This window comes from Mesorhizobium sp. M0152 (assembly GCF_040322415.1).
Taxonomy (GTDB): Bacteria; Pseudomonadota; Alphaproteobacteria; order Rhizobiales; family Rhizobiaceae; genus Mesorhizobium.
The window spans coordinates 1-115,343 of record NZ_JAMYTH010000012.1; the positions used below are offsets into that span (position 1 = coordinate 1).

At 61.0% G+C, this 115,343-nt stretch carries 92 protein-coding genes (1 of these 92 running past the window's edge); 56 read left to right on the top strand and 36 right to left on the bottom strand.

Annotated features, from left to right (window positions below; genetic code table 11):
- The coding region (locus NKJ26_RS14540) for a beta strand repeat-containing protein (RefSeq protein WP_352695873.1) at positions 1-5,044 on the bottom strand (5,044 nt) is incomplete at its 3' end.
- 323 nt (positions 5,045-5,367) lie between these two features.
- On the opposite strand from NKJ26_RS14540, the gene NKJ26_RS14545 reads away from it, so the two are divergent.
- Positions 5,368-6,312, top strand: coding sequence for a transglutaminase-like cysteine peptidase (locus NKJ26_RS14545; RefSeq protein ID WP_352598062.1), 945 nt, complete (start codon positions 5,368-5,370; stop codon positions 6,310-6,312).
- 43 nt (positions 6,313-6,355) lie between these two features.
- On the opposite strand, the gene NKJ26_RS14550 is transcribed toward NKJ26_RS14545, so the two are convergent.
- The 5 genes from NKJ26_RS14550 to NKJ26_RS14570 all read right to left on the bottom strand — a co-directional run bounded on the left by NKJ26_RS14550 (position 6,356) and on the right by NKJ26_RS14570 (position 12,504).
- Positions 6,356-6,997 carry a ribbon-helix-helix domain-containing protein gene (locus NKJ26_RS14550; protein WP_352598063.1) on the bottom strand — a complete coding sequence of 214 codons (642 nt, stop codon included), beginning with the start codon at positions 6,995-6,997 and terminating at the stop codon, positions 6,356-6,358.
- Positions 6,987-8,276 carry an HlyD family type I secretion periplasmic adaptor subunit gene (locus tag NKJ26_RS14555; RefSeq protein WP_352695874.1) on the bottom strand — a complete coding sequence of 430 codons (1,290 nt, stop codon included), beginning with the start codon at positions 8,274-8,276 and terminating at the stop codon, positions 6,987-6,989. Before NKJ26_RS14555 ends, NKJ26_RS14550 begins: the two co-directional genes overlap by 11 nt.
- 40 nt (positions 8,277-8,316) lie before the next feature.
- Complete coding sequence (locus NKJ26_RS14560) at positions 8,317-10,449, bottom strand: type I secretion system permease/ATPase (protein WP_352695876.1); 2,133 nt, start codon at positions 10,447-10,449, stop codon at positions 8,317-8,319.
- A gap of 40 nt (positions 10,450-10,489) precedes the next feature.
- Complete coding sequence (locus NKJ26_RS14565; RefSeq protein ID WP_352695877.1) at positions 10,490-11,938, bottom strand: TolC family protein; 1,449 nt, start codon at positions 11,936-11,938, stop codon at positions 10,490-10,492.
- Positions 11,939-12,318: 380 nt separating this feature from the next.
- Positions 12,319-12,504 carry a carboxymuconolactone decarboxylase family protein gene (locus NKJ26_RS14570; protein WP_352695879.1) on the bottom strand — a complete coding sequence of 62 codons (186 nt, stop codon included), beginning with the start codon at positions 12,502-12,504 and terminating at the stop codon, positions 12,319-12,321.
- Between the two features lie 98 nt (positions 12,505-12,602).
- On the opposite strand from NKJ26_RS14570, the gene NKJ26_RS14575 reads away from it, so the two are divergent.
- The gene (locus NKJ26_RS14575; RefSeq protein WP_352696028.1) at positions 12,603-12,965 is read left to right on the top strand and encodes an ArsR/SmtB family transcription factor; all 363 of its coding nucleotides are present in this window, start codon (positions 12,603-12,605) and stop codon (positions 12,963-12,965) included.
- Positions 12,946-13,461, top strand: a complete 516-nt coding sequence (locus NKJ26_RS14580; protein ID WP_352695881.1) for an SRPBCC family protein — start codon at positions 12,946-12,948, stop codon at positions 13,459-13,461. The genes NKJ26_RS14575 and NKJ26_RS14580 overlap by 20 nt, the downstream gene beginning before the upstream one ends.
- Before the next feature lie 70 nt (positions 13,462-13,531).
- Here the strand turns inward: NKJ26_RS14580 and NKJ26_RS14585 are convergent, their stop codons facing one another.
- From NKJ26_RS14585 to NKJ26_RS14595, 3 genes are all read right to left on the bottom strand, one after another.
- Positions 13,532-13,969 carry a hypothetical protein gene (locus NKJ26_RS14585; RefSeq protein WP_352695883.1) on the bottom strand — a complete coding sequence of 146 codons (438 nt, stop codon included), beginning with the start codon at positions 13,967-13,969 and terminating at the stop codon, positions 13,532-13,534.
- A 665-nt stretch (positions 13,970-14,634) separates the two neighbouring features.
- Entirely contained in the window at positions 14,635-15,276 is a 642-nt protein-coding gene (locus NKJ26_RS14590; protein ID WP_352598070.1) for a Crp/Fnr family transcriptional regulator, read from the bottom strand.
- A 443-nt stretch (positions 15,277-15,719) separates the two neighbouring features.
- Entirely contained in the window at positions 15,720-16,337 is a 618-nt protein-coding gene (locus NKJ26_RS14595; RefSeq protein ID WP_352598071.1) for a hypothetical protein, read from the bottom strand.
- Positions 16,338-16,764: 427 nt separating this feature from the next.
- Between NKJ26_RS14595 and NKJ26_RS14600 the strand changes: the two genes are divergently transcribed.
- From NKJ26_RS14600 to NKJ26_RS14635, 8 genes are all read left to right on the top strand, one after another.
- Complete coding sequence (locus NKJ26_RS14600) at positions 16,765-18,861, top strand: GumC family protein (protein WP_352695885.1); 2,097 nt, start codon at positions 16,765-16,767, stop codon at positions 18,859-18,861.
- Positions 18,862-18,881: 20 nt separating this feature from the next.
- The gene (gene nusG, locus NKJ26_RS14605) at positions 18,882-19,442 is read left to right on the top strand and encodes a transcription termination/antitermination protein NusG (protein ID WP_352695887.1); all 561 of its coding nucleotides are present in this window, start codon (positions 18,882-18,884) and stop codon (positions 19,440-19,442) included.
- A gap of 345 nt (positions 19,443-19,787) precedes the next feature.
- Positions 19,788-21,422, top strand: coding sequence for a hypothetical protein (locus NKJ26_RS14610; protein WP_352695888.1), 1,635 nt, complete (start codon positions 19,788-19,790; stop codon positions 21,420-21,422).
- Between the two features lie 194 nt (positions 21,423-21,616).
- Positions 21,617-22,819, top strand: coding sequence for a glycosyltransferase (locus NKJ26_RS14615; RefSeq protein WP_352695890.1), 1,203 nt, complete (start codon positions 21,617-21,619; stop codon positions 22,817-22,819).
- 148 nt (positions 22,820-22,967) lie between these two features.
- Positions 22,968-24,341 (top strand): polysaccharide biosynthesis/export family protein, encoded by a 1,374-nt coding sequence (locus NKJ26_RS14620; RefSeq protein WP_352695892.1) that lies wholly within the window; start codon positions 22,968-22,970, stop codon positions 24,339-24,341.
- A 189-nt stretch (positions 24,342-24,530) separates the two neighbouring features.
- Positions 24,531-25,409 carry a sulfotransferase family protein gene (locus NKJ26_RS14625; protein WP_352695894.1) on the top strand — a complete coding sequence of 293 codons (879 nt, stop codon included), beginning with the start codon at positions 24,531-24,533 and terminating at the stop codon, positions 25,407-25,409.
- Between the two features lie 158 nt (positions 25,410-25,567).
- Positions 25,568-27,073: a lipopolysaccharide biosynthesis protein gene (locus NKJ26_RS14630; protein ID WP_352695895.1), complete on the top strand. Its 1,506-nt coding sequence runs from the start codon at positions 25,568-25,570 to the stop codon at positions 27,071-27,073.
- 148 nt (positions 27,074-27,221) lie between these two features.
- On the top strand, positions 27,222-29,756 hold the full coding sequence (locus NKJ26_RS14635; RefSeq protein ID WP_352695896.1) for an RTX toxin: 2,535 nt from the start codon (positions 27,222-27,224) through the stop codon (positions 29,754-29,756).
- A gap of 271 nt (positions 29,757-30,027) precedes the next feature.
- Here the strand turns inward: NKJ26_RS14635 and NKJ26_RS14640 are convergent, their stop codons facing one another.
- The 6 genes from NKJ26_RS14640 to NKJ26_RS14665 all read right to left on the bottom strand — a co-directional run bounded on the left by NKJ26_RS14640 (position 30,028) and on the right by NKJ26_RS14665 (position 35,772).
- Positions 30,028-30,270 carry a hypothetical protein gene (locus NKJ26_RS14640; protein WP_352598349.1) on the bottom strand — a complete coding sequence of 81 codons (243 nt, stop codon included), beginning with the start codon at positions 30,268-30,270 and terminating at the stop codon, positions 30,028-30,030.
- A gap of 79 nt (positions 30,271-30,349) precedes the next feature.
- Positions 30,350-31,342 carry a nucleotidyltransferase family protein gene (locus NKJ26_RS14645; protein ID WP_352695897.1) on the bottom strand — a complete coding sequence of 331 codons (993 nt, stop codon included), beginning with the start codon at positions 31,340-31,342 and terminating at the stop codon, positions 30,350-30,352.
- Positions 31,342-32,502, bottom strand: coding sequence for an aldolase (locus NKJ26_RS14650; protein ID WP_352695898.1), 1,161 nt, complete (start codon positions 32,500-32,502; stop codon positions 31,342-31,344). Before NKJ26_RS14650 ends, NKJ26_RS14645 begins: the two co-directional genes overlap by 1 nt.
- 102 nt (positions 32,503-32,604) lie before the next feature.
- Positions 32,605-33,609: a hypothetical protein gene (locus tag NKJ26_RS14655; protein WP_352695900.1), complete on the bottom strand. Its 1,005-nt coding sequence runs from the start codon at positions 33,607-33,609 to the stop codon at positions 32,605-32,607.
- Positions 33,610-33,617: 8 nt separating this feature from the next.
- Positions 33,618-34,451, bottom strand: coding sequence for a hypothetical protein (locus tag NKJ26_RS14660; RefSeq protein WP_352695902.1), 834 nt, complete (start codon positions 34,449-34,451; stop codon positions 33,618-33,620).
- A gap of 40 nt (positions 34,452-34,491) precedes the next feature.
- Positions 34,492-35,772 (bottom strand): O-antigen ligase family protein, encoded by a 1,281-nt coding sequence (locus NKJ26_RS14665; protein ID WP_352695904.1) that lies wholly within the window; start codon positions 35,770-35,772, stop codon positions 34,492-34,494.
- A 394-nt stretch (positions 35,773-36,166) separates the two neighbouring features.
- Here NKJ26_RS14665 and NKJ26_RS14670 point away from each other — a divergent pair, with 394 nt between their 5' ends.
- Entirely contained in the window at positions 36,167-36,403 is a 237-nt protein-coding gene (locus NKJ26_RS14670; RefSeq protein WP_352695905.1) for a hypothetical protein, read from the top strand.
- 23 nt (positions 36,404-36,426) lie between these two features.
- Here NKJ26_RS14670 and NKJ26_RS14675 read toward each other — a convergent pair whose 3' ends face one another.
- Positions 36,427-37,014: a sugar transferase gene (locus NKJ26_RS14675; protein ID WP_352695506.1), complete on the bottom strand. Its 588-nt coding sequence runs from the start codon at positions 37,012-37,014 to the stop codon at positions 36,427-36,429.
- Positions 37,015-37,576: 562 nt separating this feature from the next.
- Here NKJ26_RS14675 and NKJ26_RS14680 point away from each other — a divergent pair.
- Positions 37,577-38,659: a hypothetical protein gene (locus NKJ26_RS14680; RefSeq protein ID WP_352695907.1), complete on the top strand. Its 1,083-nt coding sequence runs from the start codon at positions 37,577-37,579 to the stop codon at positions 38,657-38,659.
- Positions 38,660-38,795: 136 nt separating this feature from the next.
- On the opposite strand, the gene NKJ26_RS14685 is transcribed toward NKJ26_RS14680, so the two are convergent.
- From NKJ26_RS14685 to NKJ26_RS14710, 6 genes are all read right to left on the bottom strand, one after another.
- The gene (locus NKJ26_RS14685; protein ID WP_352695909.1) at positions 38,796-39,425 is read right to left on the bottom strand and encodes a LuxR C-terminal-related transcriptional regulator; all 630 of its coding nucleotides are present in this window, start codon (positions 39,423-39,425) and stop codon (positions 38,796-38,798) included.
- Positions 39,426-40,072: 647 nt separating this feature from the next.
- Positions 40,073-40,612, bottom strand: coding sequence for a prepilin peptidase (locus tag NKJ26_RS14690; RefSeq protein ID WP_352695911.1), 540 nt, complete (start codon positions 40,610-40,612; stop codon positions 40,073-40,075).
- Position 40,613: 1 nt separating this feature from the next.
- Positions 40,614-41,165, bottom strand: coding sequence for a tetratricopeptide repeat protein (locus tag NKJ26_RS14695; RefSeq protein ID WP_352695912.1), 552 nt, complete (start codon positions 41,163-41,165; stop codon positions 40,614-40,616).
- Positions 41,166-41,218: 53 nt separating this feature from the next.
- Positions 41,219-41,908 (bottom strand): type II secretion system F family protein, encoded by a 690-nt coding sequence (locus tag NKJ26_RS14700; protein ID WP_352695914.1) that lies wholly within the window; start codon positions 41,906-41,908, stop codon positions 41,219-41,221.
- 276 nt (positions 41,909-42,184) lie between these two features.
- A complete protein-coding gene (locus tag NKJ26_RS14705; RefSeq protein WP_352695916.1) occupies positions 42,185-43,156 on the bottom strand; it encodes a type II secretion system F family protein in 972 nt (323 codons plus the stop codon).
- On the bottom strand, positions 43,156-44,541 hold the full coding sequence (locus NKJ26_RS14710; protein ID WP_352695918.1) for a TadA family conjugal transfer-associated ATPase: 1,386 nt from the start codon (positions 44,539-44,541) through the stop codon (positions 43,156-43,158). Before NKJ26_RS14710 ends, NKJ26_RS14705 begins: the two co-directional genes overlap by 1 nt.
- 541 nt (positions 44,542-45,082) lie before the next feature.
- Between NKJ26_RS14710 and NKJ26_RS14715 the strand changes: the two genes are divergently transcribed.
- The 10 genes from NKJ26_RS14715 to NKJ26_RS14760 all read left to right on the top strand — a co-directional run bounded on the left by NKJ26_RS14715 (position 45,083) and on the right by NKJ26_RS14760 (position 53,226).
- Positions 45,083-45,310: a Flp family type IVb pilin gene (locus NKJ26_RS14715; RefSeq protein WP_352695920.1), complete on the top strand. Its 228-nt coding sequence runs from the start codon at positions 45,083-45,085 to the stop codon at positions 45,308-45,310.
- A 93-nt stretch (positions 45,311-45,403) separates the two neighbouring features.
- Entirely contained in the window at positions 45,404-46,444 is a 1,041-nt protein-coding gene (gene cpaB / locus NKJ26_RS14720) for a Flp pilus assembly protein CpaB (protein ID WP_352695922.1), read from the top strand.
- Between the two features lie 54 nt (positions 46,445-46,498).
- Entirely contained in the window at positions 46,499-47,944 is a 1,446-nt protein-coding gene (locus NKJ26_RS14725; protein ID WP_352695924.1) for a type II and III secretion system protein family protein, read from the top strand.
- Positions 47,931-48,221 carry a hypothetical protein gene (locus NKJ26_RS14730; RefSeq protein WP_352695926.1) on the top strand — a complete coding sequence of 97 codons (291 nt, stop codon included), beginning with the start codon at positions 47,931-47,933 and terminating at the stop codon, positions 48,219-48,221. The genes NKJ26_RS14725 and NKJ26_RS14730 overlap by 14 nt, the downstream gene beginning before the upstream one ends.
- Positions 48,222-48,292: 71 nt before the next feature.
- Positions 48,293-49,777 carry a TadE/TadG family type IV pilus assembly protein gene (locus tag NKJ26_RS14735; RefSeq protein ID WP_352695928.1) on the top strand — a complete coding sequence of 495 codons (1,485 nt, stop codon included), beginning with the start codon at positions 48,293-48,295 and terminating at the stop codon, positions 49,775-49,777.
- The gene (locus NKJ26_RS14740; RefSeq protein ID WP_352695930.1) at positions 49,755-50,279 is read left to right on the top strand and encodes a TadE/TadG family type IV pilus assembly protein; all 525 of its coding nucleotides are present in this window, start codon (positions 49,755-49,757) and stop codon (positions 50,277-50,279) included. Before NKJ26_RS14735 ends, NKJ26_RS14740 begins: the two co-directional genes overlap by 23 nt.
- The gene (locus NKJ26_RS14745; protein ID WP_352695932.1) at positions 50,273-50,923 is read left to right on the top strand and encodes a TadE/TadG family type IV pilus assembly protein; all 651 of its coding nucleotides are present in this window, start codon (positions 50,273-50,275) and stop codon (positions 50,921-50,923) included. Before NKJ26_RS14740 ends, NKJ26_RS14745 begins: the two co-directional genes overlap by 7 nt.
- Positions 50,920-52,083, top strand: coding sequence for a CpaE/TadZ family protein (locus NKJ26_RS14750; RefSeq protein WP_352695934.1), 1,164 nt, complete (start codon positions 50,920-50,922; stop codon positions 52,081-52,083). Before NKJ26_RS14745 ends, NKJ26_RS14750 begins: the two co-directional genes overlap by 4 nt.
- Complete coding sequence (locus tag NKJ26_RS14755) at positions 52,067-52,657, top strand: L,D-transpeptidase (protein ID WP_352695936.1); 591 nt, start codon at positions 52,067-52,069, stop codon at positions 52,655-52,657. The genes NKJ26_RS14750 and NKJ26_RS14755 overlap by 17 nt, the downstream gene beginning before the upstream one ends.
- Positions 52,654-53,226, top strand: coding sequence for a hypothetical protein (locus tag NKJ26_RS14760; protein WP_352695938.1), 573 nt, complete (start codon positions 52,654-52,656; stop codon positions 53,224-53,226). Before NKJ26_RS14755 ends, NKJ26_RS14760 begins: the two co-directional genes overlap by 4 nt.
- Positions 53,227-53,266: 40 nt before the next feature.
- Here the strand turns inward: NKJ26_RS14760 and NKJ26_RS14765 are convergent, their stop codons facing one another.
- Both NKJ26_RS14765 and tssH read right to left on the bottom strand, forming a co-directional pair.
- A complete protein-coding gene (locus NKJ26_RS14765) occupies positions 53,267-53,914 on the bottom strand; it encodes a hypothetical protein (protein WP_352695940.1) in 648 nt (215 codons plus the stop codon).
- A 34-nt stretch (positions 53,915-53,948) separates the two neighbouring features.
- The gene (tssH, locus tag NKJ26_RS14770) at positions 53,949-56,732 is read right to left on the bottom strand and encodes a type VI secretion system ATPase TssH (RefSeq protein ID WP_352695942.1); all 2,784 of its coding nucleotides are present in this window, start codon (positions 56,730-56,732) and stop codon (positions 53,949-53,951) included.
- A 331-nt stretch (positions 56,733-57,063) separates the two neighbouring features.
- Here tssH and tssA point away from each other — a divergent pair, with 331 nt between their 5' ends.
- The 18 genes from tssA to NKJ26_RS14860 are packed head-to-tail and all read left to right on the top strand — an operon-like array spanning position 57,064 to position 76,980.
- Positions 57,064-58,236 (top strand): type VI secretion system protein TssA, encoded by a 1,173-nt coding sequence (gene tssA / locus NKJ26_RS14775; RefSeq protein ID WP_352696029.1) that lies wholly within the window; start codon positions 57,064-57,066, stop codon positions 58,234-58,236.
- Between the two features lie 6 nt (positions 58,237-58,242).
- Positions 58,243-58,782 (top strand): type VI secretion system contractile sheath small subunit, encoded by a 540-nt coding sequence (tssB, locus tag NKJ26_RS14780; protein WP_352598108.1) that lies wholly within the window; start codon positions 58,243-58,245, stop codon positions 58,780-58,782.
- Between the two features lie 3 nt (positions 58,783-58,785).
- The gene (gene tssC / locus NKJ26_RS14785; protein WP_352598109.1) at positions 58,786-60,288 is read left to right on the top strand and encodes a type VI secretion system contractile sheath large subunit; all 1,503 of its coding nucleotides are present in this window, start codon (positions 58,786-58,788) and stop codon (positions 60,286-60,288) included.
- Positions 60,289-60,332: 44 nt separating this feature from the next.
- Positions 60,333-60,794: an Hcp family type VI secretion system effector gene (locus NKJ26_RS14790; protein WP_352598110.1), complete on the top strand. Its 462-nt coding sequence runs from the start codon at positions 60,333-60,335 to the stop codon at positions 60,792-60,794.
- Positions 60,781-61,530 (top strand): type VI secretion system baseplate subunit TssE, encoded by a 750-nt coding sequence (tssE, locus tag NKJ26_RS14795; protein WP_352696030.1) that lies wholly within the window; start codon positions 60,781-60,783, stop codon positions 61,528-61,530. Before NKJ26_RS14790 ends, tssE begins: the two co-directional genes overlap by 14 nt.
- Position 61,531: 1 nt before the next feature.
- Positions 61,532-63,406 carry a type VI secretion system baseplate subunit TssF gene (gene tssF / locus NKJ26_RS14800; protein WP_352598111.1) on the top strand — a complete coding sequence of 625 codons (1,875 nt, stop codon included), beginning with the start codon at positions 61,532-61,534 and terminating at the stop codon, positions 63,404-63,406.
- Positions 63,370-64,437 (top strand): type VI secretion system baseplate subunit TssG, encoded by a 1,068-nt coding sequence (tssG, locus tag NKJ26_RS14805; protein WP_352695945.1) that lies wholly within the window; start codon positions 63,370-63,372, stop codon positions 64,435-64,437. Before tssF ends, tssG begins: the two co-directional genes overlap by 37 nt.
- The gene (gene tagH, locus NKJ26_RS14810; protein ID WP_352695947.1) at positions 64,434-65,906 is read left to right on the top strand and encodes a type VI secretion system-associated FHA domain protein TagH; all 1,473 of its coding nucleotides are present in this window, start codon (positions 64,434-64,436) and stop codon (positions 65,904-65,906) included. Before tssG ends, tagH (NKJ26_RS14810) begins: the two co-directional genes overlap by 4 nt.
- Positions 65,907-65,909: 3 nt before the next feature.
- A complete protein-coding gene (gene tssJ, locus NKJ26_RS14815) occupies positions 65,910-66,362 on the top strand; it encodes a type VI secretion system lipoprotein TssJ (protein ID WP_352598114.1) in 453 nt (150 codons plus the stop codon).
- A 39-nt stretch (positions 66,363-66,401) separates the two neighbouring features.
- Positions 66,402-67,736, top strand: a complete 1,335-nt coding sequence (gene tssK / locus NKJ26_RS14820) for a type VI secretion system baseplate subunit TssK (protein WP_352695949.1) — start codon at positions 66,402-66,404, stop codon at positions 67,734-67,736.
- Positions 67,737-67,740: 4 nt separating this feature from the next.
- On the top strand, positions 67,741-69,063 hold the full coding sequence (gene icmH / locus NKJ26_RS14825; RefSeq protein ID WP_352598116.1) for a type IVB secretion system protein IcmH/DotU: 1,323 nt from the start codon (positions 67,741-67,743) through the stop codon (positions 69,061-69,063).
- Between the two features lies 1 nt (position 69,064).
- Positions 69,065-72,601, top strand: a complete 3,537-nt coding sequence (gene tssM / locus NKJ26_RS14830; protein ID WP_352695952.1) for a type VI secretion system membrane subunit TssM — start codon at positions 69,065-69,067, stop codon at positions 72,599-72,601.
- The gene (tagF, locus tag NKJ26_RS14835; RefSeq protein WP_352695954.1) at positions 72,583-73,125 is read left to right on the top strand and encodes a type VI secretion system-associated protein TagF; all 543 of its coding nucleotides are present in this window, start codon (positions 72,583-72,585) and stop codon (positions 73,123-73,125) included. Before tssM (NKJ26_RS14830) ends, tagF begins: the two co-directional genes overlap by 19 nt.
- 2 nt (positions 73,126-73,127) lie before the next feature.
- The gene (locus tag NKJ26_RS14840) at positions 73,128-73,961 is read left to right on the top strand and encodes a DUF4150 domain-containing protein (RefSeq protein ID WP_352695956.1); all 834 of its coding nucleotides are present in this window, start codon (positions 73,128-73,130) and stop codon (positions 73,959-73,961) included.
- A 6-nt stretch (positions 73,962-73,967) separates the two neighbouring features.
- Positions 73,968-74,360: a hypothetical protein gene (locus NKJ26_RS14845; protein WP_352695958.1), complete on the top strand. Its 393-nt coding sequence runs from the start codon at positions 73,968-73,970 to the stop codon at positions 74,358-74,360.
- The gene (locus tag NKJ26_RS14850) at positions 74,360-74,848 is read left to right on the top strand and encodes a hypothetical protein (protein WP_352695960.1); all 489 of its coding nucleotides are present in this window, start codon (positions 74,360-74,362) and stop codon (positions 74,846-74,848) included. The genes NKJ26_RS14845 and NKJ26_RS14850 overlap by 1 nt, the downstream gene beginning before the upstream one ends.
- A gap of 3 nt (positions 74,849-74,851) precedes the next feature.
- Positions 74,852-75,940 (top strand): DUF2169 family type VI secretion system accessory protein, encoded by a 1,089-nt coding sequence (locus NKJ26_RS14855; RefSeq protein WP_352695962.1) that lies wholly within the window; start codon positions 74,852-74,854, stop codon positions 75,938-75,940.
- Positions 75,928-76,980: a hypothetical protein gene (locus tag NKJ26_RS14860; protein ID WP_352695964.1), complete on the top strand. Its 1,053-nt coding sequence runs from the start codon at positions 75,928-75,930 to the stop codon at positions 76,978-76,980. The genes NKJ26_RS14855 and NKJ26_RS14860 overlap by 13 nt, the downstream gene beginning before the upstream one ends.
- Before the next feature lie 38 nt (positions 76,981-77,018).
- Here the strand turns inward: NKJ26_RS14860 and NKJ26_RS14865 are convergent, their stop codons facing one another.
- From NKJ26_RS14865 to NKJ26_RS14875, 3 genes are read right to left on the bottom strand one after another with little or no spacing between them, the layout of a single operon-like run.
- On the bottom strand, positions 77,019-78,182 hold the full coding sequence (locus tag NKJ26_RS14865) for a hypothetical protein (RefSeq protein ID WP_352695966.1): 1,164 nt from the start codon (positions 78,180-78,182) through the stop codon (positions 77,019-77,021).
- A gap of 7 nt (positions 78,183-78,189) precedes the next feature.
- The gene (locus NKJ26_RS14870; RefSeq protein WP_352695968.1) at positions 78,190-78,642 is read right to left on the bottom strand and encodes a DUF6484 domain-containing protein; all 453 of its coding nucleotides are present in this window, start codon (positions 78,640-78,642) and stop codon (positions 78,190-78,192) included.
- Complete coding sequence (locus tag NKJ26_RS14875) at positions 78,626-80,953, bottom strand: type VI secretion system Vgr family protein (protein ID WP_352695969.1); 2,328 nt, start codon at positions 80,951-80,953, stop codon at positions 78,626-78,628. The genes NKJ26_RS14870 and NKJ26_RS14875 overlap by 17 nt, the downstream gene beginning before the upstream one ends.
- 250 nt (positions 80,954-81,203) lie before the next feature.
- Between NKJ26_RS14875 and tagH (NKJ26_RS14880) the strand changes: the two genes are divergently transcribed.
- The 8 genes from tagH (NKJ26_RS14880) (at position 81,204) to NKJ26_RS14915 (ending at position 96,029) form a co-directional block, all read left to right on the top strand.
- Complete coding sequence (tagH, locus tag NKJ26_RS14880) at positions 81,204-82,259, top strand: type VI secretion system-associated FHA domain protein TagH (RefSeq protein WP_352695970.1); 1,056 nt, start codon at positions 81,204-81,206, stop codon at positions 82,257-82,259.
- Between the two features lie 301 nt (positions 82,260-82,560).
- Positions 82,561-84,060, top strand: coding sequence for a type VI secretion system protein TssL, long form (tssL, locus tag NKJ26_RS14885; RefSeq protein WP_352695971.1), 1,500 nt, complete (start codon positions 82,561-82,563; stop codon positions 84,058-84,060).
- Between the two features lie 22 nt (positions 84,061-84,082).
- Positions 84,083-87,634, top strand: coding sequence for a type VI secretion system membrane subunit TssM (gene tssM, locus NKJ26_RS14890; protein ID WP_352695972.1), 3,552 nt, complete (start codon positions 84,083-84,085; stop codon positions 87,632-87,634).
- Positions 87,635-87,793: 159 nt separating this feature from the next.
- Positions 87,794-88,567: a PP2C family protein-serine/threonine phosphatase gene (locus tag NKJ26_RS14895; protein WP_352695973.1), complete on the top strand. Its 774-nt coding sequence runs from the start codon at positions 87,794-87,796 to the stop codon at positions 88,565-88,567.
- A 5-nt stretch (positions 88,568-88,572) separates the two neighbouring features.
- Positions 88,573-91,071 carry a protein kinase domain-containing protein gene (locus NKJ26_RS14900; protein WP_352695974.1) on the top strand — a complete coding sequence of 833 codons (2,499 nt, stop codon included), beginning with the start codon at positions 88,573-88,575 and terminating at the stop codon, positions 91,069-91,071.
- 105 nt (positions 91,072-91,176) lie between these two features.
- The gene (locus tag NKJ26_RS14905; protein ID WP_352695975.1) at positions 91,177-91,587 is read left to right on the top strand and encodes a DUF1036 domain-containing protein; all 411 of its coding nucleotides are present in this window, start codon (positions 91,177-91,179) and stop codon (positions 91,585-91,587) included.
- Positions 91,584-93,950, top strand: a complete 2,367-nt coding sequence (locus NKJ26_RS14910; RefSeq protein WP_352695976.1) for a M23 family metallopeptidase — start codon at positions 91,584-91,586, stop codon at positions 93,948-93,950. Before NKJ26_RS14905 ends, NKJ26_RS14910 begins: the two co-directional genes overlap by 4 nt.
- A gap of 450 nt (positions 93,951-94,400) precedes the next feature.
- Entirely contained in the window at positions 94,401-96,029 is a 1,629-nt protein-coding gene (locus tag NKJ26_RS14915) for a caspase family protein (protein WP_352695977.1), read from the top strand.
- A gap of 11 nt (positions 96,030-96,040) precedes the next feature.
- Here NKJ26_RS14915 and NKJ26_RS14920 read toward each other — a convergent pair whose 3' ends face one another.
- Complete coding sequence (locus tag NKJ26_RS14920; protein ID WP_352598135.1) at positions 96,041-96,577, bottom strand: OmpA family protein; 537 nt, start codon at positions 96,575-96,577, stop codon at positions 96,041-96,043.
- A gap of 192 nt (positions 96,578-96,769) precedes the next feature.
- Here NKJ26_RS14920 and NKJ26_RS14925 point away from each other — a divergent pair, with 192 nt between their 5' ends.
- Positions 96,770-97,348 (top strand): DUF6931 family protein, encoded by a 579-nt coding sequence (locus tag NKJ26_RS14925; protein ID WP_352598335.1) that lies wholly within the window; start codon positions 96,770-96,772, stop codon positions 97,346-97,348.
- 47 nt (positions 97,349-97,395) lie between these two features.
- On the opposite strand, the gene NKJ26_RS14930 is transcribed toward NKJ26_RS14925, so the two are convergent.
- From NKJ26_RS14930 to NKJ26_RS14945, 4 genes are all read right to left on the bottom strand, one after another.
- Positions 97,396-98,640 (bottom strand): caspase family protein, encoded by a 1,245-nt coding sequence (locus tag NKJ26_RS14930; RefSeq protein ID WP_352695978.1) that lies wholly within the window; start codon positions 98,638-98,640, stop codon positions 97,396-97,398.
- Between the two features lie 7 nt (positions 98,641-98,647).
- Positions 98,648-99,754, bottom strand: a complete 1,107-nt coding sequence (locus tag NKJ26_RS14935) for an OmpA family protein (RefSeq protein ID WP_352695979.1) — start codon at positions 99,752-99,754, stop codon at positions 98,648-98,650.
- 250 nt (positions 99,755-100,004) lie between these two features.
- Positions 100,005-100,364 (bottom strand): hypothetical protein, encoded by a 360-nt coding sequence (locus NKJ26_RS14940; RefSeq protein ID WP_352598138.1) that lies wholly within the window; start codon positions 100,362-100,364, stop codon positions 100,005-100,007.
- Positions 100,361-102,910 carry a caspase family protein gene (locus NKJ26_RS14945; RefSeq protein WP_352695980.1) on the bottom strand — a complete coding sequence of 850 codons (2,550 nt, stop codon included), beginning with the start codon at positions 102,908-102,910 and terminating at the stop codon, positions 100,361-100,363. The genes NKJ26_RS14940 and NKJ26_RS14945 overlap by 4 nt, the downstream gene beginning before the upstream one ends.
- A 488-nt stretch (positions 102,911-103,398) precedes the next feature.
- On the opposite strand from NKJ26_RS14945, the gene NKJ26_RS14950 reads away from it, so the two are divergent.
- Both NKJ26_RS14950 and NKJ26_RS14955 read left to right on the top strand, forming a co-directional pair.
- Positions 103,399-104,379: an NADP-dependent oxidoreductase gene (locus NKJ26_RS14950; RefSeq protein WP_352695981.1), complete on the top strand. Its 981-nt coding sequence runs from the start codon at positions 103,399-103,401 to the stop codon at positions 104,377-104,379.
- A 62-nt stretch (positions 104,380-104,441) separates the two neighbouring features.
- Positions 104,442-104,675 (top strand): hypothetical protein, encoded by a 234-nt coding sequence (locus NKJ26_RS14955; RefSeq protein WP_352695982.1) that lies wholly within the window; start codon positions 104,442-104,444, stop codon positions 104,673-104,675.
- Between the two features lie 130 nt (positions 104,676-104,805).
- Here NKJ26_RS14955 and NKJ26_RS14960 read toward each other — a convergent pair whose 3' ends face one another.
- Positions 104,806-105,699: a LysR family transcriptional regulator gene (locus NKJ26_RS14960; RefSeq protein ID WP_352695983.1), complete on the bottom strand. Its 894-nt coding sequence runs from the start codon at positions 105,697-105,699 to the stop codon at positions 104,806-104,808.
- A gap of 103 nt (positions 105,700-105,802) precedes the next feature.
- Here NKJ26_RS14960 and NKJ26_RS14965 point away from each other — a divergent pair, with 103 nt between their 5' ends.
- Positions 105,803-106,672, top strand: a complete 870-nt coding sequence (locus NKJ26_RS14965) for an SDR family oxidoreductase (RefSeq protein WP_352695984.1) — start codon at positions 105,803-105,805, stop codon at positions 106,670-106,672.
- A gap of 126 nt (positions 106,673-106,798) precedes the next feature.
- On the opposite strand, the gene NKJ26_RS14970 is transcribed toward NKJ26_RS14965, so the two are convergent.
- Positions 106,799-107,695: a LysR family transcriptional regulator gene (locus NKJ26_RS14970; RefSeq protein ID WP_352695985.1), complete on the bottom strand. Its 897-nt coding sequence runs from the start codon at positions 107,693-107,695 to the stop codon at positions 106,799-106,801.
- 256 nt (positions 107,696-107,951) lie between these two features.
- On the opposite strand from NKJ26_RS14970, the gene NKJ26_RS14975 reads away from it, so the two are divergent.
- Together NKJ26_RS14975 and NKJ26_RS14980 are read left to right on the top strand one after the other, a co-directional pair.
- The gene (locus NKJ26_RS14975) at positions 107,952-108,686 is read left to right on the top strand and encodes an SDR family NAD(P)-dependent oxidoreductase (protein ID WP_352598336.1); all 735 of its coding nucleotides are present in this window, start codon (positions 107,952-107,954) and stop codon (positions 108,684-108,686) included.
- Positions 108,687-108,801: 115 nt separating this feature from the next.
- On the top strand, positions 108,802-109,401 hold the full coding sequence (locus NKJ26_RS14980) for an NADPH-dependent F420 reductase (protein ID WP_352695986.1): 600 nt from the start codon (positions 108,802-108,804) through the stop codon (positions 109,399-109,401).
- Positions 109,402-109,640: 239 nt separating this feature from the next.
- Here the strand turns inward: NKJ26_RS14980 and NKJ26_RS14985 are convergent, their stop codons facing one another.
- A complete protein-coding gene (locus NKJ26_RS14985; protein ID WP_352695987.1) occupies positions 109,641-111,854 on the bottom strand; it encodes an autotransporter family protein in 2,214 nt (737 codons plus the stop codon).
- A 177-nt stretch (positions 111,855-112,031) separates the two neighbouring features.
- Here NKJ26_RS14985 and NKJ26_RS14990 point away from each other — a divergent pair, with 177 nt between their 5' ends.
- Entirely contained in the window at positions 112,032-112,262 is a 231-nt protein-coding gene (locus NKJ26_RS14990; RefSeq protein ID WP_352695988.1) for a hypothetical protein, read from the top strand.
- 1,153 nt (positions 112,263-113,415) lie between these two features.
- Here NKJ26_RS14990 and mgtA read toward each other — a convergent pair.
- A protein-coding gene (mgtA, locus tag NKJ26_RS14995; protein ID WP_352695989.1) for a magnesium-translocating P-type ATPase crosses the window boundary here: on the bottom strand, positions 113,416-115,343 show its 3' portion. The gene runs 727 nt beyond the window's last position; the window shows 1,928 of its 2,655 coding nt (coding positions 728-2,655); the start codon falls outside the window, past its right edge; its stop codon occupies positions 113,416-113,418.

Consider the following 115,343-nt stretch of genomic DNA (forward strand, 5'->3'; position numbering starts at 1 on the left):
CGCCGGCGACATCATTGACGAACACGTTGATGATCACCGCCGTGTCCTCGGCCGGCGTCACCGGGCCGTCATTGTTGGCCTGCGGTCCATCATCATTGATGGCAATCGACAGCGTCCCGGTCGAGAAGCTCGAATCCTCATCGGTGACGACAACAGGATAATTCGCAAAGAGCTGATCGGCGGTCCCGACAACGCCCGTGGCCGGATGATCGAGATTGTCGGTGAGCGTGAAGCTGTAGCTCACGGTGCCACCGGCATTTGTTCCGCTGAAACCAGTAATGGTCAATGTTCCATAGGCTGGGCCACCTGCGATGACGATGGGCACTGCGGCGGAGTTCGCAAGTTCTGCATAAGTGATGCTGGTGCCACCAACCTGCAGCGATCCCAGACCATCCGGTGACGTGAAAGCGAACGTGCCGATGTTCGTCTCCGATTGATCGGAGTTGTCCGACGGATTGCCGTTCAGGAGCTCACCGGAGCCCGCAGACTCGGATCCATGAGGCGGAAGGCCTTTTTCGTCGACGACCGTGTCGCCGCCTTCAGCCTGTGTCGTGAGCCCCGAAATGGTGGTGATGTCGTCCGCGCCATTCACCGTTATGGTCAGCGAAGCCGGCGATGTGTCGCCATCGCGATCCGTCACCGTGTAGTCGAAGCTTTCGGTCAAACTTTGGCCGACAGAAAGCCCCTGCACCGCGGCATAGCCGGCTGGATTCTGAGCTTGCGTATAAAGCACGTAGCTGTAACCACCGTCGGCACTAACGATCAGCTGGCCGTAGGTTCCTGCAACATGATTGGCTGCCGCACCGTCCCAGGCGATCGAGCCGAAGCCGTCGCTGCCAAGGTGGTCCGCCTGGCCATCTGTTACATTTACGTCGGCGCCGCCAACGCCGGTGATCACATTGCCGTCCGCCGTGAGCGGCCCGTCCTCGGTGACCGAATCGTGATCGTCGATAGCCAGCGGTCCGTCGTCCTGAAATTCGATGCTCAAGGCCACCTTGGACACGGCAGTGCTCGAATCGCCGTCGAAATCGGTGATGGTGGCCTGGACGTGCAGGTCGGCGGTGATCGTCGCGATGTCGTCGAAGGCCGCCGTGCTGGCGCCGTCGGTGCTGTGGGCGATCGGCTGATACTGGCCGATCCAGACCGCTCCGGTCGGATCGACATAGACCTTGAAGATGTCGACGCCGTTGGCCGAACCAACGAGCACGCCGCCCGCGTTGGTCGACAGCAGGATCGCCGAGCCATCGAGCGTCTTGAGGCCGGAATCGACGTTTAGCAGCGGGTTGCCGTTCGCATCGGTGACGGCAAAGGAGAATGTCGCGTCGTCGTCCGCGCCGACCGAGGCGCTGAACAGGCCGAGCGCGCTGGCTGACGATTTTGCATAACCGAGTGCTCCCGCCTCGCTGACCTCAGCCGGCGGAGGCAGCGCGGTATCGTCCGCCGGATTGGGATCGGCGGCGGTGTTGACGCCGGCGGATTCGTCGTGGCTGACCCGGAAGACTTCCGTCCCGATGGTGGTGGTCGTTACCTTTGCTTCAATGCCAAAGATCTTGAACGAGTTTCCGCCGGTCAGGGTCGCATCAGTTCCGCCAGCATTGGAATCGAAAGTGAAATCATTGTAGTTGCCCACTTTGAGCTGGTCGAACGGCGTGCTGCCGATGACCTCGACGACGGCCCCATCCGGCACGCCGGCAAAAGCGTAGCCGACCTGAACACCGGCTTCGAACACAGCCGTGCCGGCCGTTGCCACACCGTTGATGTTCACCGTGAACGGCTCAAATACGCCACCGTCCTTGGCGCCGATGAACAGGACGGCGTCCTCGATACCTTTGGCTTCGGCGACGTCGATCGTGAACTTGACCGAGTCGACGTCATACGAACCGCTGTCGCTGGCTACCGGATTTGGGTTTGATGTGATCACGAGATTGTTGACGAAATCCATCGTCAGGATTTCAGGGCCGCTCGGCTTCGGATGGGCGTCGTACCCGTCGATGGTTTGGGCGTCGCCTACGCCGATTTTGATGCCTGTCGTGTTGACGGAATCGTCGTTGCCATTGACGTCGACGCCGGTCAGCCTGATGTCGTGGTTGCCGGCGCCGTCCATGCCGCGAACGTCGGTGTTGCCGGCCTGCAGCGTGTAGACGATCGTTTCGGTCGTGGTCGTGGTCGTTGTGTCCGCGTTGCGCGCGGCGATCTGCGGAATGTCGTCGAGCACCTGGACCTTGAACGTGCCAGCCGCCAGTTCGATCGTGTCGCCGTCGCCGTCCTTGGCGACCACGAACGACGAGAGATCGATTCCGCCATTGGCCAGAGTGTTTTCGGTATCATCGCCCGTAAGCGCATTCAAAGTCGGATGGTCGATCTGGTCGATCAACGTGAAGACATAGGAGCCATCGCCGCCGACCGTCAGCGTGAAGACAGGCCGGTCCGTGCCCGCCTGGTATCCAGCGCCGCCACCGACATCGACGTAGCCGGTCAAGGTCGTGCCGTCGGAGACGATGAGGACGTTGCCGCCTTTCGAATCGAGGCCCGAATCCGACGGGGTCGTCTGGGTAATCAGACTGAAGGCCGAGGTTGCATTCGGCCCGTCTGAGCCGAAATCGACAAGTGCGTTCAATGCACCGGCAACACCGGTGGCGACGGCCAAATTTATCCCGGTCACCTCGCCGTCGATCTGCGGATTGTCGACATTGCCGGTCGACTGGCTGTTATCAAGACCGTCCTCGTCGACATTTGCGGTGATCTGGGCAGTGCCGATGGCCTTCGGCCCATCATCGTCGAAGGAGAATGCCGAGCCGTTGGCGCCGATCAGGTCGACGGTTGCTTTCTCGGTAACAGTGTCGCCGTCGCCATCCTGGCGCGTCACCTCATATTGAAGCTGAACCTGGCCGCCATTGGTCAGCGACAGATTGAGCTCGGAATCGAACTTGTTGCCGTCGGCGCCATGATCGAGCGCTTCATAGAGCGTGGTCTGCAGCTGCTCGGCGCCCGGCGCGCCGGTGATCGCAATGGTGAGAACCTGATCGCCCTGCGTATCGCGGCCGACAATGATGCCGCCTTCGAGGAACAACGTGACAGCACCACCATCGGTGGCGGTCAGATTGGTCGCAAGGCCGCCGGCAGGAATGCCGGTGAAGCTCAGAGTTCCGGTGACGGTTCCAGGACCGTCCGAGCCAAAGCTGCCGCCGATCGTGAACAGGCTGGTTAGTCCGCTCGACACAGCGGTGTTGACCTGCGCCAGACCGACGCCGTCATCCGTGTTGGCGTTGCCACCAGCGTCTTCAGTCTCGCCGCCATTATAGCGGTCCCCGCCGACAGTCTCGTCGAGTTCGACCGAAAGCAGGCCAGCGGCTCCATCATTGGCGCCGACCGTAAGGCTTGGCCCGTCATCGTCGAAGGAAAATGCCGAGCCATTGGCGTCGATCAGGTCGACGGTTGCTTTCTCGGTAACAGTGTCGCCGTCGCCATCCTGGCGCGTCACCTCATATTGAAGCTGAACCTGGCCGCCATTGGTCAGCGACAGATTGAGCTCGGAATCGAACTTGTTGCCGTCGGCGCCATGATCGAGCGCTTCATAGAGCGTGGTCTGCAGCTGCTCGGCGCCCGGCGCGCCGGTGATCGCAATGGTGAGAACCTGATCGCCCTGCGTATCGCGGCCGACAATGATGCCGCCTTCGAGGAACAACGTGACAGCACCACCATCGGTGGCGGTCAGATTGGTCGCAAGGCCGCCGGCAGGAATGCCGGTGAACGCAAACTGCCCGGACGTCGTACCTGGTCCGTCCGCTCCGTAGACACCACCAACGGCAAACAGCGAAGAAAGACCACCGGCCAGGCCGGTCGTCACCTGGGCCAGTCCTGGGCCGGCATCGTCCGTGTTGGCGTTGCCACCGGCATCCTCAGCCTCGCCGATGCCGCCATTGTAGCGGTCCGCACCCACCGTCTCGTCGAGTTCGATGGAAAGCAACTGTGCCGCTTGTGCATTTGTCTGGACCGAAAGCGTCGGACCATCATCCAGCACGCCGATGTCGAGCGTGGCTGTCGCCGGATCGTTGTCCGTATCGGTCACGACGACGGCAAAGCTGTCGGAAACCCCCTCTGTAGTTCCGGTCGAGGACGTGTCGTGGTGATCCAGGGTATTGTCGGCGAGCGTGTAGACCCAGCTATACCCGTCCGTTGGATTTCCGGTAACCACGAGCGTGCCGTATTGACCAGGGACGCTGCCCCCGTTGGTCACGTCGACACCGTCGATGACAAGCGTGCCGATGCCATTGCCCGAGACGATGTTGAAGGTTCCTGAAACCTGTTCGGCGCTACTGGCTGGGTCCGTGCCGTCGGAGAGAGCGGCCTCGTTGACGACAAACCCCGAGCCGAGGTCGATCGTCGGCGCCGTATCTTCTTCCCTGAGTCCGATCGTCAGCTCACGTGGTTCCAATCGCCCGAACTGCAAATCCGTCGGCGGCAGCAGGGCTGACAGGCCGAACCCATCGCCGATGCCGCCGGGGGGGATCGAGAAGTCCCCGCCCGCACTTGAATTCGAACCGCCGGGGCCGGCCGATATGGAACCGTCGGCACCGAAGGCAACATCGACATGGCTGGCTTCCAAGGCCGCCAGCAAGGCAACGCGCGGCACCTCGACGTCGCCGATCATGAAGGTCGGCACGTTCAAGGCGCCGTCCTTGATCACGATCACGGAGCCGTCGGCCTGTTCGAGCACGAGGTTGTGGCCATCGACCTTGATGTTGTCGATGGAAACGTTGGACGGAAGTTTTACGATGTTGCCGGCGTCGGCCACATATTCATGCGGCGCCGCGCCTGCTGGGGCGGTTGCCGCCGCGGGTGTCGCCGCCGGCGCTTCGGGCTTGACGGGCGCTCCGCCGCCAACATCGACCGGCACCGGTTCGGATGCCGCCGGCGCAGGCTGCGTCGACGTTGCTTGCGCGACCTGGATCTGTGCAGGCGATGTCTGGCTGTTGTGTTCATTGGACGCGGAATGTTGGTCCAGGGAACCCGAAAAACTGTCCAGCTCGATATTGGTGGTCATTGCTCAAACCCCTCCGGTATTTCCCGGCAAGAGACAGCGACACCTTATGCTTTGCAACAGTCCTCTAATCTATTTCATATATCCCGATATGCATTGATTAGCATTTTTTACTCGTGGTAAACCACAACAATATAACGGGCTATACATTAGCTTCCACGGGACCGACTTGCCCGGGATGGATCGACCGGTCTTGGTAAATCAAAGTATAAAATTGAATAAAATTTTACAGAAAATGGACAAGACTATTTTCAGGAAAGTTATCCACCTTCCTTTCCGATAATTTGAGACAATATTGGTAGCGTCCACAGTCAAAGGTGGGCGTTATGAAAAAAGAAAATTCAGCCCTGGGAAAAACCGGGCTCAAGGTGCTCTTGCTGGCAATCGGGCTTTTCGGCCTGACCGGACATTCATTCGCGAACGCCGTTTCCAGCGATGCCGCCGCATCCGGCGCGCCTCTGGAAAAGGTCCAGACGCCGCCCTGTCTCGGCGGTGTTTCGCTGTCGAGGCCGCAGCCCTGGCAGCCTGCGGCCGCCTACCGGATCGGCATGGTATTCGGGAGCTATGGGCCGGCGGCTGCCGATCGCGGAGATGGTCCGTCAACGGCGCAAGGCGATGCCGGGATCGATCCGGTGCAGACGGCGTCGATCATTCCGGGCGTATTCGGATCGGTTGCCTTGTCCATGCGCAATTTTCCCGTCTCGGTCCGCTGGGCGCCCGTCTACCAGGCAATCGCCGCCTGCTCGGCGGGCAGCGCCTGCGAGCGCAAGAGCGCGGCTTTTGCCAGCATGATCTCCGCCGCCCAGGGCAAGGGATTCAGCGAGAAACTATCCTTCGTCAACAGCAGCGTAAATCGCCTGATCGCCTACCGGAAAGACAGCGTCGTCTACGGCAAACTCGACTATTGGGCGAAGCCTTCGGAAATTCTCGAACGGCGCGCCGGCGACTGCGAGGATTTCGCCATCCTCAAGATGACGGCTCTGCTGAGGGCCGGCATTCCAACGCAAAGCATGGCGCTCGTCGTTCTCCAGGATCGCAGGAGAGGTTTCTTTCACGCAGTGCTGTCGGTGAGCACAGGCAGCGGCACTTTCATTCTCGACAGTCTCAGCAACATCGTTGTTCGCGACAGCGATCTCCCGGACTACGTTCCGCTCTACTCCTTCAGCACGGACCGGGCCTGGATCCACGGCTCAAAACCGGGCGGAGCCGAGATGGCCGACATCAAGGGCGGCTTCGCGACCGTCGCGCCGGGCGAGGGCTTTCAGCCGTAGGTTCCGGCATGATTGCGCGGCGTATTCCGGTTTGTTCCGTGGTTTAGCCGCCGAATACGAACGCCATCAGCAGCTCCGGCTCGAGTACCGGGGCTCGCACCGCATTCAACTGGCCTCGGTATCGACGTTCACCAGCGCCGATGACGAAACCGGTGGCCACCGGCGCTTCGCCATTGGCATCGAGCCGCGCGAAGATATCCGCCACGTTGAGGTCCAGCGCCAGCTTGAGGTCGTGCCGTGCATCATCGTTCGGTGCTATCGGCAATTGACGCTTGACCAGCTGCTGGAACGACGCGTTGAACGTCAGGATCTTCTTGGACGAAGCCAACGCAAAGGCCGGTGACGGGCAAGCGACCAGTATGGCGTTGACGGTATTGATCGACGCAAGCCTTCGCAAGGTCAGGTTTTCGCCCGCCAATCCACGCATGCAGGCCACCCTGATCGCGGATGTCAGGTTGCCCGTCTGCGCCTGATTTTCGGCGATCTCATCGATGAGCATGCCGATCGTGCATTTCCTGCTCTCGGCGATCTGCTTCAGGGTCATCCAGAATGCCCGTTCCAAACGGATGCCGCGTCGTATGCCGCCACGCGCCACGACCCGAAACTCCAGCCCAAAATCCTCGGCGGTCACTGGCGGAAGCAGCCGCTCGCGATCGGGATGCTGAAAGCTGGGGCTACCGCTCACTCATCGCCTCCTCACGCGCCTTGTTGATCGGCTTCAAGAGGTAGTGCAAGATCGTCTTGCGCCCGGTCTTGATGTCGACCGAACATATCATTCCAGGGATGATCGAGTAGGCCTTGCCATCTCTTTCAAGCGTCGATTTATCCGTCGACACGCGCACTTGATAATAAGGTTCTCCGGTCTTCTGATCGACCAGGCTGTCGGCTGTAATATTGGAGACCTTGCCTTCGATGCCGCCGAAGATCGAGAAATCGTAGGCGGTGACCTTGATAAGCGCTTCCTGGTCGGGGCGGATGAACGCGACATCGCGTGGCGAGACCCGTGCCTCCACCAGCAAAGTCTCGGAGGTCGGCACGATGCCGGCCACGACAGCGCCAGGCTGGACGAAGGCGCCGACCGTGTTCAGCTCCAGCGTGTTGACGATCCCGTCCACCGGAGATTTGATATCGGTGCGCGCCACCTTGTCGGTCGCCCCCCTTATGGTTTCATCCACCACCGAAAGATCCGCCAGCGCCTGGGTGAGGTCGTCCAAGGCTTCCTGCTGGAGCTGCAGGCCAAGTTCCTCGACCTGAAGCTGTGCCTCGGTGATCGCCGCCTTGGCCTTCTTGATAGTCTCGCCAGCCAGATTCAACTGGCCGTTGAGGTCGGTCTGTTCACGCTCGACCCGGAGCTGCTCGGTCCTTGCCATCAGGCCTTTCTTGACCATCGCATCGATGAGTTTTGCCTCCTGGTCGCTGACAACAAGGCCCTTGGTAAGACGGTCGGAATTGGCCACCGCCTCGGCCAGCTCCTTCTCGCGTTGATCGAGGCGTGACTTAAGCACGGAGAGCTTGTTGTCGAAGTTCTCGCGCCGGGCGATGAGCAGTTTCTGTTCATTGTCGCAGATTTGCGGGGCGACCGACTGAATGTCTTGTGGGCACGGAAATGAGCCGGAGAGATTGCCCCCCTGTTCGTATTTCAGCCGTGCAATGCGCACTTCCAGCGCGCGCGCCTTGGCCTGCTGCTCGCCAAGGCTGGACGTGTTGAGCGTGTTGTCGAGCCGAATGATGAGATCGTTCTTCTTGACGATCTGGCCGATGGTCACCGCGATTTCCTGAACGACGCCGGCTTCACTGGCCTGAATGACCTGGGTCTTGGAAGCAGGTATCACCTTGCCGTCGCCGCGCGCGATCTCATCGACTTCGGCAAAGGACGCCCAGGCGACAAAAACGACAAAAAGCGCTCCTATGATGAATATGGACGCCGACGCAAACAGCGGCGGCCGGTCTTCTTTGGCAAGCATTTCCCACGCCCCAACGCATTGGATGCATCTACATTGTTTGTCAGGCGCTTGTTTTCTGCAGCGCCTGTATGACTTGGTCTTTCGGTCCGTCCGCGACTATCTTGCCCTGTTCGATCACGATCAGGCGGTCAGCCAGTTCAAGCATGCTGAAACGGTGAGTGGAGACGATCAGCGTGGTGTCGCGGTCAAAGGCGACCTTGAGCTGCTTTATCAGCTGGCGTTCGGATGCGAGATCCATAGAGCCGGATGGCTCGTCGAGGAAGACGATTTTCGGTTTGGTCAGCAGCAGGCGTGCGATCGCCACCGTCTGCCTCTGGCCGCCTGAAAGATTGGTGCCGCGCTCGCCGACATTCATGTCGTAGCCGCGCGGGTGGCGTGAGACGAAATCGTCGACGCCGGCTGCCTTTGCCGCTTCGATGATTTGCTCATCGGTCGCCTCGGGACATGCCATCAGGAGGTTTTCCTTGATGGTGCCCGAGAACAGATCGCCAGCCTGCGCAACAATGCCGACCGCGGCGCGAACCTCCGACGGGTGATACTGGCGAATATCGATCCCATCCAGCAGCAACTCACCGGAGGTCGGCAGGAAAAGCCTGCCGATCAGCCGACCCATCGTCGTCTTTCCCGATCCTATGCGGCCGATGATGCCGATCCGCTCTCCCGGCTTCACCGAGAAATTCAGACCGGTCAGAACCTCGTTCTCCGAGCCGGGATAGACAAACCCGACGTTCCTGAACACCATCGCCCCATTGCGAATGGGGCGGTTGACGAAACCCACCGTGTCCGGCCGGTCTTCCGGTTGAGCCATGATCGAGTTCACCATTCTCAATGAGAGCATGGCCTGGCGAAACCGGGACAGCGTGATGGCGATCTGGCCGAGCGGAGCCACGGCCCTGCTCGCCAGCATGACCGTGCCTATGATTGCTCCTGTCGAAACATGGCCTTCCGAGAAGGCATATGCGCCGGCCACGACCAGAGCGACGGTCACCAACTGCTGTATGGACTGGGTTATGTTGCCCGCGGCCGCCGAAAGTTGCTTGATCTTCTCGGACGTGTTGGCGGCGTTCTTGGAGTGCTCCCCCCATTTGCGCAGCAGATACGCCTCGGCGCGCAGCGACTTGATCGTTTCCAGCGTGGAAATGGATTCGACCAGCAGGGCCTGGCGTTGCGAAGCTTCGTTCATCGAGGCGGCGACGCGCTTGCCGATGCGGCGCTGGGTGATCAGGCCGACGACGACGGACATCACAAAGGCCAGCGCCGGTATGATCACCAGCCAGCCGCCTATTGCATAAATGACGAGAAGAAAGACGAAGACGAAAGCCGTGTCGATGAACACGCTGATGGTGTTCGAGGTGAAGAACTCCCTGACGAACTCATATTGCGTGACCCTGTTCGCGTATTCGCCGGTCGAACCGGGACGCGCCGACAGCGACGAGTTCAGCACTTTTTCAAACAGAAGATACGATATCCGAAGATCTGCCTTGCGTCCGGCATAGTCGATCAGGGAAGCTCTGGCGGTCTTCAAAAGCAGGTCGAACAGGATGACGGCGCCAATGCCGATGGCCAGAACCCATAATGTGGATATCGCCTTGTTTGGCAGGATTCTGTCGTAGACGTTCATCGTAAAGATGGGCGAGGCTATGGCCAGCATGTTGATGAACACTGCCGCCATGACCACTTTCGAGTAGGTGCGCCAGAAAGCGCCCATCGTTCCCGTAAGCCAGTGGCGTCTTTCGATCTGCTGCGCCGACCCGACCTTCATTCCCTCGGCGGCATTGGCATACGTGATCGAGAAGGAAGCGCCGCCGCTGATATAGCTGGCGGCCAGCTCGGATCTGCCAATCGTGGTACGGCCGTCTTCCTGGGGCACGGTGACGTATGCACCGTCTTCGCCTTGCGCGAGCAGGGCGACCGGCAACGCGCCGACCCGAAAGACGATAGCGGGCAGGTCGACGCGTCCCCTGAGAAAATCGCGGTGGCTGAACTCGGTGACTTCCAAACCGATGCGCTCGGCAAGGTGCCTGATATCGTCGATTTCAATTCGCGTGTCCGAAAGCGGCACGCCCGCGAACAGCACTGTTTCCGCGCTCGGTCTGCCGAGATATCCGGCAACGCCTGAGAAGCAGGCCTTGAACGCCTCCTTGGGGGAGAGGATGTTGGGTTTCTGGTTCACGATTTGCCCGCAAGAGACTCTCGCTGGACCTTTAGCTGTTTTACTTCTTTCTCACTGGGGCAAGAATATCGAAGGGCAGATCATTTTTCTGTTCCGATGGCGTCCGTGCGTAGGTTTCGGTGTCAGCCGTCTCCGGTGTCCCGAACTCGGTGCGTGCATAGGCCGTGGCCTGTTTCGCCGGCTGAAGGTTCATCGTTTTCAGCAACTGTCCGGTCGCCGCCAGCAGCCGGTATTGGGCGAACAGCGACGCATAGGAGGCGGTATCCGCCAGGGTTGCCGTGTTGAACCGCGTATTCTGCGCATCGAGCACGTCGAGCAACGACCGCTGGCCTACCTTGAACTGCTCGCGGTAGGACGAAACCAGCTTTTCGCTGGAAGCTGCTTGCAGCCTGAGGGTCTTTGCAAGGTCGGCTTGCCTGAAGCGGCGATCCCATGACGTGCGGACAGCCTCCTCGATCTCACGCAACACCTGATGATAGGCAAGCCGCTGTTCGCTCGCGCGGCGGATCTGTTCCTGCTCGTTGGCCTTGTCTATGCCGCCCCTGTAGAGGTTCCAACGCAGCACCAGACGCGCCTGCAGGTCGCTGGCGTCCCCATCGTCGCCGTCAATGTCAGTGCCTGCCCTGGCGCGGCCTTCAGCCACGACTTCAGGGCCGTATTTCGCCCGGGCCGCATCCACCTGGGAAGCGGCGGCGGCGATATCGCTGGTGGCCATGTGAACACGTGGATTGCTCTGTCGCGCCAAGCCCAGCGCGTCGTCGAGTGACCTCGGAAGTGCGGCGGCGACGTCCCCCGGCCGCGACGCATTGACCAGCGGCTTCCCGACGGTCTTGAAGAAGCGGATCTTGGAGGCTTCCAGTTCTTCGGTCGCCTCCTGCATGCGTGCCTTGGCCGCGAACAGACGCTCCTCTGCCTGTTGCCGGTCTGCCTCGTTTAGCGCGCCGCCCGAAATACCCTGCCGGATATCGCCCAGAATCGCTTGATGGAAGCCCAGGTTTTTCTTCGCCTCGGCAACGATGGAAGCCTGCAGCATGTATTCTAGATAATCCTGGACAACGGACAGCCCGATAAATTCCGACCGTTCCAGCACCCGGAAGGACGCTCCGTCAACTCGTGACGCCTGGCGATTCAATTCCGCGCGCCGCGCTCCGCTGTCGAACAGTTTCTGCGTGACCACCACATCGGCTTCCGCCGGATAAAGCGAGTCATCTTCTATGGAAAGCGACCGCCGGGACGAATTGTCGAGACGGCGAACGCCGGCCGATGCCTCGATATCGACACTGGGAAGATAAAGGCCCTTAGCCTGCCGCAACTCGAATTCGATTGCTTCGCGGTTTTCGATTGCCTGCCCAATTTCGGGATTGGACTCCACCGCAACAGCCATCGCCTCCTTGAGCGTGAGCGCATGAGCACTCCCGCAGGCCAGCATGGTAGCCGCCATCAAAACACCAAGGCGCTTGCCCACCGCCGACGCAGTTGTCGTATTCATTTATCCCACCCCAACGTTTCCCCAGCGCCTTATTTCCAAGCGCTACAACCAAGCCAAGGCCTGCCGTTGGTGGACTATCCAACAGATTTACAAAATATGAGAGCTTTAGATGTCCCTAAATAGCAGTTTCAGGCCATAAGATTGCGAAATGTAGCAAAAATGGCACATAAATACCGACCCGCCGCGGTTATGTCCGAACGCTGCCAAGCCTGGAAACCACAAGAAAAGAAGGCGGTTAGTCAATACAGGCAGAATCATGTTCAGGAGCGGATAAGCCGCTATCTACACCTGAACCCTGAGCTGGATCGATATTACGGCAAGTTTTTCGGAAGTCGAGAACTTGTAGGTTTCTAGGCCGTCGGATCGCCCGCGCGAGCGCTTTAGGAGCGGCGAAGACCTCCTTGGGTGATGATCTCGGAGAGTTCGGCAGGCTTCACGCCGTTGTCCAGCGCGACGTTGACGTGGAACGCCATTTCGACCACCTGGTTCTTGGCAACCAGAGCCGCGACCGTCACGACACTGCGGGTCGCGTGGCGACAGGTCCGGACACTTCCAGAGGTCGCCAAAGACGGCTCCATCGGTGTACTTGGCAAGGGCGGGAGATACGGCCCGCATGGGGCCTCCCCTTGCGTGCCGCCAATCCATCTGTTACATACTGAACCGAATGGTTCAGTATACCAAAACCCGCCTCGATGCCTCGTTCGCCGCGCTCTCGGACGCCACCCGACGCGGCGTTCTGGAGCAGCTCGGGCGTGCAGACGCTTCGATCACGGATCTTGCCGAGAAGTTCCACATGACCCTCACGGGCATGAAGAAGCATGTCGGCGTCTTGGAGCAGGCGGGGCTCGTCACCACGGAGAAGATGGGGCGCGTGCGGACCTGCAAGCTCGGCCTGCACCGGCTGGAGGAAGAGGCCGCATGGATCGAGAGGCACCGCCAGCTCTGGGACGCACGCTTCGACGAGTTGGACAAGGTTGTCGAGGAATTGAAACGGAAGGAGAAAGTCGATGGACGGAAGAAAAGATAGTCAGCCCAACCCCATGAAGAACCGCACGACGGTGGAGCGGAAGTCCGAACGTGAGCTCGTCGTTACGCGAACCTTTGCTGCACCGGCGCGCATCGTGTTCGAGGCGTGGACCAAGCCCGAGCTGTTCATGCGGTGGTGGGCGCCGAAGTCGATGGGCATGTTGCTGCGTTCCTGCGAGATGGATGTTCGTACCGGGGGCAGATACCGTTTGGTGTTCGGCCACGATGCCTCAAACCCTGCCGAGTTCTTCGGCAGGTATATCGAAGTGACGCCGCACTCGCGCCTCGTCTGGACCAATGACGAAGGTGGTGACGGTGGACCCGTCACCACGGTGACCTTCGAGGAAAAAGGCGACAGGACGCTGCTGGTCATGCACGAACTCTATCCTTCGAAGGAAGCTCTCGACGCTGCCGGCACCGGGGCGGCGGATGCGATGGGCGAGACGTTTGAGCAACTGGACGAGCTTCTCGTCACGCTGGGCGCGAGCGCGAGATAGTCGGTCTCGCGGTCGGCGTTCGCCGGCGCCAGCATACGCGACGCGCGGTCTCCTGCTCTTCACCCGAGAGCTACTGCCCGCGCGCAACCAGCCAAACAGATACTAGCCGGGTGAGTGAGCCGATGGTCACACGAACCCAGGCAGTGGCGCGCACTCGGCGGCCTTTGCGCTTCTGATTGATCATATTTTGGACTTCAGCGTAACCAAGTGGCGTCAGCACCCAGCTGTTGAGCTGAGACGATCTCCTCCACATTGGGCTGTCGTCGTCTGCGTAGCCAATCGGCATATTGAGACGGCCCGCCTTCCGGATCAGTCGCCGAGTTCTTATCTCGGCGATCTGTTCGTAGTATAGTAACGTTTCCCAATAATGTCGGTACTCGGCCTTTTCCCGCTCCGCAGGCGTGCAAGCATTTGCCAGGTCGAGGTCATAGGCGTAGTCGAGTGTCCTGATGGTTCGCCGGTACGCCCCAATTTCTAAAAAGTCTTTGATTTCCAACGGTATCGTCATACGGCCTTCCCCAAGCCCCACGCCAAAAAAGGAACGCTACGGCCTCATATGACGTTCAGTCCATTCCACTACTTGGATGAGCTCACAACGCAAAAGACCTAGGCGGCGAGTAGCATCAGGCGATCTGGTTCGGAAAGCTCCGCCTCGCCAAAAGCCGCCACGAACCGACGTTGGAGCGGTCTGTCTCGGCAGCAAGGCTGGTTAAATCAAGAGGTCCCGGCGGAGTGGCTGAGCGCGAAGTCGCGCCGCATCGGCTATCGTGGCGCCGCCTGCTGGAAGATGGACCGCGTTGCGCCGGATTCGCGCTGGTGGAATCCTTGCACTCGATTCTGGCGCTCGATTCTGGCGCCGTGCGTCGTTGACGTTTTTCATCCCGGCCATTCCCGTTTTTCCCTTGCGGGCCAACGCCGCCTAATCCCGATATCAGCACTCGGCTACACTGGGCACCACCGATAGGATTAATTGCGCCCTTGCTGCCATACCCTGTAAAATTGATCGGTGCGGGTGCGTAACCTAAGCCCGCTGCAGTGGCCGGTGCGGTCCTCACCCCCAAAGGGCTGCCCCCCCGCATCGGCCATTTTCCCTGCGAGCTGGTGGCGGCGACGATTGGGGGGCGTCTCAGTAAGAGACCGACAGCGAAGCCAGGGAGCGCGGCGAGACCAAAATTACGCTTGGTGCCAGCTCGAAATATAAGACCGATCAAATCCGGCCGTTTTGATAAGTCCCGCATGGTCGTGCAACTCGACCACACCATTGCGGAATGAAGCCAGTCCGCTTTCCCTCAAATCCTTCAACACGCGACTTACATGCACAGCTGAAAGCCCCAACGCGTCGGCCAGCTCGGCTTGGGTCAGCGGGCATTCATAGCGATCCGGGTAACTCGTTGCCGATCGATGTGCTCGGCAGCCCAGCTCGAGAAGAAAATGAGCCGTGCGTTCCACAGGTCCCCGCCTGCTGACTCCTGCCAGATGTTCCGCAACCCTTGAGTAGCGCCTTGCCTCAGCCAGCAGGATTGCCTCGCAAATCGACTGCGGATAGCGCGAAAAACAAGTATGGACAGGACCGGTCAGCTCGATCGCGGTAACATCGGAGAGAGCGGTTACCGTCTCGCCCCCTTCTCCGCAGAACTCGATCAAGGCAATTTCGCGAGGAAGCGCAAAATCGACGATCAGACGCGAGCCATTCCGCAACGTTTTGGCGAATGCCGCCCACCCGGCGGTCATAACTAGGATGAAGGATTTGGCCTGATGCTCGCGTGCAATCGTCGTGTTCGCCGGATAAAGGCGGCGGACAGCCCCCGGCAGCACAGAGATTCCCCTTTCCCAACTCGCGTCAACGAGCGTACGTCCCCTCGCCAATTCAAGAGCCTGCCTTGATAAGCTCATTTTGCCTTGATTACCCCCACCCGCGATCGCCCCTCCGATCATGCTAAATGTGAAAACCCATCAACGACACAAAAAGTTCCATGTATCTTTTCATCCGAATGGCGTCGCAGTCTACCGCCATTGGTACAACCTTACCACCTTGGATGTACGTTCATGCCTCCGGAACGGTTATCGCCGTGCGGCGCCCGGCCTGCCAACAGCGTCGCGACGCACTGGCTGATCGACATGCAGGGGCCACAATGTCGATCCTCTTGGCGCGGCACCTTCGTGCCGTGTGGACCATTGGCAACGATTTGTGAGGGCAATCGGGATGAGATCTAACCATCTCGCCCAAGCCGACTCTTATAAATCCACGTACCGAACGTTCATTTGGTTGAACCCCCGCCAAGCAGAGCTGCACGACTTGAAAGCCTTGTTCGAAGCTTTTCTGAAAGCAGGTCAGCTCCTGTTGTTCCTCGAGTCGACGCCCTGACCGCGGATCCCAGGGGTGGATCGGGCGGTTGCAACTCTTGCCAAGGCGGACCAGGGATCACCTGCGTCTCACTCTCCGTTGCGCCCGCCGAAACGATTTGATCCATTGTCCTGGCTGCCGGCTTTCGGCGCGGGTGGAGCCGCGAGTTCGAGGGATATTTGGCGTTGTAAGTCTGCCGCCTTTCCTCGGCAACTTCCAGGTCATCAAGGGCCGATATAACCGATGCAAGACGATCCTCGATTTGGCTAAGACGCTTCTGGGTGGAAAGCAGCGCCATTGAAACCAGCAAACTGTAGGCAAGTACGACAATGACTGCTCCCACAGGATTTTCGATGCCGAACACAATCAAAGTGCCAGCTCCAATAAAAACGGCAAGGGCCCCATAGCCCAGAAACCGGCCCTTCTGCAGAAGAAGTATCAACGGCCAGGTTGCGGACAACATCAGAATGGCTAGCGGTCTGTTGGCGACCCAATCTAAAAGGCCCGCAACAATTTGGCTGTAAGCATCCATATCAACCCCAGACCAGACGAGATCGGCCGCTTTCTTGTCGTCGGGAGCTGCACGCGCTCCTGCACGCCGTGCACGCTACAGCGTTCTACACCTCCCGGAAGGGCGATATATCGTCATCGTCCCGGCGACTTCCTAAGATCTGAAAGGCTTGTCGGGTAGACCAGACCGACCTTTAGCCGATTTACTACTCAATAATGGTAATGGCGGGGATATCCGCGAAGCTGTTATGTTTCCGACTGACCGGCGACGCGATCGGTCAGTGGGGCGGAAGAGAGCGATTTGGACGTGCCGCATGGCGGGGCGCGAGCCCTTACATTTCGTGCGCTTTGAGCGCTTACAGGCAGCTGCCCGAGCTATTTTAAAGTGAAGCAAATTCAGCCGACGCTGGAGGGGCGGGGGTTGTGCTGCTGATTGTGGGGATTCGGAAATGGCAAGCCCAACTAACAATCCGATCATAACCCGAGAGTTGCTTCCGCTCGACGTGAGGGAGATCCTTGATTTCTTTCTACGGCGATGGAAGCTGGTGTGCAGCATTGCTGCACTTACCTTCGGCATGTTTGTAGTGGCCGCCTATGTCCTTCCTCCATCGTATACCGGTGTCGCACAAGTCTTACTCGATTCTCCAATCGACTACATGACGCCGCAGGATTATTCGAATTCTGATTTTTCCGACAATTCAACATTTATAGAAAGCCAGATTGCAGTTCTGAGATCCACTTCGCTCCTCCAGAACGTCGTCGACAGTGAAAAGCTAACGGAAGACCCAAAGATCGGGTTGGGGGCATTGGAATGGCTGAAGGGCGCACTGGGAGTCTCGCGCGTCGGAATGGCGGACGTTATCGAGATTTCAGTGACCGCTTACGACCCGGAAAAAGCAGCATCCCTGGCGAACGCGATTTCCCAAACCTATCTCGCTGATCGAGTAAGGTCGCGCTACGATGGCGCCAGGAAAGCATCCACATGGCTCAGTGAGCGCGCGGCATCCCTGCGAGCGGAACTGAGCCGTTCGGAACAAGTTGTTCAGAAATTTCGGATCGATCACAATCTATTGGCGACACCAGCAGGCAGTTTGACTGACCAGCAGCTGTCCGAATTGAATATCGCGTTAATTAACGCACGCGCCGAATTGTCCGAGAAACGGGCACAGTTTCAACAAGTTGACAAATTGCTGGCTAACGGCGGCGACATCCAGTCGATACCTGACGTATTGCAGTCCGTGGTGATCAGCGCACTTCGGGCTCAGATCTCTGGAGTGACACGGCGGGAAGCCGACCTCAAATTGAAATATGGCGAACGGCATCCGGATGTCATGACGGCCCAAGCCGAGCGCCGCGACATCGAAGGACAGATTGCCGCTGAAGTCCAACGTCTCATCGGCAATCTAAAGAATGAAGTCGACGCCGCCGAAGCCCGGGAAGCTTCTCTGAGCCGGGCCTTGGATTCCGTATCCAACCGATCCGAGATCGAAGGTCAGGTTGGCGTCCAGTTGCGCGATCTGGAGAGGATTGCCGCCGCGAACAAGGAGCTCTTCGAGACATTCCTTTCACGCGCCAAGCTCACCGAGGAGAAGTCCACCCTCCTCAACAGCGGCGTACGTGTGATCACCGATGCGGGTGTCCCGAATTCGCCAAGCTTCCCGAACAGGCCTCTTTTTGCGGCCCTGGGACTTGTCCTCGGCCTTTTCGTCGGAGGCGCGGGCGCCGTTCTTCGTGAACTTTTCGCTTCCGGCTTCATGGCAAAGAAGCAGATAGAGGACGAGCTGGCCGTTCCGGTTCTTGCGTCCATGCCAAGGATGTCGGGCTGGTCGAGAGACGCCCAGTCCCAAGCCCAGCCTGTGGCCTATCTCGAGCGCAGACCATTATCCAGATATAGCGAAGCCGTGCGGCGGCTCCGCCTGGGCATCGATGCGACACCGGAACAGGGTCGTCTGCCGCGCATCATGCTGGTGACGTCGGCGATGCCCGGCGAAGGAAAGACAACCCTGGTGTTGAGCCTGGCCTGCTCCGCCGCGGCCGACGGCGAACGGGTTCTGGTCGTCGATGCGGACTTGCGGCTTTCGGCTGCCACGACCTTCTTCGGCATGGCGGACAAGGTCGGACTGGTCGACCTTCTGACTTTGCCGGTGAAGGCCGCAAACGCAATTCATCTGGACGAACGCTCGGGGATTTCCCTGCTTCCTGCCGGCGCAAAGACCCGGAACCCGCCTGCCCTTCTTGCTTCGGTGCGAATGCGCTCGGTGCTCGAGGAGCTTCGCGGAAAATTCGACACGGTGATCATTGATGCACCACCCGTTGGACCTGCGGCCGACGCCTCGATCCTGGCGAGGTATGTCGACAAAGTCCTCTTTGTCGTGAGGTGGCGTGAAACCTCACGCGAGGCCGTTGCCGAAGGAATTCGACATCTGGGCGGCCGGTCCAAGATTGCCGGCATCGCCCTGACAATGGTGGACGAACCAAAGCTGCCGAAATATGGCCGCTACACGTCCCTCGAAAGTGGTGTTTCGGACAGTTACTATCTCAACTAGAGCAAGAGAAATATTCCGCCATGCAGCACGCTGACTTATACCATGATCGTCTCCCGGAGCCGGCAGGAAAAACCCACGAAGGGGAACCTGCGCGCTGGTGTGTGGTCCAGACGCACCAGCATTCGGAGAGCCTGGCAGAGCGGCACCTGCTATCGCAAAACTTCCAAACCTATCTGCCCAAGCGGAGGCGAACCGTGCGCCACGCTCGCATTGTCAGAACCGTCTCCAGTGCGTATTTCGACTGCTATCTGTTCGTCTCGCTCGCTCAGCAGCAGAGTTGGTATCCGATCAACTCAACCGTCGGCGTCCGGAAACTTGTCATGAGCAAAGGAATGCCGATAGCGGCACCATACGGTGTGGTTGAGTCTTTGATATCGGCAACCGACGACGACGGAATTTTGCACCCGGACGTTCTATTGAGGCCAGGGCAAAGAATTAGAATTATAGATGGGCCCTTTTCTGATCAACTTGGCGTTCTTGATCATGTTGGCAGCGCTGGAGCGGTCAGAATTCTCCTTGATATCATGAACCATTCAATCCCGATTGTCATGAACCGAAATAATATTTCCGTTGTTGCTTGAAATTAGGGCAGTATTTTTCATTACTTTATACTTTTTTCACGAAAGACGTCGAAACCGCCCGGCAACGAGGAATGAGTTGGCACCCAATTCACCCTCACTGCGGCAGCTTGCAAGGCGACATCCGAGCCCGCGCGCCGACATCGAGAACATTGGTAGTGCTGCGTCCCAACGAAGTCAGCCGCGACGATGAGCGGATAGCCCTCGACGCGATCAACCAGGGAACACCCCTTGCAACCCTCACGCAAATCTAGCCCCGGAAGCCAGCGTCCCGCGGACCCTGGAGAGTCGAGGGATGGCCAGCAGCCCCAACGATATCGTCGCTGGGCTCCAGGGGCCAAGGCAAGCATGCCGGCCGAAGCGTTGACGGCGGAAATGAATGTTCCGGCGCCAGCCAAGGTGGTTGGGGCGGGTCTGTCGGGCAGCAAAGCAGACGCAGGTGGGCTATCTCAAACCCACCGAAGCGCACCCTCCCTGCTGCCCGAAGCGGCATCAGTCCTGCCGATCGCCGCCGAACTGTTTCGAGCATTCAACGAGGCCGGCCTGAAGTACGGAATAATTCAGGATCTCGCATCCCTGCAAGACGGACTTGCGGGCCGGGACGACTTGGATGTCCTTCTGGACAAACACGACTACCCGGCCTTCTGCTCGATAGTGAGCAAGCTGCATGGCTGTCGCAGCGTCAGTCTGTCCTGCTACGACAATGTCTGCGCCGGCCGCGAGGACTGGTTCCTGCCTGACTTTTCGCATGGGCGCTATCTCCATCTCGACATGCATATCGGGCTCCGGGTCGGCTGGGAGTTTCGTAAGCGATATCCGGTATTCGATTATGCGGCGATTACACGATGGGAGCCGATTTGTGTGGACGGCGTATCGGTGCCGATCGTCTCTCTCGAAGACGAGATGCGAATAGCAACTGCTCGCTTCGCCTTTCGGGCCTGGGCACTGCCTTGGAGACAATGGATCACCGTCGGTGATGGTTGGAGGGACCAATTTGCACGCTTGCCATTTCAGTCAGGCGAGCAAGGTCTGCAGGTTTTGGAATACACATTTGGCGGCGCGAGAACGGTAAGCTGCAGATTTTTGCAAAGCGCGGACAGTTTGGGCATCCACCGCGGAGATCTGGCCAGGCTACGGCGTTCAATCCGAGAAATGTGCGGTTTCACAGGTCGTTACGGAATCGTCGATGCCGGCGTCCATCTAGCCCGCAAGACCTCGTATCTCGCCTTGAGGTCCCTTCAGCGCCTGATGCCCGGCAGATTTCCACCAAAGAGACGGCCTGCGGCTGGTGGCCTTGTAGTGGCGCTGGTAGGTCCTGATGGCATGGGGAAGAGCACACAGGTTGAGCGGCTAACACAGATATTTCGATGGAAGTTCGGGTGCGCGCAAGCCTATGTCGGAACCGGAGACGGCAACGGGTGGTGGCTTCGCAAGGCGTTGCAGGCTCTGGTTTTTCCCCATAGACGCCGCCTGAAGTCCTTGGTCCAGCACGACAGCAAAAATTCCTCCAGCACAAATTGGTCGAAGGGAGGAGTTGTCGCCGCCGGGCTGGCTTTGTGGGCAGTTTTGATCGCGTTCGAGCGATACGCTGTCGTGAAACGCGCACATCGATGGGCGACGCGCGGCCTGATCGTCTTTTGTGACAGGTGGCCTCAGGCGCTCTGCAGCGGATATCTGGACGGGCCAACCATCCCCCCGCACCTGTCCTCCATCCGAGGCTTGTCTGCCCTCGCCCGCCTCGAGCAAAATCTGTATCAGAAGATGGCGGAATGCCGACCACACCTCACTTTGCACCTCGTTTCAGATTTTGCCGTCTCCGAGCAGCGGAAGCCCGGAGAAATCAAGAAAGAAGCGTTCGATGCACGGCTGTCGCTGATGGCGCAGCTGCGAGCCAAGGACAAGAACATCCGAACCGTTGACGCGAGCGCCGGCATAGAGGCGGTCGGTCGGGACCTGTTCAGGCATATCTGGCTGTCCCTGTAAGACCAGCGCTAGCGACATTCACCACCATAGCAGACTCGAACGGGCAGCCTTTGCCACGATCGCCGGCGACAGCCATCCCGGCCATGCGCGGGAAAAGCCGCCGAAGGAGTTGTGGAACGCTCCCGCTCGATGCGCTCGAGCTTCCACATGGGATGCACCGCCCCCGATTTCCTGTCCCCAGAGGACATAAGCAAATGAAGATCGTCCATGTGCTCACCCGACTGCTTCGGGCAGGTTCCGAAGAGAACACATTGGCCTGCTGTCTCGCTCAGGCGCAGCACGGCCACGAAGTGATCTTGGTTCATGGCGAGGAGTACGACGCGAGTTTACGGGCCTCCGTTGGCGAATCCGTTCGGGTTGTGACCCTGGAAAAGCTAATCAACTCGATTTCGCCATCCCGCGACATTTCTGCATTTGGGCAACTCACTCGCCTTATACGCGACTGGCAGCCCGACATCGTGCACACACATCAAAGCAAAGCCGGCATCGTGGGCCGCCTCGCCGCAAAGGAAGCCAATGTCCCTTGCATCATTCATGGCGTCCACATCTTGCCTTTCGTGCATGTAGGCACCGCGCAGAGGCTGATGTTCCTGGCTGCCGAACGCCTCGCCGCGAAGTTCACTCGCGCTTTCATTGATGTCAGCCAGGCCATGCGCGACATTTGCATCGCCAATCATTTGGGCAGTCCCGATCAGCACCACGTCGTCCACTCCGGCTTCGATCTGACACGCTTCGCGAACGCGCAATGGCCGCAAGAACCGCATCTGCTCCTGGGGACGGCTATCGGAGAGCCTAAGCCACCGGTGATCCTGATGCTGGCTGCACTGGAACCGAGAAAACGCCACGTGGAATTCATTGAAGCATTTGGGCAAGTCGTCGACCGAATTCCGAACGTGCGACTGCTCCTGGCCGGTGAAGGGCCGGCGCGGTCCATCGTCGAATCGGCGATTGCACGATCCCCATTCGCAAAAAACGTTCGTTTGATCGGCTACCACAGCAAGCCGGAACAACTGATCAGCCTGGCGGATGTATGTGTGCTGACGTCGATGCGAGAAGGATTGCCTCGGGTCGTCATGCAGTATCTGGCGGGTGGTCGAGCCAGTGTGGTCTCGCATCTGCCGGGAGTGGAAGAGGTCGTGAAGCATGGCGTGAATGGAATTGTGACGCCAGCAGAAGACGTCGGCGCCGCAGCGGCGGCGATCGCCGACCTTCTCGAAAATGAGCACTACCGCGCTCGGCTAGCTGACAGCGCGAAACTGACCGACCTGTCGTCCTGGGGGCTGGGCGCCATGTGCGATAGAGTAGAGCTGATTTATCAATCCGTTCTTGAGTCACGCTTTCAGCCACAAGGCCAAACGACGCGCGAATTCGCGATGGCCTCGCCAACCAAACCTTAGACTGCACGGATTTCTATTTTTTTGCTCCTTCGACGGAGCGCGGATTTCCAAGGCTTACCGCTCGAATCCAATGAACACCCTGCCGTCACCCTCCAGCCGACGAATGCCGACTGGTCGTGACGACAGGCAAGACAACCGGAGTACGACGATGCGTGTGCGTGGCGACCAGCAATTTACTTCCAAGCCTTTTCGAATGAAGGATTGGCGCAGACGGCTACTTCCCAGATCCGAATCTGTGGCCGGCCGCATGCTCGCAATGATTGGCGGTCTCGCCATTGCCTTTGTTCTGCTCACCGCGGACGCATCCCGCGCCGACGGATATATATTCGACACCGGTGACGTCCTGCGGGTATCCGTGATTGGCGAGGCGTCCTATCCGCTGGAAGTCGTGGTCGATGATCGGGGCTCGATATCACTTCCCATGTTGGGTGATGTCCAGGCGCGCGGCCTCACCACCGTCGCCCTTTCGCAGGCCATCCAGCGTGCATTCCAGCAGCAGAAGCTCATCCTCGAGCCGTTCGTGAAAGTGGAGATCGGTCAGTACCGACCATTCTTTATCTCCGGAACGGTGGCTCATCCCGGATCGTACCCGTTTCAACCCGGAATAACGGTTCGCCATGCACTCGCCATAGCCGGTGGCTTTCGGGCTACCGCGGTAGGAAATATGGAGCCGGCCCTGCAGATAGCTGATCTGCGCAGCGCGCGCGCAGGTCTGGCGATCGAAGAATATCGTCTGAAGGTTCGGCTCGCCCGGCTCCAGGCGGAAAGCCGGCAGGACAAGTCCTTCGTTGCTCCGCCGGATCCGCCAGTTGAGTTTGGCGGCCACTTGACCGCCGAGATCATTGCGTCCGAACAGGCGCAGTTGGATGCCCGCCTTGCCGCATATCGGGACGACATTTCCTACCTTGAGGTCTCGTTGGATCGGGCCAGGAAGGAAGCGGATATGGTCGCTGCCGCGCGGAAAGAACGGGAAAAGACCGCGAACATTCAACTCGAGGAACTTCAGTCTGCCCGCTCACTGCGTGAAAAAGGCCTGATAACCAATTCGAACGTCATGACGGCGGAACGAGCACATACCAGCTATCGCGCCGAACTTGCACAGACCGAGCTGCAGCAGGAGCAGGCGCAACAGACGATGCTGAATTCGCAGAGTGAGCTGCGAAAAAAGAAGCAGAGTTATGAAATGGATTTGATCGCGCAAACCCAGGACACGCAGGTCGAGCTGGGAAAAATTCAAAGTCAAATAAGGTACGTCGCCGACAAGCTTCTCTTCATCTTTACATATGGCGAACAGAGGACGTTCGACGACCTGCAGGGCTCTGTGAAGATTTCCATCTTCAGGCGCGACCAGAAAGTCGCCCACGACATCATCGCCGATGAAAATACGGAAGTCCGAGCTGGCGATGTCATCGAGGTTTCGATTGTGGCCAACAAAGGGTTCTACGCACCCGAGACTTCTGGAACGATCGGGGTGCCAAATGCAGAAGGCACGGCCCTCCAGCCAAGCACCATCGGCCAATAGCTCGAACCTGCGCTTCACCGCTTTCGGTCGGCACTACGCCGAAACGGAAGGTATAGGTCCATGATTGCGCACGAGCTGATGAAGCCTTCGACGGACCAAGATTCGTGCGTCCAGACACCAATCACCGCGCTGCGGCGCCTGTCGTGCGGATGGGCGATCCCGGCCAATCTTTAGCGACGGAGACTTGTCATGACAGCAACAGAGCTGAAACCTCCGATTTTTCTAATCGGCAACTATCGGTCGGGGACCACGATTGCACAAAAATTGATAGGGCTGCATCCCGACATCGTCACCTGGTACGAGCCAAAGACATTGTGGTTATATGCCGATCCGGCGCGACGTCATGACGAATTCGCCGAAACCGATGCTACCGAAAAGGTCGCCCGTTACATTCGCGGCAGGTTCCTCGAATATCAGTCGCGGAACGGCGGCCGGCAGATCATGGAAAATACGCCTGCCAATGTTTTGCGCGTGCCGTTTGTCCACGAGATTTTTCCGGAGGCCATATTTCTCTATATTACGAGGAATCCATTTTCGTACATAAGCTCGATGGAGCTTAAGTGGCAGCGAGCAAAATCTTTCAAAGGCTTAATCCGCCTTCTGAAGATTACGCCCGTTACTCAAATTCATTATTATGCGAAAGATGTTATAAAACAGATAGTTACAAAAAGGGTATTGGGGAAGAAATACACATCGATCTATGGGCCGCGTTATAATGGAATAGATCGAGATTTGAAGGAGAATGAAAAACTGACGGTGATCGCGCGCCAGTGGGCGCGCGGCAATCGAAAGGCTCGAGAGGATCTCGCCAAGCTGGGCAACGGCCGCGTGCTGTCTTTTCGCTACGAGGATTTGATACAGGATCCCGAGTTGGTCTTGCGGCGAATCTATGAACATTGCGGGCTGAACTGCACCGACGATATCGTCTGCAGGGCCAAGGAGATGATCGATCCCGGCCGCCAGCAGAAATGGCTCCGCCTCGAAAGGCAGGATCTGACGGCGATCATACCGGAGGTCCGGGATGAGATGCAGTTCTATCGCTACGAGATCCCCTCGCTTCTTCGATAGGTAAAATGCGCCAGGGCGGGCGGCACCGCGGCCGCGGCCCCTTCATGATCAATGCGACCGTGAGGTCACAGGCGTCGCCGAGCATCACCCGTCGCTCGGCGGATCCAGGAAGCACGCAATGGCCGCCTGTTTCGGTCGGCCGAGGAGTGGAGAGAGACGTGAGCAGCAACCGGCGCGGGCTGGCAAAACAAAGTGTCGTGGGCATGTTGTGGACGGCCCTGTCGATGGGCGCCCTCGCGGTCGCCGAGCTTGTCGCACTTCTCATCCTGGCACGGCTGCTCTCGCCCAATGAGTTCGGCCTTTACTCCGCAGCGCTGATCGTCATCAAGTTTTCGGCGATCTTCCAGGGACTGGGCATCACCCCCGCGATCGTCCAGCGACCTGTACTGGAAGAGCGACATCTTCGGGTCGGGTTCACCTTGTCGTGCCTCCTCGGCGTCGTTGTGTCCGCGTTGGTCTGGGCGATGGCGCCGGCAATCGCCGGCCTGCTTCGACTGGCCGACCTCGCTCCGGTCGTTCGTGCCATCTGCTTTGTGTTCTTTTTCCAAGGCGCTTCCATGGTGGCATTGGCCGCGGCCCAACGCGCGCTGCGATTCCGCTGGCTGGCGCTCGTCGATGCCTGCGCCTTCGCCATGGGCTACGTCGTTGCCGGTCCGGTACTGGCTTGGCTCGGCTTCGGTATCTGGGCCCTTGTCGGCGCCCTCCTGATCCAGCAATTCATCCGCATGGTCGTGCTGGTCGCTGGCCAGCCGCACCCGATGCGGCCTTTGCTGGAGCGGCGCGCCATCCTCGAACTGCTGTATTTCGGAAGTGGTTTCACCATTGCCCGGGTGTGCAATTACCTCGCTACTCAGGCGGACAGGGTTGTCGTCGGCCGCTGGCTTGGCGCAGATGCGCTTGGCCTGTATGGTCTGTCGTCACAACTGATGACGACGCCTGCGGTCATCGTGGGTCAGGTTCTCGATCGGGTGCTGTTCCCGACCATGGCGCTGGTCCAGGAGCAGCCCGCGCGGCTTGCTCGTGCCTATCGCAGCGCAGTCGCGGGTTGCGCCCTGCTTGTCCTGCCGGCCAGTGTGGTCGTGGCGATCGTCGCGCCGGAGCTGGTTGCGGTCATTCTCGGGCGGGGATGGGAAGGGGTTGTCGCCCCGCTCCAGATCCTGGCGTTCAGCATGCTGTTCCGCACGAGCTACAAGCTGAGCGATTCCGTTTCGCGCGCAACCGGGACGGTCTACGCACGCGCCTGGCGCCAGGCCGTTTTCACCGTCGGTGTCTTGGTCGGGTCTTTCATAGGCCAACTCTGGGGCATAGAAGGCGTGGCATTCGGCGTCGGCGGGGCGTTCGGGATCAACTTCTTGCTCATGGCACAGTTGAGTCTCCGCGTGACCGAGATGACCTGGGCGGACTTCTTCGTGGCGCACCTGCCCGGCCTCGCGCTGGCGGGCGTTGTCGGAACCGGCGTCTGGGCACTCGTGGAATGGCTGCGCGAACTCCGGCTGCCACCTATTTCCCTGCTCATCGACACGGCGTTGCTGGCATCCGCCGGGGGTTTGATGCTGTGCTGGATCCTGCCGTCGCTGTTCCTTGGACGGGACGGACTGGCACTGCTGCGCCTGGTCGCGGCCGTGGCGCCCGCCTGGCCCAGGATGAGGAAGGCGATTGACTGATTGAAGATCAACGCTTGACCGCCCGGCCATGGATTTCGGGCGGCGGTCCAGCCCCCCATCGCCATGCTCGATCCGGGGTCGGGAACCGCCCCCGATCGGGCATGTCGAGATTCCGATTTAGTCGAGAAATGAGGAGAGGAAATTCGATATGGCCGGGCTGACTGGGCTTCCCTGGAATGATGCGAAATTCTTGACGGATCTCGGCATTGACTCCGGCTTCAAAGGCGACTGGCTGAACATTGACAATTGGACCCCGCCGATCGAAAGCGTGAGCGACAACGAGACGACCCGCGAGATCTCCGATCTTAGCGAAGGACTCGCTGCTGGAACCGGCAAGGGCAGTAGCAATCCTGGCCTGGATCCGGCCGCGAGCAGCATCGATCCTATCTCGGCGTATGGCTTCACTCCGACATGGGGGAGCGATGGCGGATTGAAACTCACCACCATCGCCGAGACAACGGCCGGACCTGGGACTCATCTCGACAGCACCTTCCTCGAAACGCTGATGGCGAAGGTCGCCGGCTTGCGGCACGATGCGGCGGCAAGTGCTCACGCCAGCAGCCATGCCACCTACACCGCCACCACCCCTGAGGCAGTTGCTGACATCGGCACAGGCACAGCAGGTACCGGGGTCGTCACCAGCAGCCTGCTCGCCGCGAGTTCAACTGCGATCGACCCGATCTTCGAAACCAGAGTGGCGGCCGCCGGCGACGACGTTGAGGAGAAGGGTTCAGGCGCGATCTCGACCAACATCAACGACCTGGAGCTGGGCTACGACAGCAGCACTCGCCAGACGGTAGGCATCCGCTTCACCGGCATCGACATCCCGCAAGGCGCCATCATCACCAGCGCTTATATCCAGTTCCAGGCTAACGAGGTGAAGACCGGCGCGACGTCGCTTCTCATTCAGGGCGATAATGTCGACGACGCCAGTCCCTTCACTACCGCCAACAACAACGTGTCCTCGCTTCCCAGGACGGCCGCATCCATCGCTTGGGCGCCGGACCCTTGGACCACGGTGGGCGACCACGGCTTGGCCGAGCGCACGCCGGACCTGTCGGCGGTCGTGCAGGAGATCGTCAACCGTTCGGGCTGGGCTGCGCTCAACGACATGGCATTCCTGGTCACCGGCACCGGGACGCGGACAGCAGATTCCTATGAATACTCGCCGGCCAGCGCGCCGCTGCTGCACATCGAATATATTCTGCCAGGATCCGGTGATCCGGTGGCCTTCAACGCACCACCCGATGCCAACAACGCCACCAACCAGATCGCCGAACTCGCCGCGGTAGGTGCATCCACCGGGATCACCGCCTCTGCCACGGATCCCGACGCTGGCTCGACCGTCACCTACAGCATCGATGACTCCCGCTTCGCCATTAATGCCAGCACCGGCGTCATCACGCGCTCGGCCACCGGCACGCTCGACTTCGAGACGCAGTCGTCGATCAACCTGACGGTGACGGCAAGGTCTTCCGACGGCACCACCGCCAACCAGGCCTTCACCCTCGCCGTGCTCAATAGCCCGGAGCCGGTCGTGTTCAACACCCAGCCGGATGCCGACAGCACGGCCAACCAGATTGCCCAGAACGCCGCCGCCGGCACGGCGATCGGCATCACCGCATCGGCCAATGATCCCGATGCCGGATCGACGGTCACCTACAGCATCAATGACTTGCGCTTTGCCATCAATGCCAGCACCGGTGTCATCACGCGCTCGAGCACCGGCACGCTCAACGCAACGTCGGAGCCGTCGGTCAACTTGAACGTGACCGCAACTTCATCCGACGGCAGCACCGATACCCACGCCTTCAGCGTTAGCATCACCGGTGCTAACCAGCTCCCGACATCAGTGACCCTGGCGCATACCATCCTCACTTCGCAGTGGTCGCCACCGAGCCCCGACCCCACGGATATCGTCTATATCTCTCACCTCGGCACGCTGCTGGTTGCCGACAGCGAAGTCGACGAGATGTCCATTTTTACCGGCAAAAATGTCTACCAAATGAACCTGAGCGGCGCCCTGTTGGGCACGCTCACGACGATCAACTTTTCCGATGAACCGTCCGGGATCGCCTACAATCCCACCAATCACCATCTCTTCTTCACGGACGACACTGGCACAAAGAGCGTGTACGAACTCAACCCCGGACGCGATGGACTTTACAACACTTCCGATGACCTCGTGACCTCATTCAAGACATCCGCATTCGGCAGCACGGACCCGGAGGGGATTGCGTATGATACAAAACGTGGAGTCCTTTATGTGGCCGACGGCACGACCCAGACGATTTACACCATCGCTGCGGGTCCGAACGGCAAATTCGATGGTGTCCCGAGCACGGGCGGCGACGACATCGTCTCGAGTTTTTCTGCGCGTTCGCTAGGGACCCCTTCCGACGAAAGCATCGCGTACGACTCGGTCCACGACCTCCTTTATGTCATTACGTCGAAGAACTCGGTAGCAATGATAACGCCTACTGGACAGCTATTGGGCACGCTTGATATCTCCGCCGCCCATGCGCACAAACCGTCGGGAATGGCGCTGGCGCCGAGCAGCGACGATCCAAGCCACAGCATGAGCCTGTACATCACCGATCGCGGCACGGACAATGACTCCAATCCGACCGAGAACGACGGCATGATCTATGAATTCCATCTGAACGATTGGCTGCTCGCCTGATCCGCCACAGCGATGTTTCAAGGCCCGGAGCGCGCCGCGCCGGCCGAAAGCGATTGGCTCCGCGCAATCGGCCTCCGGGCTTGCTGACTTTCGCTACCGTCAATGCGGCCCGTCGGGTGTCCCACAAATGCGAGCCCGGTCGTCCCGGCAAAGAAAAACCCGGACCGCTCGCGGCACTTTTACGTGCCGTGAGCGGTCCGGGTTTTTAGTGTCGGGCTGGAGCCCTATGTTCTCGAAACGCTGTTTTCAGCGACCACGATGACCGAAGAATTCAACCTTGGCCGGGAGGGCCGACGTGAATATGGTTCGTGTCACCCCAGCCATTGCCCGGGCGTGATCCGCCCGATTTGGCAATCGCCTTGGAGTTCAAGCTCGTGCCGAGCAAAAGCGTCACAGCCGGCGGTGTAACCGCCGCAAAACGTCCCGCCTTTTTGAGAAAGTCACGCCGCGCTTGAGCCTCCGAGACGAGGGTCTCCTGCGTCCGTTCCGAGCGTTTTGTGCCTTCGGTCGACATGTCAAACTCCCATAGGTTTTCTGAAATTCACGGATTTACCTTATGCCTTCCATACGAGCGAACTAGTTCTCCAAAAGGCTTAGATTTTGGCGCGAGGGTTGAAAAGCGTGCGAGCGACGCGACGCAAGAGGTCCGACGGCCGACATCGCGCCAAACCGTAGGCTCGTGAAAAACGCCATGTGCCCCATGCCAAATTGCCGGCCAGGCGCAGCGGGGCACCGATGATGGGGTGGGTCGCCGTGAAGATGCGCCTCCAGTGCTGAAAACGGACTATCCGGCGTTGTGCACTTTTTGCCGGGATTCTGGTTCCAAAAAAGTGGTGCAAGGCCAGGAGCTGGGTGTCGAGCGCGTTGCGGGCGGTTCGATCCGACATGGATCGCTGCAGAGACGTCCAATCCAGGTCGTCGCTTTCCGCCAATCGTGCCAGATCATGAAGGTGCCTGAGATCTATCCTTCCGCGCCAGTAGTCTCCCTCCTTGAGAAGGTCGTGCACCATCCAGTGCATGGCGCGAGACTGAGCGGGAGGAATTTTCACCCGAAGGCCGTCTCGCCGGACGAGCTTGGGGGGAGCAAAGCAGTTCGCTCGGCTCGACCGGAGCTCCAGCATTCCGGCGTCCTTTTGGCGGGCCATCCCCCGAGCGCCCGCCACGTCGCGGTAGCCAAGCCCTTCAAGACACGCTGTGGCGACCGTCTCTTCGCCCGCGTCCACGGCAAGATCGAGATCACTCATCATCCTGCTGGGAACCCGGCCGGCCGACGAAAGGAACAGGGGAACGGCCCCCTTGAGCAGGAGCGGAACGATACCGCTGCGGTTAAGGACTGCAACGGCTTCACGCAGTTGGGCACGCAAGCGCAGGTTCCGTTCCCGATTGCAGCCGTGAACGAACCGAAGGTACTCACGCACATCATGGGGGAGCTGGTGGATTTGTCCGGCGCGGGCGAGAGACGAGAACAAATCGGGCGTAAGCAGAGTGTGATTTGCCAGAGCAATCACGGCCTGCCAGTCGGCCTTGTCAGTCGGATTGCCGTGAAGTCCGGCGATCAACGCCTCAAGCGCGTTGCCCCTGCTCATCACCGGCACGCTTTCGTGATGAGCTGTACCGCCTCATCGAGCCCCGAATAGGTCAGGCGATAGGTTTTTGCCGATCCGATGAGTTGAGTCAGGACTTCGAACGCGGTGCCACTCAGGTCTCCGCCGGGTGCAAGCGCGCCGTTGAGCAGGCCGCGCAATGCGTCGGCTGGATCGAGCGGCTCCAGGCAAGCTTTCGAGTCGCGATCTCTACGGAGCAGGACCACACAGCCGATGGGCAGGGGAGAAGGAGGCAAGGGCACGAACGCCTTGGGCACGGCAAACCGTACGCGCCTGCGGTCAGGGCGGCGGCAGACTGGAACGGCATTGAGATCGGGGCAGTATTCGGCCAGCAGCGACCATGCTCCCGCCTTGACCGCGGGAGCAAACGGAAGGCCGACGCCATGCCCGCCGGAGTCCAGCAGCGTAACATCATCAGCGGCAAAGCCGAATCCTGCATGGACCAACGCCAAGGTCAGCGTCGTCTTGCCCGCACCCGGATTGCCGCAAAGAAGGACGAGACGTTCATTGCCGATCAGCGCTGCCGCATGGAGGGCGAGTTCATAGACACCGTGATCGAGAACCTCGATCAGCAATTGCCCTTTCAGCGTGACCGCCAGTTCGTCGCGGGAACAGGACAAAATCCAATCGCCATCCCGGAACAGATGCACCCGTCCCTTATACTCGACCATCTCGAACAGAACGTCGGCGGTCTCTCTTCGGACCTCGAGATGCCGAAATACGGTGATCGCGGGAAAGGCACAGGCCGCCGGATAGACGATACGAATATTGAGGCCCGCAACGGCGACTACCTGGCTCACGAGTTCTCGAGCTGATGACGGCGGCAAAGGCGCGCAGGGCCGTATCAGGCTAAGCCGCAGCCAATCCGCGAGCGCTGCCGCGACATGCCTGCTTGCCTCAAGCCTATCAACACCACCACGCGCCATCTCGACCGAGATGGCTAGCGGTTGCATGCCTTCTTCCAGAGAGCGCCATATGTCGGCAGCAGTATCGTTGACGGCGAAAATGGCCTTCTGGGATGGGCTGAACAGCATGTTCTGTCCCCTGACGCATGCCAACTGCCCTTGGAGCACAAAGCTCGCAGCACCTTCATCGGCGAGACCTGGTGCCACGGTTCTGTCAATCGCCTCGTGCTGATTCATCGCGGTAACGGTCCAAGCTGTTGTTGCAAAGCGGGTGCGTTCAATGGGCTAGCGCCACATGCCTTCGTAGTCCGGATAATCTCCACCGAGGACCGCGACTTCTCACAGCACTTCATCGGAGAACCGGACCACGTCCTGATGCGCCGCGGTCCACTGGGAATGCGCCTTGTTCCAATAGGCGCGGGCGTTGGCGCCCATCAGCAATCTGAAACCAGACGGCGGTAACGGCAACGCGGCGGGGATTGGCTCGTCGGGCAGCCAGAGCAACACGTTGTCCCGACTTTCAACCGTCAGCCGCCATGTTCTTTCCAGGCGATGGAAACCACGCATGTTTGCCGCAGCCAACGCAAAAACCGATCTGGTGATCCTCAACCTGGGTGATCGATCGACAGCCTTGATCGGCGCTTGATGCGTGATTTCGCCCTTGGAGAGAAAGGCGTGCATACGGATGAAGGATCCATCGATGCGCACGGTTTCCCGTGTTCCGTCCCGATCGTTTGACGCAGGATCCAGGCTGATCCCCGAGAAGCATCCGTCGAACAGGCAGTCTTCAATGACGCCGCTGAGGAGATAGTCGTTCTCCACAGCATCATCCCTGATTTCGCTCAGCCAGCACCCTTTTAGGCGAAAGCCGTCGGCGTGCTCGGCGAAACGAACGCCGTCCCAGCAACGACGCCCGCGGACGCCCTCTATCGTGGCGTCGGTGGTTCCATCCCTGACAAGCAGAGCGGCGCTGTTGCAGTAGGTGTCACGCCAATCAGACGTCAGCGGCACCTGGCCGTCAAAACGACCTCCGATAAAGCGGACGCCGGGGCAGTTGCGGATGACGAGTGAATAGCGATTGATAGGCAACGGCCCCTCGTCGCAGCCCATCGTCGCGCTGGGATTGCTGTTTCTGCTGTTGGCAACTGTGAAGGACGCATTCCGAGCGTCGATTGTTGCTCCCGGCTGGAGATTCCTGATCGATTGCTGTTCGAAGCCATACTCACCTGCCAGAACGAACTCGTTGTCTTTCGGCGTCTGTCCGCCTTGCGCTTGGCACGAACGCGGCAACAGAGCGATCAGAGGATACAAGCCGGCGACGCCCATGAATGAACGGCGGTCCATTGTAGTGCTCATCGACCTGCCGAATCGCCCAGCCGAGGCCGTTCGAGGCAGGCCAGAAGCACGGCCTCCAAAACCTTTTCGGCGACGTTTTCGGGCGACGCCAACCTTTCCACGTCGACTGCCGTCAGCACGCCGACGTGATCTTCCGTTCCCATGCCCCCCTCAAGATCGGCCACGATCTGACGGCAAGCACAATCCGCCGCCGACCAGAGATGGAGGTCGCAGTCAGGAGATGCCCTTTGCATCCGCGAGGATCGATCGCCCCTTTTTTGAAGTCGATTTCGTGCCACGCCGATCTCGCCGCGCAGATGCACAAAAACCATGTCATGCACGCCAATGGCGAACAGGATGTCCAGCCACTTCTCCGAAGTTGCCCGATGCTTACTCTTAAGCAATATGGACAAAAACCCCTGCAACAGACCCTGATCCATAATAATTATGGTATTCTTTCCTTGCCTCTCGGTCTGAACATAAGCAACCAAGACCGAAAGATTCCAGACGACCCTGATTACATCTACAACCGATGATTGCCCACCTTCGATGACAAAACGTGCAATTCGGGCGAGCAACGAACGAAACTGACGATCCTTGAATCTTGGGGCAATAATACCGATCCTGTGGATCTGGCGGTCGATGAACGTTCTTGCCTCCCACGCTATTCGCACATCGCCTACTAGCGGGCCGCACTCTCGCAAGCCGTTCGCCAACAGGCTGGAGGCGGTTGTCTTTCCAATCCCAGGGAGACCAAAAAATTCCACGAATCGAATGTCTCTTTGAAGCGCGCGCGCTTCGAGGCTTGGCGGCAGGCCTGCCGCCAGATCAGGAACTGTGTGCGTGGTCATCGGATTGGTTTTCGGAAGATCCAAGAAACGTGGCTGAAGCTCAACGTTGAAACAGCTGGGACCCGGTCCCCGCATACAACTTTGGATTCTCATCGAGGCCGCTCTGCAGTGATCGTTGCATGCCGCGGTAGAAGACGAGCAAAGCCAGCGGGAGCCAGAAGAAAGCCGCTGTTGACGGACCGAAGGAATCGCTCATTTGGTTTGCGACGATGTAGTTCCACACGGAAACCGATGTTCCGAGCACCATCACATTCACTTCCGTCGCGTAGTCACCCTTGTCGTTGCCGAGCAATGTGGAGAAGACCGCGCTGACCAGATATGCAACGACCACGAGAACCATCACCGACACCAACGCGATGCCGGGCACTCCCAGTGTTCTAAAGGAGTCGATGAACAGGTTATGGCTATGGGGAGCGATATCGCCCACCGGCTGCCCTGCTCCCACTCCCACAAACGGATGCGACAGGCCGAGATCTATCGATATAGACCACAGTCGCTGCCGCGAGACCACCGAATGCGCCTCCCCTCCGGAAAGTTGAAGGGCCAGCAGATTGTAAGCCCGTGGATTTAGGAACTGCAATGTAACCAGACTCGCTTGGAGCAAAACCGGAGCCGTAACAGTACCCACGATCACTGTTACAGATCTCTGCTTTCTTCTCACCAGATAGATACTATATAGTCCAAAGAAAGTTCCAAGCCCTGCAACGCCGAGAATGAAGTTTGTCTTTGAGCCCGATTTCACCAAACCCAGGAGCACCGCAAGGAGGCAGATCAAGAGGAAAATTCGATGCCTACGAGATGAGACCAGCTTCGCGGCGATGAGCGGCAGAACAGCCGACAGGGCGATCCCGAGTTGGTTCGAGTGCTTGAAATAGCCTTCCGCCCGATCGGCGAATCTGGCGTCGCCCAGCCCAATTGCGACAAGACAGGATGTTGCAGCACTCATGATGATCATTGTCATCACGATCCTATCGATTGCCACCAGACCATTTGGCCTTGTGGAGATCGCTGCGACGGCTGGAATGATCGCAAAACCGAACACCTGGGCGAAAACTGCGCGCATCGTTCTCATCGGATTGTCTGCGTAGAGCATCGACAGCAGGGACAGAACGATGATGAAGGCGGATATCGTCAGCACCGCAGTCGCCAAGGCCGCCTCGGCCCGATGGAGGCGTCTTGCTGTTTCGGCATAGGCAACGATGCTTACCAGGGCGCAGAACAGAGCCAGCAAAAAGGAAAGCGAGCCATCTGTTCCGGCGATACGCGTGGCGCCAGGGAACCAGATGGACACGATCAGCAAAAGGACGGATGCCTGCAGCATAGATGGGATGTCAGTGCGTTGCACAGAGACTTCGCGCCCGATGCGCAACGTCCCGCGGTTTGTCGTCCTGAACAGCAACACTGAGAAACAGAGGCTCAGCGTTCCTTTCCGGATCGTGATTCATGGCATGCTGCCGCATGGCGGGTGAAATTCTCCGCATACCTATTTCACAAGCAGCCTAGGCTCGACGGGTGGATAAGGAAATGAACGAAAAGGGGGTATTGGGACGGGATGCCCTAAGCCTTTTGTGCAAAGCGGCGCGGGACTGCCGATTTCCCGCCACTTGATCGAGAATCGAGCAGGCAGTGCAGCCGGATTGGGTGTTGGTACGGATTCGCGGATATGGGAAGCTTATGGACGGCAGACCGAGTCTTCCACACCATAGGAGATCGCCGTGCTTTGGTACCTTGTCGCAGTCGGTGTGATCGGCGTTTTGCTGGGATTTCGTTTTCGAGCAGCTGCGCTCATCGTCGTGACCGCGGCGACTGTCGTGGGCGGCGTCGTTGCGGGCGGCATCGGCAATGTGTTCGATTGGCACCGCCTGCTTTCAATCCTGCTTCTGGTTGTCGTTCTGCAGTGTGCCTACTTGCTTGGCGTCATATGGCGCCGTGGCATGTCACGTGAGCCATGACGGTCCGCTGCCGTGCGCTCTGCTCAAGACGCCTGGTCGAATTTCATCACGGCGAAGACGGTCCGGACGAGAATAACGACATCGGCCCGCAGCGACCATTCCCGCACGTAGCGGCTGTCGAGAGAGACACGACTGGGATAATCCATTGCGTCTCTGCCTGTCACCTGCCACAGGCCAGTCAGCCCCGGCCGGGTTTTTAGATAGTCCATCGCACAGGAGCCGTAACGTTGCAGTTCGTCGGGAACGACCGGACGAGGACCGACGCAACTCATCTCGCCGCGCAGCACATTGATGAGTTGAGGCAACTCGTCCAGGCTGGACTTCCTGAGAATGTGGCCCAGGAATGTAATGCGCGGATCCTTCTTGAATTTCCAATTCTGCTCCCACTCCTTGGCGGCTTCGGGATTGCTCGCCAGATAATCGGCCAGGACCCGCTCCGAGTCCGCCACCATGGTTCTGAACTTGTAGCAGGCGAAACGCTTGCCGTTGAACCCGACCCGGGTGTGGGAGAACACCGCCGGTCCGCCGTCGGTCAGCAATATCAAAAGGGCAACCACCAGCATGACCGGAGCAGCAAGGACCAGCGCGATCAATGCGACAGCCATGTCCATCATCCTTTTGCGCCGGCCTCCAAGCGGACGGAGGTTTTGGCCGATGCGGATGCCGGGCCTGTGGCCCTTCGTGTCAAAAGCGCTGATTGTCACGGGTTTTCACCAAGAAACGCTGTTGGTGTTGCTGCCCAACTTCACAGCGGCTTGTGATTGTTGGCAAGAGAATCAAAGGAGGTAGCGGCATACCCGGCGCTCGTTACCCCTTAGCCTGATCCGCGCGGCGCTGGCGTAGTGTCTGTAAGCCTTCTGATCAAACGGCGTATAACCTGGCATCCGTTTGCTGCGGTAGCAGTTCGGGCAGGTTCGGCTGTAGAGCCTGAATTGGAACTGGTCAGTCAACACGAGGTCGGAGTGCCAACCAAATCCAGGCCGTCACGCTCGTGGCGATACAGGAACCATGTTTGCCAAATGCGCAAGACCGCGAAGGCGTCCCTCAACACAATGCAGGACTGCAAATGCATCGCGGCAGGAAATGCACGTGCATCGCGCCGAGACGATATCCCGGAGGGCAGTTGATCCGCTTAAAGGACATTGCAGGCTATCTGATAGTGGAGGGCGCAACGTGGTGTCCAGCTTGATGCTCTTACCGGGTGATCTGGCCGCAAGGCCGTCTGCTCGTGATGTTATCGAGATCGACTTTGCCGGAGTACTTGCTATCGTGCGCAAGCAAATAGCCTTGCTTGATCTCGATCTCTCCGGCCTCACCGTGGTCGTTGGCGCCACGACAGGACATCAAGCGGTGACTGCCACGGCGGCGGCGCTCGCCAACGCCAACCGTGTCGTCGCGCTCACCCGCATATCCTCCAGACATCCGAGCCTGGCGGCATCCGCGGATGCAACGTCGGCATTTGCCAACCTTGCCAAGGTCTCCGAACGCGTCGAAGTGACGAACCGCATCGATGGCCGCAAATGGCAGGACGTCGACCTCGTCACGAATTGCCTCCAGGTCGGGCCGATTACGAGATCGCTCATCGAACTCCTACCCTCGCATGCGGTTGTTTCGCTGATGGCTGAACCGTGGGAGCTTCGGCCGGGCGTTGTGGACTTCGACGCCTGTGACGAAGCCGGCATCAAAGTTGCGGCTCCCAACCTCAGCCACCCAGCCATAGACCTGCTGCCGGAACTCGCGCGGCTATGCTGCATCCTGCTGCGCGATGCCGGTGTCGATCAACGTGCCGCGAGGCTCGCCATCGTCTGCGACACGCCCTTTGCGCCGTCGCTCGAGCATACGCTGCGCGAGAGTGGGGCGAGAGTAACTGTCTTTTCGCACCCCATGCTCATGACCAACGATGCATGGGATGTGATCGTCGTCGCGATGAGGCCGTCCGACAAGCCATCAATGGACATCAACAGCCTGGGACGCATTGCCCGGAACTCTCGCCAAGCCCTGCTGGTGCAGTTCAGCGGCGGGATTGATCGCTCGGCCGCCAACTATTTCGGCCTGAGGATCTGGCCGCCGAAGCGGCCCAACCGTGGTCAGCTGGGCCTTCCACTTGACGTACTCGGATCGGCTCCAATGGTCCGCAGACTGACGGGAGGGCTGAAGGCGGCCGAAGCCGCGTATCGGGGCGTGGAGCTCGGAGAGGACAGCGTTGGATTTCTCGTGACGGCAAGGTCCGCGACGGTTGGCTGGGAACGTGCCTAGACACACGCCGAGCGTGCCCGTTTCGCGAAACGAGACATCGAATTTCCGAACCTTGGATCAGGACCGCGAGGTCCCGCCCTTGACGCACCCGCCAGCATGCCAGGGCCGGCCAGGCAAAACCCGATCGAGGCAGCCTTCAAAGCAACATTTGTCTGAGCTTGTACGCCACCTCGGTGCGGTTCGTAGCCTTGAGTTTCTTCATGATGTTTCGGATGTGGACCTTGACGGTGCTCTCGCAGAGGTTGAGCTCATAGGCGATTATCTTGTTCGCCTTGCCTGTCCTGAGCGCCTCCACGACCGCGGCCTCGCGGGTGGTGAACATGCCGGAGAGCGGGCGGGCACCGTTTGCGGTCGAGTGGATGATCTCTCGAAGCGCCAGCACGCAGCTGGCGGGCACAAAGATCCCTCCGGCACGAGCAAGACCAATGGCCTCGGCAGCGACCTTCACCTTCACGCTTGTAGGAATGTAGCCTCGGGCGCCGCATTCCAGAGCCGCGAGAACCTCTCCCGGCTCGTCGGAATCCACCACGACGATTACGGGTACGGCGCCAATCTCGGAAATGAAGTGCGCAAGTTCCGCCCGAACGCTCGGGTCCGTGACCTTTTTGGCGCCAAGAATCACGAGGATCGCGGATGGGTCCGCTTCCCCCGCAATGTGATGGATTTCGTCGAGCGATCCCACCGCGCTAACGCGCAAAGTGGGAGTGTGTTCGATAAGGCCACGAGCAAGGCATTCACGTTCGAGTGCTCGCTTGTCGACAATCATGACAAGGCCTTCGTTTCGATGTCCTTCTTCGACCTCGGGGCTGCCAAGACCATTCGCGTCCGGCAGATGTCCGTTGTGTATCGGTCTTGTTGCGTCATTCCAAAAATCGGAAGTTTGGGGATGTCCCATAGCCTCACCTACTCCTTTTTGCCGCTGACTTTGCTTTTCTCCCTCTTGGGTTGGTACCCTCTCAAAGCTTGTCAGAGGCGACAACTGATACGCTTGATCACATGTCAGGCTGCCTAGATGTAACTGAGGATTGGATTCAAGGAGTATGGCATACGCCGCCCCAACGCACGGACGTATGGCTTCCCCGACCTATGGTGGTAACCCAACCCAGAGGGCATACTACGATGCTGTGGAAAACACGCATTAATCCTGGTTAACAATTTGGTAATTATATCTTAGCTAGCTAATATAGTGTTACAACTTAAAGTTGTGCAAAACTGGACTGCGCCAATAAGGCGAATTCGATGGCGGCTTTGTCCTGATAGGACTTTTTTCTTGACAGGGTGAGTGCAGCTATGGTAGATATTTATCCATGGTGCAGATTTGCGCCAACGGCCCGCCGCACAGGCGGGTTTTTCGTTTGACGCTCATCCACACGATCGGCCCGGATTTCGCATAGCAGAGCCGGCTGCCGCCGTTCAGTTAAGCTGATTCAGAATTCCGGAGCTGGTTGCGGCCACCAGCGCGGAGTACATCTGGAAGCCTATCGTGAAGATCGCGGCCATCGAAATCGGCACGCCGAAGGGCACGACGCCTTTGCGGTCGAGATGCTGGGTGTAGAGGCGAAATGGGCCTTGGGGCAGCAGCAGCGGGTTTTTAACGACCAGCGCCGTGACGAGAGCAAAAACCAGCAGCAGTCCGGAAAACACGATGAGGTCGCTTTGGCCGATCAGGAACGGCGTGACCGCCAGCAGCTTGACATCGCCGGCGCCGATCTTGCGCAGCGCCCAGAAAGGGAAGAGCGCGACGAACAACAGAAGCCCGGCAATGGCGCTCAGCCCCAAATCCCACCACGATCCGGACTGGAGCGACAGCAGCAGCAGGCCCCCCGCCCCCAGGCACAGCAGCAGCAGCACGTCGCGATTGGCTATCTTCTGCGTCGTGAAGTCGAGCCACGCGATCCTTGCGAGCAGAGGGATGGCGAGCGCCTTCAGCAGCAGCGCTTCGACGAACAACATGCTAGCGCTCGATATTCTGCACGCTTGAGGACAAAAGCTTCAGATTGTTGGCTACGGTCGGGTCGTTGGGCGCCAGCTCATAGGCCTTGAGGAAATTGGCGCGCGCGTCCTGCAGCTTGCCGCGCAGCAAATAGGAATAGCCGACATTGTTGTAGTATTCGGGCGATGCCCCCATCAGCTTGAAGGCCCTGGAATAGGCCCGGTCAGAGAGATCGAAGCGGTGGATGCGGTCGCAGGAGGCAGCCAGCCCCATCCAGGCGCCACCGTCGTTCGGGGCAAGTTGCGTCGCCTTGAAGAACAGGGCGCCGGCATTGCCGTAATTTTCCGCGCGGAACTGGTTCTTGGCCTCCCCGACGGCCTGGTCCGAGGCGTAATATTCGACGTCGCTGACTGTCTTCAACCCGTCGAATGCATCACCAAAGGAGGTTACGTCGCCTTTCGACGGCTCGTTGGTGCGGACGACACCGTCGGTGGCGTCCGTCTGGCAGCCGGCAAGCACCATCATCAACAGACTGGCTGCGGCTGCGACTGAGAGGCGCATTAGCGCTGTCATTCTATCCCCCAAGAGCCGTCCGACTCCATCTTTAGAATCAAAGCATATACCATTTAGAAGAAAATGCCCCTCATGCGGATGATAACCGGCAGCATGATGACCATCATAACCACCGGGAAGATGCACAGCCCCAGCGGGATCATCATTTTGACCGGCAGAGAATTGGCGCGTTCCTCGGCACTTAGAATTCTTTGTCCACGCATTTCGGCGCTATAGACACGCAAGGCGTCGGTGAGGCTGGTGCCCAATTCTTCCGATTGCCGAAACAGCACGGCCAGTGCCCTCGCCTCGTCAAGCCCGATGCGATCCGAGAGTTCGCGTAGCGCCTCTCGCAATGGTTTGCCGGCGCGCAATTGCAGGTTCATGATAGACAGCTGTATTCCCAGCCATCTGTGGGTGGCAGTCATTTCATGGCTGACGCGTTCGACTGCCGCTTCCAAGCTCATGCCCGCATCGGCGCAGGTGATCATCATGTCCATGAAATCTGGGAAGGCCCGGCGATAGATCAGTTTCTGGCTGTTCTCGAAACGGTCGAGCAGAATGGCGGGAAGCACGATGCAGGCGAGGCCGAACAGGGCAGAACCAGCAAGGGTGATGAAACCTGGCAAATGCGGCGGCAGGATCCGCGAAAGGAGTGCATACATGGCCAAAAAACCGACGCAGACCGCGACCAGCCGGAATAGCGTATAAACCAGCGGTGCGCCTGATTGATAAAAGCCGGCGCGAAACAGCTTCGCTTCCAAGGCGTTTGGCTCTTCCCGCTCCTTCTCGATCGACCTGAAGTAGGCATCGACCGGCCGTTGCGCCGCAAGCTTGGCAAGCTGGTCTTGTCCGAGCATCGATCGGCGGTCTGTAGTTCCTTCGGCCATCAGGCTCTGCGCGACGAGCTTTCGTGTCTGCAGAGCCGGCAAGAAGACAAGCGCACCGAACAGGAAGAAGGACACCGCCGCCACGAAGACGGCAATAGACACCAAAAAGCCCAGGTCCTGAATGTTCGAAAACAACTTCCTCGCTCCCAGTCAAAAATCGAAAGTAACCATCCGATACATGATGAAGTCGCCAAGCAGCGCCCACAACCCAAAAAGCAAAAATATCGGGAAGACGAGCGGGTTGCCCCAGACGCCGCCGTAATAGGCTGGGGCAAGGATTTGAAGCGCGAAGAACATCACAACAGGAAACAAGGAGATGATCCACGCAGAGACGCGACCTTCGGCCGAAAGAGCCCTGATCTTCATTCGCAATTTCTGCCGTTCGCGCAAAACCGAGGAAAGATTGGCCAGGATTTCGGTCAAATTGCCGCCCGTCTTGGCCTGGATCGACAGCGATACCGACAGCAGTTGAAGGCCCTCGAAGCCGACACGTTGCGAAAGCTTTCGCACGGCTTGCTCGATGCTGAGACCAAAGGTGATCTCATCGGAGACGATGCCGAATTCGGTGCCGAGCGGATCGGGCATTTCGCGCGCGACCAGACCGATCGCGACCGAAGCAGGGTGTCCGGCGCGCAGCGAACGAACGATCATGTCGAGCGCATCCGGCAGCTGTTTGGCAAACTTCAGGATTCTCTTGTTGCGGGCACGCCGGAGGATGAGAAGCGGCAAAACCAACCCTACGACCAGAAAGATCATGAGCGACGCCAAAATGGAGAAATTGAGGAGGATGATTAGCAGCAACGCCATCGCCAGCCCCGCAAGCAGGAACGTCGCAGCGAACGTCATGGGATTTCCGGTAATGCCGGACTGGGTATAGAGCCTGTTCAACCAGACCATTCCAAACAGAAAGTCGCCGGAGTCAGTGAGACCACGCTCCCGCAGCAATCCCTGTAACGTTTGTTCGGCCGGGACCTCGCCAGCGAGCCGCTTCAATCGGCGATTGACTGCTAGAGATCGAGAGCGGCGGCCGGCAAAGGAAAGATAGAGAGCTTCGCCCGCCAGAATGACCGATGCCGCCGCCAGCATGTAAATGAAGTAAAGCAGAGCTTGACCCGTCGGCATCAGAGGGCAACCTGCGGGTTGAAGGCGTCCTTGCCAAAATGATGGCCAAGCGTCGCGGCCTCCGGAGCGAAGCGCGGACGGACACCGGTGGCGCGAAAATCTCCGATGATCTTGCCTTCGGCCGTTACCTCACGGCGAACGAAGTGATAGATTTCCTGCAGCTGGACGACATTGCCTTCCATGCCGGTCAGTTCGGAGATGGAGGTGACACGGCGACCGCCGTCCGAAAGACGCTGTGTCTGGACGATAATGTCGATGGCCGACGCGATCTGCGCCCGAATGGAGTCGTGGGTCATCGGCATGCCGGCCATGCCGACCATCTGCTCCAGCCGCGAGATCGCGTCGCGCGGCGTGTTGGCATGGATGGTGGTCATCGATCCCTCATGGCCGGTGTTCATCGCCTGCAGCATGTCGAAGGCTTCCTCGCCACGAACCTCACCGACGATGATCCGGTCCGGCCGCATGCGCAACGCGTTCTTCAGCAACTCGCGCTGGCGAACCTCGCCTTTTCCCTCGACATTGGGTGGACGCGTCTCCAGCCGGCCGACATGCGGTTGCTGCAGCTGCAACTCAGCCGCATCCTCGATGGTGATCAGGCGCTCCCTGGAGGGGATATAACTCGACAGAGCGTTGAGCAGGGTTGTCTTGCCGCTGCCGGTGCCTCCCGAAACCAGGATCGACTTGCGCGCCTGCACTGCGATCCGCAGCATATCGATCATTGGCGGCCGGATGGAGTTGAAGGCCATCAGGCGTTCGAGGGAATAGGGATTTTTGGAGAATTTGCGGATCGACACCAGCGGGCCGTCGACCGAGATCGGCCGCACCGCGATATTGACGCGAGATCCATCCTCCAGCCGCGCATCGACCATTGGCGACGATTCGTCGACACGCCTGCCGATGGCGGAGACGATCTTGTTGATGACGCGCAGCAGATGCGCCTCGTCACGAAACCGGATGGCCGTCTCTTCGACCAAGCCACGCCGCTCGATAAAGACGCGCTTGTGCGTGTTGATCAGGATGTCGGTGATCGAATCGTCCTTGAGCAGCGGTTCGATTGGCCCCAACCCAAGCATCTCGTCGGCGGTGTCGCTGGTCAGTTGATCGAGCTCGCGGGCGTTCAGCGGCACGTTTCGATTTCTCACGAACTCGCGGACAATCGGACGGATCTCGTTCAGGATCTCGTCCTTCGAGGCAGTCTCGAGCGCGGCAAGGTTGAAACGATCTATCAGATGACGGTGAAGCTCGACTTTGAGCGTCAGGAAATTGTCGCCATGCGATTCGATGTCAACGGTAGGCGACGGTGCCGGCGCGACGGGGGCAACCGCGACCGATTCCACCCTTGGCTCGATCCGCGCCTCGCCACCTTTGATGAACCGCCCCAGCATAATCCCCTATACTCCCTCCAGCACATATTAGCGGAAACTAAACGTTAACCAAGCGACGCACAAGCGCCCGGGCGCCTCACGTACGGCCAATACTTTCAACATAGTTAAGGAGCGCGCCAAAAAATATCGTTTTTATTTCTGATCTCCGCACGGCCAAACATGAGTGTCGCACTAAGCTTTAGCGCGCTCTGTGCTCCCTGCGCGCTCCGACATCGGTATCCCCTCCATGATTGGCCATAACCCCTTAGATATAAAGGAATATGCCATTAAGCTAAAGTAGTGAGCACTTGATTAGTCGGTAGGCATAATTGTGAACGAATGGTTAAGGACGCTTGAAAAATTAGACGAATCAAGCTCTTGCTGAAATTTGAGACCGCGCTCAACTCGAAAGACGATGTATTGGGAAGTTAAGGAACCGTTAATCCCGTTTGACTCTGCAATTTCTCGGGACCTAGGATCGAGATGACGGGGGATGCTTGGGTATGGATTTCATCCCGTGCTCTGTCTCGTCGGGTTCAAACCTCCAAGGGGAGAAATTGACATGAAGAAGCTCATGACGATGACCCGGCAGTTCCGCGACGATGAAAACGGCGCTGCCATGGTCGAATATTCTATCCTCATCGGCATTATCGCAACGGCATCTATTCTGGTCGTTATCGCTATCGGCGGCTGGGTGAACGGTCGGTTCGCCGATCTCTGCTCCGACCTGCAGGCCGCTAGCGTAATCACCAAGAAAGGTGGCTGCGCCGTTACCGGCGTGGGTTCCTGATTAGCTGACTGAGTTCAGGCCCGGATCAGATCCGGGCCTGAAATCACTCAGGTCACTCGGCCGTTCTGCTGCCTTTTTCGGGGTTTTGGGGTTATGCGCGCCAACACACTTATTATGATCGTGCTCGCCGGCGTGTTCGGCGTGCTGGCTGTGGTTCTGGTCAATATCTGGCTTGCCGGACAGCGAAGCGCCATGGCGCAAACGGGCATCGTCCAAGGCAGCACGGTTGTCGTTGCGGCAATGCCACTGAAGTTCGGCGATACGCTGAGCGTAGATAAATTGCGCGAAGTTGCGTGGCCGGCAGGCGCGGTTCCAACGGGCGCCTTCAAGACAACGAAAGAGGCGCTGGCCGGGGAAGGCACAAAGCAGGCGTTGCAGGCAATTGGCGTCAACGAACCTGTCCTTGCCAACAAGATCACCGGCCCGGGCCAGCGCGCCACGCTTTCGGCGGTGCTCGGCGAAGGCATGAAAGCAGTATCGATCCGCGTCAATGACGTGCTCGGCGTCGCAGGCTTCGTCTTCCCCGGTGACCGGGTCGATGTCTTGCTGACACGAACCGTGCGCGGCGACGATGGCGCGGACAAGAGTTTCGTCGACGTGCTGTTACAGAGCATGAAGGTGCTCGCCATCGACCAACTTGCCGATGAGAGCAAGGACAGCCCGACCGTCGTCAAATCGGTGACGCTCGAGGCCAGCACCAAGGATGCACAGAAGCTGACTTTGGCAGCGGGCGCCGGCCAATTGTCGCTGGCGCTACGCCAAGCCGCAGCCAGCAAAGGCGAGACGACCGAACGAGTAACGCTTTCCGATCTGATCGGCGAAACGCCGGCCGATGTCGCCGCCAGGCAGGCGGAGCTCGACAGGAAGGCAGCAGCCGAAGCGGAGGCAGCAGCCGAGCGCAAGCGCGCCGAGGACAAGATTGCCGGGTTGACCCAGGCCGTGGAGCGGGTGGGAAGCCGCCTCGACGAACTGGGCAAGGTAAAGCCCGCTCCGGCCGTGGTGACGGCACCCGCACCGGAGCCGGTCGTCAAGGAAGTGGTCAAGTATGTGCAGCCGGAACCGCCGAAGAATGTGTCAGTGGGCGTTTTCCGAGGCGTGAAACTCGAGACATATGACGTGCCGCGACAACCGTGATAGAGTGCGGCTAATAAAACGAGGCTGCCACCGGCAGCGGTTGGGGAGACGGGGATGCAGGGGGCTTGGTTGAGGTTGGCGGCGGCGGCATTGCCTTGTCTGGCAGCGCTGTTGCTGTCGAGTCTGGCGGCCGATGCGGCCGACCGTTTCATCGACGTGTCGAATCCCAGCGTCCATCGCATCTTCCTGCCGATGTCGCAATCGGTGACCGTGCAGGTAAATGCCAATCTCGGCGATATCGTCGTCGGCGACGAGAAGATCGCCGATGCGCAGCCGATGACCGATCGGACGCTTTATGTCATCGGCAAGGGCGCCGGCACCACCACGGTCAATCTGTTTTCCACCGACAAGCGCTCGCTCGGCGTCATCCAGATCGAGGTCGGCGTCGACGTCAGCGACATGGCGCAGGCGATCCGCCAGGTGGCGCCGAGATCGCGCATCGAAATCGGCTCGATCAACGGCAAAGTCAGGCTCGGCGGCCATGTCAAGGACGGCGCCACGCTCGCGGCAATCATGGAAGTGGCGCAGCAATATGGTCCTGACGCCATCATCAACTCCGTTACTGTCGATGACAGCCAGCAGGTCAATCTCGAAGTTCGCGTGCTGGAAGCCAAACGCAATGCCGGCCGTGATCTCGGCGTCTCGATCCGGACCAAGAACAGCAGCGGCACGACCCGCAGCGGAACAGGCATTGCCACCGTCGACGCGGACGGAACGGTGCTCGGCGCGGGAGACCTTGTTAGTGGCCTCCTGTCGAACTCTAATCCCTTCGCGGCTCTGATCACCCGCGTCATCGACAGCAACATCAAGGTCGATCTGATCATCGAAGCACTCGAAGCCAAGGGCGTGGTGCGCACGCTGGCCGAGCCCAACCTGACCACGCTTTCTGGCGAGCCGGCCAGCTTCAATGCCGGCGGCCAGGTGCCTATCCGCAGCGTCACCGCCGATGGCCTGATCCAGATCGAATACAAGCAGTTCGGCGTCAATCTTCAGTTCACCCCGGTCGTGCTCGCCGACGACAAGATCCATATGAAGCTGGCGCCCGAAGTGAGCGACCTGACCGGCTTCACCACCGCCGGCGATCCGATTTTCACCAACCGCAAACTGGATACCGTCGTCGAACTGCGTGACGGCCAGAGCTTCGCGGTGGGCGGGCTTTTGTCGAGCAAGACGACAAAGCTGCAGAACCAGGTGCCGTGGCTCGGCCAGGTGCCGGTCATCGGCTCGCTGTTCCGCAATTCGAGCAACCAGAAGGAAGAAACCGAGCTGGTCGTCATCGTCACTCCGCACATCGTGCGGCCGGTGAAGCCCGGCGAACAATTGGCGACACCGTTCGACAAGACGCGGCCGGCCAACGATCCCGAATTGTTCCTGCTCGGCCAGCTCGAGGTGAACAAGGACATGATCCGCAGATATGAACACGGCGAAGGCGTCACCGGACCTTATGGCCATATGCTCGACTTCAAATCGAAGGACAAGATGCTCTATGTCAAGAAATAGCGCCTTGTTCCTCATTCTGTGCGCCGCTGCGCTGTCGGGCTGCGCCGCCGACTATCTGAACCATTACGACTCGGTGACCCTGGCTGCCGGCGATACGCAGAAATACAATTCGATGCTGCAGACGGTCGACCCGCTCAACCCTGCCTCCCGGAACACACATATCGAGGGCGACGGCACGCGTGCCGCGCTCGTTGCGCACAACTACAAGTTTCCACCACCACCACCGCCGCCGCCGGCCATCACGGTCAATGTCGGCGGGTCGGGCGTGACACCGTGAACTGAACGGAAGGATGCGGAGGGCGCCGGGCATGCGAGGGGCCTTGGCGCGAGAAAGCAGAGAGTAAGGTCATGTTGGGGACCATTCGCGCCTTCTGGAACGATCAACGCGGCATAGCGCTGATACTCCTCAGCGTCATGTTGCCGGCCATCATAGGCTTTTCGCTACTCGCGATCGATATGAGCCGGGTCAATAGCCTGCACAACGACATGCAGAAAGGCGCCGACGCATTTGCGCTGGCGGCGGCGGCCGAACTGGATGGCAATTCCAATGCGATAACCCGCGCCAACTACGCCGTCACCACTCTTCTTCTTACCAACAGTACTAAATTTTCGACCTCCGGCGATCACACGCTCGTCCCGTCCGATCTCATTGTGACCTATCTATACGGAATTCCGGCTAGCGACAGCATAGGGCTGGACGCAAACGGCCTGGACGCCAACGGCGTGAGCTGGAAAACCACCGATCCCAAGACTGCCAAATTCGCCGAGGTGACGGTGAACCCCACCGCGTTCGCGGCGATCTTCCCGGCAAGCTTTCTTGGCGGCAGCAATGGCTTCAATGTACAGACGCAGGCCGTGGCAGGCTTCAGCAGCGCACTATGCCAGTTCACGCCGATGTTCATTTGCAATCCTTATGCCTCCCTCAGCGCGTTGCAAACTGCTCTGTCCGGAACCAAGAAGCCGATGATTTGGCTCAAGGAGCAGGGCGGCAATGACGCCCGGTATCTTCCCGGCAACTACGGCTTCCTTGCATCGCCAGAGGGCGACAAGGATACGGCCGCAATTACCGAAATGTTCGCAGTGACCAATCCGCCCGCCTGCTATGACCAGAGCGGGGTAACGACCCGACCTGGTGACATCCCGCCGGTCAATAACGGCATCAATACCCGCTTCGACATCTACGACAATAGTGGGGCATACAAGACCGATCCGGCGATCAATCCGCCGGCGCCAAATGTGCGCAAGGGTATGGATGTGAAAAATCCGGGGAAGAGCAATTGCAGCTATGTAGCTCCAGCCAACGGGCAGGAGAAGAACTACATGGCGCTGCCCAGGGATAATTGTTTTACTAGCGGCGGATGTTCGCAGGCCGGCGCCTTGGGAGACGGCAACTGGAATTTCATAGGCACCAAAGCGAAGCCGGGATATTGGGATACGAATTGGTCGAAGGATAGTGGCAGCGGCGTGATAACCGCCTGCGGTGCAAGCCCCAGTAGATACTGCGTCTACAAATATGAAATCGAACACAAGGCCGATCTGACGAGCACTTTCGAACAGACCGCGCCAAAGTGCAACTCGACGACGCAGCCCGCGGATAGGCGACTCCTATATGTCGCAATTGTTGATTGCGACAGCAACGTTGTCAAAAACAAGGGGGCCAAGGGCGGCAATCAGACGCTACCGGTGCAAGCCTTTGCAAGCGTATTCGTTACCGAGCAGGCAGGCGGTCCACCCGATGCCGATATTTATGGTGAAATGGAAGACATCAGCACTGTGGTCGGCCAGGGCACGTTGAAGAAGCTTCAGCGCAATGAAGCTCAGCTTTACCGGTAAGGCGATGTTAATCAAGCTTAGACATACGATCCAACGGCTGCGACGCGACGAGAGTGGCACCGCACTGGTCGAAATGACGTTGGTTGCGCCACTGATGTTGTTGCTCTCAGCAGGCGTGTTCGAGTTCTCGAACATTATCTATACGCGCCTGCTGCTCGAAGCAGGTGTCGAGGACGGCGCACGCTATATGGCGCGCTGCAACGACAGCGATTGGGCCACCTGCGAGACCTATGGAAAGAACCTCGCGGTGAACGGCGCCATTAGGGATGGCAGTCCCCGGGTCCAAGGATGGACGACTGGTATTGTCACCGTCACCAAGAAGTCCTTCTTGACCGACCCCAACAATAACGGAGCTCAGCTCTATCTGAGTAGCACCGGAGCGGTGGACGTGGTCCAGGTCAGCACTTCGTTGGCCTATACCGGCATCGGACTGTGGAGTTACCTGGGCTTCGGAACCATCAACATCACCGCATCGCATCAGGAGCGCGTCTTCGGATGGTGATGAGGGGAAAAAGGTTCGGCTCGGATGAGAGCGGTGCAACAATGGTGGAAGCGGCTATTGTCATGCCACTTCTGCTTACCCTTTTACTCGGTTTTGTCGACTTCGGCTACGCGCTGTATCAGTGGAACGCAGCCAGCAAAGCGGTGCAAATGGGTGCAAGGCTGGCCCAGGTTTCGACGCCTATCGCCAGCGGCCTTTCTCTCGAGGCGAAGACGCCCAGCGACCCACTAGACGTGGGAAAGGCGGTTCCCGCCAATGCCTATGATGCCTCTACCTACAACTATATCTGTACGGCTGACAATGCGGGGACTGTGTCATGCACTTGCGGGACGAACGCCGTGTGCAAGAATCTCAATGTGAGCCAGACCGCCTTTGATTTCATCTTTAGCGGCAACAGCAGCCGGGCCGGAATGCAGACATTCTTGCCAATGCTGGCGAAGTCCGAGGTGCGGATACAGTACCAGGCCTCAGGACTAGGCTACTGGACGCGCCCAAGCGGCCCGGTGCCGACCATCACCGTCAGCATCATCAATCATCCGTTCCAATTCTTCTTTCTGGGCGGACTGCTCGGATTCGGAAACATCACCATGCCCTCGATGCTGAGCACGGTCACGGGTGAAGACATGAAGAGTACCTGGCCATGAACGCCATCAACACCAAGGTTCTGCCGACCAAACGCAAGCAGGTGGCGCTGTTTTCTTCGGATGCGAATTTCAAGCGCGATGTGGCGACGCGGCTCGATGCGCTGGCGATCTACGATGTCCGGATTTCCGAGACGGGCGACTTTCTCAAGGGGCCACCCGCCGATACGCGCCCGGGCATCGTCATCCTCGATCTCGGCAATGGCGAGCTGCTCGGCAAGCCGGGCATCGTCGAGGCGCGCGCGCTGTGGGCGAGCGTGCCGCTGATCGCCGTTTCCGACGAATTGACCTCCGAACAGACGCGCGTGCTGGTGCGCATGAACGCCTCGGACTGGCTGCACAAGCCGCTCGACGGCAAGGAATTGCTCAACGCGGTGACCTTCCACGACACCGGCAACCAGGGCACGAAAAGCCGCATCATCACCTTCATCAGTGCCAGCGGCGGCGCCGGCGCGACAACGCTGGCACTCTCGGCGGCCGAGTTCCTCGCCTCGAAATCGACGGAACGCGCGGCCTCGACCTGCCTGGTCGATCTCGATTTCCAGAGCGCCAATTGCGGCGCCTACCTCAATCTGTTCAACCAGTTCGATCTTGCCGGCATCATCGGCCAGCCGGAACGGCTCGATGTCGAGCTGATGGACGTCATCAAGCTTTCGCGGCCGTCCGGCCTCACCCTCTACGCGTTCGAGCGGCCGCAGCTGCCGTTCGAGCCGCAAGGCAGCGATTTCGTGTTCCGGCTGCTGGATCTCGTCGCCTACCGCTTCGACGACATCGTCATCGACCTGCCCAACATCGAAACGCCCTGGCACAATTCCGTGCTCTCGACGAGCGACGAGATCTTCATCGTCTTCGAACTCAACGTCGCCTCGCTGCGGCAAGGCAAGCGGCTCTACAAGAAGATCCGCGAGCTGCGCGGCAATGCGGTCAGCATCACGCTGGTCGCCAACAAGCACAAGCGCAAATGGTTCGGGAACCATTTCTCGCGCAGCGAGCTCGAGAAGATATTCAAGGCGCCGCACATCAAGTCGGTGGCGCTGGACAACGCCCTCCTGACCGATGCCTTGAACCGTGCCATCCTGCCCTCCGAAGTGGATGGGCGCGCGCGCTTCAACAAGGATCTGAAGAAGATGTTCAAAGAGCGGCTCGATGACGCTGCCCGATAGACATCGCATCGCGCCAAGGTTCGCCGGCGCCTGCGCCCTCGGCGTGGTGCTGGCGATGTCCATCCAGACCGGCGCCGCGGCGCGGTCGGGGCTTTCGGACCGGCCGCCGCTGCCGGCGATGGGCCCCAGCCTGCGCAAGGCCGTTGCCTTCGCGACCGGTGAGCAGCCGGGAACGATCATCATCCGCAAGAACGAGAAGGCGCTCTACCTGGTCACCCGCCAGGGCCAGGCGCTTCGCTACCAGATCAGCGTCGGACGCGACGGCTTCGGCTGGACCGGGATCGTGAAAGTCGGTGCGAAGACGGAATGGCCCCAATGGCGCCCGCCGCGCGAAATGCGCGCCCGCCAGCCGGAACTGCCGGAGCTGGTGCCCTCGGGCCCCTACAATCCGCTCGGCGCCAGGGCGCTCTATCTGCTTCGGGACGGGCGCGATACGCTCTATCGCATCCATGGCACCAACGACCCGTCCGGCGTCGGGTTCGACGGCACATCCGGCTGTTTTCGCCTTACCAACACGGATGTGATCGATCTTTTCAAGCGCGTGCCGATCGGCACCAAGGTGGTGGTTCAATGACGACGATCAGCGATCCGCGCGTGCCGACGATAGAACAGCAGCTCGAACCGCAACTGCTCGACCGCGCCACCAGCCGGTCCCGCCTGGCTGTCGCGATCGGCGTCGGGCTGACGCTGTTTGCGGTGCTGAACGCCACGGCCGCCGTCTATCTCTACCGGGGCATCACCGACCTGCGCGTCGTGGAAGCGCATCTCGAACAACTCGGAAGCTTCGAGCAGCGCATCGGCGCCCGGCTCGACAGCGTCAACAACGGCTTTCAAAGCCGGTTCGAAAAGCTCGACAGCCAGCTGCAAGGCAGGTTCAACGAGATCAACGGCAACATAGCCAAGGTGGAGCAGAACCTTCCCCAGGCTGGCGATGCCGGTCTCGCCCGCGTGCCGGAACCTGTCTTCACCACCAGCACGGTGGCGGAGGCGTCCTCCGACACCGAAGTCGCGGCCGAACCCGCCGCTGCCGATGCGCCGCGGCCCCCCAAGAGGAGGATCGCCGCCTCGCCGCCCCCACCCAACCCCGGCTACCAGCGAACCGAAACGCCGGACGGCAAGGTCTACTATCGCAAGATCAATTAGAGACGGGTGCGAAGACCCGGCGCCTGCCGCGCCGGCTAGATTAGAAATCCCGCTTCAAAACCATGAGGCGCACGGCCAAGGCCTCCGCGCGCTGCCGGGCTTCGCGCAGGAACGCGACATGGCAGTAGGCGCAGGCCGCGAGGCCCATGACGAGCACGAGGCTGTTTTCCCAGCTGACGTCGAGCATCAGCGAGAACGGGAACACGCTCGGCACGGCGAATGTGGCGATCGCGCTCGCTGTTTGCGCATGACCGGCGACCGCGATCATCAGCCCCGCGAAAAGCAGCGCCAGGTGGTTGGCAAGGAAAAACGCAGCCGATTTTCTCGTGCGGTGCGCCACCCACAAGACAACACACGCAGCGATCAGGATGGCGGCATCGATGGCCATCGAGCCACCTAGATAGAGATCGACCTGTTGCCAGAACATCGTCGCCAACGGACGCAGCTCAAGCCAGATCCTCCATGCGATGGGGCTGGCCGGATACGTTCCTAGCGAGAAGGTCGCCACGCGCTCACCTGCCAGAAGCGCGATGATGAGAGCCGGAAAGGCAAAAAGCAGAACAGGGTTGCGTTTCATGTTCCTCCCCAATCTGGCGCCATGATAGATTGGGGAGATTACGCGAAGCTTAACGGCTGAATGGCCGAAACGTCCCAAGGCGAACGTTCGAGATCGCCCTTCATCGAACACTTATCTGCATTCGACAGGCGTTTGATCGACGAAGCTACTCGAAGGCGTAGGTGAAGCCCTCCTTGGAGGCACCGACTGTCACCTTCGTCATCTTTTCGCCCTCGAGCGAGCGGTTCAGCACACCGCGGCTCAATTCAGGCAGAAGCGTATTGGTCAAAATGGCGTCGATCATCCGCCCGCCGGATTCGATCTCGGTGCAGCGAGCCTTGACCAGGTCCATGACGCCGTCGCCGATCACCAATTCCGCGTCGCTGGTCGCACGCAGCCGACGAGCGATTTTGGCGAACTGGTGGCGGGTGATCGCCTCGATCATCGAATCCGAGAGCGGGTAATAAGGAATGGTCACCACTCGGCCGAGAAACGCCGCGGGGAAGACCTTCAGCAGCGGGCCGCGCAAGGCAGCGTCCAGATCGTCGAGCCCTACCCGCAGCGTGCCGTTCCTGGTGCGATCCATGATGACTTCGGAGCCGACATTCGAGGTGAGCAGGATCAGCGTGTTCTTGAAATCGATGCGCCGGCCCTCGCTGTCGTCCATCATCCCCTTGTCGAAGACCTGGAAGAAGATTTCGTGCACGTCCGGATGCGCCTTCTCGACCTCGTCGAGCAGGATCACCGAATAGGGCTTGCGGCGGACCGCCTCGGTCAGGATGCCGCCCTTGCCATAGCCGACATAACCGGGCGGCGCCCCCTTCAAGGTGGAAACCGTATGCGCCTCCTGGAATTCGGACATGTTGATCGAGATGAGGTTCTGCTCGCCGCCGTAAAGTGTTTCGGCCAGCGCCAAGGCGGTTTCAGTCTTGCCGACGCCCGAGGGGCCGCAGAGCAGGAACACACCCACCGGCTTTTCAGGCGGGCCGAGCCCGGCGCGGCTGGTCTGTACGCGCTTGGCGATCATCTCCATGGCGTGGTCCTGGCCGACGACGCGTTCGGACAGGGTCACGGCGAGCCGCAGCGCCTTCTCGGTCTGGCTCGACAGCATCCGCCCCGTCGGAATTCCCGTCCAGTCCTGAACGACCGCCGCCACGGCGTTGCGGTCGACCGACGGCAGGATGAGCGGCGTCTCGCCTTGCGCCTCGGCCAGTTCTGCCATCAGTTCGCGCAGCCGGGCGAGATCGGCGGCCGGATCGGGCGGAGAGACATCGGCAGCCGCCGGTGTCGCCGCGTCGATCTTGGCCGTTTCGGCCGTTTTGATTTTGAGCATTTCGGTCTTAGGCAGCTCAGTCTCAACTGCGTCCGGACCTGCTGTTTCGACGGTGGTCTCCGGCGCCTCATCCAGCGGCACACCTTCGCCGCGCAGCCTGGCCCGCAATTCGAGTATCTCGGCGACAAGGGCCTTTTCGCGATCCCAACGTTGCTGCGCTGCGGCCAGCGTGGCCTCGCTTTCGGCTAAACCAGTCTCGACCCGGGCCTGCCGTTCAGTCACCTCGATGCCGATCGCAGCCTCACGGCCGATAATACCGCGCTCGACCTCCAGCGCCTGGCGGCGGCGCATGATATCCTCGACCTCCGCCGGCGTGGCATGCTGCGATATGGCGACACGGGCACAAGCGGTGTCGAGAAGGCTCACCGCTTTATCCGGCAATTGCCGCGCCGGGATGTAGCGATGCGAGAGGCCGACCGCCGCCTCGATCGCCTCGTCCAGTATCTGTACCTTGTGGTGCTGCTCCAGAACGCCGGCCACACCGCGCAACATGAGAACGGCCACCACCTCCGAAGGCTCGTCGATCTTTACCACCTGGAAACGGCGGGTCAGGGCCGGGTCCTTCTCGATGTGCTGCTTGTATTCCGCCCAGGTCGTTGCCGCGATGGTGCGCAATTCGCCCCGCGCCAGCGCCGGCTTCAGCAGATTGGCCGCGTCGCCCGTTCCAGCCGCGCCGCCGGCGCCGATCAAGGTGTGGGCCTCATCGATGAACAGGATGACCGGCGTTTCGGACGATTGAACCTCGTCGATGACAGCCTTGAGCCGTTTTTCGAACTCACCCTTCACGCTTGCCCCCGCCTGCATCAGTCCGACATCGAGCATGCGTACACTGACGTTCCGCAGGCTGGGCGGCACGTCGCCCTCGGCGATACGCAAGGCAAAACCCTCGACGACCGCGGTCTTGCCGACCCCAGCCTCGCCGGTCAGGATCGGATTGTTCTGCCGGCGCCGCATCAGGATATCGACGATCTGCCTGATCTCCGGATCGCGGCCGACGACCGGATCGATTTTGCCGTCGCGAGCGCGCTGGGTCAGGTCGGTGGCGTATTTCGCCAGCGCCGAATCCCCGCTCGAAAGCCGCTTCGGCGCCTCTGCGGCGGAGACCGCGGTCGAGGCGCCGGCTTCGAGCGAGCCTTCCATGACATCGGCGAACCGCGCGATGACCGCGTCGGCGTCGATCTTGTCGAACTCGCCGCTGATCTTCGACAACAGGCCTTCCAGCACCGGCGTCTTAAGGCAAGCAAGGAGAATATGCGCGCTGCGGACTTCCTCGACGCTGAACTCAAGCGTTGCCAGGTTCCAGGCTTCCTGGATGGCATGAAAGATGTGGTCGGAGAATTCCTCGATCGACGTTGCGCCATAGGGCAGCTTGTCGACGGCGCGGGTCATATCGGCCGTGAGCCGGCTCGCATCCAACCCCGCATCGGCGATTATCATTTGCACGTCGGAGCGGTCGGAAAGCACCAGTTGCTCGATGAAGTGGACGAGTTCGACGTAGGGATTGCCGCGCAGCTTGGCGGTGTCGGCGGCAGCCTTGAAGGCGCGCACACCGACAGGATTGAGCTTGCCGACCAGTTCCTTGCGTTTGAAGGTCTGCGATGACCGGCGCTGTTCCATCGAACGTGCTCCTGCAATCTGCCAGCCGATAACCTGCCACATAAGCGGTCACTTGACAAAGCGTGTGATGGCGAGGGCTTGACGCGGGTTCAACCGGCTTCGTCCGCTTTCGAAAGGTCCCGCACCACCGGCTGCAAACAACCACGGAATTGAGCGCCCCCGTGCGATGCGTTTCGCAGCGGGATTTCGCAATCACGCCACGGATTTCGGCCTCAAGCCGGTTGCATTTAGCTTCTGTTAATTTTTGAGCAGTCCTTCAATTGTGGTAAAGTGCGACGGTGTGATAACGTTAGGTCACATACGGCTTGAGGCCGGATGCTGGGGGGTTGGTGTGATTGATATCGCACTCTGGCTTACTTCGCTCGACGGTGAAAATCCGTCAGGGGAGGATTTGCGCAACGATCCGGCTTTTCATGAGCTGGAGCGCCTGACGGAACCCCAGGTCAAGGTCGTCCACGACGGCAACAACAAGCCCAACTCGCAAAGCACCATTCCGGTCGACTGGCCTGCGGTGCTCGCAAAGGCAGAGGAACTGCGCGCCCATGGCCGGGACCTGCGCCTGCTCGTCATCGTCGCGCGCGCTCTGGCCAATGAAGAAGGACTGGCCGGGCTCGCGCAGGGTCTGACCCTCATTGCGCAGACCTTCGACCAACATTGGGCGACCATGCATCCGGCACTGCGGCCCAACGCTTCGCCACGCGATGCCGCCTTGCGCCGCATCAACGCACTGCTCGACCTCCAGAATGGTCAGGACGGGTTGTTGGCGAACCTGCGGCAGATGACGTTCTTTGCGCCACGCTCGATCGGGCCAATCAGCGGACGCGATCTGGAACAAGGCGCGCTCGACGACCGCGTCATGCTCCAGGAAGCCGCCTCGGGATTGAATGCGGCAGAAAAAGCCACACTGGTCAGTGCGCACGGGCAACTCTTGAACAGGGTGCGTGCCGGATGTGCGGCACAGATGGATCAAGCCAAGGCGGAGATGGTCTCGCTCGTCGCCGACGCCCGGGCGGCGATCGCGGCTCTCGATGCGGTCGAAACCAACCTCAACGCTCGCCTTGAGGGCGGCGGCGCTCCTGTTCCGGAATTAAAACGATTTCTGCAGCGTTTGCTGACGACCCTCGAACGGAATTCGGCAGCCGGCGCCGTCGCGAATGGCACGGCCAAGCCGCCGACGCCGGCGGAACCGGCAGCGACTGCTCGAAACGGTCATGGAGCCGATACTATGGCAAGTGTGGCAAGCTACGCGGAACCGAGCACGGGGCTTCCCGACCGCATCTCCTCGCGCGACGACGTGGTGAAATGCCTCGACCTCGTCGTCGCCTTCTATGACCGCACCGAACCGTCGAGCCCTATACCGCATCTGGCGCGGCGTGTGCGCCGGATGGTGCATATGGATTTCGTTGAACTGATGGAAGATCTCGCGCCGTCGGGGCTGAAGGAATTCCGGCTCCTTGCCGGCGTTCCCGATGCCAAGAAGACGGCTCAGAAGGATGAAAGGTAACAGCACATGCCAGCCGAAAGCAAAGCGAAGGTTATCGAACGAAATCGCGCGCCGCGGGTGCAGATCGCCTACGACGTGGAAACCTACGGTAGCCCGACGACGATCGAACTGCCGTTCGTCATGGGCGTGATGGCCGACCTTTCCGGTGCTTCGCAAACCAAGGAGGCGTCGAAGTCGGTGCTGGACCGCTCCTTTGTCGAGACCGACGCGAACCGCTTCCCCAAGTTCATGGAGGCGCTCGGGCCCCGCGTCAAAGCCCGGGTGAAGAACACGCTGCCGCAGGCCGAAGGCCAGGAGCGCGACGAGGAACTGGCGCTCGATCTTACATTTTCCAGAATGGGCGATTTCGCTCCGGACAAGATCGCCGAGCAGGTGCCGCAACTGGCCGAAATCCTCAAGATGCGTCGTCAGCTCGAGGAATTGCTCGGCTTCATGGATGGCCGCGTCGACGCCGAAAAGCGCATTGCGCAGCTACTGAACAACGAGCCGCTGCTTGGCAAGATCGCCAGCCAGGCACTCGCCGACGACGACAAGACAGGGGAGTAAGTCATGGCTGAACAGCAAAAGACTGCCGTCGTCGCCGAGGCCGAAACTATCGACCTCGGAGAATTCAGCGGGCTCCTCGAGAAGGATTTCAAGGTCAAGAAGGACGACAGCGAGAAGCTGCAGCAACTCGTCCGCAATCTCGCGCTCGCGGCACAGTCCCGTTCCGATACCACGACCATCTCGTCCAATGCGATCAAGTCGATCAAGTCGCTGATCGCGGGCATCGACAAGATGTTGACGACACAGGTCAACGAAATCCTGCATGCGCCGGAAGTGCGCGAAATGGAAGGCACATGGCGCGGCCTCTGGTATCTCGTCAACAATACCGAGACGGATCAGAAGCTGAAGATCCGGGTGATGAACATCTCCAAGGAGCAATTGGCCGACACGCTCGAGGACTATGAAGGCCAGATGTGGGACCAGAGCCCGATCTTCAAGAAAGTCTATACGGACGAGTATTCCATGCTTGGCGGCGAGCCGATCGGCTGTGTCATCGGCGCCTACGAATTCTCGAACCATCCGCGCGACGTCGGCCTGCTGCGCAATATCTCCGGCATCTGCGCCTCGGCGCACACGCCGTTTATCGCAGCTGCCTCGCCGCGCCTGTTCCGCATGGACAGCTGGCAGGAATTGCCGAACCCGCAAGACCTGCAGCAGATCGTCTCCAATCCGGCCTATGCCTCGTGGCAGTCGCTGCGCGAGAGCGAGGACGCTCGCTACATCGGCCTGACCATGCCTCGCGTCCTGGCCCGGCTGCCCTATGGCACCGACACCGTCCCGGTGAAGGGCTTCACCTTCGAGGAAGAGGTGCAGGGTGATCACAACAAATATGTCTGGATGAACGCTGCCTTCCCGATGGGCGTCAACATCAACCGCAGCCACAAGCTCTTTGGCTGGGGCACGCAGATCCGCGGCGTCGAGAATGGGGGCACGGTGCTCAACCTGCCGGTGCACAGCTTCCCCACCGATGATGGGTCGATAGCGATGAAATGTCCGACGGAGGTGGCCATCGACGACCGCCGCGAGGCGGAACTGGCCAAGCTTGGCCTGATGCCGATCCTGCACCGGAAAAACACCGATCTGGCGGCCTTCATCGGCGCTCATTCGCTACAGGACGACGAAACGCGCGCCGGCCGCCTGGTCGATCCCGATGCACAGTCGAACGAGCGGCTGAGCGCCAACCTGCCGTACCTGTTCCCGGTCTCGCGCTTCGCCCACTACCTCAAGGCGATCGCGCGCGACAAGGTCGGCTCGTTCAAGGAGCGGTCCGACATGCAGATCTGGCTGACCGAATGGATCAACCGTTACGTGCTGGCCAACCCGGCCTTTGCCGACGACAAGGCGCGCGCCAAGCGCCCGCTCGCGGCGGCCGAAGTCCAGGTGGACAGCGTGGAAGGACGGCCGGGCTACTACAACGCCCGCTTCTACCTGCGCCCGCATTACCAGTTGGAAGGCATCAACGCCTCGCTCCGGCTGGTATCGGAACTGCCGTCAGTGAAGACTTGATTTGCAGCAACATCCTGATTTCTTAAAGCGGTGGAGAAGTTACAATGCCCACAACTACGAAGATTGATGGCTTTCTAAAAGTTCCTGACATCAAAGGCCCCAGCACCCGCGATGGCCATGAGGACGAGATCGAAATCCATGGTGTCGACTATAAGATGGTCGCACCTTATGATCCGAATTCGATCTCGCGCCGTGGCCGCGTGTCCATGGGCATGATCAAGTTCACCAAACACTACGACAAATCCTCGCCCTATTTGAAAAAGGCCTTGTTCGACAACAAGGCCCTTGATGAAGTGGTGTTTTCGGCACGCCGGACCATCGATGGCGAAAGCAAGGACTACCTAGTCGTTACCCTGACTGACGCCTTCGTCATGGAATACGACATGTCGCAGGCCGAGGATGAGCCAGACCTGATCGAGGAAGCGGTGAGCTTCGCCTACAAGAAGATCAAGTTCGCCTATGACGGCAATGATGAAGCCGAAATGGATGTCTATGTCGGCAAGTGAGGTTCGGCGGCCGGACAAGCAGCAGATCGCGGGCAGCTTGCGGGCAAAAAGCGAGGCGGTGCAGCCGTCGCTTTGGGATCGCCTCGTCAATGACCTGCCGGGCCTGACCTCGGAGATAGACAGGCTGCGCCATGTCTTGCTAGACGAGCTTGGCGCGGACCGTCTCGACACTTTAACTGCCGGCAGTGCGCGGACCATAGACGCCGATGCGGAGCTGACGCCCGATCAGAAACGGCGTCTGCATCGATTGGTCTTTCAGATCCAGCATCGCGTCGAGATCGAAAGCCGTGGCGTGGTGGTATCGGCCCGCGTGCTCAGGGAAGCGGTGCGGCGCGACATCGAGGCTCTGTTCAACACCGAGCGCTTCGAGGCCACGCCGCTGCTTTCCGACCTGGAAAACGAGCAGGTGGCGGATAATCCGCCGTCGCTCGCCGATTTTCCGGAGGTCCGGCGAAGCGTGGTCAATTACGGCGTGCCTTCGTTCTCGGGCCGGTCGTCCCGCGACTTTGACCGCGACGTACTGGCGCGCGAAATCCGCTCGGTGCTCGCCACCTTCGAGCCGCGCCTCAAGGAAAGCGCGACGAAAGTGACGGTCACGTTGGGCGACAAGACGGTGGGCCTGAAGATCGAGATAGACGCCGTGCTGATCATGACGCCCACACCGGAACGCATGCGCCTGCGCACGACGATCAATCTCGATAACGGCTTGGCGCGGACCGAAATTAGGGAGGCCTGAGGTGGATCGGGTCTTCGTAGAATATTACGAGGAGGAACTGACCCATATCCGGGGCCTTGCGGCGGAATTTGCCGACATGCATCCGGCGGTGGCGCGCAACCTTTCCCTCGATACGGTGCCCTGCCCGGATCCTTACGTCGAACGGCTGCTCGACGGCGTCGCCTTCCTCGCCGCGCGCACCCGGCTGAAGGTTGATGCGGAGCGCTCGCGGTTTTCACGCAGCGTGCTGGACGTCCTGTATCCAGATCTGGTCACGCCGGCGCCGGCAACGGCCATGGTGGTGCTCAAACCCGGGCAGCAGGTCCAGTCGATGGTTGCCGGCCATGTCGTCAAGCGCAACACCCGGCTGGTCTCCGGCCTGCAGCCCGGCCTTTCGACGCGCTGCACGTTCACCACCGCCCAGGACATCACCCTGTGGCCGATAGCGGTCACTTCGGTAAGCTACTTTCAAGATCGCAGCGCGCTCGCGGCGGCCGGCATAGCGCCGATCGGCGGTGTTGGTGGCGAGGCGGCACTCCGCATCGTGCTGGCTCGGACAGGAAAGGGCAGGCTCGACGAACTGTTGCTCGACCGGCTTGATCTCTATTTTGCCGGGCGCACAAAGGCGCCACTGCTTTTCGACGCGATTTTCGGCGCCTGCTCGGCCGTTGGCGCGCGCGCGGAAGGCAAGACCAATCCCGTATCGTCCTTGCCGGAACCCGAAATGATCGGCATCAGCGACGAAGAGGCCCTGATGCCTCGTACCCGCCCGACATTTGAGGGGTACCGTCTGCTGCGCGAATATTTCATGATGCCCGAGCGCTTTCACTATGCGCGGATTTCCGGGCTGCTGCCCGTCGTGCGCCGATGCGCGGCCGGGCTGGAGATCATCTTTATGTTCAGGCGTCCAGTACCTGAGCTAGCCGACCTGACACCGGCTGATTTCGAGCTTTTCGCAACGCCGATCATCAATCTCTTCGAACGTGAGTGCAACGTCATCGAGCTTGATCCGCGCAAGACGCGCCAGGTGCTGCATGCCGACCGAACGCGGGCGCGCGACTTCGAAATCTACCGGGTCATCCGCGTCGAAGACGCCGACACGGGGAGCAGCGATGCCGAAATTCCAGAGCTCTTCAGCCTGGGTCAGAATCGCGGCAGTGGCTGGGTCTATTCCACCGAGCGTCGCCCGCGCCGTGCGACGGAAGAGGAGCGGCGCGACGGGCTGACCCGCACCTCTTACACAGGGGACGATGTTTTCCTGGCGATTTCACGCCCGGTGGAAAGTCAGGCGAACCGGCCGCTGAAGCGTGTCGACGTCGTGGCACTTTGTACCAACCGCGATCTGCCGATCCTCGACGACAATCCTACCTTGACGCTGGAGGCCGGCGATCCGGTCGAGACGGTGCGGCTTCTCGGCGCGCTGCGTCCGCCTCGCCCGGCCATTCCCGCGGCGTTGCCGGCGGGCGCGGCGGGAGAATCCCGGGCCGACAATCTCGCCTGGCGGCTCGTGGCACAGTTGGCGCTCAACTTTCTCAGCCTTGCCAAGGAGGGCCGCGGCGTCGATCCGCTGCATGCGCTGCTCGACCTCTATGCCGACCGCGGCGATCCGAGCCTTGCCCGCAACGTACATTCGATCGTCCGTATCGACTCGCGGTCGGTCATCGAACGGCTGCAGATCGACGGGCCGATGTGCTTCGGGCGCGGCACCGAAGTGACATTGCATGTGGACCAGTCGGTCCTGGCAGGGCAAAGCACATTGCTGCTTTCGGCGTTGCTGGCGCGGCTGTTTGCCCGTCATGCCGGAATAAACGGCTTTGTGCGGACCCGCACGCGGCTGCTGCAGAAGCAGGAGGATGTGCCATGGCCGATGACGCCCGGCAATCGCTACCTGATCTAGAGGCAGTCGATCCGAACTGGGCCGACGGACTGTCCGAAGCGTTCGACTTCTTCGAGCTGTTGCGCCGGCTCGAACGGCGGGGCGGGCTGTTCGGCTATTCCGGCTCGCCGGAACGCGAGCCGGCAAGGCTCGGACAGCACGTGCGCCTGAGTTTTTCGGCCAGGGACGTGGTTGAATTCCGCGACGCGAACGACAAGGCCCCCGCCAGGGTCACCGTGGCAAATCTCGGCCTGATGGGACCTGAAGGTCCCATGCCGCTGCATTTGACGCGCTGGGTGCTCGATCGCCTTTCGCAGCGCTGGTTCACCGGCGCTGACGCGCAGCAAACCAGTGACACGACATTCATGGACTTCGTCAACGTGCTGCAACACCGCATGATCGCCCTGTATTATCGGGCGTGGGCGGATGCGCATCCGGCGGTACAGGTCGAGCGCGCGGTCGGCGGGCGCGTTCGCGCCATGCTTGAAGCCATGGCGGGACTCGGACTTCCCGGCACCCAAAGCACCGAACTCGATACGGTGAAGCTTCGCCAGGCGGCTTCGCTCGCCGGCCAGGTCGATGGCCCGGAACGGCTGACGCTGTTCCTGGCGGAGGCGTTCAAGGTGCCGGTTCAGATCAAGGAGTTCATCGCCTCCTGGATAATCATACCAACCGGGCTCCAGACCCGCCTTGCCAAAGCCTATGCAGGGCTCGGTCGAGGAGCGACGATCGGCCCACGCGTTTTCAATCGTCAAAGCAGGATCGAACTGCGTGTCGGTCCGCTGGGGTACGAGGCCTTCAAAGCGTTCGTGCCTGGCGGCCAGCGGCTCAAACTCTTCAAGCAAGCCGTTCGCGACATGGTCGGGGAATCGCTCGACGTCGACCTGCGCATCGTGCTTGCGCGTGAAGCAGTGCCGCAGCCCCGTATCGGAGCGGTACAGCTCGGCCGGACCGCCTGGCTTGCGCGGCCCACTGAAAGGGGCGATGCTGACGACATGCGGCTGCGGACAATAGTCGGATGGCGGCCGGAAATGGCGGGGGTCGCGGCATGAGCCTGCTGCTGACGCTGGAGCAAGGGCCGCGTACCCAGGCGGTACGGCAGACCCGGCTGGACGACGGCGAGCTGGTGATCGGCCGCAGCGCGGACGCGGGCTGGCAGATCGACGATCCCGACATGTTCGTTTCGCGCGCTCATTGCAAGATTTCGGGCGGGCGAGATGGATATTTCGTCACCGATACGTCAAGCAGCGGATTGTTCATAAACGACTCCGACAGCCCGCTCGGGGCCGGCAAGTCAACGCGCCTTCTAAGCGGTATGCGGCTGAGACTGGGCGACTACGTCGTACATGTCGACCTGCAGACGCCAACCGCCCAGGCACAAGCGGCCGGCCAGCCGGTCCCGGAACGCCTGCCGGCGGCATCCCGGGCGCCGGTGAGCATCGGCCGCGATGACTTCTTTTCCGCCCCGGTCGAAGAAGAGCCGCGACGGCCACGTCCGGCCGATCTGCCAAACCCGTTCGAGCAGCCGGTTCCGGGCGCGTTCGAGCGTGTCGCCTCCGGCCAGCGCAGCTCGCCAGCTTTCGATGACCCGTTCAGCCTCGATCCGGTTTCAACACCTGTGTCGAAAGACGCCGCCCCTTACCTTGAACCGGGCGGCGCGGCGAACCAGGCGGACCCATTCAGCCTCGACCCCGTGCCGTCCCCCGGCAGCGGAGCCCAATCTGCCCAGGGAAAGCCGTCCGATTTCAGCGATGATTTTGGTTTCGGACCAGCCCCGGCGACCGGTTCGGCAAACGGCAAGGGCTCGGCCGTGCAGCGCGAGCGCATCGCCAAACGACCGCAATCCGCCAACCCCTGGGATTTACCCGTGCAAGCGGCGGATGTCCCGCCTCCAGCGCGGACAGGTGCCGCTGCCAAACCCGCCCGCCTGCCGGCAGCGGCGCAGCTGGGGGACATCACGCTTCGCTCCGCATTCCTGCATGGCATGGGGGTCGAGGAAGCCGACTTCCCCGGGCGCGACACGGTTGCGGAAATGGAGAAGTTCGGCCGCGAATATCGGCTGATGATGGAAGGCCTGATGCAGCTTCTGCGCAAGCGGGCCGAGGAGAAGGGAAACGCGCGCGTCGCCCAGACCGTGGTCGGGGCCTCTGAGGTCAATCCGCTCAAGTTTCTGCCGACGGTCGACGACGCCATCGTCACCCTTATCGCCGAGCGCAGCCCCGGATTTCTCGCCGGCGAAGCGGCAATCGCCGATGCGGTTCGCGATCTCGCTCAACATCACGTGCGCGCCTGGCGTGGCGTACAGGCTGCCTTGCGGCGGATGATCGACCGTTTTGACCCGGCAGCGATCGAGGAAGAGCTGAAATCGAATTCCGCGATCGGCACGCTGCTTTCAGGCGGGCGCGGCGCCAAGCTGTGGGAGCTTTACCAGAAACGCCATCGTGAAATCGCCGAGAGCGCGGAAAAAAGCTTTCTTGGCGAAATCGGCGCCGATTTTCGGGATGCATATGAGGAGGAGTGAGACATGATCGATCGACGTGAATTCGTCGTTGCCCTAGGTGCGACCGGACTGCTCGCCGCTTGCCAGAGCGGTCCGCCGAAACCATCGGTGATCACCGTCAACGTGACCGGCGGGGCCGGCATGAATCCGGGACCAGGGGGCGGTGACCGTCCGGTGACGGTCCTCGTGATGCGTCTGCGCAGCACCGGGAAATTCAACTCAGCCGATTATTTTGCGCTGCAGGGGGATGCCGGCTCGGCGCTCGGGGGCGACCTCATCGGATCGGACCAGATCGCCGTCGGGCCGGGGAAGACCGCGTCCAAGACCATCACGGTCGAGCCGGACGCGACGGCGCTGGGCTTCGTTGCGCTTATCCGCGAGCCCGGAGGCCGGAACTGGCGAACAACCAAGTCGGTATCGGCAGGATCACAGTTTACGGTCAACGTCACGATTGGCAGCGGCGGCATTTCCGCCTAGCGGCCAGGGCAAGGGGAGCTCAATGCAGGATGTAGCGGCATGAGCGATGCAAACAGGGTGCTGTGGTCCGAGGGCCTTTTCCTGCGGACCCAGCATTTCCAGCAGCAGGATCGTTTTTTCGAGGCGACGGTGCGCGGCGCGTTGCAGGCCGGGCAACTGCATACGTTCGGCTTTCAACAGCTGACGCTGGATCAGGCATTGCTGGACGCCGGCCAGATCTCGATCCTGTCCGCACGAGGCATCTTTCCGGATGGGACGCCTTTTTCCATCCCAGACATGATGGACGCGCCGCGACCGCTGCCGGTCACCCCAGACACGGCCGCCGGACGGGTGCTGGTCGCCTTGCCGCTGGAGCCTCCGGGCGGCGTCGGTTTCGATCCAGCGCATGCCGCCGCCTCGGGAGCGCGATATCACGGGCGGATCGTTTCGGTGCGTGACGCCGTCCAGGGCGGTTCAGATCCTGAAGAGATCGAGATCGCCCGGCCGCAAGCGCTGCTGCTTGCGCCCGGCAAGTCGGTCGGTGGCTACACAGCCTTGCCGATTGCCGACCTCAAGGGGGTTCGAGCTGACGGCGGCGTCTCTCTGGACGAGACCTTCCTGCCACCCGCATTGGTAACCGGCGCGGTGGCCTGGTATCGGCAATTGCTTCTGGAAGTCGTGACGGGCCTCGACCAGATCGCCGAGGCGCATGGCAAGATGGTCATGGGTGGGCCTGGGCGCAGCGTCGAAGATCTGCTGATGCTCAATCTCGCCAATGCGGCGCGTCCGCGGCTGGCTCACATGCTGGCGCAGGATGTCTTCCATCCGGCCGAGCTTTACCTGGAACTTGCCGGGCTCGCCGGTTCGATGGCGACCTACGGATCGAGCGCGCGGCGGCTGGGCGAATTGCCCGCTTACGATCATATGGCGCCCGGCCCCGCCTATTCGGCGCTGGCGGATGCGCTGCGCTCGCTCATCCTCAGCCTGCGTTACATCGAACCGAAATCGCGTGCGCTGCCTGTCATGCGGCATTCGACCAATGTCTGGAAAATACGGATCGACAATCCGAAGCTGCTGGTGGCCAGCCGGATCGTCATCCGGGTCGGCTCGGAGTTGTCGGAGGACGCGCTGCGCAAGATATTCGTCAATCAGGCGACTGTCGGCTCGGCCGACCAGTTCGAGGGCCTGTGGAAATCCCGTTTGCCCGGTATTCCGCTGAAACCGCTTCATTCCCAGCCGCGCGAGATCCCCTACGATGGCGATCGGCTATGCCTCGAGCTGGACCAGAAAAGCGAGCATTGGGCGTCGCTGCTCGATGCTCCCGGCTTCGTCATCGGAGTTTCGGGCGTCTTGCCAAGCGAGCCGCAGGTGGACTGCTATTCGGTGAACAGGTGAGATCATGAGCCGCGATGATCCTTTCGGACTGTCGGAGGATCGCGAACGCACTCGCATACGATTGACCGGAGCACCGGTGCCGCGGCCGATGGCGCCGCTGTTGCCGGGCGCGGCGGTAAAGCGGTCTCGCACCCACCCGAACGCGCTTGTCAACGCATTCGCGCCCCTGCTCGAATTCGCTCCCGAGCTTGAAAGCGCGCTGCCGCCGGAGAACCCGGAAGCGCTGCGCACCCGGCTGCTTGAAGAACTGGTTCGGGCACGCGACACGGCAATGTCGACGGGGTCCTCGATGGAGAGGGCCGACCAGGCAGCCTGGGTCGTGGCGGCGTTGCTTGACGATCTGGCTCTGAACACGCCATGGGGCGGCGCCAGCGCCTGGCCGCGGCAGCCGCTTGTGGTCATGCTGCGCGGCGATGTCGATGCCGGCACGCAGTTCTTCACGCGTCTCGACGAACTGGAACGCCATCCCAACCGCGATCGCGAACTGCTGGAGTTGCAGTACGATTGCATGGCGCTCGGCTTTCGCGGCAAATATCGCGTGCCTGGCCGGTCAGGCGATCGCTCGCTCAATGCGGTTCGCGTCGCGGCAGCCCGCTTCTTGCGCGATGCCGACGCCGAAGGCGCGCCCCTGTCGCCAAACTGGAAGGGCGTGATCGCATCCGACGAGCCGCAGCGCTTCATCGTTCCGATCTGGGTCATGGCACTCGGTGCGGCGGTTGTTGCCACGGCAATTCATATCGGGCTCTCGATGGGACTGAGCAGCCAGGCGGTCGAGCTTTCCGCCCTTGTGCGGGCGCTGCCGCCGCCCGCGCGCGGCGACGTCAGCCGTACGTCGCCCAAGGTCGATGCCCCGCCCCCGGAAAAAGTGGATTTTGCGCTGTTGCCTGAATTTCAAGCCGGGGCGCCGGCCGAGCTCAAATCCGCGCTCAGCGGCACCGAGAGCGTCTCGTTGGCCAAGCTGATCATCCAGGCCTCCAATCCCGAACTGTTCCAGTCGTCGCGCCCGCAACTGACCGAAGGCTTCGAGCCCCTGATCGGTTCGATCGCCAAGGTGATCCTCGCCAATCAGGAGCTGATCGGGAACATCACGGTGGTTGGTCATACGGACAGCGTTCCTCTGCAAAAGACCAATCCACTGTCGACCAACCAGCGACTATCCGAGGCTCGGGCCCAGACGATTGCCGACATGCTGGTCCAGAATGGGGTGCCAGGGGACCGCGTCCATTCCGAGGGCCGCGCCGCAACCGATCCAGTGGCCAGCGACAGCACGCGCGAGGGGCGAGCCTTGAACCGCCGCGTCGAGGTGCTCGTCGAGAAGAGGCTGTGAGATGTTCATCCTGCGCTTCCTCTGGGCGGTTCTGACATCGCGTTGGCTGTGGACCTTGATCGGCATCACGCTGCTTTCCCTGGTCGTCTGGGTGTTCGGTCCGATCGTCAGGGTCGGCCCCTATGAACCCTTCGCCTCCGACAATGTGCGCATCGTCATCGTCGCGCTGCTGGTCATCTTCTGGCTGATCTGGCTGATCGTCGCCCAGCGCCGGGCGATCCGCGCCAACCGCCTGTTCGTCGCCGAGATCGCAGCGCCTGCGGTGGAAAAGCCGCTGAGCCCCGGCGAAGAGAACGTCGCTGCCGTAGGGGCCAAGTTCGCCGAGGTGATGGCCGAACTGAGGCGTCGCAAGCTGGGCGGACGCAAGTTTCTGCGCGAGATGCCGTGGTATGTGATCGTCGGACCGCCGGCCACCGGCAAGACCACGGCCCTGCGGCAGTCCGGACTGAATTTTCCGATCGACCTCACCGACGACCTGCAAGGAGTCGGCGGCACGCGCAATTGCGACTGGTTCTTTTCCGAGAACGCGGTTCTGATCGACACCGCCGGCCGCTATGTGCAGCAGGAGAGCCAGCCAGACGTCGACGCGGCGGAATGGCTGGGCTTTCTTGATCTTCTGAAGAAGCATCGCGGCCGCCGCGCCCTCAATGGCGTGATCGTCGCGCTTTCGATCGACGTGCTTTCGGAGGGCGACGAAGCCATCAAGGCGCACGGCCGCAAGATCCGCCGACGGTTAGCCGAGCTCAACGACCGGCTTGAAATCCGCCTTCCGGTCTATCTGATGCTGACCAAGGCCGATCTGATCAAGGGCTTCGAGGCCTTCTTCGGCGGCTTGTCCACCGCCTCACGCGAGCAGGTATGGGGAACGACTTTCGCGCTGGATGCGCGCGTGGATGCCAAGACCATCGAGCGCGAAATTTCGACGCTGGCGACACAACTCGAGTGGCGGCTGGTGCCGCGCCTGGAGGATGAGGAAAAACTCGCCGCCCGTGCCGAAATCTTCAGGTTTCCCGCCCAACTCGCAAGCCTGTCCGAACCGATCCAGGTGCTGGTCGAGGCGATGTTCGGCGAAAGCCGGTATGAAGAGGCCGCCTGGCTGCGCGGCCTCTATCTGACATCGGCGACGCAGGAAGGGGCACCGATCGACCGGCTGACCGCGGCGCTGTCGTCGTCCTTCGGTCTTCCGCCACGGCGGGCCCTGCCCGCGCAAAGGGTCGAGAAACGCAGCTTCTTCCTGAAGAACCTGCTCACCGAAGTCATCTTCAAGGAAGCAGGTCTCGGTACGTTCGACCCCCTTGCGCAACGCCGACGCACCTGGATCTGGCGGGGTGCGGCGGCGGCTTGTGCGGCAGCGGCGCTGCTGGCCGGCGGATTGTTCACCTGGTCCTATCTTGACAACCGCAACGCAATTACGGCCCAGGCCAGCCAGTTCGAGGCCCTGCAAACCCCGCTGACCTCGGCCGCCGCAGACCCGGCATCGGTGCAGCAGCCCGCCATGGATCCCGCGCTCGAGGCGATGGACGCTGTCGCAAATGCCCGGACACCACCGCCGGGCGCAGTCCAAGATCTGCTCGGACCATCAGCCTCGGCGGAACTGGTGCGGGCTCAGACCGACACGTACGACCACGCCCTGCGCAACGTGCTTGAGCCGCACATGGTGGCGCTTCTTGAGGCCACCATGTGGCGGCAGATCCGCGATCCGGATTTCATGCTCGGCGCCCTCAAGGCCTATCGCATGATGACGGGCCTGTCGCAGATGGACACGGATTTCGCCCAGAACTGGTGGGTAAACAGCCTGCCCGAATTCGCCGTCGCGGCACCATTTCCAACCGCCGATGCCGAAGAGCATCAGCTTGCCGCCATCCGCCGGATGGCCGTCGACGCAAGCTATATCGAGCCCGACCAGGCCCTGGTTGCCGAAGCGCTGAAAACGGTATGCACGATCTCGTTGCCGGCACGTGCCTACAAGCAGTTGCTGGCCGATCCGGCGGTGGCCGGGCTCAAGGAGTGGATCCCGGCGAATTTCGCCGGCCCGAACGGTGCCAAGGTTTTTGCGCGTCGCTCCGACAAGACGCTTCGTGTCGGCGTTTCGGGAGCCTTCACCTATGCAGGCTTCCACGATGCCGTTCTCGACCGGATCGAGGATGTGGCTGCACAAGCGGCGCTGGATCGCGCGGTCTTCGCCGGGGGCTGCTCCGAGAACTCCGAAACGTCGGTGTCGGCGCTGTCCGAGGATATCCTGAAGCTCTATTACGACGACTATATCGCGCAGTGGGACAGCTTCCTGCGTGATATGAGGCTGGCGCCGTTGACCGATCTCAATGTGGCCAGCGAAAATCTGAAGGATCTCTCCAGCGCCGATTCAGCACTGAAACGCCTGCTTACCGCGGTCGTCCAGGAGACCGACCTTACCCGGTCCGATGAAGCGCCGGCCGACGACAAGGCCGCGGCCAAGGGCGGCTCGAAACTGCTCGGCAAACTCGGCAAGCTTGGCAAGATCGTGAAAACGGGGGCAAAGCTGCTTCCACGCGCCGGCTCGGCCGATGAAGTGGATCTTACCGGCAATCTGGTGGCCGAGCACTTCAAGCCACTCAAGGGTGCAATTGCCGAGGTCGACGGCCAGCCGCCGGCGCTCGACGCCGCGGTGGTGGCTCTGACGGCGCTGTCCAACGTGCTGCAGACGGTCACGGCCAACCCAGACCCCCAGGACGCCATCAAGAAGCAGGGCGGCCTCGCCGAGCTGACGGGAGCGGTCGCCAGGCAAGCCCAGATCCTGCCCGATCCGATCGACGACTGGCTCGGCGGTATCGCCGGCGACACCAGCGGGTTGACGCAAAAGGCGGTCACCTCGGAGCTCAACGCCATCTGGCGCGCCGACATCCTGCCTTTCTGCCAGGCGGCGCTCAACGACCGCTATCCGTTCAGCCCCGAGAGCGCGGTGGACGTCAATGTCCGCGATTTCGCCCGCCTGTTCGGCCCGGCGGGCCTGATCGATGCCTTTATCAACGACCATTTGATCAGCTATGTGGACACGGCCAGCCAGCCATGGAAATGGCGTGCCGACTTCGGCCTCGACCCGTCGGCGCTGGCCGCGTTCGAGCAGGCCAGGCGGATCCGCGACGATCTGTTTCCTGGTGGCACTGGCCCGATGATGAGCTTCACGCTCGAACCGAAAGACCTGTCTCCGAACGTCACGCGCGTGACGCTCAACCTCGATGGCCAGAGCCTCGTCTACTTCAACAACGCGACGCGGCCGCAACCGATGACCTGGCCCGGCAAGGACGGCACCGGGGTCATCTCGCTCGCCTTCCAGCCCATCGACGGTTCGCCCGAAATCATGCTCAACGAGACCGGCAGCTGGGCGTGGCTGAGGATGCTGCGCAGCGGCCGTTTCGCCGGCACGTCGCTGACCGATGTCTACAGCCTGCGCCTGGGCACGAAAGGCATGTACGCCGATTTCGAACTCAAGGCCGCCAGCGTGGAGAATCCCTACAATCTGCAAATGTTCAAGAAATTCTCATGCCCGCCGCAGATATGAACACCGGATTCTTCGGCAAGATCCCGGCGACCGGAGATTTCGTCGCCTGGAACCTGCCGCGCACCTTCATCGACCGTTGGGATCGCTGGATGTCGATGGAACTGCGCGCGCGGCCTGATGAGGGCGAGGACCTCGATGACCGCGTCTGGCGCTTCGTCATCCAGGGCGCGATTTTTGGTGAACAACCCTGCGCCGGTGCCTGGCGCATGAGCCAGGACCGCGTCGGCCGCCGCTATCCTTTCGCTGTTGTGAGCATTGGCGCGATGCCAGAGGCAGCGGATCCCTGGTTCGAGGGCATGGCGAACATCGCCGAACTGACTGTGAAGGAGCTTTGGGACCAGCAATACATCGCGGTGCGCCTGCGGGCGCTGGAACCACCAAGACAGTTCTCCGTAATGAAGCGCATCGTTTTCTGGACGGATGACTGGGAGGTGCGTGAACTCGCCTTCTCTGACATTCATGACCTCGCCGACAATGCGCTGCCGGCAATGCGCGCGGCGCGTGCCGTGCCGCAGGAGTCCTGACCATGGGGCTCAGCGTCTATGCCGAGAAGATGGGGTTTTTCCACAAGGGCAGCAACGGCCAGGGCATTGCGCCCGGCGATGTCTGTCTGTCGCCGCCATCCCCGCCCGCGGGTCCGGTTCCAGTACCCTACGTAAATATGCTGTCGTCATCCGATCTGACCAAGGGCACCAAGAGCGTGAAGATCGACGGCGAGCCGACAGCTGTCGAGAATGCGTCGGAAATCTCGACCAGCACCGGCAACGAGCCGGCAACGCAAGGCCTCGGCGCGGGAGTCATAACCCATCAGATCAAGGGCAAGGGCGTCTTCAAACTATGGTCGTTCACGGTGAAGGCGGAAGGCAAGGGCGTCGACCGTCATGGCGACATGATGGACCAGAACACCGCCAGCGACCCGCCGCCCAATTGCGTCAACCCGGCCGCGTTCAACAAGTTTCTGGCGACGTTGACCGCGGATCAGAAGACGACGAAATGCGCGGTCAAATATGACCGGGTCGCGCACCGTCCAAAACGGACCGATGAGCAGTCGACCAAAGTCAATGGCAAGGCCTGTTGGCAATGCAAGAAGACCCGACGGGGGCGCTACTCAAAACTGGTTCCAACGCCTCCCAATGACGAGATGAAGCAGGAGATGGTTCATGATCATCAACCGCCGCTCTGCGTTGCGTGGGAAATGGGTGGGTGTAATATGCAGAACTCGCCCGATGCCTTCCTGGCTCATTTCTCGACGCCGGAATCGGTCAAACCCCATTGTGGTCGATGCTCGACTTCGCAAGGCTCTCCGGCCGCGAAATATGCCAAGAACTTTATCGACGATATGCCCGTGGCAATTGGGTGACGAGCGATGCGCGGTATAGAAGAAATCAGAGACAGCTACATCAGCGAACTGATCACCATCCAGCCCGAGTTGGAGGATTGGTGGGATGACATGATCGCCGACGAAGGGCAGGCTGTCTGGAAGCGCTGGCCGACCGGGATCGCGGGGCACCCACGGGTGCTGGCGATCTTCCGCAAGCATTACCTTGAGATTGTGGCCTGGAACAATGCGCAACGCCCCGAGGGCGACCAGCCAGAAGAGAAGTGGGGCGTCGACAGCGGCGGCCGAAGCCAGGGTTTCGAGTGGCCGGTCGAAGTCCTCATTATCAACGTCCGGCATTTTGCCCCGGAGCTCCAACCCCTCATCGATGGTTTGTGCTTTGTGCCGATGGCCATGAATCCCGAAGACGAGGTTGAATAGTGGCACTGATCACACGCTATAGTTCAGATCTCGGTACCAGGCGCTTGCTCGCGCAGCCCCGTGATGTCGCCCCGCCGCAAGATATCCGCGTCGCTCGCAAGCACGACGAGGCCAGCCCGATGCACAGGATCTTGTTCGCCGAGTATGTGGCGGAGCTGACTGATGCCTACGACATCGCGGCCGAGTGGTGGGCAGACATCATTTCCACCGAAGAGGAGCTCCAGGGCAGCCGCGAGAAGGCCCTCGAGAAAGCCTTCGATGACCGCGTCGCGGGTGCCGCGGCCAGTCCGCAGGTGGTCTGGGTGATACGCCGCTATTGGCTGAAATGCGTTACAGTCAACGTCAGCGCGGGTGAAGAAACTGGCGTCGCGGCCGAAATCTTCCTGCTGCAATGGCTGATCGATGCCGACAAGACCGAGTTGGTCAAGCTCGTCGCCTGCATGCCCTATTGGCCTATTGGCCAGAACGATAAAGGCAATTGGTGCTGATCCATGATGTTCGCGGTCTGGATCGAGAATCGCACGCCGTTCGTTGCCGGAACATTTGTCCAGGCAAATGCAGACGGTAACGAGATTTTCCTGGCGGTTTTTTCGGCCAGCTTCGACATGTCGGGAGATGCCACGCAATTTCAGCCAGCCGTGGAACAACTGCCGGTAAGCTTCGGCGACGTGCCATTCGGCGAGCCTGCCTGCTCGTCAACCCGCTATGAAGGCGAGATCGCCTGGACCAAGCCGGGGATCGATATTATCTTGAACGGCCAGGCATATGCGCCGCGCGAGCGGCGCGTCCAAGAGATGCAGATCGGGTTGAAGGTGGCCAGCATCCGCAAGGTGCTCAACGTGACCGGCGACCGCCTCTACGATGCGGGCCGCTATAGCCAGCCGCACCCCTTCGCGAGGATGCCGATCATCTACGAGCGCGCTTACGGCGGTACCGATGACAGCGGCAGGACCGACCCGCGTAACCCGCTTGGCGTCGGTTTCCGTCATGCCCGCTCCGCTGATAAGGCCGTGAAGACGCATGCACCCAACGTCACCTATGCGAGTGAGCCGTTCCGTAGCCCGTCCGATCAGCCAAGACCAGCCGGGTTTGGGGTGATCGGACGCGGCTGGCATCCGAGGCTGCCGTTAGCGGGCACTTACGATCAGGCCTGGATCGATGATCAGTGGCCTCTTGCGCCAAAGGATTTCGATCCGCGCTACAATCTCTGCGCGCCTGCCGATCAGCAGTTGCAGCATCTGAACGAAGGCGAGGAGGTCAGCGTCATCGGCATGACGCCGGAGGGCAGCTGGAACTTCCGACTGCCGCGCGTCATGGCTCCGATCCGCCTTCTTTACGACGACCGTGCGGAGGATCGGCCTTTCCACATCGACACGGTTGTCATTGAGCCGGATGTGCGCCGCGTCACGATGAAGTCGCGCTTATCCATCGTCACCAGGCGCAACACGCCCGCGCTCAGGGAGATCGTCTTCGGCCATGTGACGCCTGCCTTTCTCCTCGCGCGACGCAAGCGCAAGGCCTATCTAAGCCCGCGCGGCGACGAGGGACTGATGGCCGCGAGGGCGACATGGCTGGGCTGAGGGCTCCGATCTACATCATGGGCGGTGGCGCCGTGACACCAGCTGGCCTCAATGCGCGCCAGACACTTGCGGCAATCCGGGCCAGTCTTTCCGCGTTCGAGCGGCGTACCCTAGCCGACCCGTTCGGCGAAGATCAGACCGTTTCCCGCATCCCCTCGCACTATTCCCTTCGCCTCACCGAGAACGCTTGGCTCACCAGCATGGCTGCGCGCGCGGTGGGCGAGGCGCTTGAAAAAGGCGGTGTTTCTGCTGGCGCCAGCGCTCTTTTGTTGGTCACGCCCGAGGCGTTCCGGGACCATCTGGCTTTCTCGGAGGTGCCGGCCAACCAGTTTCTCGCTGGCCTGCAAGACAACCTGTGCGAAAAGTTCCATCCCTCCTCGCGCGTCTTCGACGGGGGCGCCGCGGCCTGCATCTGGCTGCTGGATCGAGCGGCGGACCTCCTGGCAACGCCGGGAGTCGAGCAGGTTCTGCTGGGTGGCGTCGACAGCCTGGTGAACGACAAGGATATCGCCCGGCTCATGGCCGCCAACCGCCTGAAGGCCGAGGATAATGCGCAGGGTCTTGTCCCGGGCGAAGGTGCCGCCGTCGTCTGCCTACGCCGCTCGCCCGGTCGCGGTTTGGCCGCCCAGTGTGCCATTCACGGGGTCGGCGCCGCGATGGAGGAAAACTCCGTGCTGTCGGAAAACAACAGCCAAGGCAGGGCGTTGGTGACTGCCTGCCGTACCGCGATCGAAGGCAAGGGGCCGACCGAGCCCGACATCAAGTTCGTTGTTGGCAGCGACAATGGCGAACGGTACAGCGCGTGGGAGACATTGATCGGGCGTGCACGCTTCTACCGAACGCGCCGCGAGACCTTTCCGATGGCTTATCCCGCGATGACGATCGGGGACATCGGCGCCGGTGCCGGTGCGCTCACCCTGCTTATTGCCGCCGACAGTTTCGCCAAGACCTATGCTCCCGGCCGTGTTGCCATGTGCGAGGCCGCATCGGAAGCCGGCATGCGTGCCGCCGCGCTCGTGAGCGAGGTCGTTCGTGAGTGAGTGAGTGAGTGAACCGCCGCGCGCCCTCAGGCGGTTCTTCACATCCACGCCGGAATTGGGCGAGAACGCCGCCAATTCATCAGCGTGAGCTCAGCATTGGCTAGGGCCTTCCTCATTGCATCCAGCTTCAGGCGCCGCATTGATTGAAATTTATCGAACCTCGCCGGGCCTTTCCCATTGTCCCACCAGGCCTGGGCCCGCGAAGCGGAAGGCAGCGGCGTCGCCTCTATAGGTCCGAACTCCGGCCCCAGCTTGGCCGGGTCCGCGACGAACACGTCGGTGTCGTTGAAGTCAATCTCGATCAGGTCGCGCAGGGCGAGCCCCGCGGCATAAGCGAGTTCCGGCGACTGCATCTTCTCGATCAGCCAGGGCATGATTGCCATGTCACCCAGCAGTCCGCTCGCCGCGACTGCCGCTTCCCGCATTGCAGAGGTGGATACGAGTTGCTGCCACCATGATCGCGCCGCGATCGACGGCGTGGTGAGCAGCCGGATTTCCACGATAGCTCCCGCAAACTCCGGATAGCCGACCAACATCTTGTCAAGCACGGGTTGCGCCAGCCGAGCCTCGCCCAGCAGGCATGCCGCTACTGCCGCCTGCAGCCGTTCCTCCGCGCCACGCGCTTCCATACATGCCGCAACCTCGACGATCACATCGCGACGCCGCCGCGCACCCGCGAGCTTCAGCGCCCTGCGCCGCACTTCGGCGTCGCGGTCGGTCAGCAGTTCCGCGAGCCTGAGCCCGGGATTGACTCCATGATGGTACAGCGCGCCAACCCCCAACGCACGTTCCATTGCGACCGTCGAATCCAGCCAACGCGCAACGAACGGCTTCAACCTGTCCGGCGAGCTACGAGCAACGGCGCCGGATAGCGCCGACAGCCCGGAATTCCCAAGCGGTCCCGCGCTATCAAGGGCAAACTTGATGCCGGGCGCGGATTGCCATTCGAACGCCAGGGCCCCGAGTAAAAACAGCTCGGGAGGCTCCTGGTAGTCGGCAAAGCGTGTCGTCACGAGGTCCCACGCCGCCTGGCCGGCTGCGAATAGCCCGTCGAGGTTGGCGTCGAGCCGCTGGTCGATGCGGCCTATGTCGAAAGGTCCCATCAAGTGGCCATCGATTTCTCGCGCACGACGGTGCCACAGGAACGCGGCATCCTCGACATGCTGCTCGATAATCGCCGGGATCGTCGCAATCCGCTGCATAGAGTTCTCAATTGAGGTGAACAGCCGCACCCCGCACACGGTTCACGCCGCTTGCCTGGCTGCTCAACTGACTGCCGCGTATCGAGATGCGGCCATTCTTCTCCAGAATGATGGAGGCTAGGCCGCAACGCAGTTCAATGCGCTCCCTGGCATTCAACGTCACCGTTTCGCCGTCGCGAACCACCTGCACTTGATCGCTCGGGTGTGCAGGATCCACAATACGTCCGACGACGAGCGGGCGGCCCGGATCGCCACCTTCAAAGAGCAGCGCCACCTCCGCGCCTACCGCCGAGGAATCGAGCCTCGCCAAACTGCGGGCCCTGAGTGCCGTCTCGCCGGGATTGCCGATGAACACCACGAGCGGCGCGCCATCCTCGAAGCCGATCAGCAGCCCGATGACGACACCGTCGATGCGCTCGACAGATTCGTCGCGTCCAATCATTTCAGTTGTTGAAGACATTGCTACCCTTGATCTTGACGTCGCCGTCAGCTTTGACCTGGACATCGCCGCTGCCTTGGATGCGGATATCCTTGCCCTTAATGGAAATCGTGCCATCCTTTTTCATGTTGATGGAGGCGTCGCCGCATATCAGTGTGATCTCATCGCCGGCATCGATCATCAACTTCTTGCCGACCTTGATCGAACTGTCTTCGGCAACTTGAATACCGCTGCCCTTGCCGACTTTGAGTGCGTGGCCGCCGCCGATTTCGGTGCTGTCGTCGGCGGCCACGCTGGCGCTACGTGCCGCGCCGACGCTGAAGGTTTGGGCACTGCCAACGGTGACACTCTGGTCAGCTCCGACATTGATGGTTTGCGCCGCTCCCACGTTCCAGCTATCCGCGGTGCCGATGCTATGGCTTTGACTGAGTCCGACCGTGACCGACCGCGACGCGCCGATCGTGTTCGTCTGCACTGCCCCGACGCTGCGTGTCTCCGACGCTCCGACCGAATCGACGCGAGCCGCGCCAACGCTTACTGTCTGCACGATTCCTACCGTCTGCGAATGATTGGCGTCGATGTTCTCCGTCGAGTTCGACACGACGTGGATGGTCTCGTTGGCGTTGACCGTCAGCGAGCGGTTGGCGCCCACCGTCTCGGTGTCGTTCGAGCCGATGTTCGTGGTCTGGTCGACGCCGACCTTGACGGTCTTGTTGTTGCCGACGTCCTCGTCGAGATTATGGCCTACGGAATGCTTGGCGTCGTGATCGATGCGGTCGGACTGGTCGTGCTGCACCAGCTTGGTGCGGTCATGCTTGATCAGAAGGTGGTGGTCCTTCTGCGCCTGGAAGTTGACCAGTTCGGAGCCGGCCTTATCCTCGAACATCAGCTCGTTGTAGCCGCCGCCACCGAGCGAGGAGTTCGACTTCCAGCCGGATTGCGTGGCATTCGCTGGTAGCCCGTAGGGCGGCATCTGCGAGGCATTGTAGACCCGGCCGGTGATGATCGGCAGGTCCGGGTCGCCTTCGATGAAGTCGACGATAACTTCCTGGCCGATGCGCGGTATCTGGATGAAGCCCCAGCCGCTGCCCGCCCAGGTCTGCGAGACCCGCACGAAACAGGAACTGTTCTCGTCCTTCTTGCCCAGGCGGTCCCAATGGAATTGCACCTTCACCCGGGCGTATTTGTCGGTGAATATTTCCTGGCCCGACGGACCGACCACCGTTGCCGTCTGCGGCCCGCGCATGATCGGCCGTGGCGTGATCCGTGGCGGACGATAAGGCAAGCCGCTCGGCGCCACGCCGAGGATCACCTTGAAGTTCTCGCTGTCGACATCCGCGTGGCTTCTGTATCCCGGGTCGAACAGCCTGTATTCGGCGCTGACCACCAGATACTCCTGGTTCTGGTCTTCGCGCGGAAAGCCATCCAGATTGAAGGTGCAGCCTGAAAACAGGCCGCGTACGGTCCCGACCGCGGCAATGCGCTGGTGCACGGCCTGGATTTCTTCGCGGCGGATCGCGGCCAGGCTGTCGCCCCGGCCGACTTCGAGATGGGCGCCGGGCTGGCGATAATTCTCGCCGGCAGCCAGTTTGTGACCGAACGGCTGGGCCGACTTGGCCATCAGGTCAGCGCCCGGCTTCTTGAAGTCGTAGTCGGTGTGAGCATAGGCGCCCGGGCGCACCGAACTGCCCGGTATCCATTCGGTGATGTATTCGACATCGCGCCGGGAGCCCTGACCCTCAAAGTGATAAGGCACTTTCTCGTAGCCCGGCGCCGGCTTCAGCTTGCTCATCGCATCGGCCAGGACAAGCGTGTGTTTGCCCTCGTCATGCTCGAAGAAATACAGGATACCTTCGTGCTCGAGCAGCCGCTGTACGAAATCCAGATCGGTCTCGTCATACTGCACGCAGTATTCGCGTGGAGGATAGGATCCCTGCAGGCGCAGATCGAATTCCGCCGTGCTGTATTTCTTGAAAACGTCCTTGACGATGTCGACGACGCTCTTGTTCTGGAAAATACGGCAATCGGTGGTGTTGCCGAGAAACCAGAGCCACGGCCTGACCACCGCCTCGTAGTAAGCCAGCCGGTCCTCTATGCGGGTCAGGCGAAACTCGGACACGAGACCGCTGAACCACCGCTTCGGGTCGGATTCACCTTCGACCGAGACCGGCCCACCCAGCATCTTCAGCGGATCGATATCGTGATCCGTGCTGACGAACCCGACCGTATAGGCCAAGCAGCGGCTGATCTCATCGCGCCCGACAAGATGCGTGAAGGTCAACAGATCGGCGCCAACCGGTGTCTGCACAACCGTGGCACGTTCGTTCGGCATGGGTCGTGCCCCTCCTGGACGCGGCCGTCAGCGCGGTGAATTTGAAGTCCCTGCCATCTGCTCAGGAACTTTTTCGACCCGCCGCACCAAGCTATGTTGAGCCTAACACATGTTGTCCTGCTGACCAAAGAGGACGCACGATGACTGAACTCGCCCTGTCAATGCATCGGCTCGAAACGCTGCTGTCCTGTTGTACCCGCAAACTGCTAGAATGGTAGGGTATCGATCAGCGTTCGACGGGCGATCCTGGATGTACATCAGTCTGCAAATCAACAATATCGACTCCTTGCCCGCTGATGTCCCGACCGGCTACGCGGCACGTGACCGCAGCTTCGAAATCGGACGCGATGCTTGTGACTGGACCTTGCCGGACCCCGACAAGTTCATCTCGGGCCGGCACTGCGAGGTTCGATACGAGGCAGGCGCGTTCTGGCTGCACGATGTCTCGCGCAACGGAACCTACATCAACGGATCGAGCCAGCGCATGACCGGTCCGCATCGGCTGGGGCATGGCGACCGGGTGCTGATCGGCCGTTATGTCATCTTCGTATCGATCGACGACGAGCGGCCCGCGACCGGTCATCCTCAAATCCGCCACGAATCGACACAACGAGAAATACCGGCCGCGACAGGCCGGCCGCGCGAATTCGCCGCCGAGCCGTTCTTCACTCCGGCGGAGCAGCGGTCCGGGCAGCGGATTCCAGCATTCTCGCCGCAACCCGCGCCTCTTCCCTCGACAGGAGACGAAGTGCTGCGGGAAATTGCAATTGGGGCCGGCATCTCGCCGGAATTGTTTCGATCGCGCGACCCACACGAAGTTGCCGCCGAAATCGGCACGGTCCTGCGGACGGTGGTAGAGGAACTAACCTTGCTGCTGAAAGCCCGCGCGGCCGCGAAAATGCTGGCCAAGAGCACACAGCGAACGATGATCAGCGCTGCCGACAACAATCCCCTGAAATTCGTCCCGGGAACCGACGACATCCTCGAAATCATGTTCGCACGGCGCAGGGCCGGCTACCTTGATGCCAGGCACAGTATCGAAGATGCTTTCCGCGATCTCAAGACGCACGAATTCGCCACCTATGCCGCCATGCAAGCCGCGCTGTCGCGATTGCTTGACGACCTGTCCCCCGAAGCGATCGGCAAAAAGCTTCCCCCGACGTCGTTCTCTTCGAAAAAGAGCCAAGCCTGGGATGCTTTCGTTGCGACGTGGCGAACCATGGAGGAAGCCCATGAGAACGGCATGCTGGACATATTCCTGGCCTATTTCAGCGAAGCCTATGCCAAGGCCGACAAGCCAAAATAGACCGTTTCAAGGGAGCCTGTTGAGTTGTGGCCGGCGAAGAAAATCTCTTCGGCGCTCGGCATAGGTTCCAATCGACGGGTTCTGCGACTACGATCACATACGACAATTCGCTAAGCGGGTAAGGCTGATCGACCTGGGGGTCTGCGGCAATGTCATCTTTCGGCGGGACAGTATCTTGTAGCCGACCTCCCTGCGGACACTGCCACGGTCGGCAGCGGCAGCATTTCCTTCACCTGACCAGAAACCGTTTTGCGCCTGTCTCGCCCAGTCGCGGGCTCGCCGCCTGCACGGACGATCGGCGATGAGTTCGAAGGACGATCCCTTCGGCCCGGGGGGCAAGACCGTCATTCGCGCTGCTCCGCGGCGTGAGCGAAAACCGGCGCCGGTCCCTCAGGAGCCTGCCGCGGATGGCGGGCAACCCGCGCAAATCAAGGAATCGACAGTGTTCGATCCCGGCGTCGGCCGGCATACACCGCCGGGCTGGACGTCCGGGACCGTGATTTATCCTTCCGTTGCAGCAGCAGGCGCTTCCGCAGCGGCGTCGACTTCAGCTCTGCGGCAGGAGACCCTGCTCAACGTCACGGATAGTGTCAGATATTCCGCGGCAAACCCGATCCTAGCAGCCGCCGCACCGTTGCTGATGCTGTTCGGCCAGCTCAGGCTCATTCCCGTCGAGAGACAAGCGGAGCCGTTGGCGGAACATGTCGCCGAAACGATAGACAAGTTCGACGCGACACTGCAGAAATCAGGTGTTGGCGAAGAGGATGCGCGGATTGCGAAATTTGCCCTCTGCGAAACCGCGGACGATCTTATCGGCAACCTGCCTTGGCCACAAAAAGGCGCTTGGGCCCAGTACAGCATGCTGTCGCAGTTCTTTCATGTCGAGCCCAGCGGCACAGGCTTTTTCGAAGCGCTGAACAAGATACTGGCCAGCCCGGAGGCGCACTACGACCTCCTCGAACTGATGCATGCCTGCCTGTCGCTGGGGTTCGAGGGCCAGTACCGGGGCGTGAGGCGCGAAGACAACAATCTCGAGCGCGTCCGACGCGACGTCTACGAGACGCTTCGCTACTTCAGGGCGCGCGCCGGCGAAGATGTCTCGCCGCACTGGCAGGGCTCGGCGGCGACCATGGCGCAGTCGTCGGCTCGCCTGCCGCTCTGGGTTGCAGCGGCAGCAGCGTCGGCGCTGCTGACTGCCGCATTCTTTGCGCTGCGGGTCTCTATCACCAATGAAGGCGACGCCGCCGCTGGCGAATTGCTGGCACTCAACCCGTCGACACCGATCGCCATCGAACGGGCCAGCGTGGCCCCGTTGGCGGAGCCCGTGAAAGTCATCCCACCCGCCGCCACAACCACGCAGATCGATCGCATCCGCTCGGCACTGGCCAAGGAAGTCGAAGGCGGCGGACTGACCATCGGCACGAAGGGCGACTTCATCGTGGTCGAAATAAACAATCTCCTGCTGTTCCAGTCCGGCAGGGCCGAGGCGAAGCCAGAGTTCCAGCCCATTGCCGCTGACATCGCCGCTGCCCTGGAACCCGAGCCCGGACCAATCAAGATCGTCGGCCATACGGACAATGTGAAGCCGCGAAAATCGAGCCCGTTCAAGTCCAATTTCGATCTTTCCGTCGCCAGGGCAAAGGCTGTCGAAACGATGATGGCACCGAAGTTCAGCGATCCTTCGCGACTGACGGTCGACGGCAAGGGCGAGGACGAGCCAATCGCCGACAATGCCACGCCGGAAGGCCGCGCCAGGAACCGTCGTGTCGATGTGATGATCGCCAAAGAGGAAACATTGTGAGCACGGCCAGGTGGAAGCGGCCATGACGCGTTGGCTGCTGCGGATATTCAGCATGATCGCGCTGGCCGGCTTCGCGGCGGCGGTGTGGTTTGCCGGACCCTTGATCCGCTTCGCCGATACCCGCCCTCTCGGACCTGCCTGGCTGCGCGCGACTATCATTGGTGTGATCGTGGCAGCGCTCGCGCTTTTCTACGGCCTGCGTTTCTGGCAGGCGAGAAAAGCGCAAAAAGAGCTCGAAACTGTGGTCGCACGCAATGACGGCCGCGATGACGACTCACCGGTGCTCGAAGCCCGCATGAACGAGGCGATCGCCGCGCTCAAACGGTCGAGCGGCAAGCGCAACTTCCTCTACGAGATTCCTTGGTACATCGTCATCGGCCCGCCCGGCGCGGGCAAGACTACGGCACTGGTCAATTCGGGCCTGAATTTTCCGCTGGCCGGTTCGGGTGACGCCCAACCAGTGGCCGGGGTTGGCGGCACTCGCGCCTGCGACTGGTGGTTCACCGACAAGGCCGTGCTGATCGACACCGCTGGACGCTACACAACGCAGGACTCCAATGCTCAAAGCGACAAGACGAGTTGGCTCGCCTTCCTGTCTCTGCTCAAGAGATACCGCACACGGCAACCGATAAACGGCGTCATCCTGGCCATCAGCCTTGCCGATCTCATCAGCTCAGACGATCAGCAACTTAACGCTCACGTCGTTGAGATACGCAGTCGCCTGCGGGAAATCCACGAGACGCTGAAAATCCAGTTTCCCGTTTATCTGCTTTTCACCAAGGCTGATCTCGTTTCCGGGTTCATGGATTACTTTGGCGGTTTCGACGAGCCCCGCCGGCGCAAGGTCTGGGGCGCGACGTTCCAGACCACGGATCGCAACAAGAACATGGCCGGCGAGGCTCCGGCCGAATTCGATGCATTGGCAAGACGCCTCGTAGAGGAGATGCCCGACCGCCTTCAGGAGGAAGCTGACCCGGTCGCGCGCATATCCGTCTTTGGCTTTCCGGCACAATTTGGTGCGCTGAAAGGCCGAATTTCGAATTTTATCGCCAGCCTGTTCGATCCGGCCCGCAGCCAGGTGAATGTCAGCCTGCGTGGACTCTATTTTTCATCAGGCACGCAAGAGGGAACGCCAATCGATCAGGTGTTGGGCGCGATCGGCCGCAGCTTCGGCGGCAATGCCCGCGCCCATCTTTCCGGAACCGGCAAAAGCTTCTTTTTGCATGATCTGTTGACGAACGTCATCTTTGCCGAATCCGGATGGGTCTCGTACGACAAATCGGCTGAAAGACGTGCGGCGATCGCCAGATTTGGGGTGCTTTGCGCCATCGCGTTGATCGCTGCGGCGGCCCTCGGCACCCTGGCCCTGAGCTTCACAGCCAACAGGTCGCTGATCGCCTCCAACACACAGGCCATGAGCCAGTATCGCGCGACGGCGGACGCGCTGCTCAAAAGTACCGAGGTGACCGATGTCGACCTAGAAAACGTCATCGGCCCGCTCGACCAGTTGCGCAATCTGCCGACTGGAGTCGAGACCAGTGATGTGCCGACACCCATCGAGGAGACGTTCGGTCTCAGCCAACGGGAGAGACTTCTTTCGGCATCCAAGACGGCCTACCGGCAAGCGCTGGAACGAATGTTGCGATCGCGCCTGCTGATCCAGGCCGAGCGGACTATCCAGGCTGAGATGGCTGATCCCGCCGCTCTCTACGAGCCGTTGAAAATCTATCTGATGCTTGGCGGCAAGGCGCCGAAGGTCGACGACGCGTTGATCATTTCCTGGATGAAGCAGGATTGGGAGCAGAACCGGTATCCAGGTGAAAACAACCGCGAAGGACGCGAGCAACTCGAAAAGCACCTGCGCGCCATGCTTGCGTTGGACGATGCCTATGATCCGGTTTTCGAACTCAACCAGCCGCTCGTCGAGGCCGCCCAACGGTCGCTCGGGCGGATGAGCCTCGCCGACCGTGCCTCCGCATTGATCAAATCCGCAATATACGCGGCAGCGCTGCTTGATTTTTCTGTTTCCGAGAAAGGCGGCCCCGAAGCACAACTGGTGTTCGAGCGTCTCGATGGCGGCGATTTGTCAGGCCTTCGTGTTCCCGGCCTCTATACCTATGCCGGCTTCAACCGCTTCTATCTCGGGCAACTCTCCCGCATCGCCCAGACGCTCGTCGACGACCAGTGGGTCCTCGGCGGCGGCGGTGAGCAAGGCGGCATCGATCAGGAGTTGCCCAGGCTTGGCCCCGAACTTCTCGATCGCTATGGGAAGGAGTTCGCAACGGCGTGGAACAGCGTTCTCGACGGGTTGAAGTTCAAAGCGATGCTGAAGGACAAGCCGCACTTCATCGCGCTTTCCGCCGTCGCCTCGCCAAACTCGCCGATCGAACAGCTGTTCACGGCGATCGCCGGCGAAACAGCTCTGACGCGGGACATCGGCAAAGACTCAGGCGCGGAAGCCATCACGGTTCAAGGCCAGCCACAGGACGCCGCAAGCATGGCCAAGGGTCTGGCTCGCATTGGCATTCAAATCGCCACCGGAAAATCGCAGAGTCGTGCCGGCACAGGATCCGCAAGCGCGCAAAACCAGAACCCCGGAGCCGACATAGAAGCGCAGTTCAGATCGTTCCAGGTCCTGGTCGGCGGTCCTGCCGGGCACCGCCCGATCGATGCCTTGACCCAGAATTTCCGCGATATCCACCAGAGTTTGCAACTGGCGGCCGACGTTCCCTCCCAGACTGAACGCGCCAACGCAAATCTGCAGCTCCAGATAGCCACCCTTCGCGCCAATGTCTCGCGACTGCCCAAGCAACTCGGCCGGATGGTCAATGCGACGGCGGACGAGTTTGAAGGCAATGTCGCCGAGACCTCAGTGGCGAACTTGAACCAGCTGCTCGACCAGACGGTCACTCAGCCTTGCGAGGCGGCAGTCAACGGCCGTTATCCTTTCGCCGGCAATGGTATCGACGACATCGCGATGGCGGATTTCGCGAAATTGTTCGCCCCGGGCGGGCTGATGGACCGGTTCTTCGCACAGAATCTCGCATCGCTGATCGACATGACCGGTCAGGACTGGAGCTGGAAACAGGATGCGCGCTTCGGGCGCGACCTGTCGAAGTCGACGTTGAAAGACTTCCAGCTGGCGGCCGAAATCCGCAGCGCCTTTTTTCCCCAGGGCGGTTCGGTGCCCTCGGTGAGCGTGAGCTTCACGCCGTTCTCACTGCATGGCGATGCGGATGCGGCGGTGCTCGATGTCGACGGCCAGACCGTCCAGAGCAACCAGACGGGCAACGCGCCGAGCACCGTGACCTGGCCGAGCGGCACGGCCTCCGGGTCCGCCAGTCTGAGCCTGACCCCGGAGATGCCGGGGCGCGAATCCGCCGTCAAGTTCGAAGGGCCGTGGGCGCTGAAGCGGCTGCTGGACAAGGCCACCGTCACCGGCAACGACAGCAATGTTGAAGCGCGGTTCGTGATCGGCGGGCGCGACGTCACCTATACGATCCAGACTGGTTCGGGCCCCAACCCCTTCTTCCTTCCCGCACTTTCCGGATTCAGCTGTCCGAAGGCGTTTTGAGATGGGCTTCGAGCCTTTGAGTGCGGTGAGACCCTGCATGTGCCTCAGGCGCCCAGACCTTAATTTCGGTACTCTAATGTTCTAGCCTGTGGCAAAGTGGCTCGAGCGGGCGCCTGGCGGTGCGCCGTAGAGGGCGCTTGAGAAGCGCTTGGTGGCAAATTGAGCGATGTCGCCCTTCCTTTTGACAGTTTCGGCGTGAGCCACAAAGGCTGTGTCCGCGAGCACAATGAGGACAGCTATCTGCTCGAGCCGCGAGCCGGCCTTTGGGTGGTGGCCGACGGGATGGGCGGGCATGAGGCCGGAGAGGTCGCCTCTGCCAGCATTGTCGACCATCTGGCAACGATCGGCATCGCCAGCTCCGCTCCTGATCTGCGGGCGCGCTTCGAGGACAGGCTAAGCCGGGCCAATGCCGAGATCCGCGGCATATCGGAATCTCGCGGCATCACCATCGGCTCCACGGTCGCCGCCCTGTTGGCGATGGACGGACGGTTTGCCTGCCTGTGGGCGGGCGACAGCCGCGTTTACCTGATCCGCAACGCCTCGATCTCGCAGATCTCGAAGGACCACACCGAAGTTCAGGAATTGCTGGACCGAGGCATGATCAGTGCAGCCGAGGCGCTCACCTGGCCGCGCCGCAATGTCATCACGCATGCGGTCGGCGTCAGCGACGAATTCGTCATCGATTTCCAGCAAGGCGAACTGATGCCGGGGGATATTTTCGTGTTGAGCACCGATGGGCTGACGGCGCATGTCACCGACGCCGAGATCGAGGCCGCCGTAATATCGGCGACACCTCAAGCGGCATGCGAAAATCTGCTGGAAACGGTGCTGGCGCGGGGCGGAACGGACAACGTCACCATTGTGCTGGTGAAGATCGGACAAGGGCGCAACGGACAATCGCTTCGTCCCGATTTGTCCAGGGCGGAGGGCTGAGGCAGATGAGCGCCGACGACAAGACGCGAATATCGCCGCAGGTGGCCAACACCGCCGTCGGCACGCAGCTCAGCGGCATCTATGAACTCGACGAGCGGATCGCGTTCGGCGGCATGGGCGAGGTCTACCGCGGCCACAACATCCAGACCGGAGACCACGTTGCGATCAAGATCGTCCTGCCCGAGTTTGCCCGTGACCAGACGATCCTGTCCTTGTTCCGCAAGGAGGCCTCGATCCTCAACCACCTGTCGCATGATGCGGTCGTGCGATACCACGTCTTCACCATCGATCCCGGGATCGGTCGTCCCTACCTTGCCATGGAGTTCGTCGACGGCGAGTCGCTGTTCGACATCATGCGACGTGGCGGGATGCCGACGGAAGAGGTGCGCAAGCTCTGCCATCGCCTCGCATCCGGCCTGAGCGCCGTGCACCAGGCGGGAGCAATCCATCGCGACCTCTCGCCGGACAATATCATCCTGCCAGGGGGCCGGGTGGACCGCGCAAAGATCATCGATTTCGGTATCGCGCGATCGGCGACCGTAGGCGGGGAGACGCTGATCGGCGGAAAGTTCGCCGGAAAGTACAACTATGTTTCGCCCGAACAGCTCGGGCTGTACAGCGGCGACGTCAGCGAACAGTCCGACATCTATAGCCTTGGGCTGGTGCTGGTTGCCGCTCTGCGTGGAAAACCGATCGACATGAGCGGATCGCAATTCGAGATCATCGAAAAGCGCCGGGCCGTGCCTGATCTCTCCGACATCGACGACGATTTTCGCGACATTGTTGAAGCCATGCTGCAACCGGATCCGCGAGACCGGCCGGTCAGCATGGCGGACATCGCCAGAATGACGCGTGGTGAAGACGAAGGAACAACGCCGCCGACGTCCATCATACCCCGCAACCGGCCGGCTTTGCCGCCAGCCGAGCAAACCCTTGCTCCTGATCCCAAGGGCCAGCCCCAGCCGTCCAATGTCTTGGGACACAACGCCCCGGGACACGACGCGCCGATGGCGACGGGCCCGGGCGAACAGCGCTTCGTCCCGCATGTCCGGCCCGCGCATTTGTCCGCAACGCAGCCTTCCCCGGTCGTCGGCCCTCCGCGCGCGGTCACGGCGGATGTGCCCGGAAAGCTCGCAAAGACCCGAACCATAGCCATCGCTGCCTTGGCGACGCTGGCTGTCGCCTCGATCGCGGGCCTGTATCTGAGCGGCTTTATGACGCCCGCGCCGCCGACTGCCGACAAGATATCGCTCTCCGCGCCCGAACCATCGAAGCCTGCGCCGGAAACGTCCAAGCCGGCCCCGACGGACAAAGCCGCGAACGCCCCTGAGCCGGCAAAGGAAGTTCCGCCTGCGCAGACGAAAACAGAAGCCAGCGCACCGCCGGCTGAAAATCAGCCAGATGCCTCGGCGGCTCAAAAGCCGCAGCCGGCGAAGCCCACCGAAGCCCCCTTGCAGACCGAAGCCCCCCCGAAGCCATCCGCGACGGACGCGCAGCCGTCGCCCGAAAAGCCGGCAATCCAGCCGAATACGATGGCCAGCGACAGTCAAATCCCGGCTCCGCCGCCTGACACAACGGCTCCAGCCCCATCAGCAGCAGAGAAGGTCCCAGCGCCGCCGCCGGCCCAGCCACAGCTTGTGGAGGCCCCAAAGCCTGAACCACGGATCAGCCAATCAGCACCGCCCAAGGTGGCCGCGCCGGCGCCCCAACCCCCAGCGCCCAAACCCCCGGCGCCCAAACCCATTGCAAGCCAGACGGACGTCGCGAGCACCGAGAACCAACAGGCGACGTCGCCGGCAACCAGACCGCCGGACCAACCTGTCGTCGCCTTGAACGTGCCCAAGCCAGCGATCCCCCCGGTTGTCGACGACGACATCGCGCAACGAGCCTCCTGGGTTCGCGACTTCGGCGGCGGCGACTGTTTCTACGCAACCATGACTTCGACAGCCGAGAAGGCCGCCGCGATCGAAGGATTTGGAACGGCGGTCCGGCCATTCGAACGGATGCTGGGCGATTTCCAGGCAAAATTCCATGTCGAGCCGGACATCAGCGTCCGTCTGATTGAGCCGAGCCAATGCGAAGTCACCAATTTTCTGCGCTTTCTGGGACAGACCGCGGCCGACAAGCCGCAGCTTGTCCTCGACCGGACATCGGTGCCGAACGGAACGCCGATCGGCGGCACGCTGGTGACGCGTGGCGGCCTCATCTCCAGTGTGCTGCTGATCGACCATAAAGGCATGGTGTTCAATCTAGACGACCGCGTCGTCGCACAATCGGACAAGGCTACCTTCAGCATCCCGATTGGTCTCGGCGCCGCGGACAAGGCGGCCGGAAAGGCAGTGCCGCAGATCATAATGGTGATCACGGGCCCTCAGGATATTCAGGCGGCTGCGTTCTCCACGCCCACGCCAGCCTCGGTGCTGCTACCCAAAATTCTCGAGGAAATCGAGACCGACGGATCTCAATTTTCCGCCACTGCCAAGTATTTCCGGCTCGGCGGATAGCATGGGCGTCCAATGGAACGCTGCTCGTGTTTGCTTCCCTCGTCTGCCGACCTGCCGACAAAGCGGCGTGATCCGCTTCGAGCCCTGCTTGCCCTGACGGGCCACATGAAGCTCGCGATCATCTGGGGCGCCGCGCTGCTGGCTCTGCTGTCATCGCGCGAAGCACGCGCCGAATTCACGGTCTGCAACCAGACGCTCGACGTCGTCAATCTCGCGGTCGCCCAGAAGATCGACAATGCGGACCAGACCGACGGCTGGTGGACCATCGGCGCAAATCAATGCGTGAATGTCATCCGCGAGGAACTGACGAACCGCTACGTCTACATCTATGCCACGGACGTGTTTGGCCACGCGATCCTCACCGGATCGACCGAAATGTGTATCGAGCGACGACGTTTCTCGATCCGCGGCATCGACGAATGTTGGCAGCGCGGCCATATCGCGGCGCAATTTCTCGAAGTCGATACGCTCGAACAGGCGCGGTGGACGTTCTTCCTGACCGGAAGCAGCCCGTGACGCACAGTATCGACACGAGCTTCAGGCAGAAGAAGCAGGCGCGCCTTGCGCTGCGCAGACGCAAGCTCTGGCGCCGGCTGCTTGCCGGTCTTGCCGTGATTGTCTTGCTGTCGATCGCTATGGGATTCTATCTCACAGCGGATTATTGGTCGTTCGGCGACGAAGACGAAGACCTTCACGCGGTCGAAGGAGTGGACGACGTGCCGGCCGATGCATCGGTCTATGTGCCTGCCATCATCGACCTTGCCGGGGATCCGATGTGGATTACCCTTGCCCCCGACGCCGATGCCACGTCGAAAGGCCATTCGATCGCGAGGCCGGCGAATCTCGATCAGGCCGGGGTTTCTCCGCAGATCGAAATCCTGTCGGATGTGATGCTCAGCGCCAGCGAAAAATTCATGACGACGATCCCGTCGACGCAGGAGGACTTCGCATTCTTCCAGGCGCAACGGCAGGCCGCCCAGCCTGTGTCCAACGATCTGCAGGACGACCTTCAACCACCGGCGGGGGACCTGCAGAACGATCTTCAGCCCTCGCCTGCTCCCGACGAGGCTCCGGCTGCGGGGCAGCAGATGGGCACCGACGATCCCGAAGCCGGCTGGGGTGAAACGATCGATGCAGGCGAGGCAGCCCTCCCTGCATTCCAGAAGACACAGATCGAAGACAACACGAGCGTCGCGATCGTCACGAAAGACTACCAGCGGTTCGAAGCGACCGAAGACACGTTCGTGAAAATCCTCAATGACCGCAGCCTGGACAGCGTTGCGCTCGATGCGCATTTCTCGGCCGAGGACGCCGAGCTGGCAGGCGAAGCGCTGAAGGCGCTTTTCAACCGGGGAGGCCTGGAACCGGGTTATGTCGTCGCCATGCGTGGTTTCAGGCCGACGCGCGAGACGCCGACAATGTCGCTCATGCAGGTGTCGATCTACGCCAAGAACGTCTTTGTCGGAACGCTGACGCGCAACGCCGCTGGGGCATTCGTATCGGGTGTCGATCCCTGGGTCCGCGAAGATCTGTTCAACTATTCGGGCGCACCGCAGGAAGGCGCGCACAAGCGGCAGTATCGCCTGCTCGACGCAATCTATTCGACGGCGGCACGCAACAAAGTTCCAACCAGCGTGATCGGCGAAGCGATCATGTACCTGTCGAGAGGACAGGATCTGGACGCCTTCGCCAGCGAGGATCAGCGCCTTGTCCTGATCTATTCGCAAACGCCGCGCGGTAAGAGCGAGACCGACGGACGCGTGCTGTATGTCGGTGTGCAGGGTACTGAAAAGAGCCTCGAATGCTTCGTCTTCCAGCAGAGTGACGGTCAGTTTGCATGCGTTACCGGCGATGACCAAGTTCGCTCGCTGACGGTCACCAACGGCATGGTCACGCCGGTCAATGGGGTCATGACGTCCACCTTCGGTCCACGCAAGCACCCAATTCTCGGAGTTGTTCGCATCCACAAGGGCGTCGATTGGGCGGCCCCCGTGGGTACGCCGATCGCAGCCGCCTTCGACGGCGAGATCACCTTCCAGGGCGACGGCGGCGGCTACGGCAACCTGCTCAAGATTGCGCATGCCAACGGACGTGAGACGCGCTACGCGCATATGCAGAAATTCGCAATCGCAAGCGGTGTCGGCACAAAGGTGAAGGCCGGCGACATCGTTGGCTATGTTGGCACCACCGGCCTGTCGACCGGGCCGCATCTGCATTTCGAACTCTATCAGAATGGCGAGGCGATCGATCCGCTCGGCACGGTGACCGCCGCCGCGGTCGCAACGAACGATACTGCTGTCGAAACGCTGACCGAACGTATCGTTCATGTCGAAAGTGGTGGCAGCGCCCGTGCCAAGAATCCAAATTCTTCAGCAACCGGCGCAGGCCAATTCATAACGAAGACCTGGATCCGGATGATGAACACCTACCGCCCTGAACTTGCGCGAACGCTGTCGACCGCCGACCTGCTCGCTCTGCGCTACGACGCCACGATCTCGCGCGAGATGGTGCGTAATCTGGCACGCGAAGGCGAAGCCTATCTTCGGGCACGCGGCCACCAGATCACAGCCGGCCGGCTCTATCTCTGTCATTTCCTGGGAATGGAAGGCGCGCATCAGGTGCTGGCGGCGTCGGGTGGGGCGCAACTGAGCGCCGTACTGGGATCGGCCGTCATCCAGGCCAACCCGTTTCTCACCGGCAAGACCGCCAGCTATGTGGTGGATTGGGCAGAAAGGAAAATGGGCCAAAAGCTGAGCCGTGTAGCCACGCAAGCTGGCCCGGAGACAACGACCAGCGAGATCCGCCAGACATCGCCGGAGTTCGAAAAATACAAGCAGTCCGTCACGGCCCTCATAAGCTCGATTCAGAATACGCTCTGAACCTGCCCGTCGCGGCATGGGTCTCCAGGGCTCCGAACTCAGCTTGGCAAAGGGCCTGATGACGCCAACACCAGCGGTGCCGGCGGCTTTTCATTGTAGGATTTTTTTCCTTGACTTCGTAGCCGCAGCTATGGTAAATATTCATTCATGGTGCAGGTTTCGCCAACGACCGCACTGCACAGGCAGGTTTTTTTCGTTTGACGCTTCTCAACCAACCCTCCGGAGAACCCGTTGACCTGGGTTCGTTGCACTGGATGGGTCTCTCAGACTATTGGTGCTCCTGCTGCCTAGTGTTATTATAGGGTAAGTTTTTTCGAGCTTTGTGAACCAAAACGGCGGTCAGGATCACATACGCCCAAGAGCCATTTTTGGCATAAGCGACCTTGTCGCTGACGAGATTTAGCATGCGCAGACATCAATAGTGCGCCCCGGTGGGCGGAGGGTTGATCCATGAAAGCGTTCGCTGTCCTTCTGAACGGCATTATCCTGTTTTGCCTTGCCGCGTTCAGCGCTGAGGCCGCCGCGCCCGACGCCAAGCGCGTCGCGCTGGTGATCGGAAACAGCAAATACGTTCATGCGGTTACTCTGCCCAACCCCGCCAACGATGCCCACCTCATCGCATCGACGCTGCGCAACGCCGGCTTCGAGGTGATCGAAGGGGTCGACCAGGACAATGCAGGCATGCACAGCCTCATCAGCCGGTTCACCGAACAGTCCTACGATGCGGCCCTCGCGGTCATTTTCTATGCCGGTCATGGCATGCAGGTCGACGGCAAGAACTACATGATACCGGTCGACGCCGAGTTGACCTCGCCAGCCTATCTCAAGACCCGCACGATCCAGATCGACGACTTCATGGCTGCGTTGCCACCAGACCCGGCAATTGGCGTCATCATCCTCGATGCCTGCCGCGACAATCCGCTGGCACGGACATTGGCGGCCTCGCTGCCGAAAAGCCGCTCCACCTCGTTGGGCACCGGTCTGGCGCCGGTCGAAGCAAAATCGGACGGCATCGGAACCGGCGGCCTGCTGATTGCCTACGCAACGGATCCGGGCGCCATCGCGTTCGACGGCAACGGCGTCGACAGCCCGTACTCCACGGCGCTCGCCAGGCACCTGACCGAACCCGGCGTGGAAATCCAGAGCGCGCTGACGCGCGTGCGCGGCGAGGTGACCGAAACCACGCAAGGTCGCCAGAGGCCGTGGCACAACGCATCGCTGGGACGCGAGGTTTTCCTGGGAAAAGCCGTGGCGGCAGCGGCGCCTGCCGCAAATCCCGTGGCTGCGGCATCGAATGCGGCAGCAACATCCCCTCCCGCCACTGTTGCCAGTGATCCTCCCTCCTGGGAAGTCGAGCAACGCCTTTGGGACGAGGCTTCGAAGCGCAATTCAATTCCGTTCTACGAGGCCTATCTGGACCAGTTTCCGAACGGCCGTTTCGCCACCGTGGCGCGGCTGAACATCGACGAATTGAACGACCCGAAAGCCCAAAACCGGCAGATCGCGGCACTCGATACGGATCAGGCGAACGCCAGTTCCGGCTCTGCCGTGCGCACCTCGGTCGGCGTTTCGGACGAGGTGAAGCAAACCCCGGGCACGGAACTGACGGAAAGCGCGATCGGGCTTGATCGCCAAGGACGTATCGACCTGCAATTGCGCATCGAAGCGTTGGGCAACGAGCTTGGCCGCGTCGACGGAAACATCGGCCCTCAGACCCGTCAGGCGATCGGCATCTGGCAGGCGAAGAACGGCCTGCCGCAAACCAACTATCTGACGCGCGAGCAGCTGTCGTTCCTCGTGATCCAGACAGATCCGATGATGGAAGCCGTGCGCGCCAGATACGCTGACGATCAAGCCCGCGCGGCGCAGCCGAAAAAGCAGGTGGTGCAGAAGGTTCGCACGCAGCGACCCGCGGTTCAGAAACCACGTAGGCAACAGCAGATCGTTCAGAAACGTCGCAACCGCGAAACCGTGGTGCAAAGAGACGATCCGCCGCCGCCTGAAGACAACAATGACTTCCTGACCAAAGCGCTTATCTTCGGGACCGGCATTGCAGTGGGCGGCGCGCTCAAGCCGTGACGGCAGGCGCGCTACTGCGTCTTTATCCGCATTTCCACGCGGCGGTTAACCGCATCGTACGGGTTGGGACTGCGCGGATTCTTTTCGCCCATGCCGATCGCGTCGATGCGGGCAGCCTCGACGCCGCGGGCTGTCAGGAAGGCCGCCACCGACTGCGCGCGCCGTTGCGACAGGCCTTCGTTGTAGTGCACCGTGCCGGTGGCGTCGGTGAACCCTTCGACGACGAAGCTGAACGTGCTTAGCCGCTTGTCCTTCAGGGCCGTGGCGAACTCGTCGAGTTCACTACGCGCTGTCGCGTCGAGTTCAGCCGAATCCAATCCAAAATTGATCAGCATATCGAGGCTGGATTTTTCTGCCGGCGCGTCTTTCGCCTTGGTCTTGCCACTGCACTCCTCCTCGGTCCCGACGCAAATTCCACGCGACTTGCCGAGGTCGGCGGCACCAGCAAAAAACTTCACGATGTCTTCTGATTTCTGGACCGGGTCGGCGAAAGCATGGGTCGGGAAAAACACGACCGCCAACACAAAGGCTGAACTGCCCCACTGCATAACGGTTACTCCTGTTTGAGCATCCGATTTCGATGATGGGTGATCGTACCAAATTCCAGGGCAATTGTCTGTCGATAAAAGCTGGGAGCAGGGATAGTGCCGGCGGTTGTTGCCGGATCACCGGTTGAGACTTGACCAGCGCCGCGCCGGAGGCTTGAGTGGCCGAAGCTTCTCGATGAAAGCGTGGCGGTCATGGCCAATGGGCTCCGGTTCAAAACGGCACGGGATCTTTTCATGGCTTGTCCTGCTGCTGCCCGGGACATGAGAGCCCTTCCAACCGAACAGCCCTCGATCGCGTTTTGCCGCGACCTCCTCGCCGGGCGCGTTCCCGAGGAAGCGATTACGTTCTGTGCCTACCTGCTTCCCGAGCGGGCCGCGGTATGGTGGGCGCATGAATGCCTGAGCCACCTTACAGAGCTGCTTCATGAGACCGATCACGAATTGCTTGCGCATGTTCGCGACTGGGTAGGCGAACCGGACAGTCCTCGCCATCGGGCGACAATCAGCTCAGCCGCGGCGACACCGCCAACGACCCCGGCCGGCTGGATTGCGCTGGCTGCGGGATGGCGTGACAATGGCTCGGCCATGGCCGAGACCATGGTATCGGCCTTGCAGCCATTTCCTGCCGCTCATGCAGTCAATGCCGGAATTTTGGCCGGACTGGCCCGTGTCGCGCTCGCGGACAGGTTTTCCGTTCTTTCGGCATTTGTCGAAATGGGCATCCAGATGGCCGAGATCGAGGCGCTGCGCCAATCGGCGGATGCCTATTAGAGCCTCCATCCCGACAGAAACTGGACGGATGCCATCTTCGTCCAGCTTTACTTGCAGCCGCCCTGAGCCCATTTGGCAAGCGCCACCTTGAAGCGCGTTCCAAGCGGATGTTGCAGGCGCAAAACAGAGACATCGTTGGCGGCGAAATTCTTCGCTTGGTCGCACAGCCTGGACTCGTTCCATTGATGGCAGCCGTCGCAGTGCTTGCCCTCCCAGACCGATTTGTCCAATCCCTCCACCGGGCTGAACAGTGGCTTGCCCTTGATCAGCTGGGCGATGCTCTTGCCGTCGATTGCCGGATCGCCGAAATCGATTGGATGGTCGAAAGAGATCGGAGCGTCCGACTCCAGCCTGGGGATCTTCCGACGCAGCACATCGAGCGCAAGCTGGTCGTCACTTTGGCCCGGCGCGCTTGCAGCGCCGGTGTTGCGCGCCTCGGAACCACCTTCGGTCTGAGGTGCGCTCGCCTCGCCCACGATCAATGGCGCATTGAGATCGATCTTGTGCAGGACGACCTCCGTGGTCAGCGAAAGGTTGATCCAGGGACGCTGCTTGCCGGCGGTTGCCTTGAAGACGTCGCTGGTCACCTTGTTCATCGCTTCGGTGATAGAGACGTTGGGTGCCCCGATGTTCTGGAGTAGCGCCGAGGTGAAGGGCGAATGTTGGCCAGACCCGTCATAGGCGAGTTGATTGGGACTGGCGGCGAAGGCGACGAGCGTGCCGGCGCCGCCATTCTCTATCGGGATCTCGGCAAGACCGCTGCTTGCGCCGTCGACGCCTGCGGTCTTCGCCAGCACCTCGGCGAGGGGGTTGTCGCGGCAAGCGTCGAGAAACACCAGCCTTATGCTGGTCTCCCGCGACATCTGGCGCAAAACGAAATCAACCGACACGGCCTCGAAATCGAGGGAGGTTTCGTCCTCCAGCGCGGCGTCGACCGGAAGCAGGTAGTTCTTGCCCGAGACCTGCAAGCCGTGGCCGGCGTAGAAGAACAGCGCGATGTCGGCGCCGCGCACCTGCTTTGCGAACTGGGCAATGGTTGTTTGTGTCTGCGATTTGGTCTGATCGAAGCCGGAAACGACCTCGAAGTCGAGCGTCTTCAGGCGTTCGGCCATGGCCTGGGCATCGTGCACCGGATTGGCGAGCGGCGGCGCGTGCTGGTACTGGGAGTTGCCGAGGACCAGCGCGACGCGGCGCTCGGCATTGGCGATCGTCAAAGTCAAAAGCAGGGCGAGCGCCGCAAGGCCGGCGGCGCGAAAGAGGCCACCGCAACGGGCGATCAGATCGAACCTCACCGGAGCCTCAGTTCACGAGCTTGCTGGCGGAAAATTCGATCCGCCGATTGAGTGCCTTGTTCTTTGACGTGTCGTTGGCGGCAACCGGCCGCTCCTCGCCATAACCGGCGGCGCTGATCTGGTTGCGCGGAACGCCCGCGGCAATCAACGCATCGGCAACCGCCTGGGCCCGCCGCTCCGACAACTGCTTGTTCGCCTCCGGCGAACCGTCGGCATCGGTATGGCCAGAAATTTCGACCTTGAGGCTCGGGCATTTTCCGACGACGCCTTCGACCTCCGTCAGCAATGGGCGGCTTTTCGCATCGAGCCGCGCGCTGGCGAGGCGGAAGTAGATGGCGCCGGTGCGCGAGAGCACGGCGAACCTGTTCAGGCATTCCTCGTCGCTGAAATTCGCCTTCGCGGCATCGGTGGCAACTGGGCCCACCTCGGCCGAACTGGCCGCGACTGTCTGGGTTGCGGCCGGCTTGCTGCCGTCGGCGGTGAAGACGAAGTCGAACGACACCGACGCCGTGGGCACGATATTGGTCACATTGGCAGCCTGCTGCAACTTGTCGACATTCGGCAGCAAACCGAAATCTTCGACATGGACAGCGACCGGAGCTTCCGAAGCGACCGACACCATGTTGTCGCCGATCATGGTGACGACGATGCTGGCCTCGAGATCCTTGTCGACGCCATGCAGATTGAGACGGAAAGGCAGCGTTGACTTCACCCTGCGCTTCGTCGCGAGATCCGCGAATGCGGCGGGATCCACCTTCGCCGTGAGTTCGGCCGTCGGGTACTTGAATGTCTCGAAGAACAGGAAGCGCATGCGGACATTGCGCAGGTCGACGCCGGTATCGACCGAATTGAGGTCGAAACTGACCTTGGCGTCACCCGCCGAACTGAGCGTGCCGGTGATGTTCCTGATCTTGTTCGTCTCGACGATCGTGTTCTTCTTGACCGACTGGTAGGTGATGACCGAAGCGGACGGATCAAGCGTCCAGTTCGGCGCGGCGTTGGCGGCTTGCGAGCCGAGCAGCAGCAAGCCGCAAAGCGCGACGATCAGGCCGAGACCTTTTGTGGTGAGGTCCCTGGACCCCGTTTTCCACCAGAATGCGACGATTTCGAACATGGAACGCCCCCTGCCCAGGACCACCGTATCGACACGACACCGAGCGGGAGCATAGAGCACTTGCGACTGCTTGGCGAGCAACTCCACTGGTCTTCCGCAAAGGGGAAAATACGCGTACGCCTTTGACGAAAAGGGAGGGAAAAGGCGAACATCCGGACACGAAGTCAGCATCGGGGTGATTGCGGCCCTGGTTAGCAGTGATTTCCCTATCTGGCCGCCCCCGGGGAATGCCCGAGCGCCAGCCTTCTCCTCACCAGGGACCGCCGCTGTTGTTGCCTCCGGTGCTGCTGCCTCCAGTGCCGCCTCCGCTGGCGCCGGCTCCACTCCCACCACCTGTGGTAGGAACGATTACGACAGGCTCATTCACAGCCTTTTCCTCAACCGGCGTGGCAACTTTCTTGGTAGCCTTTGCCGCCGCCTTCGTCTGTTTAACCCTAGGCGGAGGCGTCGTGCGAACGACTTTCGGCTGAGACTTTGCCACCACCGGCGTTGGCTCGGCTTTGTGCATTAGGGACGTGCAGCCCATGAGCACTGCCAAGACGCCGGAGAGAGTCGTTCCGATGAGTGCTTGCTTCAATGCCCTGCCCATTATTGTCTCCTCGTTGATCAAAACACGTCCCGACGCGGGTTGGCTTCCTCCCAGGCCCGTCTGGCCGCGCCGACCAGTTGATCATCCAGCGAACCTGACACGGGAAGCTTCGACTTCAGTTCTCCGCGCAGTTGCTTCAACGCCGCTGTTTTCGCCTTGGTGCCGAATTTTGCCAAGTTCACCCGGGCCTCTGGCAGTTGGTTCCGAAAATCCAGCGCCGCAGCGAATGCCAGGAATCGCACGGCGATCGCCTGATCGGCTTTGTCGCCCTTCTGCGTTTCGAGAGCCGCGCGGTCCATGGCACCGAACTGATCGCCCCGCATCGTTCCCATCTCAAACAATCTTTGTGCTTCCGCGAGGTCGCGCTCCACGCCGACGCCGTCGCGGTACATGCGAGCAAGGTGGCTCGGAGCGAAGGGCTGGCCGAGCGCTGTAGCTCGCCGGAAAAGCGCCAATGCGGTCTGTGGGTTCTTCTCAATTCCCTGACCGTACAGGTAGTTGCGGCCGAGCAGGTTCATCGAATACATGTCCTGGCGCTGGACCCCGGCCTCCAGGAAGGCGACGGCGCGGGCCTGATCGGCAGTCACGCCGTTGCGACCCTCGGTGAATATCTCGGCGAGTGCGTTCATGGCGTAGGTGTGGCCCATCGCCGCCGCCTTGAGCAGCAGGTCCAGCCCCTTGCTGGTATCGCGCTCGACGCCGATACCGTTGAACAAGGAACGGCCCCATGCCATCATCCCATAGGGATCGCCCTTGTCCGATGCGGCCGCGAAAAAGGCGTTGGCTTTTTGTTGGTCGACCGCAACTCTGGTTCCCGTGGTGTAAAGATAGCCGAGTTCATATAAAGCGCGCACGTGCCCCTTCTTGGCGGCCTCCCCGATGGCTTTTTTGGCTTCATCAAGCTTGCCGGCTGCCAGCAGCGCGCGACCGAGTTCGTAGCGGAAGCGCGGCACATCCGGATAAGCCTTCACCGCAGCCTCGCAGGCCTCCACGGCGCTCGCGCCGATTTCGTTCGGCAGCAGGCCGGGGACTACGCCTTGCAGATCGAGAGGCTCGCCGGCAGCCTGATCACAAGGATCGACGCTTGGCGACAGCTTCATGGTGGCGGGCTTGGATGAGCTGCTGGCGGCCCGGATCTCAAAGCCGACCTCGACCGGCTCTGCGGCACCGATCTGGGGTTCGTAGCGCAGCTGGTCGACCTCGTCCGCCATCAGGCTCGACTCCGGCGACAGGGCACGATCCGGCAGGGACAGCGTACCCGTCGCCGGGTAGCTCGCAAGTTTCAGGCTGACGGCGGGGTCCTTGGTCGGGAAGTCCAGCTTCAGCGAAACCGGGCCTACTCCCACCGGGACGCTGATCTCGCGATTTTCGATCGCCTCGGCGGCGCCGGTGATATGGATGCCGCGCTCCAGCACCTGCTGTTTCTGCTCGGTCTCAAGCGAGGCCACAATCCGTTCGCCCTGGGCGCCTTCGCCACTCCTGACGCGAAACACCAGGATGCCCTGGGTTTGGCCGCCCCAATTGTCATGCGTGGCGTAGGCCAGCATATCCACCTCGTCCTGCGCGGCGTTCCCCTTGGGGATATCCATTTGCAAACGCGGCAGATCCTTGCCCTGGATAGGCTGGCCGACCGCGACAGCCTTGCCGTCCAGCAGCAGGTGCCCGAAAGCGGGTGGTCTCTCGATGCTTACGGTGATGGCTCCGCCATCGACATCGACTGGTTCCGGCAGGTCCAGAGCAACAGGGCCGACACCCGACGGCACGACCTTTTCCAGAACCGGCGGCAGCGAGGGCCGGCTGGTGCGGCGCATCAGGACAACCTCGTCGATGAGCGAGGAGTTTTCCCACGGAACCTGCTTGCCGTCGGTGGCCTCGACCACATCGCGGCGCACCGCGGCCATGACCGTGCGTATCTCCTGGTTCGGAGCCAGTGCGCGCCTGGAGAATGCAGATGAAAACGGGCTGAGGTCTCCCGCTCCATCATAGGCAACCGCCCCTGGCTCGGTGGCAAAGGCAATCAGCGTGTTCAAGGAGCTTTTGACCTGTGCAAGGCCGGTGTTGCCCGCCGTGATCAGCTGGTCTCTCAGCCAATAATCCTTGCGCGGAAACGGATTGTTGCGGCAGGCATCGAGGATGATCACCTGGATCTTCGATTTCGCGCGCAATTGCTGCAGGACATCGTTCAGCTTGACCGCCTGGACCTCTATGTCGGCCGCATTCTTCAGCGAGGCGTCCACGGGGATCAGGAAATTCTCACCACCGATCTGAAACCCGTGACCTGAATAGTAGACGACGGACAGATCGGCGCCGTCGGCCGCCGCGAGGTAGTTGCGGAACTGCTCCTCGAACCGCAGCTTTGTGAGATCCTTGGCGACGAACACCTCGAAGCCGGCCAGCCGGAACGTCTTGGATACGTCGTCGGCATCCTTGTCCGGATTCTTGAGGGCGGGGATTTCCCGGTATTCGGAATTGCCGATCACCAGGGCGACCCTTCGATCGGCCGACGCGTCGAAAGCCGTAAAGATCGCTACGAGGAAGACCGCGATAAGCCCGCAAAGCCGGAGCATGGCAACTGCCTCAACCGCTGCTACCCGACAACCACAATCCCCCAGCTTGCGGTATCAAGGTCCGTTGAAGAACTCACAATCTGCCGAGACGGCAACAGAGTGAAAGCCGTCGCGACAGCAGGCACTTCTCCATCCAAGTAAGTTCTAAATTACCTCAGAGGCGAACCATCCGCAATGAGTGTCGAAACGCACCAGAGTCCGGGGCCGACGCATTTGCGAATCTCATCCGGCGACGGCTGCAGTGCAGGGAAGGCCATCAGCGTTACGAAGCTGCGGCGGGTAGCGCAGACGACGCCAGGCCCGAGGCCCTCGCGGAAGCAATCTGGGCAGCCGCTGCCGATGCTACGCAAAACCGAGGTTAAATTCCTTACCTGCGAAGGCACCCGGGAGGTCCATCAAGTGTCTCTCCAGCGAGATGGACTGTCTAATTTCGGCGACTTATGGCGCGGATTTCGAACGCATACCTTCCGCCAAGAAGGAGAACCTACATGACACAATCCGCTGACCTCAACCGGGCCGATTCCAATTCCGAACGGCTTGCCCACGGCCGGGCTTTACGTCTTCAAGCCTATGGCGGCCCCGAATCCCTGACAGTCGATAGCGTATCCGCGCCCGAGCCAGGGCCTGGCGAGGTCCTGGTGTCGGTCAAGGCGGCCGCGGTAAACGGCATCGACTGGAAAATCCGTGAAGGCTATCTCCGCGAGCGCTTCAAGCTGACCCTGCCCGCGACGCTTGGCATCGAAATGGCCGGCGTCGTGCTTCGGACCGGCCCCGGCGTCCCGGGCGTGAAGTCCGGGGATCGGGTTATGGCAGCCCTCGGTGGCGTCGGAGCCTACGCCGACCATCTCGTCATCAACGCCGAGAAGCTCGTCCTGACGCCGTCAACCCTGTCGGACGTGGAGGCGGCGGCCATTCCGGTCGCGGCGATGACAGCCTGGCATGTCATTCAGGCCGCGGATTTCGACCTCTCCGGACGGCGGGTGCTGATCCATGGCGCGGCCGGCGGCGTGGGCGGCTTTGCCGTCCAGTTCGCCAAGGCGGCCGGAGCGACCGTCTATGCCACCGCCTCGACCAGGAGCCTGCCGCATGTCCTGGCCCTCGGCGCGGACAAGGTGATCGACTACCGGCAGCAGAACTTCGAGCTGCTTGCGCGCGACATCGATTTCGTCGTCGACCTCGTCGGCGGTGAGGTCGTGGATCGCTCCTGGGCACTCCTGTCGCCCGACGGCCTTCTCGTAAGCATCGCCGCTACGGACCTCGCATCGCGTACGCCGCCAGACCGCCGCGGCGTCTTCTTATCGAACAAGCCCGACACCGCGCGTCTGGCCGCGATCGTCCAGCAGGTCGCCGCGGGCACCCTGACATCGACGATCGGCGACGTGGTGGGTTTCGATGACTTGCCCTCCGCAATCGAGCGCAATCGCACCGGCCACGCACCCGGCAAGATCGTCGCAGACTTCACCCGCTGACGTCCCGTTCAAACTTAAAAGGGAATTTATCATGACGACGATCTGGAATCCGCGTGGGCCGGATGGACCTGCCCCACGACGCTGATGTGCTGCGCCTCGGGCGCACGCGCGAAGCCTTGGACCAGAACATCGTCTCAGGCCAGGCAGACATGACCGCGATCGGCCGTTGGGCTTTGGCCAATCCCGACCTCATCGAGCGTCTGTGGTTGGGCGCGTCCTTCAACGAGTCCAATCCGGCCACCTTCTATGGTGGCGGCGCGGCCGGCTACACGGACTATCCGCGGCTAGCAGACTGATGCGCCGGCTGCTGTAGTTCATCGGACCGCAGCAGCCATCATCGGGCGGTCGTCGCTTGCGCCATTGGATAAAGCTGGCCTTGCGATATGGCCGACGGCATTGGCCGACAGTAAGGTAACCGTGGCGGCTTCAAATCCGAATGAACGCTGCCAATTCGTCGGGAGTACCTTTGGGAAAGGCTTCCCTCAGATGGTCGAGAAAGGCGGAAACGCGGGCGTTCAACAGGCGCCGCGACGGGTAGAGCGTCCACAAGGCAGTATCTGGGGCATCCACATCCGCCCAATGCACCAACCTGCCGGCGGCCAGATCATGACTCACCAGCGATACCGGCAACCGTGCCGCACCCGCACCCATGACGACCGCATCGCGAACCATGATGAGCGACGATAGGCTGAGCACCGGGGTGAACGCGATCGTCGTCGGCCCCGTATCCGGTATGATGTTCCACGACGGAAGTCCTCTATCCGAGGTCCGCACGACAGCCGGAACGGCCTCTCCATCTCGCGGTCGCGCCACTTGCGGGCTCGCCACGATCACAAGCCGATCACGCATGAAGACCCGTCCCACCAGGCTCTCATCGGAACGCGGATTGACGCGAATGGCCAGGTCATACCCTTCTTCGACCATGTCGACTGCGCGGTCTTCGGTCGTGACTTCCAGGACAACGTCGGGATATTTGAGCGAGAAGCCTGCCGCCAGCCTACCCATCGCAAGCTGAGAGAAGAGCAATGGCGCACTGATCCGCAAATTTCCACGCGGTTCCCGGTCTCCCGACGCAATCGCCGCGGCCGTCTCCTCCACTTCCGTCAGCAAGCGACTGGTTCGCTCATGCAGGGCCTTTCCCTCTTGCGAGAGCTTCAGCGCACGCGCTCCGCGCTCGAACAAGCGTAGGCCCAGGCTATTCTCCAGTTCGGCGACGCGCCGGGAGAGCGTCGCCTTGGGGCGACCTGCGGCGCGCGCGGCGCGCCCGAACCCACCATGACGTGCAACCAGATTGAAGTCGGCCAAGGCGAGCAGGTCCATACGTTCCACCAGTGAGACAGGGTGTCTATAAATGGCAGCTACCGGTGCATTTGTGGACTCCTAAATAGCTGTCAGCGATTTGAAACAAGCTGGAGTGACATACATGACTATCCTCGTTACCGGTGCGACCGGAACCGTCGGCCGCAATGTCGTCGATCATCTCATCAAGCGTGGCGCCGATGTGCGCGCGCTCGTCCGCGATCCCTCGAAGGCCAATTTACCAGCCGGCGTTACCGTCGCCCAAGGGGACCTGCTCGACGTCGATGCGCTGCGCACGGCGTTCTCGGGCGTGTCCACCCTGTTCTTGCTCAACGCCGTGGTGCCCGACGAGTTTACCCAGGCGCTGATTGCCCTCAATCTGGCCCGTGAGGCCGGGATCGAGCGGATCGTCTATCTGTCCGTGCTCCACAGCGACGTCTACGCAAACGTGCCGCATTTCGCGGGCAAGTTCAGTGTCGAGCGCATGCTGGAGCAGATGGGCTTCAACGCCACCATTCTGCGGCCTGCATACTTCATCAACAACGATCACACGGTGAAGGACGTGGTGCTCGGTCACGGTGTCTATCCGATGCCGATCGGCGATAAAGGCCTCGCCATGGTCGACGCGCGCGATCTCGGCGAGATCGCGGCCATCGAGCTTGTTCGCCGTGAACAGGCAAATGAGCCGCTTCCCCTCGAGCGGATCAACGTCGTCGGTCCCGACACGTTGACCGGCACCGATGTCGCCGCCATCTGGTCGGAAGCTCTTGGGCGGGCGATCCACTATGGCGGCGACGATACCGCCGCGTTCGAGCAGAACCTCCGGAATTACGCGCCGAGCTGGATGGCGCTGGACATGCGTCTCATGGCCGAGCGCTTCCTGGTGGATGGCATGGTCCCGGAGGCAGGGGATGTTGACCGCCTGACCGCCATGCTCGGTCGCCCGTTGCGCTCCTATCGCGACTTTGCCACCGAGGTCGCAGCGTCGGCCTGACGAGTGCGCGGCGCGGCGGGCGGCGAACCGTCCCGCCCCATGCTTTGCCGCCAGCATGCAGCGCTTTTCTCCCTATTGAGGCTTCCGACTGATGCACGGCAGGCATCGCCGGCGACCTGCCGTGCATCAGTCGCGCGGTATGGGCAGCCCCGCGAGAAGCGGCGCGTACGCGGCGAGCCTGCGGGATATGAACTCAGTGAAGAGCCGCACGCGCTTGGTCTTGCGTGTCTCCCCCTGTGTGAGGAGCCAAACCGTTCCATACATGTGCAGGTCGGTACCCGGCACCCTCACCAGTAGGGGGTCGGCATCGCCAACGAAGCACGGCAGTGTCGTCATCCCGAGCCCTTGCCGCACGGCAACGATCTGCGCCCCGGCGTCCGAGATCCTGAATGGAACCCCCGTGGTGCGAACCTCACCCTCGCTGGCCCAGTCGGGGACTCCATGAATGCTTATGACGATCCACCGGATGGGATCAGGCGCGCCCGCACGCCATGCGGCTAGTCGATCGCGGGACATGTAGACGCCGCCGAACAGCTCCGGTCCCTTCAGGCCGTGAAGATTGAGCGGCAGCGTTTTGCGGTCGTAGACGACGCGGATCGCGACGTCGGCCTCTCGGTTGGTCAGATTTGCCAGCTCACCGGACGACAAGATTTCCATCTCGATGTCCGGATGCAGACGCGCGAAATCGGCGAAGTCCGGCATGAGCAGATGTGTCGCGAGGGGCGGCGCCAGGGTCACCCGCAGAAGCCCGCGCACGCTCTGGTCGCGCCCCAAGACGCGCGTCTCCAGCTGGTGCGACGACGCTTCCATCTGGTTCGCGAGATCGAGGACCTCCTCGCCCGCAGCCGTCAGGCGGTAGCCCGAAGGCAGCTTTTCGAACATGTGCGCCCCGAGGCGTTCCTCGAGCTGGGCGACGCGGCGCAGCACGGTCGAGTGATTCACCCCGAGGCGCTCGGCGGCGGCCCGCACTGAGCCTCCGCGCGCGACGGCAAGAAAGTAACGAACGTCATCCCAGTCGATCATGGTGCAATCCCGCACCGCGCGGTGCGCCTTCCAAAGCCCGTATCTAACACATCGATCAGCGGTATGGTGGTCATCATAGCCTCTGTCGACGAGCGCGGCCCAATCCGAAACGGCCGATCGTCGCGGCTGGCGTCAGTCGTCCAGCCGGATCGATTTCGCACCACCGATGTGCGCGCTTCCGCACTCAACAACTGACGCCGGCGGACACATTTCGAGGCTCTCGGGGGCGTCCCCGAACGATCAAAGGATGCATGACATGAACAGACTGAATGGAAAGACTGCCGTGATCACCGGTGGCGCTACCGGCATCGGCCGCGCCGCAGCCAAGCGCTTCATCGAGGAGGGCGCCTTCGTCTTCATCTTCGGCCGCCGGCAGGAAGCGCTCGACGCAGCCGTGGCCTACCTCGGGCCCAATGCTCGCGCGGTGAAGGGCTCGGTCTCCGATCTGGCCGACCTCGACCGACTCTACGGGGCGGTGAAGGCCGAGCGTGGAACCCTCGACATCGTCTTCGCCAATGCCGGGGCGGGAAGCCAGCTTGCGCTCGGCGTGATCACCGCCGAACACATTGACGAAACCTTCGACACCAACGTCAAGGGTGCGATCTTCACGGTCCAGAAGGCGTTGCCGCTGATGGGCCAGGGTGGTTCGATCATCCTGACCGGATCGAGCGCCGGCACCACGGGCGCCCCGGCAATGACCGCCTACAGCGCGAGCAAGGCGGCAGTGCGTAACCTCGCGCGGACCTGGGCGGAGGACCTGAAGGGCACCGGCATCCGGGTAAACGTGTTGTCGCCAGGGGCGACGGCGACCGAACTCGCGAAGGAGGCGCTGGGCGAGGAGGGCCAGAAGGCCTATGGCGCGATGACTCCGCTCCAGCGCATGGCCGATCCGGCGGAGATCGGGGCTGTGGCTGCCTTTCTCGCGTCGTCGGACAGCAGTTTCATGACCGCCAGCGAGGTCGCCGTCGACGGCGGCCTAGCCCAACTCTGACGCGCTACGCCTGGATGGGCGCCATTCGATTATTCGGAGCGCCGTAGGGATCGGCAGATAACCCAGCGCCGTTGAGGGCCGGGAATTAATATCAACACAATATCGGAGAAGTATTATGAGCTATGCGATTGTAGGATTCGGTAAGATAGGCCAGGCCCTCGCCCATGCCTTCGCCCGTAAAAACATCGAGGTGACCGTCGCGAGCCGCCGGCCGCCCGAGGTGTTGGCGCCGCAGGCTCGGGCGATTGGACCCACGGTCGTCGCCAAGTCGCTGCGGGATGCACTCGAGGCCGACACAATCATCTTGGCGGTCCCGTTCGGGGAGCATCGCGATGTTGCGAAGGCCCTGCCGAGCTGGGAAGGCAAGACGGTCATCGACGCGATGAACGCGTTTCCTGTCCCTGAAGAGCTGGACGGTCTTCCATCCTCCGCCTTCGTCGCGAAGGCGTTCGCCGGCGCCAAGTTCGTGAAAGGGTTCAATCACCTGATTGCGGCCACCCTGGCTGCCGATCCGATCGTCGAGGGCGGGCACCGGGTTGTCTTCCTGTCTGGTGACGACGAGGACGCGATCGCTCCCGTGGCGGCCTTGGCCAAACAACTCGGGTTCGCACCCGTCAAGCTGGGAAAGCTCAACGAGGGTGGCGCGCTGGTGCACGCACGCGGCCGCGCTTGGGGCCAGCTCATCTTCCAGGATTTGTTCAAGAAAGAGCAGTAGCCGATCTGCGGCCGTGTGATCGACGGCGAGAACTGGTCGCGCGCTAGAGCAATTCCAGGAAAGTTGAAACAAGAGTTAGAGCGGTTCACCGTTTTCCGTGAAACGATGAACCGCTCTAACATCTAGGATTCGCTTGAGCGTCCTCTGCTATCTGACCCTACTCCACGGTACTCCCTTAACCCCGAGCGGGTGGCTCCGGGGTGGCTTGGGTTGGTGGAAGGCTCTAGGGGCGTGAGCGCCTACCACTTCATCCGGAAGCCGACAGTGCCACCATAGCTGTAGCTGTCGCCGACATTCTCCAGCGAGGAGGCGACCAGCGCTTCGCCATAGAGCGAAAATTTGTCGTCACCCCAATTATAGCTGCCGCCGAGGCCGATGCCGCCCCACAACGCGTCCTTTTTGCTGACGAAGGCGGTCTGCGAGACGTCGACCTGGGTGCCATCGAGGAACTCGTAATAGAGATTGCCGATGCCATAGGCCGCCAGCCGGCGGATGTCGCCGGAGCTGCTGGTCCAGGTGTCCTTGTACTCGGCAGCGAGGCCGAGGCGGCCCAGCAGGCTGTCGGCGCTGTCGAGCGATACGGTGGCGCCGTACGGATCGGTGAAGGCGTCGAAGTCGACATTGGAATAGGCCAGCTGCATCTGCGGTGTGAGGGTCCACTTGCCACCCATGTCAAACCGCTTGCCGGCCTCCGTCGAGAAGGCATAGCCGAAGCCGTGATTGCCGTCGGTAAGCTGGCCGATCCAGTCGGAATCGAGGTCGCTGCCGTACCAGGTGGCGCTGGCCTGGGCGTCGACATAGAAACCGTTATAGCCGTACCAGGTCAGCGTGCCGCCGATGCCGTAGCCCTCGGTGGAAATCTGGCCGGTGCCGTAGAACGAGGTGATATCCTGCGTCACGCGGCCGTATTGGCCGTTGATGCCGGCGATCAGCTTGCCGCTGTTATTCTCCATCACCTCGCCGTCGAGGCCAGCCTGCAGCTTCCAGATGCTCTGGCTGTAGTCGGTGGAGCTGGTGGAGCGGTCGGATTCGATCTCGGTGTGGGTGCCCTCGACCCGGCTCCAGAACGCGCTCTGCTCGATCAGGACTTTCCCTTGCGAGCCGGCGTAGTAATCGGCCTGCTCGGGAGTGACAGCACACCTGTAGTTTTGCGAACTATCCTTGCAAAATACAGTTTTGGCAGGCACAGCGGGCTCGTTCCAGTGGCGGTTGCCGACGCGCTGCTGCAGGGTGGGAAGCCCGTTCAGCGCCAGCAGTGCCTGCGGGTAGCTCTCATAGAGCGGCACGCCGGGCTGGTAGAGCGGGCCGGCCGGGGGCACCGGGACGTCAGGATCGACGGGCTGGAGCTGCGAGCGCAGATACCAGTCGCCGTCGGCCGGGTCGACGACGCCGTTCTTCCACAGGGTGTAGGCGAAGGCGCCGCCGACCACTGCCTGCTGGCCGCCGATCACATAGTCGCCGGTCAGCTGGAAGGTGCCGTTCGAGGCGCCGTCGACCTGAATCACCTTGATACCGTCGCTGAGCGTCTGGGCGCCGGGGCCGCCGGCGTTCGTCACGGTCAGCAGGGTGGTGCCGGAGGTGTCGCCCGCCACCACAAGCCGGTCGGAGGCCGAGCCGTCAGTGCCGAGATAGGTATCGAGCGCCAGCGTACCGCCGCTACCCGTATAGTTGCCGCTGACGCTGAAGACATCGCCGACCGTGCCGTCCTGCAGGTCGATAATGCCGGCATTACCGACATTGCCGCTGACGGAATAAACGCCCGCGCCACCGCCGGTGCCGATGAAGGTGGAGCCGGTGCCGATATCGAGATTGCCGGTGATGGCGAGCGCATCGAGTGCCTCGAGGCTGGTGGCGCCGGTCAGGAACATGCCGTAGCCGGGATCCGAGCCGACCGTGATGGCGCCATCGAGAATGGTGAGCTGGCCACCATTGACCGTTAGCGCTTCCCAGTTGATCAGGTTGGTCCCATTGGCGGAAACGGTAAGCCCATTCAGCGTCAGGCTGTCGATCCAGCCGTCGGCGATGGAGACATCGTCGCCGCCATCCAGAAGCTGCGTGCCGTTATAGTTCGCCGTGGTGACGAGCGCGGTGTCCGAGCCGTTCTGGCCATGGAAGCCGCCCGTCAAAGTGCCACCCGACCAGTTGAACGTATCATTGCCGTCATTGGCCGAGGCGACCGCATCGTCGCCCCAGACGAAACCGGCCTGGGAACCGCCGGTCAAATTGTAGACGTCGTCGCCCAAGCCGAGGATCGCGTCTCCGGTCAACGCGCCCGCCGAGGTGACCACGACGTTACCGCCGGTCTCGTCCGTGCCATCCGAATTGGCATCACCGTCGCGGATGGCGATGCCCGAAGCGGAGCCATTGATGATGACGCCCGAGGCGACATCGACCGTGCCGCCGGCCGCCGCCACCGTGTGGATGCCGGCGCCAAGCCCGGTACCGCCGGTCACAGCAGCACTCGTCACGTTGACATCAAAAACCGACCCGCGATAACCCCACGCACCGATGCCGTCGCCATTGACCCCATTCGCCGAAACGGTACCGCTTATAAGATCTATGGTTGCAGTGCGGCCCGATCCACTCGCTCTGGCCCGCAGCCCAAATAGCCCAGCTTGTACGGTGCCGCCTTGATAGACGATGGTCGCGTCGCCATTACCGAAGCTCACGCCATCACCAGTGTCCGCACTAATGCCACCTACTCCGGCGTTGATCACGCCATTGCCATTGTAGGTTACGCGGGCGTCATCCTGGCCGGTAGATGCAACAGCCCAGATGCCGACGTTCCCGGCCTGGATGAGGCCGTTTCCTTCGTAGGTGACGAGAGCCTCGTCGCCACCACCTGCGCGAAATATGCCTGAAAGAATTCCGGCCGAATATGACCCAATGGCATCCGTTTGAATTGTTCCGTCACCACGGTAATTGACTGTCGCCCCCCCTGTGTTGGAATCGACGCTAGTTATTGCGACCAGACCTCGGCGAGACGCGCGGACCAATGCACTGCTGTCAGTGGCTGTGTAATTGACGATGGCATTTCCGGCTGCGTTGACGATGGCGGGACCAACCTGCGCACGAATTGCATCGCCGCCGGCAGGACTCAACGATACAACTGATCCCGTTCCCGTGTAGTTGATAACGGCGTCGCCGCCTGCTGTATTACTATGTATAAATATGGCCGTGTAGCCAACAACTGGTATATTGTTCTGACTCGTTACGCTGACATTTCCGATAACTGTTATCGTTGAGGCGCCATTAGAGGAAACGGTATTGTTAATGCTGAGCGGTATGGTCGTGCCGTCCAGCGTGAGGTTGGAATCGGGCGTGCCCGACAAGCCTGTCGCATATGGGTTTGCGTCGCCCACAGGTGTTCCATCTCCATTGCAAACGTAGCTGTTGCCGCCGACGTTTGCGCATGCCGTGGTAACGCTTTCCGCCCATGCCTGTCCCGCACCGCCGCCCAATGGCACGCCCAGCATCGCGACCGAACAGGCCAAGCAGACCGAAGGCGCGTAGCTCGCAGCCCGGTCCTTCCACTTGGTCAGTCGGCCAGCGCGCATGGGCGCACCGCGAGCCGTCCGGGAAATGCTCTTGCTCATTCTTCTATCCCCCCGCTTATGCGACATCAAAACCCCTTAGGCGCCCGGCTGGTCGCCCGTTCCGCGGTCGCGCTGGGGTGAAATGTCGGCATTGGATCCTCGGCTCGCGCTGACTTGCGCACCCGCAAACCGCCACCGGATTGGTGGAGGAAGGTGCGGAGGATTTTTGAAGAGCAGAGAACGTTGTCTATGAGCAAATAGACAAGACCGTCATCGGCGCGCAAAATCTGGGCGGCTTATCGCCTCTGCGATTGGCGGTTTGGTTTGAATTCGATAATGATGCTAAATGCTTAGCCGAGTGCTTGGCCGTCTGGTCGGATTTAAGGTCTACGAATAAACCTGCCGTGGAGGACGACCTAGTGCGGTTGGCCGGGCGCAAAGTTTGGTCGGAGTGACATAATTACCATGCCCGGAGTCCTCACTCATGAGCAACTCTCCGGACATGGGTCGGACGAGGTACGGTTCTATTGGCGGTGGCCCGGCCTGCTCTCGATCGATGGGAGTGTCTGCTCTCATGATCAAAGAACCAGCGCTTGGTTACCTCCGAGGCCAACAGATAGAGCGTGGTGATCGCGACGAGTCCGACAAGCACGGGCAGCGGCAGCGACACAAAGCCGAAGCGCGCTGCTGCGGGCACGTAAGGTATGATGATCGCAACAGCCGCCACTGCGAGCGTAAGGCCTGCAAGCAGGAGGCTAGGACGGCTAGCCCAGAACGCCCTGTGCGTGCGCACGATGAGCACGATGGCGAGTTCCGTCAGCAGTGACTCGACGAACCATCCGGTCTGGAAGGCAGCCGCTGTCGCATGTGCAACAAACAGCAAAAAAGCGAAGGTTGCGAAGTCGAATAGCGAACTGACCAAGCCAAAGCCGATCATGAATCGCCTGACAAAACCGATGTCCCAGCGACGCGGTCGGCGTAGCTGGTCTGCGTCGACATTGTCGCCGGCGATAGCCAGAGAGGGAATGTCCGACAGGAAGTTGTTGAGCAGGATCTGCGCTGCCAGCAGCGGCAGGAAGGGCAGGAACAGCGAGGCGACAGCCATGCTGATCATGTTCCCGAAATTGGCGCTGGTTGTGATGGAGATATATTTCATCGTGTTGGCGAAGGTCTTGCGGCCGTCGTCAACACCGCGCACCAGTACGCGCAGATCCTGTTTGAGAAGGATAATGTCGGCAGCCTCGCGGGCGACATCGACTGCTGTGTCGACGGAGATGCCGATGTCGGCCTCGTGCAAAGCGGGCGCATCGTTGATGCCATCGCCCAGATAACCGACGACATGGCCACGGCTCCGGAATGCCTGAACGATGCGCTCCTTCTGGTTGGGATCGATCTCGACGAAGAGATCGGTGTGCTGCACGCTTGCGAAAAGCGCGCTCTTCGTCAGCTTCGACAGGTTCTCACCGGTCATGATCCTGTCAGCTTGCAAGCCGACCGCGTCGGCGAGATGCGCAGCGACGTAACGGTTGTCGCCCGAAATGACCTTTACCGCGATGCCACGGTGGGCGAGCGCTGCAAGCGTCTCCCTGACGCCTGCCTTTGGAGGGTCGAGGAAAAGCAGGAAGCCCGCGAAGGCGAGATCGATCTCATCTTTCCTGCCAAATGCATTCCGACTTTCAAATCGACGGATTGCCACGCCTAGAACGCGGTAGCCGTCCGCGCTCCAGCGCCGGAATTTCTCATCGATTGCCGCACTGTGCGTCTCATCGAGGGGCTCCAGCCCTTTCACCGTACGGACAAAGCTGCAGGTTTCGAGGACATTTTGTACGGCGCCCTTCGTGATCAGGAGATCGTCGGCATCCTTGATCCGGACAACAACGGATAACCGCTTGCGGACGAAATCGTAGGGGATCTCGTCGACTTTCGTGAAGGCAGCCGATGACGCGCCCTGACCCGGCGCACCAGCGATCGCTTCGTCCAGAGGGTTTCTCAGTCCGGTCTGCATGGTCGCGTTGAGACGTGCCCAAAGCAGGATATCCGTCGACGGATTGCCGTCGACATCGAGCCATCCATCGAGGTGGATGACGCCTTCGGTCAGTGTTCCGGTCTTGTCGGTGCAAAGCAGGTCCATGCTGCCCAAATTCTCGATGGCGTCGAGACGGCGCACGATGACGCCGTTGGCCGCCATCGCCCGGGCACCTCGAGCTAGCGTCACGCTGATGATCGCCGGAAGAAGTTCCGGCGTGAGGCCAACCGCGAGTGCCAGCGAAAACAGCAGTGATTCAATCAGCGGTCGATGGAGCATCAGGTTGGCGAAGAACACCAGGATGACGATCGCCAGCATGATCTCGGTCATCAGATAGCCGAACAGCCTGATACCCTGGGCAAACCCCGTTTCGGGAATTT

Excerpts from the sequence above, each read along its gene's own strand:
- nusG (WP_352695887.1), top strand. The coding sequence starts at position 18,882 with ATGCAGCACGCTGACTTATACCATGATCGTCTCCCGGAGCCGGCAGGA.
- NKJ26_RS14635 (WP_352695896.1), top strand. The coding sequence starts at position 27,222 with ATGGCCGGGCTGACTGGGCTTCCCTGGAATGATGCGAAATTCTTGACG.
- NKJ26_RS14860 (WP_352695964.1), top strand. The coding sequence starts at position 75,928 with ATGGCTGGGCTGAGGGCTCCGATCTACATCATGGGCGGTGGCGCCGTG.
- NKJ26_RS14695 (WP_352695912.1), bottom strand. The coding sequence starts at position 41,165 with ATGACAGCGCTAATGCGCCTCTCAGTCGCAGCCGCAGCCAGTCTGTTG.
- NKJ26_RS14715 (WP_352695920.1), top strand. The coding sequence starts at position 45,083 with ATGAAGAAGCTCATGACGATGACCCGGCAGTTCCGCGACGATGAAAAC.
- NKJ26_RS14950 (WP_352695981.1), top strand. The coding sequence starts at position 103,399 with ATGACACAATCCGCTGACCTCAACCGGGCCGATTCCAATTCCGAACGG.
- NKJ26_RS14645 (WP_352695897.1), bottom strand. The coding sequence starts at position 31,342 with ATGAGCAGGGGCAACGCGCTTGAGGCGTTGATCGCCGGACTTCACGGC.
- NKJ26_RS14845 (WP_352695958.1), top strand. The coding sequence starts at position 73,968 with ATGCGCGGTATAGAAGAAATCAGAGACAGCTACATCAGCGAACTGATC.
- NKJ26_RS14665 (WP_352695904.1), bottom strand. The coding sequence starts at position 35,772 with ATGCTGCAGGCATCCGTCCTTTTGCTGATCGTGTCCATCTGGTTCCCT.
- NKJ26_RS14735 (WP_352695928.1), top strand. The coding sequence starts at position 48,293 with ATGTTGGGGACCATTCGCGCCTTCTGGAACGATCAACGCGGCATAGCG.
- tssM (WP_352695952.1), top strand. The coding sequence starts at position 69,065 with ATGTTCATCCTGCGCTTCCTCTGGGCGGTTCTGACATCGCGTTGGCTG.
- NKJ26_RS14855 (WP_352695962.1), top strand. The coding sequence starts at position 74,852 with ATGATGTTCGCGGTCTGGATCGAGAATCGCACGCCGTTCGTTGCCGGA.
- NKJ26_RS14545 (WP_352598062.1), top strand. The coding sequence starts at position 5,368 with ATGAAAAAAGAAAATTCAGCCCTGGGAAAAACCGGGCTCAAGGTGCTC.
- NKJ26_RS14745 (WP_352695932.1), top strand. The coding sequence starts at position 50,273 with ATGGTGATGAGGGGAAAAAGGTTCGGCTCGGATGAGAGCGGTGCAACA.
- NKJ26_RS14740 (WP_352695930.1), top strand. The coding sequence starts at position 49,755 with ATGAAGCTCAGCTTTACCGGTAAGGCGATGTTAATCAAGCTTAGACAT.
- tagH (WP_352695970.1), top strand. The coding sequence starts at position 81,204 with ATGTACATCAGTCTGCAAATCAACAATATCGACTCCTTGCCCGCTGAT.
- NKJ26_RS14575 (WP_352696028.1), top strand. The coding sequence starts at position 12,603 with ATGGTTCAGTATACCAAAACCCGCCTCGATGCCTCGTTCGCCGCGCTC.
- NKJ26_RS14660 (WP_352695902.1), bottom strand. The coding sequence starts at position 34,451 with ATGACCACGCACACAGTTCCTGATCTGGCGGCAGGCCTGCCGCCAAGC.
- NKJ26_RS14650 (WP_352695898.1), bottom strand. The coding sequence starts at position 32,502 with ATGAATCAGCACGAGGCGATTGACAGAACCGTGGCACCAGGTCTCGCC.
- NKJ26_RS14685 (WP_352695909.1), bottom strand. The coding sequence starts at position 39,425 with ATGATTGTCGACAAGCGAGCACTCGAACGTGAATGCCTTGCTCGTGGC.
- tssK (WP_352695949.1), top strand. The coding sequence starts at position 66,402 with ATGAGCGATGCAAACAGGGTGCTGTGGTCCGAGGGCCTTTTCCTGCGG.
- NKJ26_RS14920 (WP_352598135.1), bottom strand. The coding sequence starts at position 96,577 with ATGCAGTGGGGCAGTTCAGCCTTTGTGTTGGCGGTCGTGTTTTTCCCG.
- NKJ26_RS14710 (WP_352695918.1), bottom strand. The coding sequence starts at position 44,541 with ATGCTGGGGCGGTTCATCAAAGGTGGCGAGGCGCGGATCGAGCCAAGG.
- NKJ26_RS14840 (WP_352695956.1), top strand. The coding sequence starts at position 73,128 with ATGGGGCTCAGCGTCTATGCCGAGAAGATGGGGTTTTTCCACAAGGGC.
- tssE (WP_352696030.1), top strand. The coding sequence starts at position 60,781 with ATGTCGGCAAGTGAGGTTCGGCGGCCGGACAAGCAGCAGATCGCGGGC.
- tssM (WP_352695972.1), top strand. The coding sequence starts at position 84,083 with ATGACGCGTTGGCTGCTGCGGATATTCAGCATGATCGCGCTGGCCGGC.
- tssJ (WP_352598114.1), top strand. The coding sequence starts at position 65,910 with ATGATCGATCGACGTGAATTCGTCGTTGCCCTAGGTGCGACCGGACTG.
- tssG (WP_352695945.1), top strand. The coding sequence starts at position 63,370 with ATGGCCGATGACGCCCGGCAATCGCTACCTGATCTAGAGGCAGTCGAT.
- NKJ26_RS14580 (WP_352695881.1), top strand. The coding sequence starts at position 12,946 with ATGGACGGAAGAAAAGATAGTCAGCCCAACCCCATGAAGAACCGCACG.
- NKJ26_RS14875 (WP_352695969.1), bottom strand. The coding sequence starts at position 80,953 with ATGCCGAACGAACGTGCCACGGTTGTGCAGACACCGGTTGGCGCCGAT.
- NKJ26_RS14625 (WP_352695894.1), top strand. The coding sequence starts at position 24,531 with ATGACAGCAACAGAGCTGAAACCTCCGATTTTTCTAATCGGCAACTAT.
- NKJ26_RS14610 (WP_352695888.1), top strand. The coding sequence starts at position 19,788 with ATGCCGGCCGAAGCGTTGACGGCGGAAATGAATGTTCCGGCGCCAGCC.
- tagF (WP_352695954.1), top strand. The coding sequence starts at position 72,583 with ATGCCCGCCGCAGATATGAACACCGGATTCTTCGGCAAGATCCCGGCG.
- NKJ26_RS14600 (WP_352695885.1), top strand. The coding sequence starts at position 16,765 with ATGGCAAGCCCAACTAACAATCCGATCATAACCCGAGAGTTGCTTCCG.
- NKJ26_RS14760 (WP_352695938.1), top strand. The coding sequence starts at position 52,654 with ATGACGACGATCAGCGATCCGCGCGTGCCGACGATAGAACAGCAGCTC.
- NKJ26_RS14620 (WP_352695892.1), top strand. The coding sequence starts at position 22,968 with ATGCGTGTGCGTGGCGACCAGCAATTTACTTCCAAGCCTTTTCGAATG.
- tssL (WP_352695971.1), top strand. The coding sequence starts at position 82,561 with ATGAGTTCGAAGGACGATCCCTTCGGCCCGGGGGGCAAGACCGTCATT.
- NKJ26_RS14585 (WP_352695883.1), bottom strand. The coding sequence starts at position 13,969 with ATGACGATACCGTTGGAAATCAAAGACTTTTTAGAAATTGGGGCGTAC.
- NKJ26_RS14755 (WP_352695936.1), top strand. The coding sequence starts at position 52,067 with ATGACGCTGCCCGATAGACATCGCATCGCGCCAAGGTTCGCCGGCGCC.
- NKJ26_RS14690 (WP_352695911.1), bottom strand. The coding sequence starts at position 40,612 with ATGTTGTTCGTCGAAGCGCTGCTGCTGAAGGCGCTCGCCATCCCTCTG.
- NKJ26_RS14955 (WP_352695982.1), top strand. The coding sequence starts at position 104,442 with ATGGACCTGCCCCACGACGCTGATGTGCTGCGCCTCGGGCGCACGCGC.
- tagH (WP_352695947.1), top strand. The coding sequence starts at position 64,434 with ATGAGCCTGCTGCTGACGCTGGAGCAAGGGCCGCGTACCCAGGCGGTA.
- NKJ26_RS14640 (WP_352598349.1), bottom strand. The coding sequence starts at position 30,270 with ATGTCGACCGAAGGCACAAAACGCTCGGAACGGACGCAGGAGACCCTC.
- NKJ26_RS14565 (WP_352695877.1), bottom strand. The coding sequence starts at position 11,938 with ATGAATACGACAACTGCGTCGGCGGTGGGCAAGCGCCTTGGTGTTTTG.
- NKJ26_RS14915 (WP_352695977.1), top strand. The coding sequence starts at position 94,401 with ATGAAAGCGTTCGCTGTCCTTCTGAACGGCATTATCCTGTTTTGCCTT.
- NKJ26_RS14970 (WP_352695985.1), bottom strand. The coding sequence starts at position 107,695 with ATGATCGACTGGGATGACGTTCGTTACTTTCTTGCCGTCGCGCGCGGA.
- tssB (WP_352598108.1), top strand. The coding sequence starts at position 58,243 with ATGCCAGCCGAAAGCAAAGCGAAGGTTATCGAACGAAATCGCGCGCCG.
- NKJ26_RS14725 (WP_352695924.1), top strand. The coding sequence starts at position 46,499 with ATGCAGGGGGCTTGGTTGAGGTTGGCGGCGGCGGCATTGCCTTGTCTG.
- NKJ26_RS14925 (WP_352598335.1), top strand. The coding sequence starts at position 96,770 with ATGGCCAATGGGCTCCGGTTCAAAACGGCACGGGATCTTTTCATGGCT.
- NKJ26_RS14980 (WP_352695986.1), top strand. The coding sequence starts at position 108,802 with ATGAGCTATGCGATTGTAGGATTCGGTAAGATAGGCCAGGCCCTCGCC.
- NKJ26_RS14655 (WP_352695900.1), bottom strand. The coding sequence starts at position 33,609 with ATGGACCGCCGTTCATTCATGGGCGTCGCCGGCTTGTATCCTCTGATC.
- NKJ26_RS14790 (WP_352598110.1), top strand. The coding sequence starts at position 60,333 with ATGCCCACAACTACGAAGATTGATGGCTTTCTAAAAGTTCCTGACATC.
- NKJ26_RS14935 (WP_352695979.1), bottom strand. The coding sequence starts at position 99,754 with ATGTTCGAAATCGTCGCATTCTGGTGGAAAACGGGGTCCAGGGACCTC.
- NKJ26_RS14730 (WP_352695926.1), top strand. The coding sequence starts at position 47,931 with ATGTCAAGAAATAGCGCCTTGTTCCTCATTCTGTGCGCCGCTGCGCTG.
- NKJ26_RS14965 (WP_352695984.1), top strand. The coding sequence starts at position 105,803 with ATGACTATCCTCGTTACCGGTGCGACCGGAACCGTCGGCCGCAATGTC.
- NKJ26_RS14900 (WP_352695974.1), top strand. The coding sequence starts at position 88,573 with ATGAGCGCCGACGACAAGACGCGAATATCGCCGCAGGTGGCCAACACC.
- NKJ26_RS14865 (WP_352695966.1), bottom strand. The coding sequence starts at position 78,182 with ATGCAGCGGATTGCGACGATCCCGGCGATTATCGAGCAGCATGTCGAG.
- NKJ26_RS14675 (WP_352695506.1), bottom strand. The coding sequence starts at position 37,014 with ATGGACATGGCTGTCGCATTGATCGCGCTGGTCCTTGCTGCTCCGGTC.
- NKJ26_RS14905 (WP_352695975.1), top strand. The coding sequence starts at position 91,177 with ATGAAGCTCGCGATCATCTGGGGCGCCGCGCTGCTGGCTCTGCTGTCA.
- NKJ26_RS14975 (WP_352598336.1), top strand. The coding sequence starts at position 107,952 with ATGAACAGACTGAATGGAAAGACTGCCGTGATCACCGGTGGCGCTACC.
- NKJ26_RS14555 (WP_352695874.1), bottom strand. The coding sequence starts at position 8,276 with ATGCTTGCCAAAGAAGACCGGCCGCCGCTGTTTGCGTCGGCGTCCATA.
- cpaB (WP_352695922.1), top strand. The coding sequence starts at position 45,404 with ATGCGCGCCAACACACTTATTATGATCGTGCTCGCCGGCGTGTTCGGC.
- NKJ26_RS14705 (WP_352695916.1), bottom strand. The coding sequence starts at position 43,156 with ATGCCGACGGGTCAAGCTCTGCTTTACTTCATTTACATGCTGGCGGCG.
- NKJ26_RS14945 (WP_352695980.1), bottom strand. The coding sequence starts at position 102,910 with ATGCTCCGGCTTTGCGGGCTTATCGCGGTCTTCCTCGTAGCGATCTTT.
- NKJ26_RS14615 (WP_352695890.1), top strand. The coding sequence starts at position 21,617 with ATGAAGATCGTCCATGTGCTCACCCGACTGCTTCGGGCAGGTTCCGAA.
- NKJ26_RS14595 (WP_352598071.1), bottom strand. The coding sequence starts at position 16,337 with ATGGATGCTTACAGCCAAATTGTTGCGGGCCTTTTAGATTGGGTCGCC.
- tssH (WP_352695942.1), bottom strand. The coding sequence starts at position 56,732 with ATGGAACAGCGCCGGTCATCGCAGACCTTCAAACGCAAGGAACTGGTC.
- NKJ26_RS14870 (WP_352695968.1), bottom strand. The coding sequence starts at position 78,642 with ATGTCTTCAACAACTGAAATGATTGGACGCGACGAATCTGTCGAGCGC.
- NKJ26_RS14750 (WP_352695934.1), top strand. The coding sequence starts at position 50,920 with ATGAACGCCATCAACACCAAGGTTCTGCCGACCAAACGCAAGCAGGTG.
- icmH (WP_352598116.1), top strand. The coding sequence starts at position 67,741 with ATGAGCCGCGATGATCCTTTCGGACTGTCGGAGGATCGCGAACGCACT.
- tssC (WP_352598109.1), top strand. The coding sequence starts at position 58,786 with ATGGCTGAACAGCAAAAGACTGCCGTCGTCGCCGAGGCCGAAACTATC.
- NKJ26_RS14960 (WP_352695983.1), bottom strand. The coding sequence starts at position 105,699 with ATGGACCTGCTCGCCTTGGCCGACTTCAATCTGGTTGCACGTCATGGT.